At 49.5% G+C, this 87002-nt stretch carries 81 protein-coding genes, 1 tRNA gene and 6 pseudogenes (1 of these 88 only partly in view); 38 read left to right on the top strand and 50 right to left on the bottom strand.

The annotated features are described in order from the left end of the window. A partial coding sequence (locus tag KP22_RS22790; RefSeq protein ID WP_244880036.1) for a hypothetical protein occupies positions 1-115 on the bottom strand: 115 nt, incomplete at its 3' end. Here KP22_RS22790 and KP22_RS14395 point away from each other — a divergent pair. Next, complete coding sequence (locus KP22_RS14395; protein WP_244880035.1) at positions 96-557, top strand: hypothetical protein; 462 nt, start codon at positions 96-98, stop codon at positions 555-557. The two genes, KP22_RS22790 and KP22_RS14395, sit on opposite strands and share 20 nt — an antisense overlap. Beyond that, on the top strand, positions 517-903 hold the full coding sequence (locus KP22_RS21835) for a DUF2645 family protein (RefSeq protein WP_342342028.1): 387 nt from the start codon (positions 517-519) through the stop codon (positions 901-903). The genes KP22_RS14395 and KP22_RS21835 overlap by 41 nt, the downstream gene beginning before the upstream one ends. A gap of 54 nt (positions 904-957) precedes the next feature. On the opposite strand, the gene KP22_RS14390 is transcribed toward KP22_RS21835, so the two are convergent. Further along, positions 958-1995, bottom strand: a complete 1038-nt coding sequence (locus tag KP22_RS14390; RefSeq protein WP_039324908.1) for an NADP-dependent oxidoreductase — start codon at positions 1993-1995, stop codon at positions 958-960. Positions 1996-2089: 94 nt separating this feature from the next. Next, complete coding sequence (locus tag KP22_RS14385) at positions 2090-2596, bottom strand: TIGR00645 family protein (protein WP_039304471.1); 507 nt, start codon at positions 2594-2596, stop codon at positions 2090-2092. 326 nt (positions 2597-2922) lie between these two features. Here KP22_RS14385 and rhaT point away from each other — a divergent pair, with 326 nt between their 5' ends. Further along, positions 2923-3957: an L-rhamnose/proton symporter RhaT gene (rhaT, locus tag KP22_RS14380; RefSeq protein ID WP_039324906.1), complete on the top strand. Its 1035-nt coding sequence runs from the start codon at positions 2923-2925 to the stop codon at positions 3955-3957. Positions 3958-4134: 177 nt separating this feature from the next. Here the strand turns inward: rhaT and KP22_RS14375 are convergent, their stop codons facing one another. Further along, on the bottom strand, positions 4135-4749 hold the full coding sequence (locus KP22_RS14375) for a YagU family protein (RefSeq protein WP_039304465.1): 615 nt from the start codon (positions 4747-4749) through the stop codon (positions 4135-4137). A gap of 620 nt (positions 4750-5369) precedes the next feature. Here KP22_RS14375 and KP22_RS14370 point away from each other — a divergent pair. The 6 genes from KP22_RS14370 (at position 5370) to KP22_RS14345 (ending at position 11062) form a co-directional block, all read left to right on the top strand. Next, on the top strand, positions 5370-6983 hold the full coding sequence (locus tag KP22_RS14370; RefSeq protein ID WP_039304464.1) for an ABC transporter substrate-binding protein: 1614 nt from the start codon (positions 5370-5372) through the stop codon (positions 6981-6983). Beyond that, positions 6961-7920, top strand: coding sequence for an ABC transporter permease (locus tag KP22_RS14365; RefSeq protein WP_039304461.1), 960 nt, complete (start codon positions 6961-6963; stop codon positions 7918-7920). The genes KP22_RS14370 and KP22_RS14365 overlap by 23 nt, the downstream gene beginning before the upstream one ends. Beyond that, positions 7913-8779 carry an ABC transporter permease gene (locus KP22_RS14360; RefSeq protein WP_039324904.1) on the top strand — a complete coding sequence of 289 codons (867 nt, stop codon included), beginning with the start codon at positions 7913-7915 and terminating at the stop codon, positions 8777-8779. Before KP22_RS14365 ends, KP22_RS14360 begins: the two co-directional genes overlap by 8 nt. Next, positions 8776-10485, top strand: coding sequence for a dipeptide ABC transporter ATP-binding protein (locus tag KP22_RS14355; protein WP_039324902.1), 1710 nt, complete (start codon positions 8776-8778; stop codon positions 10483-10485). Before KP22_RS14360 ends, KP22_RS14355 begins: the two co-directional genes overlap by 4 nt. Positions 10486-10559: 74 nt before the next feature. After that, positions 10560-10811, top strand: a complete 252-nt coding sequence (gene yefM / locus KP22_RS14350) for a YoeB-YefM toxin-antitoxin system antitoxin YefM (RefSeq protein ID WP_039324900.1) — start codon at positions 10560-10562, stop codon at positions 10809-10811. After that, entirely contained in the window at positions 10808-11062 is a 255-nt protein-coding gene (locus KP22_RS14345; protein ID WP_039282578.1) for a Txe/YoeB family addiction module toxin, read from the top strand. Before yefM ends, KP22_RS14345 begins: the two co-directional genes overlap by 4 nt. 41 nt (positions 11063-11103) lie before the next feature. On the opposite strand, the gene KP22_RS14340 is transcribed toward KP22_RS14345, so the two are convergent. Both KP22_RS14340 and rhaS read right to left on the bottom strand, forming a co-directional pair. Continuing rightward, positions 11104-11958, bottom strand: coding sequence for a helix-turn-helix domain-containing protein (locus tag KP22_RS14340; protein WP_039304449.1), 855 nt, complete (start codon positions 11956-11958; stop codon positions 11104-11106). A 24-nt stretch (positions 11959-11982) separates the two neighbouring features. Then, entirely contained in the window at positions 11983-12822 is an 840-nt protein-coding gene (gene rhaS / locus KP22_RS14335) for an HTH-type transcriptional activator RhaS (protein WP_039304446.1), read from the bottom strand. Between the two features lie 316 nt (positions 12823-13138). Between rhaS and rhaB the strand changes: the two genes are divergently transcribed. From rhaB to rhaM, 4 genes are all read left to right on the top strand, one after another. Beyond that, entirely contained in the window at positions 13139-14629 is a 1491-nt protein-coding gene (gene rhaB / locus KP22_RS14330) for a rhamnulokinase (RefSeq protein WP_039324898.1), read from the top strand. Continuing rightward, complete coding sequence (locus KP22_RS14325; protein WP_039304440.1) at positions 14626-15888, top strand: L-rhamnose isomerase; 1263 nt, start codon at positions 14626-14628, stop codon at positions 15886-15888. The genes rhaB and KP22_RS14325 overlap by 4 nt, the downstream gene beginning before the upstream one ends. Positions 15889-15892: 4 nt before the next feature. Further along, on the top strand, positions 15893-16717 hold the full coding sequence (gene rhaD / locus KP22_RS14320) for a rhamnulose-1-phosphate aldolase (protein ID WP_039324896.1): 825 nt from the start codon (positions 15893-15895) through the stop codon (positions 16715-16717). 127 nt (positions 16718-16844) lie between these two features. Continuing rightward, a complete protein-coding gene (gene rhaM / locus KP22_RS14315; protein WP_039304436.1) occupies positions 16845-17159 on the top strand; it encodes an L-rhamnose mutarotase in 315 nt (104 codons plus the stop codon). A gap of 223 nt (positions 17160-17382) precedes the next feature. Here the strand turns inward: rhaM and KP22_RS14310 are convergent, their stop codons facing one another. The 5 genes from KP22_RS14310 to nikA all read right to left on the bottom strand — a co-directional run bounded on the left by KP22_RS14310 (position 17383) and on the right by nikA (position 22613). Beyond that, positions 17383-18159, bottom strand: coding sequence for an ABC transporter ATP-binding protein (locus tag KP22_RS14310; protein WP_039304433.1), 777 nt, complete (start codon positions 18157-18159; stop codon positions 17383-17385). Next, positions 18143-19003: an ABC transporter ATP-binding protein gene (locus KP22_RS14305; RefSeq protein ID WP_052012534.1), complete on the bottom strand. Its 861-nt coding sequence runs from the start codon at positions 19001-19003 to the stop codon at positions 18143-18145. Before KP22_RS14305 ends, KP22_RS14310 begins: the two co-directional genes overlap by 17 nt. Then, positions 19000-19830: a nickel/cobalt ABC transporter permease gene (gene opp1C / locus KP22_RS14300; protein ID WP_039304430.1), complete on the bottom strand. Its 831-nt coding sequence runs from the start codon at positions 19828-19830 to the stop codon at positions 19000-19002. Before opp1C ends, KP22_RS14305 begins: the two co-directional genes overlap by 4 nt. A 1-nt stretch (position 19831) precedes the next feature. Then, complete coding sequence (gene opp1B / locus KP22_RS14295) at positions 19832-20764, bottom strand: nickel/cobalt ABC transporter permease (protein ID WP_039304427.1); 933 nt, start codon at positions 20762-20764, stop codon at positions 19832-19834. A 91-nt stretch (positions 20765-20855) separates the two neighbouring features. After that, on the bottom strand, positions 20856-22613 hold the full coding sequence (gene nikA / locus KP22_RS14290; protein ID WP_244880034.1) for a nickel ABC transporter substrate-binding protein: 1758 nt from the start codon (positions 22611-22613) through the stop codon (positions 20856-20858). Positions 22614-23094: 481 nt separating this feature from the next. On the opposite strand from nikA, the gene mgtA reads away from it, so the two are divergent. The 4 genes from mgtA (at position 23095) to KP22_RS14270 (ending at position 30867) form a co-directional block, all read left to right on the top strand. Further along, positions 23095-25806, top strand: coding sequence for a magnesium-translocating P-type ATPase (gene mgtA, locus KP22_RS14285; protein ID WP_039324892.1), 2712 nt, complete (start codon positions 23095-23097; stop codon positions 25804-25806). 459 nt (positions 25807-26265) lie between these two features. Further along, the gene (locus KP22_RS14280; protein WP_039304419.1) at positions 26266-28215 is read left to right on the top strand and encodes a methyl-accepting chemotaxis protein; all 1950 of its coding nucleotides are present in this window, start codon (positions 26266-26268) and stop codon (positions 28213-28215) included. 517 nt (positions 28216-28732) lie between these two features. After that, complete coding sequence (locus KP22_RS14275; RefSeq protein WP_072012587.1) at positions 28733-29401, top strand: carbonic anhydrase; 669 nt, start codon at positions 28733-28735, stop codon at positions 29399-29401. After that, entirely contained in the window at positions 29398-30867 is a 1470-nt protein-coding gene (locus KP22_RS14270) for a SulP family inorganic anion transporter (RefSeq protein WP_039304413.1), read from the top strand. The genes KP22_RS14275 and KP22_RS14270 overlap by 4 nt, the downstream gene beginning before the upstream one ends. 49 nt (positions 30868-30916) lie before the next feature. Here KP22_RS14270 and KP22_RS14265 read toward each other — a convergent pair whose 3' ends face one another. Continuing rightward, positions 30917-32014 carry a DUF1615 domain-containing protein gene (locus KP22_RS14265; RefSeq protein WP_039304410.1) on the bottom strand — a complete coding sequence of 366 codons (1098 nt, stop codon included), beginning with the start codon at positions 32012-32014 and terminating at the stop codon, positions 30917-30919. A gap of 152 nt (positions 32015-32166) precedes the next feature. Here KP22_RS14265 and KP22_RS14260 point away from each other — a divergent pair. Then, positions 32167-32397: pseudogene (locus KP22_RS14260) on the top strand (HNH endonuclease); the annotation flags it as partial. A gap of 61 nt (positions 32398-32458) precedes the next feature. Here the strand turns inward: KP22_RS14260 and KP22_RS14255 are convergent. The 10 genes and pseudogenes from KP22_RS14255 to KP22_RS14215 form a co-directional block, all read right to left on the bottom strand. Further along, on the bottom strand, positions 32459-33805 hold the full coding sequence (locus tag KP22_RS14255; RefSeq protein WP_039324890.1) for a HEAT repeat domain-containing protein: 1347 nt from the start codon (positions 33803-33805) through the stop codon (positions 32459-32461). Between the two features lie 15 nt (positions 33806-33820). After that, positions 33821-33937, bottom strand: a pseudogene (locus tag KP22_RS22450) (RtcB family protein); the annotation flags it as partial. A 190-nt stretch (positions 33938-34127) separates the two neighbouring features. Continuing rightward, on the bottom strand, positions 34128-35612 hold the full coding sequence (locus KP22_RS14250) for a cysteine desulfurase (protein WP_039324887.1): 1485 nt from the start codon (positions 35610-35612) through the stop codon (positions 34128-34130). Beyond that, positions 35599-36543, bottom strand: coding sequence for a family 2A encapsulin nanocompartment shell protein (locus tag KP22_RS14245; protein WP_039304397.1), 945 nt, complete (start codon positions 36541-36543; stop codon positions 35599-35601). Before KP22_RS14245 ends, KP22_RS14250 begins: the two co-directional genes overlap by 14 nt. A 54-nt stretch (positions 36544-36597) precedes the next feature. Then, the gene (gene moeB, locus KP22_RS14240) at positions 36598-37773 is read right to left on the bottom strand and encodes a molybdopterin-synthase adenylyltransferase MoeB (protein WP_039324885.1); all 1176 of its coding nucleotides are present in this window, start codon (positions 37771-37773) and stop codon (positions 36598-36600) included. Then, positions 37770-38060 (bottom strand): MoaD/ThiS family protein, encoded by a 291-nt coding sequence (locus KP22_RS14235; RefSeq protein WP_039324934.1) that lies wholly within the window; start codon positions 38058-38060, stop codon positions 37770-37772. The genes moeB and KP22_RS14235 overlap by 4 nt, the downstream gene beginning before the upstream one ends. Before the next feature lie 65 nt (positions 38061-38125). Then, the gene (locus tag KP22_RS14230; protein ID WP_081923394.1) at positions 38126-38554 is read right to left on the bottom strand and encodes a M67 family metallopeptidase; all 429 of its coding nucleotides are present in this window, start codon (positions 38552-38554) and stop codon (positions 38126-38128) included. Beyond that, positions 38554-39453, bottom strand: a complete 900-nt coding sequence (locus KP22_RS14225) for a PLP-dependent cysteine synthase family protein (RefSeq protein WP_052012533.1) — start codon at positions 39451-39453, stop codon at positions 38554-38556. Before KP22_RS14225 ends, KP22_RS14230 begins: the two co-directional genes overlap by 1 nt. A 175-nt stretch (positions 39454-39628) precedes the next feature. Continuing rightward, positions 39629-40594, bottom strand: a complete 966-nt coding sequence (gene epsC / locus KP22_RS14220; RefSeq protein WP_081923393.1) for a serine O-acetyltransferase EpsC — start codon at positions 40592-40594, stop codon at positions 39629-39631. Between the two features lie 188 nt (positions 40595-40782). Then, positions 40783-40980 carry a hypothetical protein gene (locus tag KP22_RS14215; RefSeq protein WP_039324880.1) on the bottom strand — a complete coding sequence of 66 codons (198 nt, stop codon included), beginning with the start codon at positions 40978-40980 and terminating at the stop codon, positions 40783-40785. Between the two features lie 270 nt (positions 40981-41250). On the opposite strand from KP22_RS14215, the gene KP22_RS14210 reads away from it, so the two are divergent. Further along, complete coding sequence (locus KP22_RS14210; protein ID WP_039324878.1) at positions 41251-41586, top strand: hypothetical protein; 336 nt, start codon at positions 41251-41253, stop codon at positions 41584-41586. A 189-nt stretch (positions 41587-41775) separates the two neighbouring features. Here the strand turns inward: KP22_RS14210 and KP22_RS14205 are convergent, their stop codons facing one another. Genes KP22_RS14205 through KP22_RS14195 form a run of 3 tightly spaced genes read right to left on the bottom strand, consistent with a single transcriptional unit; the run spans position 41776 to position 45787 of the window. Then, the gene (locus KP22_RS14205) at positions 41776-42606 is read right to left on the bottom strand and encodes a hypothetical protein (RefSeq protein ID WP_039304383.1); all 831 of its coding nucleotides are present in this window, start codon (positions 42604-42606) and stop codon (positions 41776-41778) included. Next, entirely contained in the window at positions 42603-44249 is a 1647-nt protein-coding gene (locus KP22_RS14200; protein ID WP_039304379.1) for a hypothetical protein, read from the bottom strand. Before KP22_RS14200 ends, KP22_RS14205 begins: the two co-directional genes overlap by 4 nt. Positions 44250-44266: 17 nt before the next feature. Further along, complete coding sequence (locus tag KP22_RS14195; RefSeq protein WP_039324876.1) at positions 44267-45787, bottom strand: OmpA family protein; 1521 nt, start codon at positions 45785-45787, stop codon at positions 44267-44269. A 732-nt stretch (positions 45788-46519) separates the two neighbouring features. Here KP22_RS14195 and KP22_RS14190 point away from each other — a divergent pair. Both KP22_RS14190 and aspA read left to right on the top strand, forming a co-directional pair. Then, positions 46520-47515, top strand: a complete 996-nt coding sequence (locus KP22_RS14190; protein ID WP_039304373.1) for a LysR family transcriptional regulator — start codon at positions 46520-46522, stop codon at positions 47513-47515. 263 nt (positions 47516-47778) lie between these two features. Then, positions 47779-49218 carry an aspartate ammonia-lyase gene (aspA, locus tag KP22_RS14185; protein WP_039304370.1) on the top strand — a complete coding sequence of 480 codons (1440 nt, stop codon included), beginning with the start codon at positions 47779-47781 and terminating at the stop codon, positions 49216-49218. A 189-nt stretch (positions 49219-49407) separates the two neighbouring features. On the opposite strand, the gene KP22_RS14180 is transcribed toward aspA, so the two are convergent. Together KP22_RS14180 and KP22_RS14175 are read right to left on the bottom strand one after the other, a co-directional pair. After that, positions 49408-50529 carry a ribosomal protein uL16 3-hydroxylase gene (locus KP22_RS14180; RefSeq protein ID WP_039324874.1) on the bottom strand — a complete coding sequence of 374 codons (1122 nt, stop codon included), beginning with the start codon at positions 50527-50529 and terminating at the stop codon, positions 49408-49410. Positions 50530-50619: 90 nt separating this feature from the next. Then, the gene (locus KP22_RS14175; RefSeq protein ID WP_039324872.1) at positions 50620-51048 is read right to left on the bottom strand and encodes a GNAT family N-acetyltransferase; all 429 of its coding nucleotides are present in this window, start codon (positions 51046-51048) and stop codon (positions 50620-50622) included. Between the two features lie 291 nt (positions 51049-51339). On the opposite strand from KP22_RS14175, the pseudogene KP22_RS14170 reads away from it, so the two are divergent. From KP22_RS14170 to KP22_RS14165, 3 genes and pseudogenes are all read left to right on the top strand, one after another. Next, positions 51340-51678 (top strand): annotated as a pseudogene (locus KP22_RS14170) (AAA family ATPase); the annotation flags it as partial. A gap of 11 nt (positions 51679-51689) precedes the next feature. After that, positions 51690-51842: pseudogene (locus KP22_RS21825) on the top strand (type II toxin-antitoxin system RelE/ParE family toxin); the annotation flags it as partial. After that, positions 51832-52116 (top strand): helix-turn-helix domain-containing protein, encoded by a 285-nt coding sequence (locus tag KP22_RS14165; protein WP_039304361.1) that lies wholly within the window; start codon positions 51832-51834, stop codon positions 52114-52116. The pseudogene KP22_RS21825 and the gene KP22_RS14165, both read left to right, overlap by 11 nt. 246 nt (positions 52117-52362) lie before the next feature. Here the strand turns inward: KP22_RS14165 and KP22_RS22215 are convergent, their stop codons facing one another. The 13 genes and pseudogenes from KP22_RS22215 to KP22_RS14105 form a co-directional block, all read right to left on the bottom strand. Further along, a complete protein-coding gene (locus tag KP22_RS22215; protein ID WP_081926251.1) occupies positions 52363-52524 on the bottom strand; it encodes a CopG family transcriptional regulator in 162 nt (53 codons plus the stop codon). Between the two features lie 18 nt (positions 52525-52542). Then, positions 52543-53434 (bottom strand): annotated as a pseudogene (locus tag KP22_RS14160) (tyrosine-type recombinase/integrase). A gap of 350 nt (positions 53435-53784) precedes the next feature. Next, entirely contained in the window at positions 53785-54582 is a 798-nt protein-coding gene (locus KP22_RS14155; protein ID WP_039324870.1) for a helix-turn-helix transcriptional regulator, read from the bottom strand. A gap of 143 nt (positions 54583-54725) precedes the next feature. Beyond that, positions 54726-55559, bottom strand: coding sequence for a DUF4942 domain-containing protein (locus tag KP22_RS14150; protein ID WP_039324868.1), 834 nt, complete (start codon positions 55557-55559; stop codon positions 54726-54728). A 147-nt stretch (positions 55560-55706) separates the two neighbouring features. After that, positions 55707-56441: a retron system putative HNH endonuclease gene (locus KP22_RS14145; RefSeq protein ID WP_072012584.1), complete on the bottom strand. Its 735-nt coding sequence runs from the start codon at positions 56439-56441 to the stop codon at positions 55707-55709. A 148-nt stretch (positions 56442-56589) separates the two neighbouring features. After that, positions 56590-57832: pseudogene (locus tag KP22_RS14140) on the bottom strand (AAA family ATPase). 93 nt (positions 57833-57925) lie between these two features. Beyond that, positions 57926-58276, bottom strand: coding sequence for a TA system toxin CbtA family protein (locus KP22_RS14135; RefSeq protein WP_039324866.1), 351 nt, complete (start codon positions 58274-58276; stop codon positions 57926-57928). 24 nt (positions 58277-58300) lie between these two features. Then, positions 58301-58651 (bottom strand): type IV toxin-antitoxin system YeeU family antitoxin, encoded by a 351-nt coding sequence (locus KP22_RS14130; RefSeq protein ID WP_039324864.1) that lies wholly within the window; start codon positions 58649-58651, stop codon positions 58301-58303. A gap of 24 nt (positions 58652-58675) precedes the next feature. After that, a complete protein-coding gene (locus tag KP22_RS14125) occupies positions 58676-58897 on the bottom strand; it encodes a DUF987 domain-containing protein (protein WP_039324862.1) in 222 nt (73 codons plus the stop codon). Between the two features lie 13 nt (positions 58898-58910). After that, on the bottom strand, positions 58911-59396 hold the full coding sequence (gene radC, locus KP22_RS14120) for a RadC family protein (RefSeq protein ID WP_052012535.1): 486 nt from the start codon (positions 59394-59396) through the stop codon (positions 58911-58913). Between the two features lie 55 nt (positions 59397-59451). Then, positions 59452-59901, bottom strand: a complete 450-nt coding sequence (locus KP22_RS14115) for an antirestriction protein (protein ID WP_052012531.1) — start codon at positions 59899-59901, stop codon at positions 59452-59454. Between the two features lie 32 nt (positions 59902-59933). Next, positions 59934-60755 carry a DUF932 domain-containing protein gene (locus KP22_RS14110; protein WP_039324860.1) on the bottom strand — a complete coding sequence of 274 codons (822 nt, stop codon included), beginning with the start codon at positions 60753-60755 and terminating at the stop codon, positions 59934-59936. Between the two features lie 297 nt (positions 60756-61052). Continuing rightward, positions 61053-62039 carry a hypothetical protein gene (locus tag KP22_RS14105; protein WP_039324858.1) on the bottom strand — a complete coding sequence of 329 codons (987 nt, stop codon included), beginning with the start codon at positions 62037-62039 and terminating at the stop codon, positions 61053-61055. Between the two features lie 640 nt (positions 62040-62679). Here KP22_RS14105 and KP22_RS14100 point away from each other — a divergent pair. The 3 genes from KP22_RS14100 to KP22_RS14090 all read left to right on the top strand — a co-directional run bounded on the left by KP22_RS14100 (position 62680) and on the right by KP22_RS14090 (position 64385). Further along, positions 62680-63321, top strand: a complete 642-nt coding sequence (locus KP22_RS14100) for an inovirus Gp2 family protein (RefSeq protein WP_039324856.1) — start codon at positions 62680-62682, stop codon at positions 63319-63321. A gap of 106 nt (positions 63322-63427) precedes the next feature. Then, positions 63428-63643 (top strand): helix-turn-helix transcriptional regulator, encoded by a 216-nt coding sequence (locus KP22_RS14095; protein ID WP_020303517.1) that lies wholly within the window; start codon positions 63428-63430, stop codon positions 63641-63643. A 241-nt stretch (positions 63644-63884) separates the two neighbouring features. After that, positions 63885-64385 (top strand): putative zinc ribbon protein, encoded by a 501-nt coding sequence (locus KP22_RS14090; RefSeq protein ID WP_052012530.1) that lies wholly within the window; start codon positions 63885-63887, stop codon positions 64383-64385. Positions 64386-64527: 142 nt separating this feature from the next. Here KP22_RS14090 and KP22_RS14085 read toward each other — a convergent pair whose 3' ends face one another. Both KP22_RS14085 and KP22_RS14080 read right to left on the bottom strand, forming a co-directional pair. Next, entirely contained in the window at positions 64528-64821 is a 294-nt protein-coding gene (locus KP22_RS14085) for a hypothetical protein (RefSeq protein ID WP_039324854.1), read from the bottom strand. 4 nt (positions 64822-64825) lie between these two features. After that, positions 64826-65257 (bottom strand): helix-turn-helix domain-containing protein, encoded by a 432-nt coding sequence (locus KP22_RS14080; RefSeq protein ID WP_039324853.1) that lies wholly within the window; start codon positions 65255-65257, stop codon positions 64826-64828. 286 nt (positions 65258-65543) lie between these two features. Between KP22_RS14080 and KP22_RS14075 the strand changes: the two genes are divergently transcribed. The 8 genes from KP22_RS14075 to KP22_RS14035 all read left to right on the top strand — a co-directional run bounded on the left by KP22_RS14075 (position 65544) and on the right by KP22_RS14035 (position 76740). Next, positions 65544-66131, top strand: coding sequence for a restriction endonuclease subunit S domain-containing protein (locus KP22_RS14075; protein WP_039324851.1), 588 nt, complete (start codon positions 65544-65546; stop codon positions 66129-66131). Positions 66132-66172: 41 nt separating this feature from the next. Next, positions 66173-67783: a type I restriction-modification system subunit M gene (locus tag KP22_RS14070; RefSeq protein ID WP_039324848.1), complete on the top strand. Its 1611-nt coding sequence runs from the start codon at positions 66173-66175 to the stop codon at positions 67781-67783. Then, the gene (locus tag KP22_RS21305) at positions 67780-68988 is read left to right on the top strand and encodes a restriction endonuclease subunit S (RefSeq protein WP_052012529.1); all 1209 of its coding nucleotides are present in this window, start codon (positions 67780-67782) and stop codon (positions 68986-68988) included. Before KP22_RS14070 ends, KP22_RS21305 begins: the two co-directional genes overlap by 4 nt. Positions 68989-69047: 59 nt before the next feature. Next, positions 69048-71963 (top strand): type I restriction endonuclease subunit R, encoded by a 2916-nt coding sequence (locus tag KP22_RS14055; protein WP_039324846.1) that lies wholly within the window; start codon positions 69048-69050, stop codon positions 71961-71963. Positions 71964-72098: 135 nt separating this feature from the next. Then, positions 72099-72662, top strand: a complete 564-nt coding sequence (locus tag KP22_RS14050) for a hypothetical protein (protein ID WP_000586145.1) — start codon at positions 72099-72101, stop codon at positions 72660-72662. After that, the gene (locus tag KP22_RS14045) at positions 72659-73492 is read left to right on the top strand and encodes an ATP F0F1 synthase synthase (protein ID WP_227525644.1); all 834 of its coding nucleotides are present in this window, start codon (positions 72659-72661) and stop codon (positions 73490-73492) included. The genes KP22_RS14050 and KP22_RS14045 overlap by 4 nt, the downstream gene beginning before the upstream one ends. A gap of 167 nt (positions 73493-73659) precedes the next feature. Then, the gene (locus KP22_RS14040; RefSeq protein ID WP_039324842.1) at positions 73660-75300 is read left to right on the top strand and encodes an McrB family protein; all 1641 of its coding nucleotides are present in this window, start codon (positions 73660-73662) and stop codon (positions 75298-75300) included. Between the two features lie 3 nt (positions 75301-75303). After that, positions 75304-76740 (top strand): 5-methylcytosine restriction system specificity protein McrC, encoded by a 1437-nt coding sequence (locus KP22_RS14035; protein WP_039324841.1) that lies wholly within the window; start codon positions 75304-75306, stop codon positions 76738-76740. A 191-nt stretch (positions 76741-76931) separates the two neighbouring features. On the opposite strand, the gene KP22_RS14030 is transcribed toward KP22_RS14035, so the two are convergent. From KP22_RS14030 to lptF, 8 genes are all read right to left on the bottom strand, one after another. Then, positions 76932-77408 (bottom strand): DUF4234 domain-containing protein, encoded by a 477-nt coding sequence (locus tag KP22_RS14030; protein ID WP_032731831.1) that lies wholly within the window; start codon positions 77406-77408, stop codon positions 76932-76934. A gap of 27 nt (positions 77409-77435) precedes the next feature. After that, a complete protein-coding gene (locus tag KP22_RS21815) occupies positions 77436-77810 on the bottom strand; it encodes a hypothetical protein (protein WP_071531913.1) in 375 nt (124 codons plus the stop codon). Positions 77811-77836: 26 nt separating this feature from the next. Next, positions 77837-78253 (bottom strand): hypothetical protein, encoded by a 417-nt coding sequence (locus KP22_RS14025; protein WP_039324837.1) that lies wholly within the window; start codon positions 78251-78253, stop codon positions 77837-77839. Positions 78254-78722: 469 nt separating this feature from the next. Beyond that, positions 78723-79013, bottom strand: coding sequence for a DUF1269 domain-containing protein (locus tag KP22_RS14020; protein ID WP_008815332.1), 291 nt, complete (start codon positions 79011-79013; stop codon positions 78723-78725). 124 nt (positions 79014-79137) lie between these two features. Next, positions 79138-80409 (bottom strand): tyrosine-type recombinase/integrase, encoded by a 1272-nt coding sequence (locus tag KP22_RS14015; protein ID WP_039324834.1) that lies wholly within the window; start codon positions 80407-80409, stop codon positions 79138-79140. A gap of 200 nt (positions 80410-80609) precedes the next feature. Then, a tRNA-Leu gene (locus tag KP22_RS14010) sits at positions 80610-80694 on the bottom strand. A gap of 216 nt (positions 80695-80910) precedes the next feature. Continuing rightward, positions 80911-81987: an LPS export ABC transporter permease LptG gene (gene lptG / locus KP22_RS14005; RefSeq protein WP_039304297.1), complete on the bottom strand. Its 1077-nt coding sequence runs from the start codon at positions 81985-81987 to the stop codon at positions 80911-80913. Further along, positions 81987-83102, bottom strand: coding sequence for an LPS export ABC transporter permease LptF (gene lptF / locus KP22_RS14000; RefSeq protein ID WP_039324831.1), 1116 nt, complete (start codon positions 83100-83102; stop codon positions 81987-81989). Before lptF ends, lptG begins: the two co-directional genes overlap by 1 nt. Positions 83103-83384: 282 nt before the next feature. Between lptF and pepA the strand changes: the two genes are divergently transcribed. The 3 genes from pepA to KP22_RS13985 all read left to right on the top strand — a co-directional run. Then, positions 83385-84896, top strand: coding sequence for a leucyl aminopeptidase (gene pepA, locus KP22_RS13995; RefSeq protein ID WP_005973662.1), 1512 nt, complete (start codon positions 83385-83387; stop codon positions 84894-84896). Between the two features lie 117 nt (positions 84897-85013). Further along, on the top strand, positions 85014-85463 hold the full coding sequence (locus KP22_RS13990) for a DNA polymerase III subunit chi (protein WP_039324830.1): 450 nt from the start codon (positions 85014-85016) through the stop codon (positions 85461-85463). Positions 85464-85475: 12 nt separating this feature from the next. Next, positions 85476-87002, top strand: partial view of a valine--tRNA ligase gene (locus KP22_RS13985; protein ID WP_039324828.1) — the 5' portion only. It continues 1329 nt past the right edge of the window; only the first 1527 of its 2856 coding nucleotides appear in the window; its start codon is at positions 85476-85478; its stop codon lies beyond the right edge, outside the window.

Genomic DNA, 87002 nt, shown 5'->3' with positions numbered 1-87002 from the left:
CTTTATTGTAGGTCTTCCAGTTGGTGATTTTGTACTTCTGCTTTGCCACGGCACTGCCTGTATTATCAGGATGATGCGTGATCTGATCCTGCCGTTTGGCAAAAGTTCGATTTATTCAACAAAGCCTGTTGAAATTTAAATACAGTGACTTCATAAAAGCAATATTTTTACTATTTATCTCAATTGGCATATTTGTTATTTTCGCAGGATTCTTCTACGAAGAAAGTTACCACTACAAAAAAGATGATCATTTTACACATTATACTTTACCCCTAGATGAAGTAAAAAACACACCTGTTATTTCTGACAACTACGAATTTTACTATTACTCACCAGATGGCACGTGGCGATTAACCAATGGCGTAGTTTTTTATAACCCAATGCCTGGGCGTAAAACTGAATTGGTAAAATATATAGAGACGCTTGGATTTAAAAAATCCAAAAGCATCCCATGGAGTTACGGAAATATAAGTGAAGTATGGATAAAAGGACATGATGAGGTTAATTTAATACAAGATGATAAAAATAGAACGATTGATATCTCGTTTATTAAATAGTAAGATTAATTTTTCATCAGGATTCAAAAAGGAATTTGAAAGTATGTTAAAAAAAAATCACATCGATAACATCTATTTTTATTCTTATTCTGCCTTGTGTCTTTTTTTAATCCATGCTTTTTCTACAATCGAATATGAATGGCTATTTGGTGACAACTCACTTAAAAATTTCTGTGAAAACCCGAGAAGTTATGCTGATAGTTTTTCAAATTTCATTATCATCCCTTTGTCTATCCCTTTTCTTTTGGTTAAAAGAACACCACCAAGAATAATTACTTACCTTGTTATTCTCATGTATTACTCAGGCAGTTTCTATACACGTGTGACTATCTGCCCGTACTGGTAACACACTCTGTCTGCCGAGTGCAAAACTCGCCGCCGCAGCGGCGAGTCTGGTGTATCAGGCATCGGGTCCGACTCTGACCACTAACTTGCCGAAGTTGCGGCCATGCAGCAGGCCGATAAAGGCTTCGGGGGCGTTTTCCAATCCGTCGACGATCTCTTCGCGGTATTTGATCTTACCTTCTTCCACCCACGGCGACACATCCTTCCAGAACTCACCAAAACGATGACCATAATCATCAAAGATAATGAATCCCTGCATCCGAATACGTTTCTTCAGGATCGTCCCCATCAGCAGCGGTAAACGATCCGGTCCATCCGGCAGCCCTGTGGCATTGTAGCCAGAGACTAATCCGCACACCGGAATACGCGCCGAGGTATTCAGCAGCGGCAGCACGGCGTCAAAGACTTTCCCGCCGACGTTTTCAAAGTAGATATCGATTCCCTTCGGGCAGGCTTGTTTCAGCTGTTCGGCAAAATCATCCGCCCGGTGGTCGAGGCAAGCATCAAATCCCAGTACTTCAACCGCATAGCGACATTTTTCCGCGCCCCCCGCCACACCAACAACCCGACAGCCTTTCAATTTCCCGAGCTGCCCAACCGTCGCGCCGACCGGGCCGGTCGCGGCGGCCACCACCAGCGTTTCACCTGCTTTAGGCTGGCCGATATCCGTTAGCCCCATATACGCAGTGAAGCCCGGCATACCCAGCACGCCCAACGCATAAGAAGGATTTGTCGGCGACTGGCCCAGATTGGTTAACCCTTTGCCGTCGGAAATTGCATAATCCTGCCAGCCACTGAAGGACAGCACCCAATCACCGATCTGATAATCCGGGTGTTTTGACGCCACCACGCGGCTGATTGCCCCGCCTACCATCACGTCATTCAGTTCGACAGGTTTAGCATAAGAAGGGGCGTCGCTCATGCGGCCACGCATATAAGGGTCAAGGGAGAGAAACACCGTACGCAGCAGGATATGTCCTGAATCGATCTGTGGGACAGGCTGCTGTTCCAGACGGAAAGTCTCTGGTGTTGGCGCGCCGTGCGGGCGCTGAGCCAGAACCACACGGCGGTTAATGCGATCGGTTTGCGGCATAATATCCTCCGTTAAACAAAGCATATTGATAAAATCACTTCGTTAACAATAGGATCTGTTCTTTCATCTGGCTACGCAAACCGTGCGGCGTTCGTTATGCCGTTTTGCTTTTTTCGTAACGCGACATGCGATCCAGATACCCCATGACCAGTGCAGACAGCACAAACGTCAAATGGATAATCACGTACCACATCAGCTTGTTATCTGGGATATTACGGGCGTCCATGAACACGCGCAGCAGGTGGATCGACGAGATAGCGACAATCGAGGCAGCCACTTTATTTTTTAGCGAGCCGGAGTCCATCTTACCGAGCCAGTTCAACTTTTCTCTGCCATCGGTGATGTCTAATGCCGACACAAAGTTCTCGTACCCGGACAGCATTACCATCACCAGCAATCCGCCGACCAGCGTCATGTCGATCAGTGACAGCAGCACCAGCACCAAATCTGCTTCAGCAATATCCAGGATATTAGGCAGGACGTGGAACACCTCCTGGAAAAACTTGATCGCCAGCGCCAGCAATCCCAGCGATAGCCCAAGATAAACGGGGGCAAGCAGCCAGCGCGATGAGTACATCAGATTCTCAATAAAACGTTCCATAACTCACTATATGCAGGAGGAAAAGAGGGAAATAATAGCGAAAAGTCCTGCTGTGGTGTTAATCAATTCTTGAGCAGAATGCACCATTTACAGAATGCTCTGCCTTATCGCGCGTTCAGGGATAAACTCCGCGTTTTGTGATCCTGCCTGTATCAACCTTCAAACCGATGCCGCCCCTCTCCGCCTCGTGGCACGCATCTGAAGGTGCACATTTTTTCACCTTTCTACACTGTTTAGCGCCAGCAGGTCTGGCAACACGCATACACCGCACTCTACATTCAGAGCCGGAAACAGGCTTACTACAAAGTAAAAACAAGGGGTTACGCATGAGCAATCCTATTCTTCTTGGTATTTTCTGGCACTTCATCGGCGCGGCTAGTGCAGCCTGCTTCTATGCACCATTTAAGCAGGTCAAGAACTGGTCGTGGGAAACCATGTGGTCACTGGGCGGATTTTTCTCGTGGATTATCCTGCCCTGGAGCATCAGTTGGTGGCTACTACCTGATTTTTGGCGTTATTACGGTTCATTCGATATGGCGACCCTACTCCCCGTCTTTCTCTTCGGCGCGATGTGGGGGATCGGCAATATCAACTACGGCCTGACGATGCGCTACCTTGGCATGTCGATGGGCATCGGTATCGCCATCGGCGTGACGCTGATTATCGGTACGCTGATGACGCCCGTCCTGCAAGGCAAGTTCTCCATTCTGTTTGGCTCGGCAGGCGGACGCATGACGTTACTGGGCGTGCTGGTCGCAGTCATTGGCGTCGCGATTGTCAGCTATGCCGGTTTACTGAAAGAGCGTGCGCTCGGTATTCGCGCCGAGGAATTCAACCTGAAAAAAGGGCTGATTCTGGCCGTGATGTGCGGCATCTTCTCCGCAGGTATGTCTTTTGCGATGGATGCAGCTAAACCCATGCACTCCGCAGCACAAGAGCTGGGGCTCAATGCACTGTATGTCGCACTTCCCAGCTACGTGGTGATTATGGGCGGCGGTGTCATTGTCAATCTGGGTTTCTGCTTCATCCGTCTGGCGACCTGCAAGGGAATTTCATTAAAAGCCGATCTGGCACAGGCCAAACCGTTGCTGATTGCCAACGCGCTCTTCGCCATTCTGGGCGGCGTCATGTGGTATTTGCAGTTCTTCTTTTATGCATGGGGACATGCCAATATTCCGGCCGATTACACCTACATCAGTTGGATGCTGCACATGAGCTTCTACGTCCTGTGCGGCGGCATCGTCGGGTTACTATTTAAAGAGTGGAAAGCCGTGGGTCAAAAACCGGTACGTATGCTAGTTCTCGGCTGCGTGGTCATTATTCTGGCGGCAAATATTGTCGGTCTGGGCATGGCCACATAAGCGTTTCATCAGATTCGCCAGGAAAACCGAGCGGTTAGATGTGTTGTAACCAGAAAGTCAAAACGCCCTGAGAGAGTCTCAGGGCGTTTTGGAATAAACTTAAATTTTTACTGCGAACTTATTTTTAGAAAATAATAAGCATCGCAATAGGTTATATCTCTAAAATAAAATCACGATTTATCGTGAAGCATTCAAAGGAATCTCTGGATCGGGCTCGTGAGTCATACGGTTACGTAAATCACGACGAATAATCTCAATAGACCAGAACCAAATCAGGTGACCCACAATTTCTGATACATGTTCATACATCGGGAGAACAAACAGAGAAGGAGTCAAACCCATCAATGGGAATGAAATCATATGGACAAACAGTTGAGCCAGCGCACCAGCCAACAGCCCTTGCCATAATTTTATTTTAGGAAATACTTCTGCAACGACACAATAACCTAAAGCAAAAATAATAGAGAAAATAATATGAGTCACACCAACCCAATTGAACACGTGGCCGGCAAAAGTATAAACAGCCGCATTAGGATCAACGACCCCAAGCCAATCGCGTAAGAATATGTAGGGAGGGTTAAGAAAATTACGGGAGCAATCAATTTGCTCGGCAGCTCTAATCAATGATTCAGGTGCACAAGCACTAGTAAACATATCGGTAGGGCTACGTGGAGGAAGCGGATTTTCTGCGCCCCACTTTACAAAGGATGAAACAATACCTGCAATCAAACCAATAAAAGCAGCTAATCCATAGCGTCTCCGGGATGGAGGAGTTTGTTCAAAAAAGTTCATTTTTTTACCAATCTAACTATTAAAGGTTATAGTCTTACATAGGTATCATGTACTTATAAAGAGGTTAATTGATATATAGAACAATCTCTCTAGTACATTTTGTTATTAGGAATGCCGTTTTTTAATTTTATAAAATGATGAGAGTCAATCATGAGTTGCTTTTTTGTGAAATTTTTATTCAAAAATTGAAAAACCAAATTCGATAAAGTATACAAAATGTATATTTACTCCGAGAGAACTGAATGATAATTCGCCAACAAATAGTTAATATAAAATAGTTAGGTTATTTTTTTGTGAAACAATTACATTTTAGTAACTCATGCTCCTCGCGCCTGAATACTGCAACTATTCCCCATGACGTCCCATCCTGATGACATAACTGCCATACTACACCTACATAATCAGAAATGTTTGGTCACGCTTACTGACTCGGATTCCGCTGTAGTCATCGGCAATCCCTTGCTGGGACACGTTTTCCAGAAACGACTTACCACCTTTCGCATATATATTTTTATGGAATTGAAAATCCATTTTTATTCTTTTACATGCATAAGGCCGCCCCCTAGAGTAGCGAACAGACCGCCGTGTATGGCCTCATGTCATCGTAAAGGACACAGGGAATGGAAAAAAATCACCAGCAAGTTACGACCCTCGCAGCAGGATTACTCTCGCTGCTTTTCGCACTCAATCCCGGTGCTTACGCCGCACAAAGCGGTGAAAAACCAGTGTCTGGCGGTATTCTGAATGTAGGGCTGGGTAGCGATACGCCGATTATTGACCCGCACATTACAGCCTATGGCGTAACAGCGCTGATTTCCCGTAACGTGGTCGATTCACTGGTAGGACAGGCAGAAGATAACCGCTTTACGCCCTGGCTGGCGGAAAGCTGGAAAATTAACGATGACAACACCGAATACACCTTCCATCTGCGTAAAGATGTCACGTTTAGCGACGGCACCAAGCTAGATGCGGAAGCGGTGAAATACAACATTGAGCGTATTCTCGATCCGAAAACCACCTCAAGCTATGCCAAATCACTGCTAGGTCCTATCGACAAGATCTCAACGCCGGATGCCTACACGGTGGTTATCCACTACAGCTCGGCGTTTGCGCCACTGTTACAGGGGCTGAGCCTGCCATATCTGGGCATTCAGTCGCCGACTTACCTGAAGAACACGCCAAACACCAGCAATACTGTGGTAGGTTCCGGGCCATTTATTCTTGATTCCTTTGTCAAAGGCAGCGGCAGCAAGTTGACAAAACGCCCTGATTACAACTGGGGTCCGGGTTATGCCAAACATACTGGCCCAGCCTATCTGGATGGTCTGGTGTTCAAATATCTGCCGGAAGCCTCTGTCCGTCTTGGCGCGCTGAGCAGCGGTCAGATTCAGGCGATTGACGCCGTACCACCGGCCAATTTCCCCACAGTGAAGCGCAATCCGAAACTGGAAGTCATTACCTATGAAAACCCAGGCGTTAACCGCGTACTCTATCTCAACACCACCAAAGGCCCCTTCCAGGATGTCGCGGTGCGTAAGGCATTCCAGAGCGCCGTGGATACCAACGCAGCGGTGAAAGTCGCCTTCTTCGGTACGCTGAAAGCCGCCAATAACGTCCTCGGCCCGGCCACGCTGTACTACGATCCGAGCGTCGCATCCCGCTGGGGCTTTGATGTGAAAAAGGCCAACGAACTGCTGGATAACGCCGGCTGGAAACAGAAAGACAGCGCAGGCTATCGCACCAAAGATGGCAAACGCCTGAGCGTTAGCTTCGTCTATGCCACCACCAATGTGGAAGCAGCCGACGTCGCATTGTTCCAGGCCGTGCAATTCCAGGTGAAACAAGCAGGCTTTGACGTCCAGTTAACGCCGGTCGATGCGGGTGAATTCACTACGCGCACCAACGCTAACGAATACGACATCGCGTCCAACTTCTTCGTGCGTGCAGAGCCGGATATTCTGCGTACCGTCTTCGATTCGGCCTATGCGCCACCGAACGGCAACAACTTTACCCGCATCAGCGTGTTGAATGACAAACTGAGAAAAGCTATCGGCGCGGGCGAAACAGAGCGTAAACAGCTCTATACCGAGATACAAAACGAAGTTATCGATCAGGCATATGTAGTTCCTCTGTATGTTCCAGCCTATCAACTCGGCCTGTCCAAACAGGTACAGGGCATAAGCTGGGCGACCAACGCAAAACCGAACTTCTATGATGTCTGGATTAAACGTTAACCTGTACGCGCTAGGCAAACGTCTACTCACCATTTTGGCTGTGCTCTGGGGCGCAGCCACATTGACGTTTATTGCCGTCAAACTTATCCCCGGTGATCCGGTCGCTATTCTCAGCGGCGGCGATAACGTGGTGGATGAAGCCTATCGTGCCGTACTCATCAAACAATTTGGGCTCGATCAGCCGCTGTGGGTGCAATATTTGCGCTACTGCGGGCAGGCGCTACAGGGCGATTTTGGCGTCAGTTATCTCTACCGTCTGCCTGTCGGCAACGTCATTAGCGACGCGATGCATGAGACCCTACCGCTGGCGATCGGTGGTCTGATACTGGCTTTGTTCCTCGCCATCACCAGCGCGCTGCTCACCGCAGGCCGCTATGGGCCGCTGCGTACCGCCGTATCGTGGCTGGAACTGACACTGCTTAGCACGCCGGTCTACTGGATTGGTATCGTGCTGTTGAGCCTGTTCAGTTTTCGCCTGCAATGGTTCCCTGTCACCGGCAACGATGGTTTTATGTCGCTGGTGTTGCCCGTTATCACCCTCGGCTTGCCGATTGCCGCCATTCTTAGCCAGGTACTGCGCGACGGTCTTGAAGATGCGCTCTCCCAGCCATTCTCGTTAACCGTGCGCACACGCGGCGTCAGCGAAATCCGATTACGCTTCCGTCACGGTTTGCGTCACGCGGCGCTGGCAGCGTCAACGCTAACTGGCACGTTGCTGGCAAGTGTACTCGGTGGCTCCGTACTCACTGAAACCGTGTTTGGCCGCGCCGGTATCGGGCAGGTCACGCTGAGCGCGATTGAAAACCGCGACATGCCGCTGGTGCTGGGCGTCGTGATGCTGTCCGCCTTCCTATTCGTCGTCATCAATCTGCTGGTGGATGCGCTGTACCTTCTCATCGATCCCCGCTTACGCAAGAAGGCGAGTGCCCATGAGTAGTGAACCGATGCCCTTCACACAGACGCCATCAAGAAAAACCTATCGTAGCCCGTGGCTGAGCACGGCGACGCTGCTGCCTGCCGCTATTGTTTTCCTGCTGGCGCTGGCAGTCTTTTTTCCGTCGCTGTTTACCAGCCGCACCGCAGATGAAATGGATATGGGCGCGGTATTTCAGTCGCCAAATGCCACTTATTGGTTCGGCACGGATCAACTCGGACGCGACATTTTTTCCCGCATCGTTCACGGCACGTCGCTGTCGCTGGGTATTGGGGTCGGCGCGATGCTGATCGCCTGCTTCGGCGGTGTGCTGTTTGGTACGCTGTCGGTGCTCGCACCGCTGCGCATTCGTCAGCTTCTGGTACGCCTGTTGGACATCATGCTGGCGTTTCCCGATCTGCTGTTGGCGTTGCTGGTGATCGCCGTGTTAGGACGCGGTCCGGAAAACACCATGCTGGCCGTCGGTCTGGCGGGGATTGCTGGCTATGCGCGTTTGATCCGCTCTCAGGTGCTGCAAGTCAGGCTTTCCGGCTATGTTGAACATGCGATTGCGCTGGGCGAGCACCCGCTGTACATCGTCTTCCGCCATATCATCCCCAATACGCTGCGCCCACTGCTGATTGTCGCCACCATTGGCGTCGGCCACGCGGTGCTATCCGCCTCAGCGCTGAGCTTTCTGGGGTTAGGCGTCGTTCCACCGACCGCCGAATGGGGCGCGCTACTCGCCGACGGGCGTAACTTCCTTGATATCGCACCGTGGGTCAGCCTGCTGCCTGCCAGCGTTGTGGCACTGTCGGTGATATCCATTACGCTGCTGGGGCGTCGTTTACAGGCTATTTTGGCCAAAGGAGATGCACGATGAGCCTGAACCCACGTCCTCACCCCTCTCATTCTTCTTCAGAGGCACCGGCGAAAACGCCACTGCTGCGCGTAGATGGCCTGAGCGTCACCTTTCCTAGTCCTTTCGGTCCCATTCGTTCGGTTAAAAACCTCTCTTTTCAGGTGAATGCTGGTGAAATTCTGGCGCTGGTCGGCGAGTCAGGTTCAGGGAAATCCGTCACCGCACGCACGCTGGTGGGGTTATCCGGCGAAGGCGTCGATGTTCAAGCAAACGCGATTGAGCTCACACGCCATGACGGCAGCCTGTGTGATTTACGCTACCTGACCGATCGCGACTGGCGAGCAATTCGCGGCCGTGAAATCGGTTTTGTTTTGCAGGATGCGCTGGTCTCTCTCGATCCGCTGCGCAAGATCGGGCAGGAAGTCGCCGAACCGATTTTGACTCACCGCCTGTTACCCCGCGAGCAGATTCCCGCCCGCGTCGCCGAACTCCTGACAAAAGCAGGCATTCCCGATCCTGAAAACCGGGCAGCCCAGTATCCGCACGAGCTGTCTGGCGGCCTGCGCCAACGTGCGCTTATTGCTTCCGCGTTGGCAGCCGGTCCACAGTTGCTGATTGCCGATGAACCGACCACCGCGCTGGATGCCACAGTGCAGAAACAAGTGCTAAAAGTCTTCACCGCATTGGCACAGGCTGGGCATGGCGTTCTGCTGATCACTCACGATCTTGCGGTTGTCGCAGACGTCGCGGATCGCGTTATCGTGATGCAACAAGGTTCATTGGTAGAAGGCGGCGAGGCACGACAACTCCTGTCAGCGCCGACACATCCCTACACCCGCAAGCTGCTGGCAGCGATCCCAACGGCTTCTACGCGTGGAAAATGGCTGGCCGGTGTCGATCCATTACAGAACGGCATTGCGCCCTCAGCCGCGTCTCTGCCAGCAAATCATGCCCGCACAGACGACACTATTGCACTCACGGCAGATCAAATTTCGGTGTCGTTCAAGCGACCAGACGGTAGCCGGATGCAGGCGGTCAATCAGGTTTCTCTCCAGATCAAACGGGGCGAAACGCTCGGTATCGTCGGGGAATCAGGTTCGGGCAAAACCACGCTGGGGAAAGTCATTCTCGCACTACAAAAACCGGACAGCGGCGAAGTCCGACTATCGGGTAACGCCTGGAGTGTGCTGACGGAGCGCGAACGCCGACCGCTACGAGCCCGCATTCAGACGATCACGCAGGATCCGCTTAGTTCGTTCGATCCGCAATTTACCGTCGCCCAGATTCTGCGCCAGCCGCTACGCTTGCGTCGCGATCTTAGCGACGATGAAAAACAGCGACGTATTCTGACGCTGCTGGAATATGTCGGGCTGACACCGGATCTGCTAACCCGACGTCCAACCGCGTTATCTGGTGGGCAACGTCAGCGCGTTTCTATCGCACAGGCACTGGCTTCAGATCCTGACATTCTGATCTGCGACGAGCCAGTATCGGCACTGGATGTCACCACACAGGCGCAGGTATTGGATTTACTGGTCGCGTTGCAGCGTCAACTGGGGCTGACGATGCTGTTCATTTCGCACGATTTGGGTGTCGTGCAGCATATGAGCCACCGTATCGCGGTGATGAAAGATGGGGATATCGTAGAAACCGGGCCAGTCGAACAGATCTTCAACCAGCCGCAGCACCCTTACACGCGGCTGCTGCTCTCGACGGTGGCGGAATAGTTTTGTCGAAGAAGGATTGAGTGGTTAAAAACGCAACACCATTGTACAATGACAAGTACAAACAGGAGGTACAGATGCGTACAATTAGCTACAGCGAAGCCCGTCAAAATCTATCAGCGACAATGATGAAAACCGTCGAAGATCGTGCTCCCATTCTGATCACTCGACAGAATGGTGAGGCCTGCGTGCTTATGTCTCTGGAAGAGTATAATTCTCTAGAGGAAACCGCGTATTTACTGCGTTCACCAGCAAATGCAAAAAGGCTGATGAATTCAATTGAGAGCCTTAAGGCTGGCAATGGCGAAGAAAGAGATATCATTGAGTGAAGCTAATCTGGTCAGAAGAAGCATGGGAAGACTACCTGTACTGGCAGGACATCGATAAGCGAATGGTCAAAAAGATCAATGAATTAATAAAAGAGACGCGCAGAACACCTTTTGAAGGAAAAGGAAAACCAGAGCCACTTAAACATAATCTTGCTGGTTTCTGGTCGCGCCGTATCACCGAAGAACATCGTCTGGTGTATGCCATCACAGATGATGCCATGATGATCGCCGCATGCCGCTACCACTATTAACTATCCATTGATTCATCACTATCGATACTTAAAAATCGCAGTCACTCCGTATTCAGGAAGCGCTGGCGGTAGGCGCTGGGCGAGACGCCGAACGCCTGATGGAATACGACAGAAAAGTAATTACTGTCTTCAAAGCCGCACAAAGCAGCAACGTCGCCGATGGTTTGCAGATCGTAGCGCAACAGCTCCATCGCTTTGCACAGCCGCAATTGGCGCAGGTAATGCGGCACGCTCATTCCGGTTTGTTCTTTAAAGCGCGAGCGTAAACTGCGGGCGCTGAAGTGGTGCTGTTCGCAAAAGGCTTCAAAGCGAAACGGCGCAGCAATGCTGGCACGTAGCGCATTCATCAACATATCCAACTGGTGGGCGTCCGCCAACTGTGGGCTATCCGGCGAATGGCGATAACGCGCTGCCAGCAGCGCAATCTGCAACAGCAGCGCCTCACTCAGTTGCAGCGACAGTGCATCCGATTTCATACACTCCTGCGTCAACGCGTCTACCTTCTCGCGGATGGTATCCATGCCTTCCGAGCCTAAACACCAGTGGCGCTGGCTTTGTGGAAGTTCTCCACCCGGCAGTAACGTTTGCCAGTCGGCGGATAACGTCAGGCGGTTGCGAATATAGAGAATGTTGTCCAGCTCAAGCTCATGGACGGATTCATAGCTGTGACGATCGTGTGCGGAGACATAAAACATATCGCCGCGAGTGATGCGGTAAGGCACATCATTCCAGAGGTGCAGGCCATTGCCACGCCAGACAATCACCAGTTCGTCGAAATCATGATGATGTAGCGGAAACACAGGCTGCGGATGGCGTTCGGCGACCATCACAGCATTCTTGTCAGTCAGGAAATAGTCTTCAGTCTGTAATTTCAAACCCCGAATTGCTGTTGCCATTCCCTCACCCGCAGTTGCTGTTACCTACCCTTCACGAGAAAACGCCTGATGTCGTAGTGACTTAGGTGCCTGCGAGAATGCCTTGCGGAATTGCGTCGAGAAATGATTGCTATCGCTAAATCCACAGGCGTGCGCAATAGTGGTGATGGAGTCATCACTTTGCTGCAACCGCCGACGAGCCTCCAGTAATCTTAACCGATTCAGATACCGTTGTGGTGTCATACCCGTATGTTGTTTTAGCTGGCGGTGCAGCGTACGCAGTGGCAGCGAGAACTGGTCAGCCAAACCGCCCCAGTTAACCTCTTCGCTGTAGTTGTTTTGCAGCCACCCCAGTAATGCCTGTACTCCCTGATGTTCAGAGCCGTTGCCCTGCGTCTGGAAGCAGTGTTGACGCAGTTGCACCAGAATGTGCAAAAACAGGCTCTCGCTGGCGGCAATCGCTTCCGGTGCATCGCTCTGTGCCAGCTCCGCCAGACTGTTCATCGACTGTTTCAGTTGTTGCATTCCCGCGGCGTTCACCTGCCACTGCCCTTGCCACTCGCCGTTCGCGCCATACGGTAAAAACGCGGCAATATCGGAAAGAAAGCGGAAGCCACGCGGCGAGCGGTACAGCATATTGGTCAGACACAGCCCTTCTACGTCTTCAAACAGATGCCGATCGTTATCGCGAACAAAGAACACCGACCCAGTGCACAGCGCATAGGGTTGATCGTTAAACACATGGACGCCTGCGCCCTGCTCCACCAGCACGATTTCCCAGAAATCATGATAGTGCTCAGGAAAGGCCGTCTGTGGGGTACGCGGTTCTACCGCGACCGTCACGGCACGCGAAGTAAAAAAATCATCACCACGAAGTAACGTCATTTCAGTTCTCCATTCAGCCTTTGGAAAAGAGTAGTCAGAAGCAACAAAACTGACCTTAAAATACCGTCACGCCCTCGCCGTATGACTGCTCTTTTTTTAAGATCGCACCGCCCAATTGATTGAAGTGTGGCAAGGATCACACCGCCTTTTCCCTGTTTTTCACGTGGTTATTTTCTGAATAATTTTCCAGATTGTGAGCCCTTTCACGGTCAGCTTTGTCATTTTGCCAACCACCTGTTTTAGGTGGCACTCATCGGAAGGTGGCTTCTGTTAACGCTCTTTACACTGCAACACATCCAACAAAAGGAGTGCGGCTATGGCGGTGAAGAATATCGTGGCGGTGGATTTAGGGGCATCCAGTGGTCGGGTCATGCTCGCAACCTTGCACACCGCAACGCAGCATCTGACGCTGAAAGAAATTCACCGTTTCAGCAATACACTGGTTTTTCAGGACAACCATCACCAGTGGGATCTCGTCGCGCTGGAACGCGACATCCTCACCGGATTGCAGCAAATTGATGCCATGGGTATCGCTCCCGATAGCATTGGGGTTGACAGCTGGGGCGTGGACTATGTGTTACTCGATAAACGCGGGCAATGCGTCGGCCTGCCGTATTCCTATCGCGATCACCGTACAGACGGCGTAATGGCCGCCGTTACCGCCGAACTGGGTCGTGAGGCTATCTATCAGCGTACTGGAATCCAGTTCCTGCCGTTTAATACACTGTATCAGCTCAAAGCGCTGTGCGACGCCCCTCCTGACGATCTGGATCAGGTGGAACATCTGCTGATGATCCCCGACTATTTTCACTATCGCCTTACGGGGAGTCTGGTCTGTGAATATACCAACGCCAGCACGACCCAACTGCTTAATCTGGAACAGCAAACCTGGGATGGCGAACTGCTGGACTATCTGGGCGTACCGCGCCGCTGGTTGAGCGATCCGGTGCAGCCGGGGCACGCCGTCGGAAACTGGACAGCACCGAGTGGACGCCAAATTCCCGTCACCGCCGTCGCGACGCACGATACCGCCAGCGCGATAGTCGGTACACCGTTGCAGAGCCGCGACAGCGCCTACCTCAGCTCCGGCACCTGGTCTCTAATGGGCATCGAGAGCGACACGCCGTTTAATAGCCCGCAGGCGCTGGCCGCCAATATCACCAACGAAGGCGGCGTGGATGGCACCTACCGAGTGCTGAAAAACATCATGGGGCTATGGCTGCTACAGCGGGTTTGTCAGGAGCGTGACATCAAAGATTTAAGCGCGCTGATTCAGTCCACTACCGCGCTGCCCGCCTTTGTCAGCCTGATTAACCCTAACGACGATCGTTTTATCAATCCGCCGTCCATGCATCAGGCAATCCGCGACTATTGTCGTGAACACGGCCAGCCGGTCCCCCAAAGTGATGCCGAGCTGGCACGCTGCATTTTCGACAGCCTCGCACTGCTCTACCGCCAGGTGGTGTTGGAATTGGGTGAACTGCGCCAAGCACCGATCCGCCAATTACATATTGTGGGCGGCGGCAGTCAGAACGCGTTTCTCAACCAGCTGTGTGCCGACGTGTGCCAGATTCCGGTTCTCGCCGGGCCAGTCGAAGCCTCGACGCTTGGCAATATCGGTTGCCAACTGATGGCGCTAGGCGCCATCACCGACCTTGCCGCATTCCGGCACATGCTGACTCATAACTTCCCTCTGCATCGCTATACCCCGCGTGCGGAGAGTGATTTTGCCGGGCACTGGCGTCGTTTTCAGGCGCTCAGCCAGCCAGAAACCGCCCCACAGGGCAAAAAGGAGACAACACAATGAGCACACCGATTGAAGCTGCCTGGCAGTTGGCAAAAACGCGTTATGCCAGCCTGAATGTTGATGTAGAGGCGGCGCTGGAACAGCTCGATCAGATTCCGGTGTCAATGCACTGCTGGCAGGGTGACGATGTGGCCGGATTCGAGAATACCGGCGGGCCACTGACCGGCGGTATTCAGGCCACGGGCAACTACCCTGGCAAAGCGAGTACGCCAGATGAACTGCGTGCCGATCTGGAACAAGCATTCGCGCTGATCCCCGGCCCCAAACGGCTGAACCTGCACGCCATCTATCTGGAATCCGCACAGCCCGTCGCCCGCAACGAGATTGCTCCTGAGCATTTCAGCAACTGGGTTGCCTGGGCCAAGCGCCACCAGCTCGGGCTGGATTTTAACCCGACCTGCTTTTCTCATCCGCTGAGCGAGGACGGTTTTACCCTGTCGCACCCGGACGAAAAAGTACGCCGTTTCTGGATTGAACACTGTCAGGCCAGCCGCCGGATTTCGGCCTACTTCGGTCGTGAACTCGGCACGCCATCGGTAATGAACATCTGGGTACCAGACGGCATGAAAGATTTGACCATCGATCGCCTGGCGTTCCGCCAGCGGCTGCTCAGCGCGCTGGATGAGGTCATCGCCGAACCGCTCGATCAGGCACACCATATCGACGCCGTGGAAAGCAAGCTGTTCGGGATAGGCGCGGAAAGTTTTACCGTCGGCTCCGGTGAATTTTGTCTCGGCTACGCCGCCAGCCGCGGCACCGCGCTCTGTCTGGATGCTGGACACTTCCACCCGACCGAAGTCATTTCCGACAAAATCTCCAGCGCGATTCTGTACGTCCCACGCCTGCTACTGCACGTCAGCCGCCCAGTACGCTGGGACAGCGACCATGTCGTACTGCTGGATGACGAAACGCAGGCTATCGCCCACGAAATCATCCGTCATCAGTTACTGAATCGCGTGCACATCGGGCTGGATTTCTTCGATGCCTCGATCAACCGAATTGCTGCCTGGGTCATCGGCACCCGTAATATGAAGAAAGCCCTGCTGCGCGCGCTGTTGGAACCCACAGAAACACTGCGCAAGCTGGAACAAAACGGCGATTACACCGCGCGTCTGGCCTTGCTGGAAGAGCAAAAATCGCTGCCGTGGCAGGCAGTGTGGGAACACTACTGCCAGCGTCATGACGTGCTCCCAGGCAGCGAATGGCTGCAACAGGTGCGTCAGTATGAAGAAACCATCCTCACTCAACGTCAAGGGTAAGACTATGCAAGCAATTCTCTCTTCCTGGTTTGTACAGGGAATGATTAAAGCCACCAGCGACATGTGGCTCAAAGGCTGGGACGAACGTAACGGCGGCAACGTCAGCCTGCGCTTGACGGCTGAGGATGTGACGCCTTATGAAAGCGATTTCTCTCCTCAGCCGCGTCATGAGGCACTATCACAGCCGATGCCGGAACTGGCAGATTGCTGGTTTATCGTCACCGGCTCCGGCAAATTCTTCCGCAATGTTCAACTGGATCCGGCTGATTCACTGGTGGTGTTACAGGTCGATAGTGATGGTAAAGGCTATCGTATTTTCTGGGGGCTCACCAACGGTGGTCTGCCAACGTCTGAACTGGCCTCGCATTTCCAGTCGCACATTGTGCGTATGGGCGTAACCCACGGGCACGACCGCGTCATCATGCACTGCCACGCAACCAATCTGATTGCCCTGAGCTACGTGCTGGAGCTGAATACCGCTACGTTCACCCGTGAACTGTGGGAAGGCAGCACGGAGTGTCTGGTCGTCTTCCCAGACGGTGTGGGGATTGTGCCGTGGATGGTGCCGGGCACCGATTCGATTGGCGATGCCACCTCCGAACAAATGAAGCGTCATTCGCTGGTATTGTGGCCCTTCCACGGCATCTTCGGCACCGGTCCGACGCTGGATGACGCCTTTGGCCTGATCGATACCGCGGAAAAATCCGCCGAAGTCATGGTGAAAGTCAGATCGATGGGGGGTAAAAAGCAGACGATCTCGACCGAAGAACTGATCGCTCTGGGTAAACGTTTCGGCGTCACGCCACTGGAAGCCGCGCTGCGCGTGTAGCACGGGTCTTTATACGTAGAATGGTTTTTTAGCATAGAACGTATTTCGGCCTAAAATTGCTTTCAGTCTCACACCGTCACGGCATCACCGCCGTGGCGTTCTTGCCAACGACTACGGGGACTCATCCATGTTGCGTAAGGCCTTTGTGATGTCAGTTTTTCCTGACTGCCACGACGAATATCAGCGCCGCCATAACCCTATCTGGCCAGAACTGGCTGAGGTGCTGAAAAACCACGGCGCGCACCACTACAGTATTTTTCTGGATAAACAGCGCAATCTGCTGTTCGGCTATGTCGAGGTCGAATCAGAAGCACGCTGGGAAGCGATTGCGCAAACGGATGTCTGCCAACGCTGGTGGAAACACATGAGCGACGTCATGCCCTCTCATCCCGATAACAGCCCGATCGGTGATGCACTCGACCCTGTGTTCTATCTGGACTGAGGAAGGCGTTGCACGACGAATAAACGTGCAGCGGTAATGACATTATCGCTGCCTTATGACAGCACGAGTCTTCTCGCCTCAAGCAACGATATGAACCACCTATTGATGAGTATCGTGCATACCATCGTGAGCGGCAGCGAATCCATCACGCTGGCGTCCTGTGAGATCGCTCAGGGCAACGGCAACCTGTCGCAGCGTACCACAGAGCGAGGCGGTTGCAGTCTCAGAACGTCATCACTGATTGCAATAACTTCTGGGCATAGGGATGTTGTACCTGTCCCAACAACTTCATGTCATCAACACGTTCAATGATGCGTCCAGACTGTAGGAATATCACCCTCTGGCACAAATACGCGATGGCGGCCAAATCATGACTAATGAACAAATAGGTTAATCCTAGCCGTTCACGCAATTCAACCAACAGATCCAGCACCTGCAACTGCACAGAAACATCCAGCGCGCTAACGGCTTCATCCAACACAATAAACGCTGGCTGACAAGCAATGGCACGAGCGATACAGACGCGCTGCATCTGCCCACCACTCAACTGGTGAGGGAAGCGCTCACTCAGATCGCTCGCCAGGCCGACCTGTTCCAGCAATGCCGCAACCTGTAGCCTAATGTCTTCACGACGCGTCACGCCGCGCACTCGCAGCGGTTCCGCGACAATCTCCCGTATCGTCATGGCGGGATTGGCAGACGAGGTATAGTCCTGAAACACCGCACTGACGCGGGGTTGCGCATGACGTCGACACGACCAGAAACGGCGTGGAGTGCCAATCGGCAGGCCCGCCAACGTCACACATCCGCTGTTCGGCGTTTCCAATCCCAGCAGTAGGCGACCAAGCGTACTTTTTCCGCTGCCGCTTTCACCAATAATGCCCAGACACTCCCCCAGCCGCACATGGAAAGAGATATCATGCAGCACGGGACGCCACTTACCGTCGTTTTCCGCAAGGTAACCGTGGCTAAGCTGCGCTACATCAACCAACACGGCCATACGTCACCTCCTGCGTCGCTTTTCCCTCTTCGTTTGCGGACGGCAGCACCAGCGCCTGATAGCGTCGCTGCAACGCCTGACGAGAGGCGACCAGATAGCGCGTATGTTCGTGCTGCGGACGGTGCAACACCTGACGCAACTCGCCCTGTTCCACCACCCTACCCTGATACATCACCAGCACCTGGTCGGCGATGTGGTTGATCACGCCAAAATCATGCGAAATAAAAATCATGGTGGTGCCCAGGCGCTCCCGAATGGCGCTGAACGACTCCATGATGTCGTGCTGCGTTACCGAATCCAGCGCGGTGGTCGGCTCATCAGCAATCAGCAACTGCGGTTCCAGCGCCAGCGCAATCGCAATCATGATACGCTGTAACATACCGCCGCTAATCTGGCTGGGATAGCGGTCAAACAGCGATGTCACATCCCGCAGGCGAACGTATTGCATCATTTCCAGCGCCCGTTCACGTGCCTCACGCGGGGATAACGCCAAATGGACGCCAAAGGTTTCCACCATCTGTTTTCCAACCGATTGCAGGGGATCAAACGCATTCATCGGGTGTTGCAGGATCATGCCAATCGTTTTACCACGGAGTGGCCGCATGGCCTCTTGTGGCAGTGCCAGCAAATCCGTACCATTCAGCCACGCCTGCCCCGAACAGGTAAACTGTTTATCCAGCAGACCCATCAGCATGCGGCAGGTCAGGCTCTTCCCGCTACCGCTTTCTCCCACCACACCGAGACAGGCATGGCGCGGCAGTGAAAAATTAATATCCGTCAGCAGCGCTTTTCCGCTCAGGTTCAACTCAACCCGCGCATTTTCGACACGTAATAATTCCGTCATTGCTGAGACTCCCGTGGGTCAATCGCATCACGCAGACAATCACCCAGCAAATTAAATGCGGCCACCACCACTAAAATTGCCAATCCTGGGGCTAACATTTGCTCTGGATGACTCATCATCACTTTCTTCGCCTCGCTGAGCATCGTCCCCCACTCTGCCGTTGGTGCCTGCACACCTAAGCCGAGAAAGGATAAAGCGGAAATATTCAAAATGACCCAACCGGTATCCAGCGTGGCCAATACCACAATTTCGGATAGCGTATTGGGCAGCAAATGACGGCGAAGAATAAACCACAGAGGCGTACCGCTGGCGCGCGAAAACAGGATGTAATTTTTCTGACTATGTTTAATCACAATGCCCCGAATCATGCGGGTATACCACGCCCACTTCACCAGAATATTGGCAAGAATGACGTTCATGATGCCAACCCCCAGAATCCCGACAATCGCCAGGATCATTATTTGGCTGGGAAAAGACAGCATGATATCGCAGGCGCGCATCATGATTTCATCAAAGCGCCCGCGAAAATAACCGGACAGAAAGCCAAACAGACACCCCACGACAATGGTGATGCTCATGGTGAGCAGCGCCAAAAACAGCGTGGTTCGCACGCCGAACATCAGCCGCGACAGCACGCAGCGCCCAAGGTGATCGGCACCAAGCGGAAAGCGTGCGCCGAAATCCGCATATTTACGGACGATATTGATCTTGTTCGGATCGTTGGGCGCCAGCCACGGCGCGAAAATCCCGATCGCGACCACCACAAGGATAATCAGCAAGCAAAGTAATGCGACTTTATCGTGCAGCAATTTTTGCGAAAACGTCATCCTATTCTCCTTGTCGCAAATCCGGATCCATCCAACGCTGAATAATGTCCACCAGCAAATTACAGAACACAAACAGCACCGCCATCATCAGGATATAAGCCTGAATCACCGGATAGTCGCGGCTGAAAATGGCGGAAATGCACAGCCGACCCACGCCGGGCCAGGCAAAAATATTTTCGATAATGACGGTGCCAGCAAGTAACTGTGGAATACTCATGCCCAGCGCAGTGATACTGCTATGCAGCGAATTTTTTAGTACATGACGTAAAATAATTCGCCTCTCCGTCAGCCCTCTGGCACGCGCATAATAGACATAATACTGCTGCATGTTTTCCAACATGTTATTACGAATCAATCGGATATAGATGGCAATATACACCATCGACAGCGTTACCGCTGGCAGGATAATGTGCGCGAATGTCCCGCTGCCGCTGGTCGGTAGCCAGTCCCAGGCCAGCGCAAACCACCAGATTAGCAGCAGGCCGAGCCAATAGCTGGGCATGGCGGTGCCGAGAAAGATCAGCGTGCGCACCACACGATCGAACAGGCTGTCTTTATACACCGCACTCAATACGCCCAGTGGAATGCTGACGCACACAATGATGACCAAAGCCACTACGGCTAACGCCAATGTCGCGGGCAAGCATCGCGCGATTTCATCCCGCACCAGACGGTTATTGACATAGGAGTAACCAAAATCCAGCCGCACCGCATCGGCCAGCCAGTAGAGGTAACGTAGCAGAAATGGTCGATCCAGCCCCAGTTGTTGGCGCATCGCCGAGATTGATTCCGGCGTAGGGATCATCTCGTTCACCCGCAGCGCCACTTCTGCCGGATCCGCAGGCACCAAATTCAGTAATAGAAAAGAGAGAAATGAGATACCAAATAAGATCGGTACAGTCAGTAGCAGACGTCGGCAGAGATATTTTTTCACATCAACCCTGTTATTTTACTCATGCATCCACAGTGCAGAAAACGTAAAACCCCCACTTTCCCTGATGGCAAAGTGGGGAGACAGCAGCCCGCTATTCGCGAGACATACGATCAAATGGGATCTCAAACTGTGAAGGATTGAAGCCCACATTTTTCAGGCTCTTCACATACACCGCGCGGTTACGCTCGTAGGTCAATGGAATATAGACCGCCTCATTATGCAGCGTTGTCAGTACATAGCGATAATATTCCTGCCGCGCTTTTTCATCGGTAGTCACCAGCGCGTGAGCGATGCTATCGTCGATCTGCTTTTTCTCCGCCAGCCCTTGCTGAGCGGCATAGTCACCATAGACCGGCAATTTCATGCCCGACAGGAAGGATTGCGGATCGTAAGGCGTTCCCCAGGAGATATTAAATACAATGTCGAATTTACCGGCTTTCTGCCGATCGCGATACGCCTGCTCCTCTTCGCCATGCAGCTTGAGATCAATGCCCAACGTAGCAAATTCACCTTGCAAATACTCGGCAATCACTTTCTGCGAGGCGGTATTGCTGTCGTAATAAATACCGATGGAGAGCGGTTTGCCGTCTTTCTGACGCCATTCCTGACCGGCTTTTTTCACCCAACCTGCGGCGTCCAGCAGCGCCGCCGTCTTATCCAGATCATAGGTATAAGGCTTCAGGTCAATATTGCTGTAAGGAACGTTTTTCGCCAGCAGCGTATCCGCCGGCACTTCGCTGCCGTTGAAAATGCCCTCAGCGATATCAACTTTATTGACCGCATGCTGCAACGCCTGCCGCACGCGCACATCCTTCAGATTTTCCGATGTGGTGTTAACCAGCAGCATACGGGTTGAAACCGGCTCAGAGAGCTGCGTTGCGAATGTCTTATTCTTATTCAATTGCGCAAACGAATCAGCGTCGATCATATTTTTACCGTAAATCAGTTCGATCTCGCCTTTTTGTAATGCCAGCAGACGCGTCTGATTATCCGGGATGACTTTCATCACCACGCGTTCCAACTGAGGTTTTTCGCCCCAGTAATACGGGTTTAGCGTAAAGACCGCATATTCGTCGGTTTTGTGTTCGCTCATCACATACGGTCCGGTGCCGATGTAGGCTTTCACGCCGGTTTTGGTGCCCCCATCCTTCATCGCCGCCGGGGAGATAAAGCGCATCGGACGCGTGACCGCCAGTTCGATCAGGAACGGGTAGTAGGGTTCTTTGAGGGTAAAGCGCAATTGATACTCACTCAGCACCTCTACTTTATCAATAATGCGCACCATCTCCAGCCAGCCATGACGCTCCCGGTTTGCCAGTACGGCATCAATATTCTGTTTCGCGGCCTGCGCGTTAAATGCCCCCCCATCGCTGAACATCACCCCCTGGCGCAGCGTAAAGGTATATACCTTGCCGTCAGCCGACGTGTCCCATTTTTCCGCCAGCCAGGGCTGGATGCCATCTGGCGTCACCTTCACCAGCGACTCATACAGCATGTTCTGCGCCCAGATCTCGCCCGAATAGATATGCGGGTTCAGATCGCGCGTATCACGGAAGTTGGCGAAAGTGAGGGAGGCTGGTGCTTGCGCCGCCGCCGGATGGATAAAGAAAGGGGAAAGACAAAGCAAAAATGTCGCGGCAAGACGTCTGCCAACCCGCGTTCCATGCTGTGTATGTACCTTATTAATCAGGTTTTTTAATTCATACATCGTCATATTCCATTTATCTAATATATTGTCATACTGCAAGTTGTCTGGGCGTTGGCAGCGCGACTCGGCACCGTTACGCGAACCTTGCCCACCGGGAGCGCAGCAAGCGACGTCCAAAGCTACCTCTGGCTGATTTGTCATCCCAGCCACGTCCTTGAGTAAGCGTCAGAGGATTAATGCGCGCCATAAATGAGATCGCGCTGAAAAATAATACTCATTATCATTAAACAAACCATGACGTAGCTCAGGACGACGGCATTCTTCTCATATCTGACACGAATTTTTGATATAGCAAACGTTGACGTCCGGTTTAGGCAAGCAGGGTTATGGTTGCATCACGAAACTATGTACTCTGTTTCTCCCCACCCGGTTTCGTCAGTTGACGACGCTTTTTATTTTACATCTCGCCACTCGGCGATAAGGAGACCACATGGACGAACACCCTCGATGGCCCGGTAAACCGCATCCGTTAGAATAAGGACCGTCTTCTTCCTCGACTTCTCTGTTCTCTCCGCCTGCGTCGTTTACCTCCCTTAATACCTTTATTTTTTCCGCTTTACGTCCCTTTATCTGGGATGTGCGCCCGTGCGCGGCGGACAGGCAACATTAAGAGAGCAGCACCATGACCGATATGATCACGCAAACGGGGCATCGCCGCGCCCGCAAGACACCCACGGCCACCTTTGCAATTGCCCGTGAGGCACAAAACAGCCTCGATCAAACACTGGCTAACCTGAATACGCATCTGCACGGCCTAAGCCATGATGACGTCATTGAGCGTCAGCAAACCTATGGCGAAAACCGCGTCGCCCATGAAAAAGCGCCGCACGCGCTGGTGCAGTTGGCCGCCGCGTTTAATAACCCGTTTATTTACGTACTGGTGGCGCTGGCCGCGATCAGCTTTTTCACCGATTACTGGCTGCCGCAGCGCAATAACGAAGAGACCTCGCTCACCGGCGTGATCATTATTCTGGTGATGGTTAGCCTGAGCGGCCTGCTGCGCTTCTGGCAGGAATTTCGCACCAATAAAGCCGCAGAAGCACTGAAATCCATGGTGCGAACAACGGCTACTGTATTGCGCCGCCCTCATGCCACCGCCACCACCGTCATGCAGGAAATTCCGCTTCAGCAACTGGTGCCCGGCGATATCCTGATCCTCTCCGCGGGCGACATGGTGCCTGCGGATGTTCGGCTGGTGGAATCCCGCGACCTGTTCGTCAGTCAAGCGGTACTGACCGGTGAATCGCTACCAATCGAAAAATACGATGTATTCAGCGATATTAGCGCCAAAGGTTGCCAGTCATCTGACTGCGGCAGCGAGAGCGATCTGCTGACGCTATCCAACATCTGCCTGATGGGCACCAGCATTTCCAGCGGTACGGCAACGGCAATCGTCGTGGCAACCGGTAGCTACACCTACTTTGGTTCACTGGCGAAATCCATCGTCGGCACGCGTTCCCAGACCGCCTTCGATCGCGGTGTTAACAGCGTAAGCTGGTTATTGATCCGCTTTATGATCGTGATGGTGCCTGTCGTGCTGCTGATTAACGGCTTCACCAAAGGTGACTGGATGGAGGCCAGCCTGTTCGCACTGGCGGTCGCAGTCGGCCTGACGCCGGAAATGCTGCCGATGATTGTCTCCTCCAATCTGGCGAAGGGCGCGATTGCTATGGCACGGCGTAAAGTGGTGGTCAAACGGCTGAACGCGATTCAGAACTTTGGTGCGATGGACGTACTGTGCACCGACAAAACCGGCACGCTAACGCAGGATCGCATCATCCTTGAGCATCACCTGAATACGCAAGGTCAGGTTGATGAGAGTGTGCTGCAACTCGCCTGGCTCAACAGCGCGCACCAGAGCGGCATGAAAAACCTGATGGATCAGGCCATCATGCAGTTTGGTCGCCATAATCCTGCCATCGCCGCGCTGGGTCGCTATCGCAAAATCGATGAGTTGCCGTTTGATTTTATTCGCCGTCGTCTCTCCATCATCGTTGCCGACGAGCACAACCAACAGCGTCTGATTTGCAAAGGTGCGGTAGAAGAGATGCTGGCCGTCGCCACACATGTCAGTGAGAACGGACAGCGGCATGAACTGGACGACGAACGTCGCGACGCACTGAAAAAACTGGCAGAAAGCTACAACCAGCAAGGATTTCGCGTGCTGATGATTGGCACCCGTGAACTGAGTCCGGTGGGCAGCACGCTGCCGCTCAGCGCCGAGGATGAATGCGATCTGACCCTCTGCGGTCTGCTAACGTTCCTCGATCCACCAAAAGAGAGTGCCTCTGCTGCCATTTGCGCACTGCATGAAAACGGTGTGACGGTAAAAGTCCTGACTGGCGACAACGCGATTATTACCAGCAAGATCTGTCGCGATGTCGGATTGGAGCCGGGTGTGGTGCTGGAGGGGAACGAGATCGACGCACTCAGCGATGAACAGCTCGGCGTAATGGTAGAAAAGCGCACCATTTTTGCCCGACTGACGCCGCTACAAAAATCCCGCGTCCTGAAAGCACTGCAAGGCAATGATCATACAGTCGGCTTTCTGGGCGACGGCATCAACGATGCCCCTGCCCTGCGTGATGCTGATATCGGGATTTCTGTCGATACTGGAACGGATATCGCCAAAGAGTCAGCCGATATCATTCTGCTGGAAAAGAACCTGATGGTGCTGGAAGAAGGCGTCATCAAAGGCCGCGAGACGTTCGGTAATATCATCAAATACCTGAACATGACCGCCAGTTCCAACTTCGGTAACGTGTTTTCAGTGCTGGTCGCCAGCGCCTTTATTCCGTTCCTGCCGATGCTGGCGATCCATTTGCTGATTCAGAACCTGATGTACGACATCTCTCAGTTGTCGCTGCCGTGGGACAAAATGGATAAGGCGTTCCTACGCAAGCCGCGCAAATGGGATGCTAAAAATATTGGCCGCTTCATGCTGTGTATCGGGCCGACGTCATCGATTTTTGACATCACCACCTACGCGCTGATGTGGTTCGTGTTTGCCGCCAACAGCGTGGAGCATCAGGCGCTGTTCCAGTCAGGTTGGTTCGTTGAAGGGTTGCTGTCCCAAACGCTGGTCGTGCACATGCTGCGTACCCAGAAGATTCCGTTTATTCAGAGTACGGCGGCACTGCCGGTGATGCTGATGACCGGACTGGTGATGGCGCTGGGCATCTACCTGCCGTTCTCTCCACTGGGGCCACTGGTCGGCTTGCAACCGCTGCCGTGGGAATATTTCCCTTGGCTGGCCGCCACGCTAATTGGCTACTGCACCGTCGCACAGTTGGTTAAGCGCGCCTACATCCGCCGCTTCGGCCAATGGTTCTAATCCCTTCAACAAGGCGGGTGTTTTTCACTCGCCAAATCAGGAGCACATATGAAACCTTCTCGCCACGCATTCCAGGTCGTTATCTTTTTTCTTACCCTGATTTCACTGATTAACGCCACGATGCTGCTCACCATTATCTAGACAGTAGAAACACCGATACCGTGGCAAAAAATCCCCCTCGCGGCAACATAAGTTAACGATCTTATTTAGGGCATAAATCCTTCATTAAAATACCTACATTGAGTTATTAAAAAGAAAGATAACGGGGTAGTACCATACCGCAATAGTGAAATCTTCTTATGAAAGAAGCCCAACCAGAGTAGACGCACTGTTTTTATGGATGTTGCATCATCAATGCTAAATCATTGCTTCCCTGTGCCGAAACTACAATAAACCCTGTCTACTTTTGCAAACTGCACATGTCAGAAAAGGACGGATTGCAGGCTATGGAGCACATCAATGAAATCCCTTCATCACATCTCGATCCGCAGTAAGTTCATTCTGGCCCTCCTCCCACCCATCCTTGCCCTGCTGTGGTTCAGTTTTTCCGGCGTGATGGAGCGACGTAACACAGAGCATGAGATGATCCGCATGGAGAAACTGATTACGCTAGCACGTGACGCGGGCGAGTTAGCCCACCAGCTCCAGCGTGAACGCGGAATGAGCGCCGGTTATTTTGGCAGTCAGGGGAAAAAGTTTGGTGCCGAACTCACTACGCAGCGGCAAGCCAGCGATCGGGCACAGCAACAGTTTCAACAAACGGCTGCGAATCTCAGTGACAGTGAACTCGGTAACGATGTGAGTGGAGAGATCGGTAAAATTGCGCAGAAAATGCAACAGCTTGGCGAGTATCGTCGCAATATCGATAGCATGTCGATCTCTGTCACGCAGGCACTCGGCTACTATTCCGATTCCGTCAGCTATCTGCTGAATATTGTCGGAGATATGACCCACTTGGTTAGCGACGGCGGTATTGCCCAGCGTCTGGCTGCCTATTACAACCTGCTGAACGTCAAAGAACAGGCAGGGCTTGAACGCGCCGTGCTTTCTAATACCTTCTCTGCCAATAGCTTTGCTACCGGGATGTTCGAGCGTCTGAACCAGATGGTGGGTAAGGGTGAGGCGTATATCACCGCCTATAACATGTTCTCCAATGCCGAGCTGCGTAACGCTTTTGAACAGGCTCTTAACAACCCTGCTGCCCAGAGTGCGCTCCAGATGCGTAATAAGGCAATCACTTCTCCCGGCGGCAATTTTGATATCGATGCCAGCCAGTGGTTTAACCAGCAAACGGTAAAAATTGATGAACTGAAGAACGTTGAACAGCTCGCCACCAACGATCTGACGACACAGGTTAACGCCTTAGCCGCCGATGCCCGTCAATCCTGGATTAGCTATTTAGCTGGTGCATTGATTTCTCTCCTGATGGCACTTGGTTTGGCTTCGATGATTATGCGCAGTATCAACGAACAGCTTCAGCAAACCCTGACGACCATTCGCGAGATGGGCGGCGATCTTACCCGTCGCCTGCGCGTACCGGGAACTGACGAGCTTTCACAGTTGAATCAGGCCTATAACGCCTCACTGGAAAACATCGCCGACATGGTGGTAAATATTAAGCGCAGTTCACAGACCATCGGGCGTGCCAGCAGCGAGATCGCCAACGGCAATCAGGATCTGGCGCAGCGTACCGAAGAGCAATCCGCTTCACTGGTGCAAACCGCCAGCAGCATGGAAGAGATTACCGTCACGGTAAAACAAACCGCGGACTTTGCCGGACAGGCACGCCAGTTAACGACAGAGGTAGACGATCAGGCTCACCGCGTCGGCACCATTACCGAATCAGCCAGCGGTGCGATGGAAAAAATTCAGGATACCAGCCGGCGAGTGAATGCCGTGGTTGCCGCCATTGACGCCATTGCCTTTCAGACCAACCTACTGGCGCTGAACGCCGCAGTTGAAGCTGCACGAGCCGGGCAGCATGGTCGCGGGTTCTCTGTTGTCGCGGCGGAAGTTCGTCAGCTGTCACAGCGTAGTGCAGATGAAGCAGGCAAAATCCGTGCGCTTATCGCAGACAGCATTGCCAGCGTCAGTGAAGGTACGAAGCTGGTGAACCAATCGAACCAGGGGATTAACGACATCGTCACCGGCACGCGCAAAGTGCGCGATCTGGTGAATGAGATTGCGATCGCCGCCGATGAACAGTCGCTGGGCATCGCACAAATCAACGAAGCGCTCAGCCAGTTAGAGATGGTCACCCAGCAGAATGCGACACTGGTTTCACAGGCATCCGTCGCCAGCCAATTACTGGATGAACAGGCGATTGAAATGGAATCGTTGGTCAGCCGCTTCAAGGTTGACGACAGCGCACCACAGCAGCCTTTACTGCAAGCGTTGCAATCTAAATAAGGCATCTCTTCTCTTTCAACCGGGTGTAAAACCACCCGGTTCTCTACTCACTATTCAAGTCTGCTTTTGATACCTCTTTTCTCTTATTTATTTCCATGCTTTATATGTGGCTATTGACAAGAAAATATATTTTACATTTCCAAAAATAATTACAATTGGTACTCCAGTCACTTTAATTAACTAATTAAATCGAATACTGGAAATGTATTACTTTATATAAAAAATGCATCAAATAAAGAATATAAATTGCAATATCCATGCAACATTAAATACATAATCACAATAGACTCTAAGTAAAATAACTTTTTCTTATCGCAAGGGGATTATAAAAATAACTCATTGTTTTAAATGGTATTTAAATCAATTAACCTTATATAGCTCACAAATAAAAACATAAGAATATTCTCAATAATCGTCATGATTTAGAAAACACCAGAACTAAATTCAATTATGCCTAACTTAATTAAGTGAAGGCTACGAATTAATGGTTCCCTCTTCGTTCTCAATTGAGTGGGAAATATCCCTGTGTTCTCTAAAGAGAGAGTTTACTTTGACGACATTAAAACCCCTATTAGCCAAAAATCGTAGTTGGGCCACGCTGCGTCGCCAGCGCCATCCCCACTATTTCAGAAAACACACGCAGGGCCAGACACCCCATTCACTTTGGATCGGCTGTTCAGACAGTCGGGTTCCTGCCGAAGTGCTGACTGGCTCTGCTCCCGGCGAGCTTTTTGTTCACCGTAACATCGCGAACATGGTGGTCACTGACGACGATAACTTTATGAGTGTGCTGCAATATGCCCTTGAATATCTGCATGTTTCCCGCATCGTGCTCTGCGGACACTACGGTTGTGGTGGCGTTCAGGCTGCGGTGAATCTGCCCGAGATGGGGCTCGCCCATGAAGACTCTGCGCTATCCCGCCGTATCACGGCACTGCGTCAGGCGCTTTCGCCGCACATTGCGGCTTCACAAAATAGTGATGCTGATGAAAGCACACGCCAGAACCAACTGGTTGAGGCCAACGTGCTGGCGCAGTTCGCCCACCTAATCGCCTGTGAACCGGTGCAAAAAGCCTGGTGCGATGGCGTCGAGTTGGATGTTTTCGGCTGTGTCTACGACCTGCATAGCGGTCATCTGAAAGAACTTATCCACCGTCACGCACAGGAACAGGAGGCATCACCATGAACCTGAGCACACTCAGACATGATATCCCAGCGGGGCTCGTCGTCTTCCTTGTTGCCCTACCGCTGAGCCTCGGCATCGCGCAGGCCAGCGGTCTTCCCCCTTTTGTCGGTCTGTTGACCGGCGTCGTCGGCGGACTCGTCGTCACCCTATTCAGCCCGTCTCGCTATGCCGTCAGCGGCCCCGCCGCCGGTCTGGTCACTATCGTCTCCGGCTCTATCGCCAGCCTGGGATCGTTTTCAGCATTGCTATTGGCGATCATGCTCGCCGGGGTGCTGCAATGTATTCTCGGCCTACTGCGCGCCGGGCGCTTTATTACGCTCATTCCCGGTACCGTGATTAAAGGCATGCTGTCCGCTATCGGCATTCTGCTGATTATTCAGCAAATCCCGCTCGCTTTCGGGTCAGACGGTGAAGACAGCCTGAAATCACTCTTCGGTGCATCCGAACCCGGATTCTCTGCCAGCGCGCTGACCGTCTGTCTGGTCGGGCTAGCGATTCTCTGGCTCTGGACCACCAAACCCGTGCAAAAAATCAGTGCCCTTAGCTGGCTCCCCGGCCCGCTGGTCGCCGTGCTATTTGGCGGATTATTTACCGTCTACGGCGAGCGCCTATCCTCCGAGATGGTTGATAATCTGCCGCGCATTGTCCTGCCTGAATTTGGCAGTCTGGAACAGCTCATGGGGGAGATGACCCGCCCTGACTGGCAGGCGTGGAAGAACCCAGCGGTTTATGTAGTTGCGGTAACGCTGGCATTGGTGGCCAGTCTGGAAACGTTGCTGAGTCAGGAAGCGCTAAAGAAAATTCGCCCGCAGCACCCTGCACCTTCGCCGGATAAAGAGATGCGTGCACAGGGGATTGGGAACATGATCAGCGGTTTTCTGGGCGGCTTGCCGATTACTGCCGTGATTGTGCGCAGTTCCGTCAACGTCAATGCAGGTGCGCGTACCAAATTTTCCATCCTGCTACACGGCGTGTTGCTGCTCCTGTGCGGCCTGTTCATGACTGACTTACTTAACGTCATTCCGCTTGCCAGTCTGGCCGCGGTTTTGCTGTATACCGGCTATAAACTGGCGTCTCCGCAACAGTTCCTACTGCTGTGGCGTCAGGGTTTACAACAGTTCGTCCCTTTCGCCGCGACCGTTATCGGGATCATCGTGTTTGGGATGCTGGCAGGCATCGGGATTGGCATCATAACCCAGTTAGCTTTCAGCATTTATAAAAGCCACCGCAACGCGATGCAGCTCACACGCTACGGCGATCACTTTGTGCTCAGCTTTCAGCAAAACCTGACGTTTGTGCACAACCCGCGTCTGCAAGGCTTGCTCAACAAGATCCCCGCCAACAGCGTCGTGATTGTAGAACACGACAACGCAGACTACATCGACCCCGATGTCCGCACGATGCTGGAAGATTTCCGCGAAAATGCACAAGAACGCGGCATCAAACTCAGCCAGTGGCCAGTTTGATGCACTCACCGCAGTGAATGACGGCAACGCCCTCGGTGGAGGGCGCTGCCTATTTAGCTCTGACTAAACACCGCTGCCGGCGTTCATCGACCCGTTGGGCAAACCATGCGGTAGTGAGCTTACGGGTAATTTTCGGACTTTCCAGCGCGATCCCCGGCAGGATAGTGCGCGGCGCTTTCGTGCCCGACTTATCCGCCAGCGCAAAGACACGTTCATACAGGTTGGTGTCTTCAAAATCGAGGCTATCGCCCTTCTCCAGCGCACGACGAATGGCGCTGTCGCTCATGTCCAACCGTTTCCCTAATGCACGCACCGCTAACTCTGTGGCGCTGGCTTTATCCGAACTGTAGTTGATTAAATCACCGTCCAGCGCCAGCTTAACCCCCGTCAGACGACTGACGGCACGCTGGAACGCCGCATTTCGGCTGGCATATCGTCCTGCGTTGAAATCGGCGAACCGATAAATAGACTGCGGGTAATTCGCCGGATAACCCAGCAGATGCTTGATGCCAAAATACATCCCACCGCGACGGCTGAAAACTTCGCGGCGAAGGGAGCCGTCCACGCTATACGGATAGCCCTTTGCGTTAGCTTCGGCGAAAGCAATGCTCACCTGCATTGGCCCGCCAGTATGTACCGGGTTTAACCGCCCAAATAGTCGCTGGCCCATCGGCACCATGTCGATGAAATCATCAAAGATCGCGCTGAGTTCTTTTTCCGTGCGTACCTTATCAAGCCGCTCGCTGTAGCTTTTGCCGTTAGGAGATTTGATGAGTAGCGCGGTACGCACCAGAAAGGCTGGGACATGAACCTTCTCCGCGCGGTGGTCAATCTCCTGCCAGGCAATTTTCGACAAATTCGGCACCTGTGGATCGGCGTTAAACGTCGATTCCTGCTCGGTCACCGCGAGTACCGAACATAAATTTTCATTGCTGGGATCGAGTCCCTGCGTAGTAAATGCCGTGGCAATATCGGTTGCCCACCCCTGACGATCTTTCACGTTATCAGGCAACAGTTTGAGCAACTGCGCGCGAACATCCGCAGGCCGTGATTCCGGCGTCGTCGCCGTTTTGCTGGCACACCCCGCCAGTACCAGCAGAGCCAGCGCACATAAGGGACGGAACAAGGGAGTATAAGAATGAGGCATAGTCTCTCGGCATCATGATTGAAAAGCTGTCAGAACGTTAACGCAGCCTGCACCAATTATCCAGACGGGGCAAACACATGCATTTTACGAAATGACCTGGCATAGTTAGCGATATCACTAATCGAATGCGCTAACGAACGGACGAAACACGTATGGCGGCTACCAACCATTGGACGCGAGATCAATTACTGATCGCCTTCACTTTATACAGTCAATTGCCGTTTGGCAGGCTGCATTCGCGTAACCCCGATATCATTCGCTACGCCAAGTTGATTAACCGCACGCCTTCTGCATTGGCAATGAAGCTGGTTAATCTCGCCAGCCTCGATCCGTTTATTATCGACTCCGGCCGCACCGGTTTGCGCGGCGCGTCCAATGCCGATCTGTCACAGATGGCATACCATCGTGAGCATATTTTTTTGGGACAGGGATAAAGGCAACGAATCAGCCACCAAACAAAAACAGAGCGATGTACGGGCTTTTACGCGAGATAACGTGCGGATTTTTATCTAATAACGCCCGCAAACGCGCCTGCTGCCGGGTATTCGGCAGGATGCCCGAACGGTTGAACCGCTGCGTCCAATACTTCACGCCAGCCTGCGTTAGTGCAGCATTTTCTGCTTGCACGTTATCCAACAGGAAAATCAGCCAGTCCCATTTATTCAACTTTTGGGCTAAAAAGTAGTACACCTCAATGTGTTCTCTGGAAGACGCCTCTTCCAGACAGCGCTGAAGTTCAGGCAGCGACAAATAGATTTCCTGCTGATAAAACAGCTTCCGCGCAACTTTCGCAATAGCAATCGAGGGGTGGCGTAAGGCAGCCAACAGTCGTTCGTGAGCATCGTCACCAGTACGTTGAATAAGAATACGCAAGGCGCTGTGATAAAGGCTGGGATAGCGTTCATCCAGATTGCGTTCCGCCAGCACCACAATGCCGTCGTAACGATGTTCATCCAGCCCCCACAGCGTGATTTTACGCTCTGTCACGGTTGCCGCCCGATCCAATGCCGTAAGATAATGAGCAACCGGATCGTTGTTTGTCTCACGCAACAGCGCTGAGGCTCGTTGGCGCACCAGCGCATTTTTATCAAACAGTAGCGCGATCAACAGGGACTCAGGAACAGGGAACGCGTTGTGGATAACATACTGCAACACCACCTGCTTGATGGGTGCGAAAGTATCTTTCAACAGAATCGCCATCACCTCATGATCGACATCCCGATCTGCGCTTAGTAGATACCGCACCGCGTGCGCTCTGACTAACGGATCGCGGTGCAGCATCGCCTGCTCAAAAATCTGCTTCAGCGGAAACAGGTTACGCTCAGCCAGAATATCCAGTGACAGTCTGGCGACGGTTTTGTCTTCCGAGGACAGCCCAGCGAGTAGCAAGGGCGCATGTGGCTCCTCGGCCAGAAAGCTGACGATCTCATCCACCAGCGGCTGATGATTTTCCCTCTGGCATTGCAGCAGCCAGAAAATCTCAGGCAAATTGGCGACAAAATGCGCGGCATTATCCGGCGTTAACAGCAGCCGCACGCTCTGTTTGGCCGCACGGCGTACTGGTTCAGCCCAATCGTTCACCCGTTCAATCAGTGCTGGTAATGCTGAGACCTCATCCATGAAACCCAGACACAGCACCGCACGCTGCCGAATATGCCCGTTATAATGGCGCGTAAGCGTTATCAAGCGTGACGCCGAACCCAGTGGCTCGGCCTGTGCGGGCTGATCATCGGTGTCTGATGAAGCGACGAGTTTTTCCAACTGTTGCAGTAGTAAATCATACGATGCCATATTCCCTGCCCTCTTCTATCCTTTTGTACACACCACCTGACGCAACGTATGCACGATTTCCACCAGCGATGACTGTGCCGCCATTACCCTATCGATATCTTTGTACGCTAGCGGAATTTCAGAGCTGGGGTCTATCGCTTACAGCGCCATTATCTGTAAATGATTGTTTTAGCTAAAGGCAGAGATGTCTAAGAAAATACAGAACGGTTCCAGAGCGGTACTTATGTAACGAAGGAAGTGGTGGACATTACGACAATGAGTGGTGCATATCAACGAAAAAATATACCGCTCATGCCAAAAGTCAGAGCGGTACCGGAAAGTGTCAGCGTACGACCAACTGTGCAATTTTTTCTGCCAGAAAATCAATTTCTTGTGGGGTGTTATAGAAGGCAAGAGAAGGCCTGACCGTACTTTCGTAACCAAAGTGGCGCAGGATAGGCTGAGCACAATGGTGCCCAGAGCGTACTGCAATCCCCGCCTGACTGAGGTGACGCCCTATCGCTTCGTTTTCATGACCTTGCAGCACAAAAGACAACACGCTCGTCTTTTTTGCTGCGGTGCCGATCAGCTTCAGCCCTGGAATCCGCGATAACTTTTCAATCCCGTACTCCAATAGCGCATGCTCATATTGGGCGATATTTTCGATCCCCAATGCGGTGACATAATCGATGGCGGCACCAAGCCCGACGGCATCGGCAATATTCCCCGTTCCCGCCTCAAACTTATTCGGCGCAGGCTGATAACGCGTCACTTCAAAGGTCACATCGGCGATCATATTGCCGCCGCCCTGATACGGGCGCGCTTCTTCAAGTACGTCCTTTTTGCCGTACACCACGCCGATGCCAGTAGGCCCGAAGATTTTGTGACCGGAAAAGACAAAGAAATCAGCATCCAACGTCGTCACATTTACAGGGATATGCGAAATTGACTGGGCACCATCAATGGCAATACGCACGCCAAAGCGGTGGGCGATCGCCACCAACTCCTGTATTGGTGTAACGGTTCCCAACGCATTGGAAACGTGAGTGGCTGAGACAAAACGTGTTTTGTCATTGAACAGACGAACATACTCTTCAATGATCAATTGCCCGTCTTCATCCACCGGTGCCACACGGATCACCGCACCGGTCTCCTGAGCGACTAGCTGCCACGGCACAATGTTTGCGTGGTGCTCCAGCAACGTCAGGATAATCTCATCCCCTGGGCGCAACAGCGGTTTGACATAGCTTTGGGCAATCAGGTTTAGCCCTTCTGTCGTCCCGCGTACGAACACAATATTGTCCGAACTGCCCGCCCCGATAAAACGTGCGACCTTATCCCTTGCAGCCTCGTAAGCATCAGTTGAACGCGCAGCCAGCGCGTGTGCCGCACGATGAATATTTGAGTTTTCATGCAGGTAAAAATGGCTGATGCGCTCAATAACCTGTCTGGGTCGTTGGGTCGTCGCCGCATTGTCCAGCCAAACGAGCGGCTTACCGTCAACCTGTTCAGACAGGATCGGGAAATCGGCGCGGATCTGTTCCACTGGAACATGGCCTACACGCGCCAGCGGCGCAGGCACAGATGCAGAAGACGTACCCAGCCGTTGTGCCGTTGTATTTGGCAGCACGGCGATATCTTGACCGTAGGGGATCACTTTCGGCGCATAGGTTGGATCCGGCGTGCCCTGTGGATGACTTCTGCTCCCCAGTAACGCAAGCAAATCGCGTTCATCCGGCAAACCATAATCTCGAGCCGACAGCGGACGCTCACCACTACCTGGCCACGGGCCGGGAATCCCCAACAGTGAAAGATTATTCGTAGTCATAATATTCACCTACTTCAACATCTTCCAATACGGCGATAGCATCATCGGCCAGAATGGCAGCGGAGCAATAGAGTGAAAGCAGGTAAGAAGCAACGCCATTGTCATCAATGCCGCGAAAACGTACGGATAGACCGCGAGATTGTTCATTTGGCAACCCTGACTGATACAAGCCGAGCACACCGCGCTTAGCTTCACCAGAACGAATCAGCAGAATGTTGGTTTTACCGCCCTTGCCTTTTGGAGTCTTCAAACCGTCAACAAACAGTTTGTCCGAGGGGATCACAGGGATGCCGCGCCACAGAATAAACGTCCCGCCGTGTAAGTTAGCCGTAACCGGCGGCACACCGCGACGCGTGGCTTCACGGGTAAACGCAGCAATAGCGCGAGGGTGGGCCAGGAAAAACGACGGTTCTTTCCATACCTTAGAAATCAGTTCATCCAGATCGTCCGGCGTTGGTCGCCCGTTACGTGTTTGGATCCGCTGAGAATCAGCGATGTTCTTGAGCAGGCCGTAATCGTCGTTATTAATGAGTTGGCTTTCCTGACGCTCACGCAGGCTTTCAATCGCTAGCGCGATTTGCTCAGAAGCCTGATCGAACGGTGAGCTATAGATATCCGCGATTTTGGTATCGACATTAATAATCGTCGCAAGAGAATCCAACTGATATTCACGCGGCTGCGTTTGGTATTCGATATACCCTTTAGGGATTTCGACCTGGGTCGGATCCTGGCTGCACAGCGCATCCAGCGGCGTATCACCCTCCACGACTTTGTTAACTCGATAGATCCCAGCTTCTAGTCCTTTGTAATCCAGAAAATAGCTAACCCAGCGCGGCGTAATCGCACCAAACTGCGGCGCTGTTTTGGTCACGTTAGCGAGTTGATACGCGGCGTCGCGTCCCAGAGCGTTCAGAACGTTTTTATCTGTCATGGTGTTTTCCCTTAAGTTTTACTTTCAATAAACGACTTTTACATGGTTCGAGGTTCAATACTGTGGCAGGCGGGTATCCACATCCTGCGCCCACGCATTAATGCCATCTTTTAGATTCAAGACTCGCCCGGTATAGCCCGCCCGCTGCAAGGCACGCATGGCAAACTGGCTGCGCTGCCCGATCTTGCAGAGGAACACGGCATCCACCGCAGGATCAAATTCATCAATACGACGCACGATCTGCCCGAGCGGGATCACCTTGGCGTCAGGGAACTTCACGATCGCCCGCTCGTGTGGTTCACGAATATCGATCAGCTGTAACGGTTTTTTCGCATCCAGCCACGCTTTCAACTCGTGAGCCGTGACGCTCTCGATAGGCACCTCTTCTTCGTTCGGTTTTAAGCCGCAGAACTCCTCATAGTCGATCAGCGCATGAATCGTCGGATGCTCACCGCAGACCGGACAATGGGCATCTTTTTCCAGCTTCAGCTCGCGTTGTTTCATCTCCCAGACGTCGAATAGCAGCAGACGCCCGACGAGACTCTCACTGCCACCGACGATCAATTTAATGGCCTCTGCTGCCTGAATGGTGCCAATAATCCCCGGCAGCACGCCCACTACACCGCCCTCGGCACAGGACGGCACCAGCCCTGGCGGCGGCGGTGTCGGATAGAGGCAGCGGTAGCACGGGCCAGCCTTGGCATAGAACACGCTCGCCTGACCTTCAAACTGAAAAATAGAGCCGTACACATTTGGCTTGCCGAGCAGTACGCAAGCATCGTTGATGAGATAACGGGTCGGGTAGTTATCGGTACCATCAACGACGATGTCGTAATCGCGGATGATATCCAGCGCATTTTTACTGTTGAGCTGGGTGTTGTAGGTCACGACCTCAATATCCGGATTAATGGCCCGAATTTTATCTTTGGCGGAGGCGACCTTGGGGCGGTCGATATCCTTGGTACTGTGGATGATCTGCCGTTGCAGGTTGGAGACTTCGACAAAATCGAAATCTACGATGCCAATCGTCCCTACACCTGCCGCCGCTAAGTACAGGGCAACTGGCGCACCCAATCCCCCCGTGCCAATCAGCAATACGCGCGCACTTTTCAGGCGTTGTTGCCCTTCCAGCCCGACTTCCGCCAGCAGCAGATGGCGGCTGTACCGCGCGATCTCCGCGTGTGACAGCGCCGTTAGCCGGTCGTCGGGAATAATGCTTGGAATACTCATGCCAGTTCTCCGGCACCACCCGCAATAGCAGGCACCAGAAGCACCTCGTCGCCACTTTTAACTGGCGTATCTAAACCGCCGGTGGTTTTTATATTGGTTTCACCTACGTATAAATTGATAAAAGCGCGCAGCGAGCCGTTCTCTTCATAGAGATGCTGATGAATATCGGGATAGCTCGCCGCTAATGCCGCCACCAGTTGCCCAACCGTTTCCCCTTCCAGGCTCACTTTCCCCTGACCGTCGGTAAAAGCACGTAATGCGGTCGGAATCAATAATGTCACTGCCATCGTTATGCTCTCTCTGCCATGTTCAACATCAGGGCACATCGTCCCCATCGCTTTGTTACTGCTGGTCACTGCTCGATATTGATCGCTTCCTGTTCAAAACGCTGCCGATCCTGTGTCAGCCGCCAACTGGTGAAATCGGTCGATTGCCCTTTGGCAACCGCAACAATGATGTAGGCATAAAACGGCAGGGCATGCTCTCGGTCATACTCGGACGGGATGGCAGGATGATCCGGGTGTGAATGGTAGAAACCCACCACGTCAATGTCCTGCGCTCGCGCCGTACGTTCTGCCAATAGGTAGTCATCTGCCGTGATGACAAAGCGGTGATATTGCTCCTGCGCCTCGCGCGCGTTGATGATGGGCAACAGCGCCGTCACCTGTGCATCACCGTTTTTATCGAAACGCCCCAGCAATGCACCGCAGCACTCATTGGGGTACGTTTTTTCGCCTTCTGCCCGGATCAGGCGCTCCGTTTCCGTTGTTAATCGAATCATCAGTTTTCATTCCAAAAAGGATCGGCCAGATAGCGCGAACCGGTATCACAAAGTAGCGTCACCACCACTGAACCGCTCGGCAGCGTCTGCGCCAGCTTCAAGGCCGCTGCCACATTGGCACCCGAAGAGATGCCGGCAAAAATACCTTCGCAATTCGCCAGATGACGAGTTGCGGCGTAGGCTTCCTCCGTCGTTACCGTCACCACGCCGTCCTGCAAGGTTTCATCCAAAATGCCGGGCTTGATGCTACTGGCCATATGCTTGGTGCCCTCGATACCGTGCAGCGGAGACGCCGGCTGCACCGCCAGCGTTTGAATATGCGGATTTTCCTGCTTTAACCGCCGCGCACTCCCGACAAAGCTACCGGAGGTGCCCATGCTGGTAATGAAATGCGTGATACGCTTTTGCGTTTGCTGCCAAATTTCCCAACCGGTCGTGGCAAAATGCATATGGGGGTTAACAGGGTTGTTGTACTGATCGGGATAAAAATAGCGCTCGGGGTCTTGCTCCACCTGCCTTCTTACCGCCAGATAGGCACCATCAGAACCTTCTAACGGATCGGTTTCTACAATCGTCGCACCGTAATGACGGATGATCTGTTTACGCTCATTGCTGGTGTTCTGCGGCATATAGAGCACCACGTCATACCCAAGCGCAGCGCCGATCATCGCGTAGGCAATGCCCGTATTGCCGCTGGTAGCATCAATGATCGTCTTTCCACGCACCAACGCCCTCTGAGCAATACCATCAAGCACCATTGCCTTTGCCGCCCGATCTTTTACCGAACCGCTAGGATTCATAAATTCAGCTTTTGCCAGTAAAGAAACACCCGGCGTTTTTTCAGAAAAATGCGGCAATGCTAATAATGGCGTATTTCCGACAAGATCAAGAATACTCATACTTATTTCCGTAAGCAGGGCGTTTTATTCTTTATTTCAATTAAAGAAAACATCATGACGCTTATATTTAAAAAACAGAAATGACCATAATAAAAAAACAGCATTAACTTTTATTTATCAAAAAAACATCGATAGTTTTCACTAAGAAAAAAAATTAGAAAGTAAATTATAAAAATTAAATTCCATCACCATCTTTATATTGATTTTGCAATAAATTGGCTTGTCGCACATTACTGTCTGGCGGCGTGTCGCGGGTTAACCACACATTACCACCAATACTCGATCGCGCACCGATAGTAATACGCCCCAACAAGGTTGCACCCGCATAGATCACTACGTCATTTTCGATAATCGGATGGCGGGGATAACGTTTTTTCAAATTACCATTGGTATCGGTAATAAAGTTCTTCGCACCAAGCGTGACAGCCTGGTAAATACGCACTCGCTTGCCAATAATCGCCGTTTCTCCAATGACCACACCCGTTCCGTGATCGATGAAAAATCCTTCGTCAATCTGCGCACCAGGGTGAATATCGATACCAGTCTGGCTATGTGCTTTTTCTGTGATTATCCGCGCCAGCAGCGGAAAATCGAGTTGATAAAGCACATGGGCTAAACGGTAATGGATGACGGCGTGAATGCCTGGGTAGCACAGCAGCACTTCATCAATGCTTCGCGCAGAAGGATCACCCTGATAGGCAGCCAGAATATCACTGTCGAGTAATTTGCGTATTTCAGGCAACTGCGCAGCGAACTGTTTGATTCGCTTGATGACACCTTGAGCGCCATCTGCCGTATTATCTGAATGGGATAACTCACCTGTGTTATAACGCTGCTCCAGTAACGCCTCTTCAGCGAGACGATCCAGCACGTTACCCAGTAGATACCCGACATAATAGTCTTCACTCTCTTTTTTGAGATCGGTGGCACCTAAACGCATGGGGTACAAAATTTTTGATAACGTATCGACAATGCTACTGACATTCTCTTTCGAGGGGAAAAGGCGTTTATGACGATAATCACCCTGTAGGTATTTATCACGCCATTGCTGACGAACGTCTTTTAATCCATCAACAATGCTGTCTAAATGCCAGTTGATATCTTCCTGTGAAGTGTAAAAAATTTCACTCAATTGCGGCATAGTGCTCCACCTCTTAAAAACAGCATTACTATAGATATAACTAAAAGTCAGAAAATTATGGGTTAACCTCATTAATTAGAATATGATAGTGTGCTTTGCCGATCGGCAAGGCAAGCGACTTAATGATCTATAAATAGTCAACTTTTGGATAAATGAAGCCACACGGAACAATGCCGCTAAGCAGTTCATTATGGTGGATAGGTTTTTTTGCCACAGGGCAAACTGGTGTTTCCCACAAACACGATATAAATACCGTGCGTAAAGTGCGTCAGCCTTATCGGTTGTTCAAGAACACTTGTCATCTCATCAACAACGTCTTTCACAGGGCCAATCAAATTTCTGCGAGCTTCATTCCAAAATCCGCTGTAATTCCACTGTAAATCCATCCACCATCTTTCACGTTTTTCATCGTTGGAATAGAGTCTCTGTGCTGCGGCAACATCCGCAGCCGGGCTTGGAACCCCGAGCATCTCAGGACTGAAAAACGCTTTGTTTTTTCAGGGGCTGCGTGCACACTCTTTACGGTGACGCAGGCAGGGCAACCGCAAGGTTGACCGGTCTTCTTGAGAGCCGGGGTTCCAATCCTGTCTGTGTCACCCCCCAAGTTTGGAACCTTGTGTGGTGGCGGACTTAATTATCTCAAGGAAAAAATGACCATGACGGACACTCACGCCACACCCGCTGACAGCACCATTACTATTTTCCGCGACCTAATCGCCAGCCTGCCTTTCGCACAGTTAGATGACGTTCAGCTCTGCGACCTCGGCGCGATTGCCGCCGAATCGGTTGAAGGCCTGTGCCACGGCCTGCATTACCTCGGTGACACGCTGCAAAACGACGTGGAACTGCCACAGGAAAGCCTCAGCCAGCTCGGCGCGTGCCTCAACGCTACCGCGCACCTGATTCCGGCACTGCTGGAAATGTGTGAACAGGCGGAACGCCACGTGCGCGCAGTAACGACAGTGAGTGATGCACCTCTTACCACACAGTAAAGACACGCTGTTAGGTTACATAGGGCGATAGCATTTTCCCTCTAACTTCCTCTCAATAAGGAAAGGGAGCAAACTCGGCATTTTTCATCAACTGAATGAAAAAAGAGCCAAATAGGTGATGCAGACCCGCTGAAAACAAAAAAGGCGCTAATGTCATTCATACATCAGCGCCTTTCAGTAGGACAAAAATTACTTCAGATCGACCGTCAATTCTGGGGCACCGAAACTCACCACGGTAGCTTTAGACGCTGCGAAATATTGTCGCCAGAAGACTTCAAGCTGCTGCATGACCTTGCCGGATCGATAGTTGTTTTTCGAATCCGTATCGATAAGTCCCGCTCCTGCGATATACACATTCGCACCGGCGAAATTCGCCACCAGATCTTGCTTCCCAGCACGAGCCATCTCTTTTTCCGGCTCTAACAAACGAATACTGTTGTTGCTGTAAAAGCTGCCAAATTCGCTATTTTCAAGCATATCGGACACCAACAGAATCGTTTTACTGGCAGCAGAGGTCTCTTTCAGATCGTCACCAATGCGCTTGAGGCTATCCATGATCTCGCTTTTGGCGATGTTATCCCCACGCTCGGCGAAACTTTCTGCCATTTTCTTCCCGATGTTTTGCGCAAAAAACTGCCTTTGCTGCACAAGACACCCATCCAATGATTTCAGGCTGTCCATCCCTAAGCTGTTGCGTACCTTCTGATCGGTAAACGGCATTTCCAGCTTGCCGTCAAACACGCGCTTCATGTAGTTATCCTGCAACAGCGCCGAGAACTGATACATAACAACATGATCGCCAGGCTGCACGTAACGTACTACCTGATTCCAGACCGATTTTTTCAGGTCAACAGGCACCTTGACCGTCTGGTCGACAATCACCACCAGTTCCCGACCGCTGTCAGCCGGGCGATGTTGGTCTAGCTTGGCAAAACTATAGCAACTAGGGATATCGTTACGTTCTGCGGCCTGCGACACACAGGTCACCCCCAGTAGCAGCAGCGAGAGTAGCGTCCTCATACGTTCTCCTTCGGACGCGCCTTATTCAGCAACGCCTGCACGCGCTGACGTTTCTTCAAGGACTCCAACGACAGTCCTTGATCCTCAGCAATCAGCTGTAGTTCTTCCTCGCTGAACAACGTCAAATCACCCAGTTCATGGATACGTTGTTTCTCGTCATCACTCTCCGGCGTATTTACTGCCGTAGTGACTGGCTGAGCAGCCTGAACAGGTTCAACGACCGTTGATGTCGATGCGAGTGCCGCAGGCTGGCTAGCCACCTCAACAGGCGCAGACTCAGCCTGCTGAACCGCAACAGGTTGAGCAACAGGCGCTGGCTGTGCCGGTTCGCTTTTCGCTTGTAAATGCGCAGTCAGCTCTGCGTTTGAGCGCGCTTTATCACGCAGCTTGCCACTAATGTAATCATCAAACGTCGGTAGCGTGGTAAGCGGTTCACTCTGGCTATTGGTGCGCTTCATCATCAAACGATTTTGCAACGCGGTTAGCTTTTCTTGCCCATCGCGCTCCACACGTTCACGCCGCATTGCATGCCACGATGCAAACTCCTCAGAACCACTGAAATTACCAATGTATTTGGCCGCAGCTTTGGATTCAATCCCGGCAAATGAACGATAAATACCGATCAAAATACCAATCAGCTGTACGCCAACAAAAATGACGGACAGGATGATGAACGTCAGTTTTGAAGCAAATACACGGTTATCTGTGATTTCTTGTGACGCCTGCGTATCCGCTTTGGCATTGTCCGCTACCGCACCCGATGGCAGGTCAAATGGAGAAGCATCACTCGTTTGAACGACCTGTGAGAATGGCGAACCGTTCACGGCCTGCGTATCCATCGCATTGATGGTCGCCGCACGTACCAGATAGGCACCAACAGAGAAGAAGATAATCAGAGACAGGGCAACCGCCGTTGCCCAATACTGCGGCTTAACGTGAACATTGTGCGTTACGCGGTTCAACATCTGGATATAGTTTGGATCGTTGTCATCCAAACGGGTATTTTCCAGCGAGATTTCGTGATTCTTGCTCAATCCTTTCGCAGATCCGCTATGGCGCGCCTCTGAATACCAGTAACGGATCTTTTTCAGCAGCGTGTTTTTATGCAGTTCAGCCCCCATCAGGTGGGTGGCAGGCACCAGTACCACACCGATCAGAACGGAGATGACAATCGCCGAGAATTCGGCCTGATTGGCAGAAATGTTACTTGCGATAAACGGCGAGAGCACCAAGGCAAAAATAAAGGCCTCAAGCAGGACTAACACCACACTGCAACCCCACAGGATGACGCCCGTCGGCTTACGCCCGCGCTCATCTACCTTATTAAGGTAGTTAACACAGCGCAGGTAGAAATCGGCATCCAGATTTGAGGTTTTATAATACTGCCAGTATTTGGCGCAAATCGCCTCTTCTGCCGGATACCAGGCCAGTTTCCCCGTGCCCTGGCGACGCGGTTCATTCGCACGGGACAAACGGGATACATGACCGATAAGTGGCATACTGCTCATCAGGTTGAGGAAAAAGTAGCTGACCTGATCCCACCAGCGGATAAAAACCAGTACCAGCGTCATCAGCACCAATAACGGCCAGAAAATGTAACGATAAAGCGAAATCGCCTCAGCGATGCTTTGAAATAATTCCATGAATCAATACCTTTTAATTAACTACGCGTCGGGGTGTAGCTCGCGATGTATTCTTTGCTGTGATTGCTGTAGAACAGCTGCCCTTGCTGTGCCTTACTGGCCTTTTTCGGCACCAGTAAATCTACGCAGGAAAGTGCCTGTTGTGTTTCATCTTGTAGATAAACCCGATACAGAATGCTTTCCTCGCCTTCCCACGCATTCGCCACCGCATTTAATGGCGCGTCAGCTTTGCGGTTGCCTTTGGACTGGTAATCACGCGTAACATATACCTTCGGATTTTCCACCACCGCGGCGTTATCACTCAGCACCTTAACGGGTGAAAGTGTGACCAGATGATTATTCACCAGCCCAGCCCAAGCCCGACCGTTCATACCCGGCAGATATTCTCGGGTTTCATGGGTTTCAACCGCTTTCCCGCTAGCCAGATTTTTGGCTTGTCCACTAACGCGCACATTATCTGCTACACAGCTTTTGAGCATGCTGCTGGCATTCGCTTCTGGAATCAGGCTAAACCCGCTGCTGCGCGGTTTGAGGCTCGCCGCCAAAACCGGTATGGAGGAATTGACTGGCTGCCCGCCAAAATCCACAAAATTCTGACTATTGGCTGGCTCGGCGGATTTTTTCGTCGTTGGCGCGGCTGACGGCTTCGCTTCTGTTGTTGGCGTTGCCGCCGCAGTCTGCGTTTCTGCTTTACGAGCGGGATCGGCTTTACGATTTGAAGATGATGTAGAAGGTTTCGCCTTGCGGCTTGATGCAGAGGGAGAACGCACTGTCGACGTAGCCTGCTCAGCCGTGCCATAACGCAGATAAGCAAGGTTACTGCCTTCCTGTTCAAGCCGCTGTTTTAACAGGGCTTCGTTTGCCAGCCCTACAATTTCGACCCGACGGTTGGCAGTCCGACCCGTTACCGTGGCGTTATCGGCCACCGGACGAGCGGAGCCCGCACCCTGGAAGTAAAGTTTCTGTGCACTCAGTCCAGCCTGTTCAAGCACCCGACCAACATTCTGCGCACGTTGTTCTGAAAGACGCTGATTCCAATCTGCACTCCCCGTAGCATCAGTATGTCCTACAATCAGAATGACGCCGCTTTGATCACCCTCTTTCATCGCTATAGCAATCTTTTTGACCTGCCGTAAACCATCCGCAGAAAGGTGCGCACTATTGGTATCGAACATGCCGCTGTCTTGAACCTGAGCCACCAGCCCTACGGTTTCAGTACCGCTTTTTTCCTGAGATTGCAGGGCGCGGGTTGTAATTGCGATATTTTCTTCCTGGGCAATTTTTGCCAGCGCCTCTTCACGATTCTGCCAAACGTTGCCCAATGCACAGCCTGCGGCACCGCCTAACAGCCCTCCCGCCACGGCTTTCTTGGCATCACCCGTCACCAGATAGGTAAGTCCACCGCCCAATGCCGCCCCGCCAATACAGCCAATCGCCGTGCCATAGCTGCGGCCCGCATCATGCAAGGACGCACAGCTTGTTGTCAGTGTCACAATAGCAGCAAGCAGGCTAATTCTTCTGACTTGATAATGCTTCACTCCATATCCCTCATCCTTAACCACCCCAAACGCGAAGAACGCCGACAAGCAGAGTTCTTTTATCCCTTAATTAACACATTCTTATGTCATTTTTTTTGAAAACATCCGCCAACCGCAGTAACCCCCCCCACGGCGTGGTTTTCTCAATAATCAGAATGGTTAATTAATTCGGCATAGTTTTTTCCGCACTAAACTACCACTCAATGTGAATAAAGTGGGAGCAGCACGAAATCAGTTTTTATATTTATCTCTTTGAATTAACGTGAGAATTAAGAAATTACACGTCAGTGGATATCAATCCGTAAGAGAGTATTTCGTATCGTAACAAAGGTGTCAACAAGCTGTTAAAGGGAAACTTTCTAACTTAGTCCTTTGAAATACAGGCGCATTTTCCACCCTATTGTGCAAAACACCCTTCATTCCTCTCATCACATTTCATAGATTCACCGTTTCTCAATAATGACTGTCCATCCGCCGAAAAATATAACCCAACGTCTGTTGTGATCCTTCGCCCTTCTCTACGCTATTCCACGCGTTACAACCTATGAATGGCATATCTTCAGATCCGCTAAAGCTAGAAATAAGAAAAAATTAATCAGTGACGCGACCTGTATTTTTTCTGAAGTTAGCCGACTATTCTGACATCAGTTAGCGAGGTCGTAGTCGGCGAGATGAGATAGACTAACGCTTCATATTTCGACGACATTCACCTTGCAGTGTAGGCAAACTCACATGGTTAAACGCACAGTGTCCGCCAATAAATCGATCGATATGTACGCCGTCTATGTTTTTGTGACGATGGCGGAAGCAGGGAGCATGACGGCAGCCGCCGCGCGGTTAGGCCTGACGCCTTCTGCCATTTCGCAGACGATCCGGTTATTGGAAGAGGATTTCGGTGTCAAATTGGTTAACCGGGCTCGTCGCCCCTTTGTCCTGACGCCCTACGGCATTGCACTGAAAAACCGAGGAGAAATCCTGACGGAGGAGATTGCGAACCTCAAGGCACAGGTGCTGGAGGCGGGAAAAGGCATCAAACCCGACTTACGTATCGGCCTGGTGGATTCGTTTGCTATCACCTGCGGTTCGGTGTTTACCAAGAGTTTGATGAAAAGTTCGTCGCAGTTGCTGATTCGTACCGGGCTCAGCCCACAGCAGGGTGAAGCGCTAATGCGCCGCGAGCTGGATATGATCGTCACCAGCGACCCGTTGATCGACAGCGATAGCGTGGTGCGTCATCAGCTGTTTTCCGAAGGCTATTTCATTATCACGCCGCCGGATTACCGTAAACGCATCAAAACGGTCGAGGACATCCGTGAGCTTTCAGCCGCACTGCCGCTGGTGCGTTTTAACCGGAACTCGCAGATTGGAATGCAGATTGAGCGCTACCTGCGCCGCATCGATATCCGCGTGCCGAACATGCTCGAATTTGATAATGCGGATACCTTAACGTCGATGGTGGCAGCAGGCATCGGTTGGGCAGTGACCACCCCGCTCAGTTTCCTGCAATCCGTTGCCCACTCCCGCGAGGTGCTGACGCATATGCCGGAACAGCTAAATATCAAGCGTTCGCTTTATATTGTCGGGCACCGAGATGAATACAGTGCGTTCTTTGAAGAAGCGTGCGATGTCACGCATGACATTATTAAAACCGTATTTGTGCCGAAATTAAAAACGCTAAACCGCGGAATAGAAAAGCTGGTTGAGATTAGCCCAGATAATTCGGAATAACAGTTAGGTATAACTATTCACGATTGGGAGACAAAACCAAAATGGAGGAATATATCCGCCAATAGTCATTTAACGATGCTTATTCAACGTTCGTCTCCCCGAGAACTTTTTTTAGTCATGATTTTATCAAAATCGTGGTGGGTTCGTGCTACCTGAAAACACCGAAACAGCATAGCAAAACCCTAAAAAATCATAGTCTTAATATTTAAAACGATGCTGCGTACGATGCTGCGTACATCGAACAAGAAAAAGGAAGAAGATCCATGTCAACGAATATCCGCATTGAAGAAGACCTGTTAGGGACCCGCGAAGTCCCTGCTGACGCGTATTATGGTATCCATACGCTGCGTGCGATTGAGAATTTTTATATTAGCAATAGTACTATCAGCGATATCCCAGAATTTGTCCGCGCCATGGTGATGGTAAAAAAAGCCGCCGCGCTGGCGAATAAAGAGCTGCAAACTATCCCGCGTAAAATTGCCGATACTATCCTGCAAGCCTGTGATGAAGTGCTGAACAACGGTAAATGTCTGGATCAGTTCCCTATCGATGTCTATCAGGGCGGCGCGGGTACGTCAGTCAACATGAACACCAACGAAGTGTTGGCGAATATCGGTCTGGAGCTGATGGGTCACCAGAAAGGTGAATACCAATACCTGAACCCGAACGACCACCTGAACAAATGCCAGTCCACTAACGATGCTTACCCGACTGGCTTCCGTATCGCGGTGTATACCTCCATCCTGAAACTGGTCGAAGCGATTACGCAGTTGAGCGATGGCTTTGAGCGCAAAGCAAAAGAGTTCGAAAACATCCTGAAAATGGGCCGTACCCAGTTGCAGGACGCCGTTCCGATGACCCTCGGTCAGGAATTCCACGCATTCAACGTGCTGCTGAAAGAAGAAAATCGCAACCTGCTACGCACCGCCGAGCTGTTACTGGAAGTGAATCTGGGCGCAACGGCCATCGGTACACGTCTGAACACGCCGGATGAGTATCAGAAACTGGCCGTTCAACATCTGGCGAAAGTCAGTGGCCTGCCGTGCGTACCGGCTGAAGACCTGATCGAAGCGACTTCCGACTGTGGTGCTTACGTGATGATGCACAGCGCTCTGAAACGCGTTGCGGTTAAGCTGTCGAAGATCTGTAACGACCTGCGCCTTCTGTCGTCAGGCCCGCGTACTGGCCTGAACGAAATCAACCTGCCAGAATTGCAGGCCGGCTCGTCCATCATGCCAGCCAAAGTTAACCCAGTCGTACCAGAAGTAGTGAATCAGGTGTGCTTCAAGGTCATCGGCAACGATACCTGCGTCACCATGGCGGCAGAAGCGGGTCAATTGCAGTTGAACGTGATGGAGCCGGTTATCGGACAGGCGATGTTCGAGTCCATCCAGATTCTGTCCAGCGCTTGCTATAACCTGCTGGAAAAATGCGTCGACGGCATCACTGCTAATAAAGACGTGTGTGAAGCTTACGTCTTCAACTCTATCGGTATCGTAACCTACCTGAACCCGTTCATCGGCCATCACAACGGCGATATCGTTGGGAAAATCTGTGCCGAAACCGGCAAGAGCGTACGTGAAGTGGTGCTGGAGCGCGGTCTGCTGACCGAAGAACAACTGGACGACATTTTCTCCATTCAGAACCTGATGCATCCCGCTTACAAAGCTAAACGCTACACCGACGAAAACGAAGCCGTTTAATTTTCGTTTTCTAGCACTGGTTTGATGATGCTCACACTGACTCGGAGGAAACTCCGAGTCTTTTTTGGCTAATTATATACACCCTAAATAATTCGAGTTTCAGGCAGGCGGTAAGAGAAGGACTCCCGATGAGCTTACTCAGATAAGTGATTCGGGTGATGCTCTCGAAGGCCGCAACTGAGAAAAGTGTTATTCGTCGAAAAACCAGTAACCCTGATTAACCAGCCCGGTTAACTCAGCCACGAATGCTGGACTCTTCAGCGCCTCGCCCAGCTCTTGTTTACCAAGCACGGTGTAACGACATAACGCATCAGCCGCTTTCGGATCGACCATATCCAGTCGTTCGCTGTTGATGAAGTAGCTACCGCCTACTTCCAGAACACGCAGCCCGCTCAGGCGTGTCAACACACCACCGTCCATCAACGCACCGACAATCTCGTCCTGCTCATAAGGCGGCTCTGCCGGAGCGATATCCAACTCGTGGCGCGGCGTCGTCACAAAGCGACCGAACCACTGTTTCAGCGCTTCCGGCTGATTAATCACGTCAATCATCATCTCGCGCAGACGGTCAAACTCATAGTCTTCAACTCGTCCCGGATGCTCCCGACAGGCCAAATCAGGATCGCTATAATGCTCACCACCGAGATCGTTCTCCAGCACGTAGTCAGCAAAGCTGCTGATTAAGTCTCTACCGTTCGGGCCACGGAACCCCACGGAATAGTTGAGCGCAGTCTCGTGAGTAAAACCATCGTGTGGGAAACCGGGCGGAATATAAAGAATGTCGCCCGATTCAAGATCTTCATCAATGATCGGCGGGAAGGGATCGACATGCAGCAGCGCAGGATGCGGGCAGAACTGACGCATCGGCAATTTATCACCCACCCGCCAACGGCGGCTGCCCATCCCCTGAATGATAAAGACATCGTACTGATCGATATGCGGACCAACGCCACCGCCCGGTACGGAAAAGGAGATCATCAGGTCATCTAAACGCCAGTCCGGTAACGCGCGGAACGGACGCACGAGTTCAGCAGACGGCGCATGCCAGTGGTTCACCGCCTGAGCCAGCAGCGACCAGCCAGTTTCACCCAGGTTATCAAAATGCTCAAACGGCCCGTTGCTGGCCTGCCACTGACCATTTTTATGGCTGACCAGACGGCTATCTACCTCCGCCTCCATCGCCAAACCAGCCAGCTCATCTGGCGTAATCGGATCGACAAAATGAGGGAAAGCGTTCTTCAATACAACAGGTTGTTTTTGCCAGTATTTTTCTAAGAATTCAGGCCAATTAAGATTAAGTTGATAAGCCATACGTTCACACCAGTGAGAAGAGAAACGGGCATGATTATAAAGAGGGTAACGCCTGGTCTACCTTGTCATTGGTCAATAGGCAGATAACTATCATGCAGTCTGTATATTTTTCTTTATTAGATAATGTCTTAACATGCCTTCCTCAGGAAAATCAGGTAAGGACATTTGCAACTGATAACCTTGCTTTTCATAGAAGGGAAGCGCCTGAAAACTAAACGTATCCACAAGCACATGGCTGCACCCAAGGCGCATAGCCTCCTGTTCTGCTTCTCTCACCAAGGCGCTGCCGAGCTTTAGGCCTCTGGATTCTTCACCCACCCACAAATAATCAATACACAGCCACAATCCTTTACGCATTGCAATCAGCCCGCCAGTCATGACTCCGGCGCTATTTCGATGAAAAATACCCAATTGCCCAAAAGAAGCAGGACTAATAAATTGACGATTGTAGCTTCTCAGGCCAGCAAAAAGTTCTTCCCGATCGCCATTCGTAATATCGTGCGCCACGATTAATTCCATTAGTCCCCCTCTGCTCCCGTTTATTAAAAATGCATAGTCTGTATGAATAACGCGTAGCTGAAATATGGTTTCAGGGATTCCCGAACTTCTGCGCACCCCATACAAGTCGCTGTGTCAGCATAAGCACAATACACCTTGCGGTATATGACTCTTTTTCATGACGATTTTTACTATCTGTGTGTGGTTAAAGGAAGGTGAGAGTTTAGAGCTCATTTGGGAGTGTTTCCAGGAGAGGGGATTGGGGAACTAAAACGGGTGTACTTACACGTACAGCAGGTGATACGTGCCGCACTTTACGTGGACGATGATGGCGACCCGATCACCTCACTGGTGCTGAATGATGAAGGCCGTGAAGTCAGGGAAGATGAGGCTGCCAGCGATCCCGATTTAGCCGGTATCCCACGGCTGACGGAAAACCATTTTGCCCTATGGCAGGCCATTCGCTCACGCACGGCCAACGGTGAAGGCTGCACCCGTTCATTGGTGCGGGATGATATGTGGGCAATGGGATTTGATGTGAATAAGAAATTCACCCGCTGGTTGGACAAGCTGGAAAAGGATGGCCTGATCGCCTTTGAGGGGGAACGGATTACACCGCTATCGCAACGGAATAAGGTGGGGATAGTTTGATACGCTATGAAGGCAGCAAAGACATAAGCAGAACGTTTTTTGCTTACGCAAAAGGACGTAAGATCTATATTTTAAGGACATTCGTAAAGAAAACCCCTAAGACCCCGAAAGCTGAAATAGCGCTGGCAAAGTCAAGATGGGAGGAATTGAAAGATGGCAGTTAAAGGTATCAACTTCTCTGAAGTTAAAGAGAAAGCACTTTCTAATCATGAAGTTAAAAAAGCGTATGAGGACGAAACTCAAGAAGAAACGCTTCGAGCTGTTCTGATCGAAATGAAGTCCAAGTCAGGTCTGACAAGTACAGAGATCGCCGCTCGCATGGGTGTAAGCCAACCTGCGGTGAGCCGCCTTGAGAGAAATGTTTCCAGTGCGAGTATCTCAACCTTACAACGGTATGCCGCTGCTTGCGGTATGCAGCTTAAGCTGTCACTGGGTTAAGATTCGCGCGGTATTTATAAGCCGGATTTTGCACTGGCTTGTCGGCTAGTGTCGGTGCTACAGGTTCCGGCTTGCTACTTCTATACGGTGGAAGACGATCTGGCAGAAATGATACGTGAGTATTATGAGCAGCAGGAAAAATCATCCACATAAGACAAATGAGCGCCAGCCCCTCCCAAAAAAGGGGCGGGAGCGGAGCTTAATGCATAGGCTTTCGATACAGGACACGCCCCGTATCTCTATCGATTATGCTTTTTTCAGTCTGGCGATAAACATCTGCATATCAAAGTGATTAACAACATGCCCTGTATCAACATCGGCAAGTCCTTGTAAGACCCTCTGATGACGCTGTTCTGCCTCTTCAATCAGAGACGTAAGCGCTTCCGCTGATTTTTTCGTTTTTTTCATCGCTAAGACCCTAATGAATCAAACATTTTTAAACTCATACGGCACCACATACTCATCCCGATTGGCATCCAGATAATCCGCCCACCATTGCAACATTAGTCTGCGCTCATCCAGATGCTCCGCTTTGTGGATGTAGGCAGCACGAACGCCATTGCGTCCCTGATGACTCATTTGCCGTTCTACCGCATCCCGTGACCACTGGCCGGATTCCACCAGTGCGCTACAGGCCATGGTGCGGAAGCCGTGTCCGCACACTTCGGTAGTGGTGTCATAGCCCATGGTTCGTAATGCGTTGTTGACGGTGTTTTCACTCATCGGTTTAGTTGGCCGACGATCGCCGGGGAAAATCAGTTCATGAGCACCGCTGATGGCCTTAATCTCTTCCAGCAGCGCTAAAGCCTGTCGGGATAACGGCACCAGATGCTCAGAGCGCATCTTTGCGCCGCGCTGCGAATGCTTCACACCGGGAATGGCTTCACGTTCAGCCGGTATCGTCCACATGGCGCGTTTAAAATCGATTTCCGGCCAGCGGGCAAAACGTAGTTCGCTAGAACGGATAAAAACGCACAGCGTGAGTTTTAAGGCCAGTCTGGTTAACGCCCGCCCTTTGTGGCGCTCCATCATTGCCAGAAAATCCGGCAGTTTATTCAGTTTCAGGGCTGGCCGATGGGTGGATGCCCTCCGACAGCAGCAATCGCACCTCATCACTTTTCTCTCTGGCTTTTGCCAGCGAGACTAGCGGATAGGCACCGAACGCAATCCGGCTTTCCTTACCTTCAAAGCGATATTTGGGATACCAGCGCTTAGGGCCGTTAGGACTCACCAAAAGATACAGGCCGTGCGCGTCCGCGAGTTTATAGGCTTTCTCGTGGGGCTTGGCGGTACGGGCAACAACGTCGGCCAGCGCCATAATTTGGGGGTCAACTCATAATCGAAGTGAATTGACCCTTATCTTGACCCCCAAATCATCTGGATGTCAATGGACGAGGAAAGACCGCTGTGGATAAAATAGACAAAAAATCATAGAGGAGAGTGAAATTAAAATCGTTATTTTACAGATAGATATGGACGTTACTGGACGATTATGGACATAAAAAAAGCCACCCAAAGGTGACTTGATTTTCATACTATGGTGCGAAGGCCGCACCGTGATTCATGACATAACCAATTGAAATAAATGTATTTATAAAAACAAGATACCACGATATATACTCACATGTATACTCAACGCGATTCCCTGTGAATACAGCTAGCTAAAAACTATTCTTCATCTTCTTCCACAGGCTCCAGCGCGTCAAGTACGACTCGCACCATGGCAATAGAACCAATGCGGATAAAAGCATCTTCCCCATCTTCGTCGGTTAGCATATAACGATCTGTCGTTTCAGGCTCGCAGTCCAGTTTTTCAAAGAACGCATTCAACTGACCGATATCATCCGCCTCTTCGTTTTGCGGCGCATCAGGCTCAACGCTCAGCGGAATCACAGGGCCACCGTTCACCAAGGTGATATGGACATTAAAATAATCGTCTTCATAGTCGTCTTCTTCTTCGCTCATGATGGGAGCAAAGCCATCAGACAGGAACTGATGAAATACCACTTCGCGCATATTTAACGCATAACGATACTCGGAAGAATCAAGAACGAAGAAGCGCTCTGTGTTTGGAGAGTTTTTTTCCTGAAAATAATAATAAAACCTCCGCTTATCCGCAGCTGAAATGGGCAACAACAAATAGTCCTGCTGTCCCTGAAGCCAAAGCTTTACGGTCCAGAGACCGCTATCCATTTCAATACCGCCTGTGGCTATCGTCTCAAGATCTTCATCAGTTTTACGGCGCTTCTTGTGAAAGTCGTTAATCAACTGATCACTTTCCGGGAATACGATATTTAAAGGCTTATCCAGGGCATTGCATATTGCCTGTGCAAAGCCTAGCTTTGCTGCGACCTTTCCGGTTTCGATACGCTGGATTTGCTGTTGGCTGGTGCCGACCATATACGCCAGCTCGCGCTGAGTGATCGACAGTTGGGTACGAAGCTGTTTGATATTGTTCTGTATCATGGTATCGCTCTTCTGATGAGATTGATGACAAGCATTAACACACAAAAAAGAGTAAAAACACATTTATGTGTTTTCAGATGAATGTTCGGTATAAGTGTGGAAGATTTGAAAGACCATTACCCAAAAGCGAAGATCTTTTACACTCACTTAGCAGCCAGCATTCCCGGATAGTGCTTCGCGATGATATCGTTCATCTTCTCTACCAAATCCATACGCTTAAACGTGATATGACCACTGCCCTTTTGGAAAAGGCGTATAGTGAAGAGATGATCTCCGAATACCTGCTGTCGTGGATTATCGCGAATGAAGTTCATCAGTCGAATAGTTACATCGTGCCGGTTATCAGGAATGGTTTTGCCATCTAGCAGAAACAACATGCGCTCCAGGTCGGCTAACTGGTCACGCCGCCAGCCCCAACTCAGGCTATAACCCCATTTGTCGTACTTCACCAGATTGTTGACGATTATCTTCTTACCGAAATAACAGGGATTATTGGTTTTGTAGTCCCAGCTTAACCCTTTAAATACATTGATGATGCCACGCTCAAAGACCTCTTGCTTGTTGTGGTGGAGTTGTTCAAAGGTACTCAGAATGTTGGCTTCGCTAATAGCCGGGAGATCGCCCTCCTCCAGGTTCTTCGCCCACTGACTGCGGGCTTCGGCATCCATCAGGGTCAACATCCCGGACTTCAGCATGAGATCGCGCCAGATACTACGGTCGATATTGCGGGTAATCACCGGCATCGCTTTATCTACTGATTGCATCAGCCAGCAGTCGAAAGAATGACCCTGCCGCATCGCCCAATGATTAGCGACGTCGCCACCAATCCCGGAAGTGAGTCGGGAAATGTCATCAAGCTGACGAATCAGCGCCTCAATCTGTTTCAACGCAGCATCACGACCGGTGACGATACATTCAATGCTGGTCGAGCAAATTAGCTCATTATGATCGGTTAAAACCTCAGCTTCTGTTGGCATGATATTTTGTCCGTAAAAGCAAACGCGCTTACCGAGAGTGGCAGGCGCATTACGCAGTGAAATAAAGTTGAATAAATCTTGAGGGTGTAAATCAGGAAGGCGACTCGCAATAAATCATGCTGTCGCCCTGAATCTGGAATGGTGGTGCTAAATTAAGGCAGGGGCGTGGCTCTGTAATACTTGTTCAGCTTCTTGCTGGAAAAACTGGCGTGTAATACTGAAGAATTCATGCAGTTTATGATCTGCTGAGGGAACCAGATCAAGCTGAAGTAATTGGTGCAGATCCCAGTCTTTTTCAATGTGTTCATCAAAAAGCTGTTCCAGCTCTTCCCAATGATTACGACGTTCCGTTTGAAGGAATCCGCTGTTCAGGTTTAGTAGATCAATGGTGTATTGCGCGTTCTCCATTTCTTGTGCATTTAGCCCATCAGCAGGAACTATCCGACCATCAGAAAGGTAAGCAAAATAACGGTAACAATCGTGAATATGGCAATGGATAAATTTTGCCGTATCTACAGCATCTTGTTTCCCCATAGCGTGACCGCCAAAGGCATTTTTACTTTTCAGTTGAAATAAACCACCATTTGGCCCTGAATTTAATGCACTTGCAGCCAGATTTAGATAATCAAAAGTTCGTTCTGGTCGTTGGCTTTTATTCTCAACATGCTCAATGTGATAGCCTAACCTACGCTCGTCAGCACGTATTTCAGTGTAGCAGCAAAGATGATACTGCTCATCGAGAAGACGGGCCATTAAGTCCGCTTTATTATCCCGGCCAAAACGCCGCCAGCGACTGGTTGATTGATCAGAATTATGTGGCGGATTTTCATTTGCAGTAAGTAAGGCATCTGTTCCCCGTCGGTTTTTGGTCACATGCCTCATTGTGCTTTTCCTTTCAGCAGTTTTTGCCGAGCAATACTGCGCTGTAAACGCTGGAGCTGTGGGTGATGTTCACCCAAAGCGGCTTGCAAGGTAGCCATGAGTTGCTGTGTTTCCAGATCATCGTATTTCCCCTGATCGATCAACACCGTCAGTTTTTGTAGATCAGCCTTTTCCTTAACAGGAGGTTGTGGATCGACACCCATAACGCTGTGCAGAACGTCATTACTCGGTTCGCCGTAAGTTGATCCCTGTGGTATTGATGCCAGTCCGTTACCTTTATCATCCTGTTCAAGCAGGCGAACAGACTCCCGTTTGACCGTGCTGATAACCTGTGGGCTATGGGTAGTGACAATAAACTGGATCTTCGGAAATGCGCTGCGTAAAGACTGGATAATTTGCTGCTGCCAGGCTGGGTGCAGGAACATATCGACTTCATCGATCAGGACAATTCCCTGCGTCTGTAGGGCGGCTTTATCGCGTAAGTGTGGGTTGAGTTTGACACAACGAAACGCTATATCTGCCACCATTGCCACAGCATTACGTAGCCCGTCGCTGAGTTGGTTAAGTGGGAGAATGCCATGTTGCGGATGGCGCATTATCAATTGCTGGTTATAAGTAGAGCTATATTCCAGATCGTACCAGCCAGTTGCGCTCTGCGTCAGGCAATTAATAGCTTGCTTAATTGTCTGTACAGCATCGAGTATTATGTCACCACGAAAAGCTTCCACTATATTTGTTACAGGGGTTTCCAGTGATTTAATCTGGAATTCCCGCAGGCTGCGCCACAGCCAGCTATACCACTGCTCAAATTGTTTATAATTTGAGGTAGCAGAAAGACAGTCGTCGTATCCCGACAAACGTGAAAATGCACTGTTATCCAGACGCTGCTCATCAGATTGCGGTTTGTAGCGATCCTGATACCACAAACGCGCCGTTCCCAGATAAAGCGCCAGTGGAAGAACGATGGGTCGTGCATTATTTTCATCCCGTACCTGTGCCTTGAGTTGTTCCCCCCATTGGGTGAGATCCGCAGCCCCCCGGTCCTCACTTGATGCTCGTTCTCCCTGGAGACCGCTCATCCATTTTGCCTTCTTTCCACTTTCCCATTCGCCTTCAGCGGTAATAGTTGTTAATGGCGACCTCTCCATATTCAGCGCTTCCTGGCGAAAAACCAGACGCAAATCCTCTGTGCGTATACCAAGCGATCGGCTGTTATACAGACTGGTGTCAAAACTGCGAATAAAAGGGATCAACGACAGTCGTACCGCATCCAGCACTGTCGTCTTGCCCGCACCGTTCGGTGCAACTAGAATCGTAATGTGTTCATCAAAGGTAATATCGAGCTGTCTGAAGCAACGAAAGTTAAGCAGTGAAAGTTTGTCGATTCTCATTACACCAGCCTCGCCTGTTTTTATGTTTTAGTATAATAACATTTATAGCCCGCTTTAAACGGGCACTGGTTACATCTTTTATCATGTTTTGAATCAACCATCTGGCTGATTACATTTGCGTTTTTTGCACTGAGTTAGCAAACCGGTTGCCTGCCTTGCCCGTAAAATATCTACAGCCCGAAGACAAGGTGACTGCTCCTGACAGTTAAACCCTCTGCGATCGATACGAACCAGTTCGTACTTTTCCACCAGAAAGTTAACGGCATCAGCCAGCGTGGTACCGGCGTTGATATGCTCCTGAATAACGGTTTCATCACTGAACGGCGTGTCGTTCAGCGTCAGGCCATAGTGTTGCTTAAGCAGACGCGTAAGTAGCGTTTGCCAGACAAGCACAGGCGGCGGGCATGGCTTCGCCACCCACTGATTTGCAGGAAGAGTTTTCATAAGGTTTCTCGTTAGGAAATTGAGTTAACGTTGAGTGGGATAGATAGCGATGTAAACGTAGCCGTGCGAACCGAGCGTATCGGCCTCGCAGGTCAGCCCTCTGGCATACAACGTGACACAATGCAGGTGCCGTGGATTCAGTTCACCGCTGGTGAGCATTAACTCCAGCTGTTTCATCAATACCGGGAAAGCCTGGTCAAGATGGCGCAAATCCGCATCGCAGAACTGACCTTCAAAATTCGCACGGTCAGCCAGATAATGCAGGCGATTCCCCTCCTGGACCAGACGGGCCCCAAAACACGGAGAGACACTGCGCCTGAGCCCCCACCAGGGTTCGCTGATATCATGCGTTGTTATCGTGGTTTTCTTCGACAAAATGTAGTCCTCCTTAATCGTGAATTAATTCAGGCTTACGCTGCGTAATACGACATACGGGCCATTGCGGTCCTGACGGCGCTCAGCGAATACGGCCAGTACACCGCTGATATCTTCCACCTCGCGACCGGCATAGTGGCAGATGCTGCCGGACCATTTATATTTGCCGGTAAAGAAGCGAAACAACCGGGACTGTGGATGCTGGCGGTATATCGCCATTGCCTGACGTTTACTGATAATTTTCATTAATACTCCTCCCTTACAACCAGCCCCGTTCGGCAAACGAGACGATATCCATTCCGCCGATGACGAGGTGGTCCAGGAGACGGATATCCACCATGTCCAGTGCATGCTTTAGCTGCTCAGTCATCTTCCGGTCAGCATGACTGGGTTCGGCAAGCCCTGACGGGTGATTATGCGCAAGTACGGCAGCCGCAGCATTGTGTTTCAGGCCTGCCTTAACGATTTCACGCGGATGCACGGTGACAGTGCTGATGGTGCCCAGAAACAGCGTGTCGTAAGCAATAAGCCGGTGCTGGTTGTCGAGCCACAGTACGGCGAATTCCTCACGTTGCTCCTGCGTCAGTTGCAGACGAAGCCAGTCGCGTACCGAACTGCTGGTGGTGAAGGCCGCACCGGGTTCACGTAGCTGGCGTTCCAGAATGTTCAGTGCCCGCCGGATGGTACGCTGCGCATACGGCGTCATGGCGGGGCGCGGGTGAGGATGTACTGAGGCGGGGAACATATCGGGTTGTAATGGTGCGGGTAATGTTGTCGTGTCCTGCATAGCCTGAAAGCTCCTAATCAATGAGACGCATAATGGCCTGGCATTCCGGGTGATTCAGCGCATAGTCCCTCAGACGGTAATAGTGTTCCGTTATGGCATCGCACTCCGTACGGCAGGCGTGATGGTTGTAAGCCATCAGACAGGCTGCAATCCCGGCAGCTTCAGCACTCAATTCAGCCCCGTTACCATTCAGAATATTGAACAGCGACCAGGGACCCTCACTCTCTTCCGGAGCCATGAAAGCACCTCCGTTGCTGAGAGTGTAAAAAGCCCAGACGCCACCGCAGTAATCCGCACACAGCCGGTCCATACACGCAAAGATGCAGGGCTCAAGGGTTATCCATTGCGGGATGGAGCCAAAGTGCTGAGGCCAGAAACGAAGGCGTTCTTCATCCGGTACAACCGTGGTCGTGAGGATGAAAGGCTCTGTCACCTCAGGGGTCAGTGAAATGTGTTTATCCATTGATATATCTCCTGTAATCAAAATTACTGGCATCAGCGCTCAGACAGGGCCAGCATGTTTTCGGTCATCACCCACAGGGCCCGGTTGAGCTTTACGTCCCCGTCAATGCCGTTCACGGCACGGGTCCGGCTGCGTTTACCCTGTGCGGTTCGTCCTGACAGCCCTCCCTTCATCAGGTTCTCCTGCACACGCTGGTAGACGGTCCAGAGGTCATCATTGCGGTCTTCATAGCGGCGGGGGGTGAGCACCTGGGCGGGAGTCACTGGCTGGTAATCTTCACCAAAGCGATACGCCAGCGCGGCCTGCGCCAGTGCCTGCTGTGCGGGTGGCGGTAATATCAGGGACTGCATCGCATCGCGCTTCTCCTCCACCCGGTCAAAAATCCCCAGCACCTCGTAAGCCCCTTCAATGACTTTTTCCACCACATCCCCTTTATGCGGAACTCTCACCTCCCCGAACGACTGCCCACAGACGAGCCCGTTGGTACAGACACCACGAAACAGGCCCGGCAGCATCTGATAGCTGGATGAGCCGTCATGGCTGTTGAGGAGGATAATTTCGGGGACCTGGTGGCCGGTTAACTGTCCGGCACGGCGCAGACGCAGCATGTGCTTTGTGTGCTCCCGTCGGCTCTGGTCCCGAACGCGTGTCTGGCAGGCAAAGAAAGGCTCAAAACCTTCACGCTGTAAACTGTCGAGCAGAGTAATGGTAGGGATGTATGTGTAACGCTCACTGCGGGATTCATGCTTTTCTGCGCTGAACACACTGGGAACATGGCTCATCAGCTCTTCACGTGTTAAAGGACGGTCGCGGCGTATCTGGTTCACCCGACCAAAACGACTGGCTAATTTCATGGTCAATTCCCTTTCTCAAAGATACAAAAGAAAAAGCCATGCCCCTTACGGAACATGGCCTTTATTTCTGATTGATATAAAAAACAGGTATTGCTCTCAGAGACTGCGAAACCGATGTCGCAGCGAGTTAATTCGTGGGAACCCGCTTTTCTCAGTCAAACAAGATGCAATGAGAGATAATATTACCACTCACCTGCTCATCGTCATCCTGCCCGAAGATAAGCTTGCACCAGCCGGTCTCTGTTATACATACAGATTATGTATTCCTGAATTTTTATGCATGTTGCCTGCACCCCCTTATTTGATTTTACTTTTTAACTCAGGATTGAGATTCTGGATTTTAATATTTGCGGGCTCATGATAAATGCTGATTTTCAGTTCAGAATTAACATCGCTGTATGGCGCATAGCGGTGTAGAGAATATAATTCCTCAGCGCTGTCCTTCTCAGTATACATATGTGTCCCCTCAGGGTGTACAAAAGGAGAACGTGGCGATTCATCAGAGAAAGTCACATCATTCTTTTCATACTGCACACCAATAAAAAAACCGCCTTTATCAGATGACGAAGACTGATGAATAAAAAGAAGATGTGAATATTTATTCCTACACCACCCTTTTGTCGCTACACTTTTGAAAGTGTGGTATCTGACAGAACTAAAATCAAGATGGTTCATTGCATTACAATATTTTTCTTTCAGAGAAGCATGTTTATTAAAACTAAAAGGAATGCAACATATATCACTGGCTTTGTATTTAACACTGACCTCACTGGAATTGCTCTCCCGCCTTTCAACTTTATACTCAACATTTATTTTGTTAAAAAAGATCAACCACAAATCGGCAAATGTAATCCTTGCGCTGTCGAACACCCCCTCCCATTCATGGGGCTTCATTCCGTTTATTTTATCTTCTATTAATTTTCTTAGTTCTTTTTCAAAATTCAGGACATTCAACTTTTCATTATTTATATGATTAACAGTAATAGAGCACTTACCGGATAAATCCCCAAAGACTTTATAAAGACGTACGTTATGTTTTATATAAGGAGTACGCAAAGCAACACTGAACTCACCATCGTCTTTCTGCTGCTGTTCCATGACAGTCTTACTGGCATCACAGAAAGCACCAATCACCGGATCACCGTTGCTCTCGAAAAGCCTGAATGAAACCAGTTTCTCGATGACTTTCGAGTGACTCATATGGTTTTTTTCCGCGATTTCAACAATCAAATCCCTCAGTTTTTTCGATGAGAAATTGACGATCATTCGGTTTTTACCGGCCATTAGTACCCTCCAGATTTTCTGTGCCGCCCTAACAAAGTGACGCACTTTTTACATTTCTATAATTATATATTTTAGTTAAAAAGTGAATCCCCACAAAGTGAATCACCTTCTTTAAAAACAAACAGTTAATAAAATAACGCAAAAAAACAGTTTCTCCAGCATTCGTTGATGGGAGGGGTTCTATCGGTGATGGCTCACAGGTTATCGTAAAAAAATACTGGATTACTCCATGGTGTTTCTTCCCACCAGTCCAGGTCTTCTTCATTAATCGACGGTTTGAGCGGCAGGTCTTAAGCCCAGAGATTTCCTGCTGCTAACTCCGGAGTGATTTTCAGGTGTTTGTATGCTCTTTCTGATGGTTTTCTTCTTCTATTGCAAATCCCCTGCTCCAGCCCTTCCAGGCTCCGTATTGTTAATAATGACCATACAGTAGTAATAACCTGACAATAGTAATGACCAGACAGTATTCACAGACAAACAGTAGTAATGCACCAGTAGTCACCTCCAGGGGGAGAGCAGACATACAACGGTGAGCAGAAGCACTTGAGCTATGACCCTGAGCAGGAGGGATAAGCATCATTCCGTAAATCAATACCAGAGATCCGATGAACTGAATTCAATCAGCTAAGGACTCAACGCAATGAGCAAGAAGACATCAGGTAAAAATGTCTCTAATCAGTACTACGCCCGGCGTATAACAGAAACCATTGATAAAGCCCTGGAATACTATCCCCGGTTGTTGGCGGTCAGGTTTGACCTTCGCTTTCCTGACGAAGAAGAACGTCTGGACTGCCCTACACGCTACTACGACTATCCTGACGTTATATCCCGCTTCATTGACTCAGTGAAATCCCAGATAGCCGAAGACATTAAGCGCAAGAGAAAAGCCGGTAAAAGATCGTTAACCTGCAAGATGAGATATTTCTGGGTAAGGGAGATTAATCAGGAGGAGACAAAGCACCACTATCACGTGGTTCTGTTGCTTAATAAAGACGCTTATCCGTGGCCGGGTAAAAGACATACCGAAACGTCATTCGACCGCTACAGTGTGTTTCAGAAGGTCATTAATGCCTGGATACGAGCTATTAAACGTACAGACTCTGATAAAGACTTTCATGGACTGATTCACCTTCCTGTTTCTGGTTTTTATCAGTTAAACCGCAATAACCCTGACTTCAAAGCCGATTATGAAGAACTAACCGAAAGAGCCATGTATCTGGCAAAAGAACGTAGCAAAGATAAATCAGACGGTTATCGTAACTTTGGTTGCTCTCAGAACTAATCCGTAAATCATTACTGGCAGGTGGATGTTGAGAAGGAGAATGCGTCAAAAGCTAAATATCATCAGCGCTTCTCCATATCTCATTATCTCTATGGAGACAGCCATCATGACCACTCAAAATAACAACACCAGCCTGCTCAACGACAAAATGGTCGATATGGCATTCATCACCCGCTTTACGGGTTTAACCGACAAATGGTTCTACAAGCTGATTAAAGATGGTGAATTTCCGAAGCCTATCAAACTGGGCCGCAGTTCCCGCTGGATGCAAAGCGAAGTCGAAGCCTGGGTTCAGCAGCGTATCAGTCAGTCACGGAAGTGATTAAATCCCAGTAATAACAATCCATTAATCTTATCGCACCAATTGGGCAGTCTGTAAAGCCCTGTAAGACCCTCACACCATAAACCCAGTAAATTCATCGTGTTAACCATAATCCCTTCTCAAAACGCCTTACAGTGCGTTTAAACAACATCGACGGGAAAGATGGCATATCGAATAACACGAATAGCTATTTCAAATACCTCATAAAACACAATCATCCAGCATCTGAGAGTGAATAATTATGCATAAGTCCACGTTACAGAATCTGAAGTTATACCTGGCTCTCGACAGTGACGGTCATTACGTGATTTCGAAAGAGATGAAAAACGCTTCCGATGCTCAGTGGTTCTGTCCCTCCTGCTCTTGCCCTGTGAAACTCCACAACGATACCTCGGGAGATGATGCCTGGTTTGTACACAACCCCGACGAGGCAACTAAACCGCTATTGGCGAATTGTGGTTATCTCAACACTGAAATCAAAAGGCGTGTCTTCATCATGCGGTTACGCACGATGATTGACGAACTGGAGACGTTGACAGCAACGCGGTGCTGGTTCTGCGTATGGTGCAAGGCGCATTATGAAGGGGAGAAACACTGTAAAGCCTGCAACACGGGGATATACAGCATCAGCCATGGCGACTGGTGCTGGAATTATAACCAGAAGGAAAATACGTCAGAAATCAGCGACCATACAGTCACCAACATAAGTCATCATCACCAGACAGCCTGTATCCCATTCTGACAGCGTAACCGTATCCCCCCTTACGTTTGCCTGCCCTGAGCGTAAAAATCGCTGACAGCGTATTTCACTGACGACAGGAATTAACTTACTTCATTGTTTTAATTGATTATCTATCAAAAAAGAGGGGAAGGAGTATCCGTTATCAAAACTGTGTGGAACTGAATGTCCAGCAAGCTTCATCCTGTACCATTGGGTCGAAGCGCTGCATAAGGTCGAAACACTGGCAAAAAGGGCACCAGGTAACGTGGTTGAATGGCTCGCCGGGATAATGCTGCCGAAAGGCTTCACGAAAAGACTCATTCAGCAGCCCCGTATTGACGATGCTGGCCCGGCAGAATAATTGTTCCAGAACAGCCTCGGCAGTCTGGCCCTGCTGCCTGGCAAGCTCCCGGAGCACATTGTTGACCATGACGGTGTGTTCTTTCTTGTGGCTCATACCGTTATCCCTTCCTTTTGCCAGTCATAACCTCAGAGTTGAACACAGCGTTCAGGCCGCCTTGCTGAAAAGCCTTAATAACACTGTATTTATCGTCCGTATCCAGAGCGTCAAAAATCAGGGTCCACCACTTTTTGATTTCTTCTTCTGAAAAGCGTTTCTGCTTAGCGTTGTCAGTAAAGGGGTCTCCCTCACCGGTAATGAGCCAGGTCAGAGAACGCCCCGTGCAGGCAGCAATCATAGCCACACTGTCGATACCCGGCACGGTATCGGTTTTAAGGTATTTCCTCATGGAGGCTTCGGAAACCCCACAATCCCTGGCAAACGAGGCGACAGACTGTTTCCCGATAACAGTTTTGAGGCGCTCACCAAAGTGCTCAGGTCCTTTTGGCAGAGGAGGTTCTCCCCAGGTCATCTTATTCTGATAGCTCTCCATACGAATTTACAACCTCATTGCATTCTAACCATTTCAGATGGATTATTATCATTAAAGCGTAATAAAGTAATCAAAAACCGCATTAATCAATCGAAACTAGCAAATATCCTGAATTTAGTACGTGAAATTTTCAATAAACTCACTCAATAAGTAACATGCAACTCTCCAGCATGACTCCTCCGACCTGGCCTGAAAACAAGATTAATACGTAATAAATTTAAATTCAGTTGACTTTACCGTGTGCTTCGATAAACTCATCATACGCATTGTAATTTAAGTTTATTCAATGAAAAATGAGCCAGTACCCTATTCCACCGTTGCTTCATTTACGCCCGGTGCCCATGTCAGTCGCATCAGACAGAATGATGAGGCTAAAGCATGTCGTTTTTACGCGACCGAGCAGTTTATGAGTGACTGCTGGCAACCGGGTAATACCATGAGCGGTGATAAAGAACAGGTTGTACGCCCCACTCAGGCTGTTCTGTCAGTCCGGACGGGAGATGTGGTCATTAGCCTGATCCATGGTAAGGCCGCTATCGTCAGCCCTGAGCATGCCGGGCGTCTGCTCAGTAATAACTATGTCAGGGTCGAAGTTGACAGCCGGAAGGTTGTTCCCGCGTGGTTTGTCTGGCACTTCAATGAAAGCAGGGAAAGCCGCCGCCAGCAGGCACTGGCAACGCAGGGGTCAACGTTTGTATTGCGTTTGTCTCTTACTGAAGTACGTCAGTTTACTGCAACGCTGCCTCCTCTTAATAAGCAGAAGGCAATCGGTGGGCTCTATCTGGCAACCATTGAAAAACGCCATTACCAGGAGCGCCTGGCCGCTCTTAACGAACAACAGATCCTGAGCCAGCTCAGTGATATGATTCAGTAATTATCCCTTAACCGGGACTTACAAGAACAACAGGAAGAAGTATGTCGCCCCAGATTGAAGCCCAGAATTTAAGTGAACTGCAAAGCCGCCTTTGGAATATTGCAGATACGCTACGTGGCAAGATGAATGCCGATGAATTTCGTGACTATTGCCTTGGTTTCATCTTTTACAAGTATCTTTCCGAGAAGTTTGTCACCTATGCCAACAAAATCCTGAAGGAAGACGGGATTAAGTATAACGAACTGACCGCTGAACACCCCGCTTATCAGGATATCATTGATGCGGTAAAAGACGACAGCATTCAGACGCTGGGTTACTTTCTGCCCCCAACTGACCTGTTTCACACCATGGCTCAGCGCGTAGCGAAGGATCAGAAAGGTGCCGGAGAAGGTTTTATCCTCGAAGACCTGGCTACCACTCTGCGCAATATTGAGCAGAGCACCCTGGGCACTGACTCCGCTGATGACTTTAGCAACCTGTTTGAAGACCTGGATTTAGGCTCCAGCAAACTGGGTAATACTGCCAAAGCTAAAAATGAGTTGATTGGGAAGGTTATCACCGAACTCGACAAACTGAGTTTTAACCTCAGTGAAGCCAGTTCTGACATTTTAGGCGATGCCTACGAGTATCTGATTGGTCAGTTCGCATCCGGTGCAGGCAAGAAAGCGGGTGAGTTCTATACACCGCAGCCGGTTTCTACGTTGCTGGCAAAAATTGTTACCACACATAAGCTCAAACTTAAAAACGTCTATGACCCGACCTGTGGCTCTGGCTCTCTGTTGCTGCGTGTAAAACGTGAAGCCTCTTCCGTAGGTAAAATCTACGGTCAGGAAATGAACCGAACCACCTACAACCTTGCACGTATGAACATGATTCTGCATGGCGTTCACTATGCTGACTTTGAAATCATGCAGGAAGATACGCTTGAACATCCGCAGCATACGCATCTGAAATTTGATGCGATTGTCGCAAACCCACCGTTCTCGGCCAAATGGAGCGCCAGCCCGCTGTTTATGAACGATGACCGTTTTGCGCAATACGGTAAGCTCGCGCCGTCCAGTAAAGCGGATATGGCGTTTGTGCAGCATATGTTCTATCACCTTGAAGATGACGGTACTATGGCGGTGGTTTTGCCTCATGGGGTCTTATTCCGTGGTGCGGCAGAAGGACACATTCGCAAGTTCATGATTGAACAGTTAAACTGTATTGACGCCGTTATCGGGCTACCCGCGAATATCTTCTATGGCACCAGTATCCCAACCTGTGTGCTGGTGCTGCGTAAGTGCCGTAAACACAACGACGGTATTTTGTTTATTGACGCAAGCAACGACTTTGAGAAGGTGAAAACTCAGAATCGCCTGCTGCCGGAACATATCGACAAGATTGCAGATACTTACAACGACTGGAAAGCTCAAGAGAAATATAGCCATATTGCTACTCTTGAAGAAATCCGGGATAACGATTACAACCTTAATATCCCTCGCTATGTTGATACCTTCGAAGCGGAAGAAGAAATTGATCTCAACGCCGTGGCGCTAGAAATTCGGGAGCTTGAAGTAAAGGTCGAAGAGATAGATAAAGCCATTGCTGGATTCTGTAAAGAATTGGGGATTGATGTACCGTTTAGGTCAGTGGAGGGGAATAATTTATGAATATGCCTACACTAAGGTTTCCCCTGCAAGATAATAAATGGCGTGAGGAGCCAGTTATATCTTTAGCTGATTATGTTGACTATAGGGGAAAAACGCCAAAAAAAACCGAAAGTGGGGTATTTCTTGTTACAGCAAAAAACATTAAGCAGGGATACATTGATTACGAGAGCTCCCAAGAGTTTATTGATCCTGGCGAATATGATGAAGTAATGAGAAGAGGTAAGCCCAAAATTGATGATGTTTTAATCACAACTGAGGCTCCTTTGGGCAACATTGCCTCTGTCGATCGTGAAGATATTGCTCTTGCTCAGCGAGTAATAAAATATCGGGGAAAAGATAAAATATTGAATAGCTGTTTCCTGAAACAGCTCTTTTTAGCGCCTAGGTTTCAGGATGAAATTGCCAGTAAAGCTACCGGTGGAACTGTCCAAGGAATAAAAGGAAGTGTACTACATCAGATAAAGATATATATTCCTGATTTAGATGAACAAACCATGATCGCCGATTTTCTGTCCTCTGTTGACGAAAAAATCACGCTACTGAACAAACAGTACGACCTGCTGTGCCAGTACAAAAAAGGTATGATGCAGAAAGTTTTTAGTCAGGAACTGCGGTTTAAGGATGATAATGGTGGGAATTTTCCTGAGTGGGAAACGTGCAAACTTAAAAAATTTCTGATCCCTACACTTCGTGAAGTCAAAAAACCGATCGAGAACTTTTTATCTATTGGTATACGTAGTCATTTCAAAGGTACTTTTCATAAAGACAATCAAGACCCAAATAAAGTATCTGTAGACAAGTTATTTTTAGTACATGAAGGTGACTTCATTCTCAATATCACATTTGCGTGGGAGGGTGCTCTTGCAATTGCAAAAAAAGAAGATGATTTAGGTTATGTATCTCATAGATTCCCTACATATACATTTAATAAAGAATTTATTATCTCTGAATTTTTCAGGTATATATATACATTACCAAAATTTCTCACTTATTTAGATCTTTGCTCACCTGGAGGTGCAGGGAGAAACCGAGTTTTGAAAAAAAGTGAGTTTCTTGAAATTGAAATAGATAGACCTTGTTTGGCGGAACAAACCAAAATCGCCAACCTCCTCTCTGCCCTTGACGATAAAATCGCCATAAAAAAAGCAGAACTGGACCGGTTAAAAACCTGGAAGCAGGGCCTGCTCCAGCAGATGTTCGTATAGAAATTATCCGGCCCGGCCTAACTCCGGGTCAGCACAATAACTAAAGGCACAACATACCGATGGCAACGCAAAGCGAATACGAGTTAGAAACGCAGCTGGTTAACCAACTGGTGGGGATGCACTACGAACTGGTGAATGTTACCGACGAAGCCAGTATGAAAGCCAACCTGCGCAAGCAGATTGAAATTCATAATCGGCTGGAGGCCGCCCCACTTACCAACAGCGAATTTAATCGTGTTTTTCTGCATCTGACCAAAGGTAATGAAGTGTTCGATCGCGCCAGAACTCTGCGCGATCGCTACCAGTTGCTGCGTGATGATGGTACTGAGAAATGGCTCAGCTTTATCAACAAAGATGAGTGGTGCCAGAATGAGTTTCAGGTCACTCGTCAGGTTAAGCAGTTTAATGCCGAGCAAAACACTCGAAAAACGCGCTTTGACGTTACGCTGTTGATTAATGGCCTGCCGCTGGTACAGATTGAGCTTAAGCGACGTGGGCTGGGCCTGAAAGAAGCCTTTAACCAGATTGATCGTTACCATCGGGATGCATTCTGGGTAGGCAGTGGCCTGTTCCAGTATGTTCAGTTATTTATCATCAGTAACGGCGTTGATACCAAATATTACGCCAATAATCGCGCGAACCATTTCGAGCAGACCTTCTTCTGGACAGACGAGAAAAATGAACCCATTAAGTCGCTGGAGAAGTTTACCGAAGCCTTCCTGAAAGTTTGTCACATTGCAAAAATGATCACTCACTACACGGTGCTGAACGAAACCCGTAAGTGCCTGATGGTCATGCGACCCTATCAGTACTATGCCTGTGAGGCGATGATCCGCCATGTTAAGGATAGCCTTCATCTACAGGGCAGGCCCCGCAATGGCTATATCTGGCATACTACAGGTAGTGGGAAAACGTTGACCAGCTTTAAAGCCAGTCAGGTGATCATGTCCATGCCTGAAGTTGATCGGGTTATTTTCGTGGTCGATCGTCGCGATCTGGATTATCAGACAGCTAAAGAGTTTAACAGTTTCGCTAAAGACAGCGTAGATACGACTAACAATACCAGTACACTAATTAAGCAGCTAAAGGCTAACAACAGTAAACTGATACTGACCACCATTCAGAAACTGAACAATGCCATTACCTATGAAGGATATAAGGCACAGCTGGAACACCTGCGAAAAGAGCGGATTGTCTTTATCTTCGACGAATGCCACCGCAGCCAGTTCGGTGACACTCACAAGGCTATCGTAAGTTTCTTTGAAAATGCGCAACTGTTTGGTTTCACCGGTACACCTATCTTTGCCGACAACGTCAACATCACCAACGGCGTCAAACAGACCACTGAAATGCTGTTTGATAAATGCCTCCACAAGTATGTCATTGTCGATGCCATCCGTGATGAGAACGTATTGCGATTTGCCGTGGAGTATGTTGGAACCTATCGCCGTAAGGAAACCAGCAATGAGATCGATATCGATGTGGAAGATATCGACACCAAAGAGGTCATGGAAAGCGATATCCGGCTGGGCAAGATAACCGACTACATCCTGGCTCACCACAATGCAAAAACCCGAAGCCGAGAGTTTACTGCAATGTTCTGCGTGGGCTCGGTGGATATGCTGATTAAGTACTACAAACTCTTTAAAGATAAACAATCAGAGCTTCAGCAGGCCGATCCGGGTTACAAACCGTTGCGTATCGCAACAATCTTTACTTATGCAGCAAACGAAGCAGACAAAAGCGATAAGGAAGCGGTTAACGGCTTACTGGATGAAGAAGACATCAGCCTGCCTCAGGGCGGGAAAATCGATATCTCCAGTCGGGATCATCTGGACAGTTTCATCAAGGATTACAATACGCTGTATGGCACCAGCTATTCAGCTAATGATTCGCAAAGCTTTTACAATTATTACAAGAACATTGCACAGCGAACTAAAGAAAAAGGGGTTGATATCCTGCTGGTGGTCAATATGTTCCTGACGGGATTTGACAGCCCGGCCCTCAATACGCTTTATGTGGATAAAAACCTGCGTTACCACGGGCTGATACAGGCATTCTCCCGAACCAACCGTATTCTTAATGAGAAGAAAAGCCACGGTAACATCGTCTGCTTCCGCAACCTCAAGAAAGCCACTGATGATGCCATAGCGTTATTCTCGAACAAAGACGCATCATCAGTCGTGCTGGTTAAACCTTTTGAGGAGTACCTGAGCGACTATCAGGCTGCTGTAGATACCCTGTTGACCCTGACACCTACAGTGGAAAGCGTGGACAGCCTCCCGGATGAAAAAGCTCAGCTTGCTTTTGTGACGGCTTTCCGCGACATGATGCGACTGAAGAATATCCTGGAGAGCTTTGCTGATTTTGATGAAGTGAGTAAGCCGTTATCGGATCAGACCCTTGCCGATTACACCAGTAAATATCTCGATATTTACGACAAGGTGAAAAAACGCACTGGCAAAGATAAAGTCTCGATTCTGGATGAGGTCGATTTTGAAGTGTCATTGATTCATCGGGATGAAATTAATGTCGGCTATATCCTGAGGCTACTGGCTGGCATCCAGGCGATGCCACCTGAAGCGCAGCAGGAGCAGAAAAAGAAGGTCATGGATATTGTTGACAGTGACGTCACGCTGCGCAGCAAACGCGAACTGATCGATAACTTCATCGAAGAAAACCTGCTGCATGTTTCACATGATGAAGATATCACCCAGGCCTTTGAAACCTACGTTGAACGTGAAAAACGTAAAGCGGTTGCAACGCTATGTGCTGAAGAAAATCTTGATGAAAGCAAAGTTGCCGCATTGCTGGATAACTACCTGTTTACAGATGTGACCCCACGCGAGGACGAGGTAGCCAGGGCTCTAACGTGGACACCAAGGATCCTTGAAAGGAAGACGGTACTTAAACGTGTCTATGATAAGGTTTGTGGTGTGATTGATACTTTTATCAACGGAATGCGTGGGTTCTGAGGGTAGCGAAGCCCCAATTGGGGCTTCGCTATTGATATATTTACCCGGTTGAGCGAAATATTGTAGGTGGAAAGTAAATTATTAATTGATATACTATAAAATAATTGCAAGCAGTATTTGATACAGGAAAACATTATGATAATAAATTTCCTTTTTAGAGTTCTTTTAACATTTAACGCAACATCGTTGTTGGCTATAATTTTCTTTGTACAAAAGAAGTACACCCTTTATTACTTTTTCCAAAGGTTTGAACACAGTCATTGGTTGAGTTTATTACCACAAATGACATCATACGTATTTTACATGCTAATCCCCATATTACTAACTTGGATTAGTTTGCTTTTAAGCTCCAGACTGGGCAAGGATGAGTTTAAAGAAGGTGAAGTAGTTTCTGTGGAGCATGCGAACAACTCATTTCTTCCAAGCTATCTTGGTTATTTCTTTGTGGCTTTAAGTATAACTAGTTGGTCTGCCTTATTTTTTGTTTATGCCGTTTTATTTATTTTTACCTTTATGTCTCAAGCATTATACTTTAACCCTTTATTTCTACTGTTTAGATATGAGTTTTATAACATTAAAAACAAGAGCGGCGCATCCATTTTTTTAATTAGTCGTCATAAATACAAAACCCCCAAAGAAATCAAGATCCCCGTTGCATTTAGAATAAACAACTATACCTTTATCGAAAGGAAAAAATGATGAATAACATTTTTGCGAAAGTAAAAGGACCTCGTAAGAAACCTTTTTTTAAATTGGTATCAGACTACACTTTGTTTGACGCTTTAGACTTATCTACTCTTAGCCTCATTCCATATAACCCTGACCATAATCTTGATGAAGATTCATGGTTTAAAATTGAAAATTTTAGTCAGCAATCATTCTGCTTATCATGCATTAAGGATGAATTTGATTCTAAGGACTTCGACGATCTAACAAAACAATACTTCACGAAGATTTCATATATATTCTCTCATCAGAATGAAGACTTTTATTTTCAGAAAATAACCCCATCCCTGTTTATCAAGAGAAAAACAATTGCTTTTGGTGAATCAGCAGAAATAGAAGAAAATGAAGGACGATTGATTGTTAACCATATACCTGATGCAGTATACTTAAAGGAAAGAAATATATTGTTATTCAGAAATCTCGCCACAATTTCAAGTATTTTTAAAGGTATCGACATTCTGTACAAAGAAGCCACGGAAGAAGAAGTTAAGTCGTTTTTAAGTGAATCCTTCATTGTACTTTCAACTGACTATGATGTAGAAAAGGTATCAAAGCCAAACCGAAAGAGAATTGCATTAGCTATGGATACTCTTGCAGCGATGCCAGTGGAAGACAGAGGTGAGATGCTGAATTACATTAATGATTATTGTGCTGAAAAACTTAAATATGACACCACTGAGAGTAAATTCGAAGTATCATCAGAAGAAGAGTTGAAATATTTGCTGTACGGTATCGAACAAAGATTTTACACTACTAAATTTGGTAATGAAAAGAGATTAGCAAACTCAATACAAAGATTATAAAAGTGGTGTAATGGATACCATAATCAACAGAATCCGTGGATTCTGAAGCTGAAGAAAATCTGTATAATCTTCGCTGTTATCATTACATCTTAGGTTCTGGCGATCCAGGGAAATAGGTAACAGGGCCCAGTTGTCACTAAAACAAACTAGTAAATGCAAGTGATACAATGAAAAGCAGACTAAAAATTTTATACAAGCACTTGATTGAAAACCATAAGCATGAACTTAAAGGCTGGCATGATGCTTATCGTGAGTTTTATGAGCAGGTCGGACAAATTCGCGAACGCATAAAATCAGGAAAGGAATTATCTTCGAGTGATGAGATTTTCCTGAAGCAACTCCTTTTCGAAAGAAGTAATGGAATTGCTTCTCGTGGTCAGTCGGTTCTAAGCAACGAAAATTTTGACGGTTTTATTAAAAACAAGGACTTCATTGCTATATTACAACAATTCATCTTGAATCCCAACAGAGAGGAGCTGAAAAAGTTTGAATGCACATGGTCAGAACATGGGAAGTCTAATAATCCTGTTCTTATCAATCGCGTAGCGGCAGCCTGCACGCTTGAAGTTTCCACAACTGTTGATTCCGCTAAGTTCAATCAGGTATTTAGCTGGCTTACACACGAAGGGATAATTCCTGCATACCCAGCAGAAAATAATCAGGACTGGTTTTCAAAAAATGTATTCCTGATGAAAATTATAAAAAATGAGTTCAACGATGAACTTCGCAATAATGAAACTGATGAGTTTTATCTCAGCCAATTTGTCTGGGTTCTGTACGAGAATCTCTCTAATCCATTCAGTCTGAAAAAGCAGATCGTTAAGTACGGGCCTCCTGGAACGGGAAAGACATACCAGGCTCGTCAACAAACATCGCTTCTTTTTGATATCTGGAAAGAAGAGTTTGCGCCAAATAGCAGCCTCACACATTCAAGTCAGATTGAGTTGATTCAATTTCACCCTTCTTTTAGTTATGAAGACTTCATGGAAGGTTTGCGCCCAGTTCTGGATAACAATGGTAAAGCACAGCTGACGTTGATTAATGGTGTTTTTAAGGAATTTTGCCGGAATGCAGGAAAGTGGGAAATAGATATTGAACGCCTCGACCTTAACAGAGATTGGGAATCAATCACGATCGGTGAACTCCGTCCATATCAAAATAAATTATCAGGTGATCATTGGGAATACATCTTCGAAATATCTGACTTTTCGAAGCTGATAGCAGATGCAGTGCCTCCGTTCTTTTTTATAATAGATGAAGTTAACCGAGCCGAGTTATCACGTGTTTTTGGTGAGCTTATGTATTGCCTGGAGTATCGAGGAATTAAAGGAAGCGTCAAAACCCAATATGCTAATCTAAATAACCAACAAACAGGCATGCTTCATACCGCACAAGGTTACCAATTTTTTATTCCAACAAATATCTACCTGATAGGTACGATGAATACGATTGATCGTAGTATTGAGAGTTTTGACTTTGCACTCAGACGTAGATTTCGTTGGGAAGAAGTTACGCCAGATACGAGACTTTTAAGATACCATCTTAGCCAGTTCTGTAAAGCTTGGACTCCTCTGGCAGATAACCTCGAACGACTGAATACCCAGATTACGAAGGAGCCTTTACTGGGGGCTGATTACCAAATTGGACATGCCTATTTAATGAATCTGAAGTATGCCAGGAGCCTTACAGTTACAGAAGTGAGATCTCGTATCTGGGATGACTGTATCCGACCTTTACTTCAAGAATACCTTCGTGGCAGCAACGAATCAGAACTCATCGATTCTTTTGCAAAAGCATTTGGAATTTAAACCATGTGGCTATTCGATATTATAAAGGATGGTACACTGGTCGATAACAGGTCTTATTTTGTAAATAACGGAATATTTACTAATAAATCTCTGGGGGAATCAATTAGTCTTAAAACTAAAACAAAAGGCCAGTGGACTAACACTAAAAATGATGAGTCTACCATTTGGCATTTTTTAAATTCAGTTTCGCGTGATGTAGAAAATGAACTTAGTAACAATCTTGCAAATGCACTCATCCTCTTCAACGATCGAGAGTATGAACATAATACCGATGATGGTTTTATTACTATAAATGGTACTGATTCTAGAAACTTTACGTTAAACACAGGTAATCTTATTGGATTTGTAAAACGTGGCGAATATTCCCTGAAAGTTGGTTCTCGTTTTGGCGATGCCTTCCTTCGGTACATCATAGCCGATGCTGACGGTTTTCTGGAGATGGAAAATATTGGTGGCGAAAATAACACTGAAGGATATGAGTGGCTCCTGGCATATCTTTGGAACATCAAGTTGAAGAAGGCTTACCGACTGGGTATCCCTAAAACCTACATTACGAAAAAAGAACGAAATTCACGGATACGTGGGACAATCGATACAATTGACTACTTCAGAAATAATACCTCAGGAAAATATTTATGTACCTACCGCGAACACAGTTACGACAGTCCTGCAACTTCATTGTTCATCAAAGCCTATGAGACGATTGAACATCAATCATTCTGTAAGCATACGAGGAATATCTATAATGCTTTCATCACTGCTAATCAGGGGGTGAGAAGGTCTCGTCAGGAGATCTTGAGAACTCCATATTTTACTAGCCCATTTTATAACGACTATAACACACTGATAGATTTATCTAAGAAAATCATCAATCAGGAAGGTTCTGATTTTGGACACCAACAAGAATCAAGTGTTTTCTTTTTTGATATATCGATGCTTTTCGAATATTTCATCCGGAAACTCCTAAAACGAAGTGGGATAAGGATGCTAAGTAAATTCGAGCTAAATTATAAAATTCCGACCGGAGCTTTCGGAAGCTATGTGCGCAAAATTGAACCCGACCTAGTTTTTGAGAACGATGGTGGCATATACGTTTTTGATGTGAAGTATAAAACCTTTGATCCGCAGTTTGGGGCTAAACGTGAAGATATTTTTCAACTACATACTTACATAGGGCAGTATGGGAATGGAGGCCTTATAAAAGGATGCGGCTTTATTTATCCAATATCTGAAAACAGGTGGAATGCACTTAATATTGATAAAAAGCATGGGATGATTTCTGATGAGATTCATCAGCAGGGAAAAGATATTCCTTTTTATTTGATTTTCTTGAAAATCCCTAATAACTCTGACCCTGAATTTAACAAGAGAATGAGCGAAGAATGTCATATGTTCATTGAGAACATAAACACGAAGGTACTAAAAAATGAGAATAGATAAAAATTCAGAATTAGCTGTAAACAAAACTAAAGGAAAAGCTATAGTCCTTAGAGTAAGTAATTACTTGTAATTACCTAAGATAATATTATTTTTTTAGCTACGCTTGAGAATATTCCTAATCAATTCAAAAAAATAACTAGAGATTGGATACTCGCCATTACTGGCGAGTACTTTTATTTACAATCATTCAATCAGGAAATTTGTTTACTATAAATAATGTTGTGTTTCTGCAACTCTGATTCCATATCGTTGATGCAATAAACAATATAGTATATGCTAAAAATAAATGTATAGAACGGATTCATCTTTAATTCGAATTTAAATTCATTTAAAGCATATGCCTGTAGAGCTGTTTTAGCTTTAAAAGCCCAGACAATAACCATCACAGTTGAAGCAACAGAAAGCAGTGTGGCAATATGATCCAACACCGTTTCACTTTCACTTACAGAATAACTTATATCAGTCAATAGCCATCCAAATCCAGTAACAATGGCCAGCCAAAGGGGATAATCCCTGGCAACAAACTCATTCTTCATGTGCTCTGTTAACTTTGGCTGGTTCAGATATAACCACATCATGGGGTAAATGCCACCAGTTACAACAGACAGCAATATAAACTTCGTTACCTTTGTATCGATTTTAGCTTTTAACGTATTAATGTTTTCCATATGTCCATCTCCATATTTAGTAAGTTATCACCAGGAAAAGGTGAATGAGCCTTTATTTGTAATGACGACTAATTCAAGTGGTCTGCACTGAGAAAATGATTTATTAGTCGGACTGGTAAATGTATAAGACTGACCGAATCCAAGTCTTTTATTTACGTTTTCGCCTCTGTCCGCTGTAGAGATAACGCAGTTGCCACGGTTAAGCACGAGAGACTTTATTGTGACTTCATTATCAACACTGGTAATGGTATAGCGCCATACAGGAAAAGAGACCGTGCCCGCTCTGAGTTGTTCTCCATTTGCATCAACTTTTATAGGGGAATCTGATGCAACCACCTGAAAACTTGAGAATAAAAGACCTGAAATTAAAAAAAAGTTACGAATTGAAAATAGTCCTTTCACGATAATACCCCTTACCTTTAACGGTATTAATTATTAATATATTGCTCGATATTATTTTCAAAGTTAGCGCCATTTAACTTGATCTCGGTAATAAACTTACTCCCTTTCCATACCTGTATAAATGGACCACCACGTAAATATTCACCTATCTCATATCGATACTCACCATTGGGAATAGTGACACTTTGATCACCATTTCCAGACATACTGAACTCAACCTTTTCACGTGGAACATTAATTAAAATTTCAGGATTATCATCCTTCCCATACACATAACGAATATTACCGTACACGTAACACACACCCAAGTGCTTGCCACCCTTGGCGGTATAAGCATCAAAGATGGTTTGTTCACCGTCGCAGGAATTATCAGGATTGGCATAAACAGATATTGAGAACATACCTGCGGCTAACAGCATGGCACCGCCGAGTAATTTTTTCATATAACTCCTTTAATGATAAAAACGCCTGATATTCAAAAATATGAACAGGAGTCTTTGACTCCTAATTTTATTAATCTGCTGATAACAGTTGTTTTGGTGGTTTTCACCACAACTGAAAACAACTCTTGATCTATATCCCATCGGCTTCCTCTCCTTGCCAGCTACCAGCGACTAATCACTGAATAGCTTTTCCTGACCCACCACCGGTAATAACCTGATTAAAGGTAGGTTGATGTGATCTTTTCAGGAAGGTAATGAGGTGTAAAATTGTTAATACCGATCGAAATAGATAAACTGATCTGCTTTACCTATCGATAAAAACGATCAATAATAAAAAAATGATAGCTTATAACTATTAAAATACTCAATACCGATCGGTCGCGCAGATCAATAAGAAAAAGTAATTGAGAAAATTAATGGGGATTTACTGAGTTGTTGGGTGAATAGATAGAAGGAAAACCAAACCTAATTAGTCAAAAGTGTGTTCACAGTCACGACATTCATACTGATCGAACAGGACGCCATCAAGCGATGCTCCTGTTACCGCTCCAGCCGTCGCACCGGCGACAAATCTTCCCAGTATTGCACCAATGACAGCCCCTGTAGCTGTTCCCACCACCGGAACAACAGAACCTATTGCCGCCCCCGTACCTGCACCACTAAGTGCTCCTGCCACGCCTCCAGCGATACCTCCTGCCTTCCTACCAATATTTCGCTCACTTACACGGTCAGAACCACATTGCGGACATATCGTAGTCATTTGTTATTCTCCTAATTTACGGTTGTTAAAAGCAAAAAGGCACCCGAACGTTAATGAACGGATGCCTTTTTATGAAATAACTCATGTTCAATCTAAGGGGTAATAGAGCCAACAGTAGCACGTGTCATCTTGTCAGCATGGGGTTATTAATTTTAGCAAAATCAAACGGGCTGATACTTTTCTCCCGATTCGAATCCAGAAAGTCCGCCCACCATTGCAGCATCAACTTGCGTTCATCCAGATGTTCCGCTTTATGGATATATGCTGCGCGTACCGAGTTACGTTCCATATGGCTCATCTGGCGCTCCACCGCATCCTTCGACCATAGCCCTGACTCAATTAACGAACTACAGGCCATTGTGCGGAAGCCGTGGCCGCAAACCTCAACTTTAGTGTCATAGCCCATCACCCGTAGCGCACTGTTTACCGTGTTCTCACTCATGGGCTTACGAGGATCGTGGTCTCCAATAAAAATGAGTTCATGTTCACCGCAGAACTGTTTTATCTGCTTCAGAATCGCCAGCGCCTGCTTTGAAAGCGGCACCAGATGAGGTGTACGCATCTTTGATCCTCGCTGGGAATGTTTCACGCCGGGAATAGGCTCTCGCTCAGGCGGGATAGTCCACATTGACGTTTCAAAATCGATCTCTGACCAGCGAGCAAAACGCAGCTCACTGGAGCGAATAAAGATAAGCAGAGTGAGCTCAGTTGCCCAGCGGGTTAGCGGCCTGCCGGTATAGCCGTCTATTTTCTCAAGTAACTCAGGGATACGCTTTAATTCCAGCGCCGGGCGATGTTGTCGATTGCCAGAGGCGACGGCTCCAGCCATCTCCTGCGCTGGGTTGTAATCAATCAGCCCGCTTTGCACTGCATAACGCATGATGGCCGTGGTACGCTGCTGGAGACGAGAAGCCACCTCAAGACGTCCAGACAGTTCCACCGCTTTAATGGGTGCCAGTAAGTCACGAGTGCCCAATTCAGCAATACTGCGAGTACCAATTGCCGGGAAGATATTGTCCTCCAGGCTCTTTTTTACGCGGTTAGCGTGATCTTCCGACCATTTTTGGTTAGTCGCAAGCCACTCTCTGGCAACCTTCTCGAAAGTAATAATCTCTTTCGCCTGCTCTTCTTTCACAGCACGTTTATGCTCACGAGGATCGATACCAGCAGCTACCAACCTTCTGGCCTCTTCCCTTTTCTTCCTGGCATCCGCCAGTGAAATTTCAGGATAGACACCGAATGCCATCAAATGCTGTTTACCGCCAAAACGGAAACGAAATCGCCAATACTTTGAGCCGTTAGGTTTTACAAGTAAGGACATGCCGTCGCCGTCAACAAGTGAATACTCTTTCTCCTCAGGTTTCGCAGAACGAACTTTAGTATCCGTTAGGGCCATAATGGTCCTCCTTCCATTGGTATAGCGTGAGTATACAAGCAATATCGAATCGACAAATATACTCATTAGTATACTCACAAGCTTGTTGATGTGGGTTGAGTTAGGTTGACTTCAGTTGAGGGAAAAAGCGGGTAAAGCCTTGTGTGGCGCGGATTTCGGACATAAAAAAAGACGTCGATTGACGTCTATTTATGTAATTTTGGTGCCGAAGGCCGGACTCGAACCGGCACGTATTTCTACGGTTGATTTTGAATCAACTGCGTCTACCGATTTCGCCACTTCGGCACAGAAGTAGTATGCGGAAAACGGGTGCATTATACCGTTTGATGGCCCATGCGCAACGTTAATCCACTCAGTGCTCGGTTAAGTGCTGAAAAAATCATCTTTAGCAACGCGTTATGGTCACTTTGCCTTCAATACTGTGCAGTGTGAACGTTGTCGCGAGCAATAAAAAAGCGCCGAGGATTAATCCATCCGGCGCTTTTTCAGACTTGTTGGGTTCTATCGGCGTTTCAGCAGCAGCGCTACGCTGATGAATAAAAACACCGAGCTAGGCAAGATAGCGCCCAGGATAGGTGGAATGCCGTAGACCAGGCTGAGCGGGCGGAAAATCTCATTCAGCAGATAGAAGAGGAAGCCGAAGCTGATACCTATCACGATACGCGAACCCGCCGACACGCTGCGCAGTGGGCCGAAGATGAAGGAGACCGCCATGAGCATCATTACCGCCACCGAGACCGGCGCAAAGATTTTGCTCCACATGTTCAACTGGTAGCGGTTCGATTCCTGTCCGCTCTGTTTCAGGTACTTAGAGTAATTATGTAGCCCACGGATTGACAGTGCATCAGGTTCCAATGCCACGACGCCTAGCTTATCCGGCGTCAGATTGGTTTTCCATTCGCCGCTGAGCGTCTGGCTACCGCCAATCTGTTTGCCGTCGCTCAAATCGGATTCATCAACCTGCGAGAGTCTCCAGACATTCCGGTCCTCCTCAAACTCGGCGGAGGCCGCATAGCGCACGGATAACAGCTTGTTCTGACCGTCGAAGTGGTAGATGTTTACGCCAGACAGCTCTTTATCGCCAGACACTCGTTCGATATAGATGAAGTCATTGCCATCTTTTGCCCACAGCCCGCCCTGCGTAGAGATCATCGACCCACCGGAAATCATCTGAGAACGATAGTTACGCGCCATCTGTTCCCCTTGCGGTGAGACCCATTCGCCAATCGCCATCGTTAGCAACACCAGCGGGATCGCAGTTTTCATCACGGCAGTCGCAATCTGTAAGCGAGTAAAGCCAGAAGCTTGCATCACTACCAGTTCACTGCGGGTCGCAAGCTGGCCCAGCCCAAGCAACGCACCGAGCAACGCCGCCATCGGAAAGAAAATCTCAATATCTTTGGGTACGCTGAGCAGCGTGTAAATTCCTGCGCCCAACGCAGAATACTCACCCTGTCCGACTTTACGCAGTTGGTCGACGAACTTGATGATGCCAGAGAGCGACACCAGCATGAACAACGTCGTCATGATGGTGGTAAAAATCGTTTTGCCGATATAGCGGTCTAATACACCAAACATCAGGCCGCTCCTTGTGTTTTAAGAGTACGAGGCTTGAAGCGGGCGCGCATTTTGCGCATCGGCACGGTATCCCATAGGTTAAGCATGACAGCGATACCGAAATACATCAGGTTAGTCAGCCAGATCCACACCATCGGATCAATTTTGCCTTTACTGGCGTTAGAACGCAGCGAGCTTTGCAACAGGAAGAAAATCAGGTACAGCAGCATGGCAGGCAGCATACTCAGCACCCTTCCCTGACGTGGGTTAACCACACTCAGCGGCACCACCATCAGCGCCATGATGAGCACCGAAACAATCAACGTTAGCCGCCAGTGGAACTCCGCTCGTGCATCGTGCGCATCCGAATGCCAAAGGGTCCCCATATCCATTTGCTGCACATCGCTATTATTTAGCGTTACAGTCTGGTGACCAATCACGGCCTGATAGTTGGTGAAATCCGTAATACGGAAGTCTCGCAGCAATGCTGTGCCTTCGTAACGGGAGCCATTGTCCAAGGTCACGACCTGCGCACCGTCTTCGTTTTGCGTGATATGGCCACGATCGGCTACAACGACGGAAGGCCGTGCGTTACCGCTGGGGCGCAGCTGTGCCAGAAAGACGTGTTGAAACTCCGCCCCTTTGACATTGCCGACAAACAGTACCGCGTTGCCGCCCTGTGCTGACTGGAACTGCCCCTCTACCAGGGCCGCCATACTGGGGTTCGCCTTCGCTTCCGCCAGCACTTCCTCCTGATGCCGCGACGACCACGGGCTAAGCCACATGACGTTAATGGTAGCGACGATGGCAGTGAACACAGCCAGGACCAGCGCGGCTTTCAGCAACACACGCTTGCCCAGCCCGCAAGCATGCATGACGGTGATCTCGCTTTCCGCATAGAGGCGACCAAACGTCATCAATACGCCAAGAAACAGACTTAATGGCAGGATGAGCTGCACCATCTCTGGTACACCCAATCCCAACAGGGAGATAACCAAATTTGTCGGGATTTCACCATCAACAGCGGCACCCAGTATCCGTACTAATTTCTGGCAAAAGAAAATCAGTAGCAGAATGAAAAGGATCGCCAGTTGGCTTTTAAAGGTTTCCCGTACCAGATATCGAATGATGATCACGCTTAATTACGCCTGTGAAAACTTGTCTTTTTGCAGGAAAATCGATAGTTTCTTCGCTAACGCGCCATTTATACTCATTTTTGGCAGCCCCCATAGCTAAAACGGTATTACAACACACTGCGTTTGAACTGTTGTATCAGAACCTGCTTATAGTCACCAAAACAGGTTCGTTACGTCGTTAAGATTAACACAGGTTATGTTAACGCCGCGGCGGGAAAGTATTACGGAGTGTCACATTCTATCCGTTGCCCCCGCCTTTGTCTTTAAGATTCAGGAGAGTACATGGAGTTCAGCGTAAAAAGCGGTAGTCCGGAAAAACAACGCAGTGCCTGCATTGTCGTCGGCGTGTTTGAACCGCGTCGTCTGTCCCCTATTGCCGAACAACTCGATAAAATCAGCGACGGCTACATCAGCGCGTTGCTCCGCCGTGGTGAATTAGAAGGCAAGGTGGGGCAATCACTGCTTTTGCACCATGTACCTAATATTCTTTCCGAACGCATCCTTCTGATTGGTTGCGGCAAAGAGCGCGAACTTGATGAACGCCAGTACAAACAGGTGATTCAGAAGACGATCAACGCTCTGAACGAAACGGGTTCGATGGAAGCAGTATGCTTCCTGACTGAACTCCACGTAAAAGGTCGTAACACGTACTGGAAAGTGCGTCAGGCTGTCGAAACAGCAAAAGAGACGTTGTATACCTTCGATCAGTTGAAGAGCAACAAGGTCGAGCTGCGCCGTCCACTGCGCAAAATGGTCTTCAACGTGCCGACGCGCCGTGAGCTGACCAGCGGCGAACGTGCCATTCAGCACGGTCTGGCGATTGCTGCGGGTATCAAAGCCGCGAAAGATCTCGGCAACATGCCGCCGAATATCTGTAATGCCGCCTATCTGGCGTCACAAGCACGTCAACTGGCAGACACCTACAGCCAGAACATTATCACGCGAGTGATTGGCGAACAGCAGATGAAAGAGCTGGGCATGAATGCCTATCTGGCAGTGGGTCAGGGCTCGCAGAATGAATCGCTGATGTCCGTGATCGAATATAAAGGCGATCCGAACCCGGAAACTCGCCCAATCGTGCTGGTGGGTAAAGGTCTGACGTTCGATTCCGGTGGCATATCCATCAAGCCTGCCGACAGCATGGACGAAATGAAATACGACATGTGCGGCGCAGCTACAGTCTACGGTGTGATGCGTATGGCGGCCGAACTGGCGCTGCCGTTGAATATCGTCGGCGTGCTGGCAGGCTGTGAAAACATGGTCGACGGACGCGCATACCGTCCGGGCGATGTGCTGACCACGATGTCCGGCCAAACGGTAGAAGTGCTGAACACCGATGCGGAAGGCCGTTTGGTCTTGTGTGATACGCTGACCTACGTTGAGCGCTATGAACCGGATGTGGTGATTGATGTCGCGACGCTGACCGGTGCGTGCGTAATTGCGCTGGGGCACCACATCACTGGGCTGATGGCGAACCACAATCCACTGGCACATGAGCTGTTGAGCGCGTCCGAGCAGTCTGGCGACCGTGCATGGCGTCTGCCGCTGACCGACGAATTCCAGGAACAGTTGGAGTCCAATTTTGCCGATATGGCAAATATTGGTGGTCGTCCTGGCGGAGCAATTACCGCAGGCTGCTTCCTGTCGCGCTTTACACGCAAGTACAGTTGGGCACATCTGGATATTGCAGGCACCGCCTGGCGTTCCGGCAAAGCCAAAGGCGCTACGGGCCGGCCAGTCGCACTGTTATCACAGTTCCTGCTTAACCGCGCCGGACAGAACGACGTAGAATAAGGCTTTCGCGTTAACAGCGATGAGCGCGTCGGCGATGCCTTATCACGTCATTGTCTTATGGGCCGGACCTTCCGGCCCTTATCACTTTCCGGCCGTTATCAATCAATAGTGTAAACAATGAAAAACGCAACGTTCTATCTTCTCGAACACGACAGCAAAAGCGGTGAGCTCAGTGCCCACGAGGCACTGGCATGCGATCTGGCGGCAGAACGTTGGCGAGCAGGAAAGCGCGTACTCATTGCCTGTGAAGACGAGCAGCAGGCCATCAGGCTTGACGAGGCGCTGTGGCAGCGCGATCCCAACGCATTCGTGCCGCATAATCTGGCAGGCGAAGGGCCGCGTCACGGCGCACCAGTCGAGCTGGCATGGCCACAGCGGCGTGGTAATGCGCCACGGGACCTGCTGATCAGCTTATTGCCGCAGTTCGCAGATTTTGCCACCGCTTTCCATGAAGTGATAGACTTTGTCCCTTACGAAGAATCCTTGAAACAGTTGGCGCGCGACCGCTATAAAACCTATCGCAGCGTCGGCTTCCGATTGACCACGGCTACGCCGCCAACTCACTGAATTTTGAGCATAATGGAAACGAAATATAACCCGCAAGATATCGAGCAGCCGCTCTACGAACACTGGGAAAAGCAAGGCTACTTCAAGCCGCACGGCGACACGAGTAAAGAAAGCTTCAGTATTATGATCCCGCCGCCCAACGTCACTGGCAGCTTGCATATGGGTCATGCTTTCCAGCAAACCATTATGGATACGTTGATCCGCTATCAGCGCATGCAGGGCAAAAACACCCTGTGGCAGGCAGGTACTGACCACGCCGGTATCGCCACACAAATGGTTGTTGAGCGCAAGATCGCCGCAGAAGAAGGCAAAACTCGCCATGATTATGGCCGCGATGCGTTCATCGACAAAATCTGGCAGTGGAAAGGCGAATCCGGCGGCAACATTACCAATCAGATGCGCCGTCTGGGCAACTCCGTTGACTGGGAACGCGAGCGCTTCACCATGGATGAAGGCCTGTCCAACGCGGTGAAAGAAGTTTTCGTCCGTCTATATAAAGAAGACCTGATTTACCGCGGCAAGCGTCTGGTGAACTGGGATCCGAAGCTGCGCACCGCGATTTCCGATCTGGAAGTAGAAAACCGCGACGTGAAAGGATCGATGTGGCACCTGCGTTATCCGCTGGCCGATGGCGTGAAAACCGCCGAAGGGAAAGACTATCTGGTCGTTGCCACGACCCGACCGGAAACTATGCTGGGTGACACCGGTATCGCCGTTAACCCGGAGGATCCGCGTTATAAAGATCTGATCGGCAAAGATGTCGTCCTGCCGCTGATTGGCCGCCGTATCCCGATCGTTGGCGACGAACATGCCGACATGGAAAAAGGCACCGGCTGCGTGAAAATCACTCCAGCGCACGACTTCAACGACTACGAAGTCGGTAAACGCCACCAGTTACCGATGGTGAACATCCTGACGTTCGACGGTGATATTCGCCAGAGTGCTGAAATTTTTGATACCAATGGCGAAGCCAGCACCGCTTACAGCAGCGACATTCCAGAAGCCTTCCAGGGTCTGGAACGTTTTGCCGCGCGTAAAGCGCTGGTAGCCGCATTCGATGAGCTCGGCCTGCTGGAAGAGATCAAAGCGCACGACTTGACCGTTCCTTACGGCGACCGTGGCGGCGTTGTCATTGAACCGATGCTGACCGACCAGTGGTACGTGCGTGCGGCCGTGCTGGCTAAACCCGCGGTGGAAGCTGTGGAAGATGGCCGCATTCAATTCGTACCAAAACAGTACGAAAACATGTACTTCAGTTGGATGCGTGACATTCAGGACTGGTGTATTTCCCGTCAGCTGTGGTGGGGTCACCGCATTCCAGCCTGGTACGATGCCGACGGCAACGTGTATGTTGGTCGTACCGAAGCGGAAGTACGCAGTGAAAACAGCCTCGCTGACGATGTCGTTCTGAACCAGGATGAAGACGTGCTGGACACCTGGTTCTCATCCGGACTGTGGACATTCTCTACGCTGGGCTGGCCGGAGCAAACGCCAGACCTGAAAGCCTTCCATCCAAGCAGCGTGATGGTCAGCGGCTTC

It is taken from the genome of Pectobacterium betavasculorum (assembly GCF_000749845.1).
In the GTDB taxonomy this organism is placed as follows: Bacteria; Pseudomonadota; Gammaproteobacteria; order Enterobacterales; family Enterobacteriaceae; genus Pectobacterium; species Pectobacterium betavasculorum.
This window is presented reverse-complemented; position numbering and strand designations above follow the sequence as displayed.

Excerpts from the sequence above, each read along its gene's own strand:
- KP22_RS21835 (WP_342342028.1), top strand. The coding sequence starts at position 517 with ATGATAAAAATAGAACGATTGATATCTCGTTTATTAAATAGTAAGATT.
- KP22_RS14390 (WP_039324908.1), bottom strand. The coding sequence starts at position 1,995 with ATGCCGCAAACCGATCGCATTAACCGCCGTGTGGTTCTGGCTCAGCGC.
- KP22_RS14385 (WP_039304471.1), bottom strand. The coding sequence starts at position 2,596 with ATGGAACGTTTTATTGAGAATCTGATGTACTCATCGCGCTGGCTGCTT.
- rhaT (WP_039324906.1), top strand. The coding sequence starts at position 2,923 with ATGAGCAATCCTATTCTTCTTGGTATTTTCTGGCACTTCATCGGCGCG.
- KP22_RS14375 (WP_039304465.1), bottom strand. The coding sequence starts at position 4,749 with ATGAACTTTTTTGAACAAACTCCTCCATCCCGGAGACGCTATGGATTA.
- KP22_RS14370 (WP_039304464.1), top strand. The coding sequence starts at position 5,370 with ATGGAAAAAAATCACCAGCAAGTTACGACCCTCGCAGCAGGATTACTC.
- KP22_RS14365 (WP_039304461.1), top strand. The coding sequence starts at position 6,961 with ATGATGTCTGGATTAAACGTTAACCTGTACGCGCTAGGCAAACGTCTA.
- KP22_RS14360 (WP_039324904.1), top strand. The coding sequence starts at position 7,913 with ATGAGTAGTGAACCGATGCCCTTCACACAGACGCCATCAAGAAAAACC.
- KP22_RS14355 (WP_039324902.1), top strand. The coding sequence starts at position 8,776 with ATGAGCCTGAACCCACGTCCTCACCCCTCTCATTCTTCTTCAGAGGCA.
- yefM (WP_039324900.1), top strand. The coding sequence starts at position 10,560 with ATGCGTACAATTAGCTACAGCGAAGCCCGTCAAAATCTATCAGCGACA.
- KP22_RS14340 (WP_039304449.1), bottom strand. The coding sequence starts at position 11,958 with ATGGCAACAGCAATTCGGGGTTTGAAATTACAGACTGAAGACTATTTC.
- rhaS (WP_039304446.1), bottom strand. The coding sequence starts at position 12,822 with ATGACGTTACTTCGTGGTGATGATTTTTTTACTTCGCGTGCCGTGACG.
- rhaB (WP_039324898.1), top strand. The coding sequence starts at position 13,139 with ATGGCGGTGAAGAATATCGTGGCGGTGGATTTAGGGGCATCCAGTGGT.
- KP22_RS14325 (WP_039304440.1), top strand. The coding sequence starts at position 14,626 with ATGAGCACACCGATTGAAGCTGCCTGGCAGTTGGCAAAAACGCGTTAT.
- rhaD (WP_039324896.1), top strand. The coding sequence starts at position 15,893 with ATGCAAGCAATTCTCTCTTCCTGGTTTGTACAGGGAATGATTAAAGCC.
- rhaM (WP_039304436.1), top strand. The coding sequence starts at position 16,845 with ATGTTGCGTAAGGCCTTTGTGATGTCAGTTTTTCCTGACTGCCACGAC.
- KP22_RS14310 (WP_039304433.1), bottom strand. The coding sequence starts at position 18,159 with ATGGCCGTGTTGGTTGATGTAGCGCAGCTTAGCCACGGTTACCTTGCG.
- KP22_RS14305 (WP_052012534.1), bottom strand. The coding sequence starts at position 19,003 with ATGACGGAATTATTACGTGTCGAAAATGCGCGGGTTGAGTTGAACCTG.
- opp1C (WP_039304430.1), bottom strand. The coding sequence starts at position 19,830 with ATGACGTTTTCGCAAAAATTGCTGCACGATAAAGTCGCATTACTTTGC.
- nikA (WP_244880034.1), bottom strand. The coding sequence starts at position 22,613 with ATGACAAATCAGCCAGAGGTAGCTTTGGACGTCGCTTGCTGCGCTCCC.
- mgtA (WP_039324892.1), top strand. The coding sequence starts at position 23,095 with ATGACCGATATGATCACGCAAACGGGGCATCGCCGCGCCCGCAAGACA.
- KP22_RS14280 (WP_039304419.1), top strand. The coding sequence starts at position 26,266 with ATGAAATCCCTTCATCACATCTCGATCCGCAGTAAGTTCATTCTGGCC.
- KP22_RS14270 (WP_039304413.1), top strand. The coding sequence starts at position 29,398 with ATGAACCTGAGCACACTCAGACATGATATCCCAGCGGGGCTCGTCGTC.
- KP22_RS14265 (WP_039304410.1), bottom strand. The coding sequence starts at position 32,014 with ATGCCTCATTCTTATACTCCCTTGTTCCGTCCCTTATGTGCGCTGGCT.
- KP22_RS14255 (WP_039324890.1), bottom strand. The coding sequence starts at position 33,805 with ATGGCATCGTATGATTTACTACTGCAACAGTTGGAAAAACTCGTCGCT.
- KP22_RS14250 (WP_039324887.1), bottom strand. The coding sequence starts at position 35,612 with ATGACTACGAATAATCTTTCACTGTTGGGGATTCCCGGCCCGTGGCCA.
- KP22_RS14245 (WP_039304397.1), bottom strand. The coding sequence starts at position 36,543 with ATGACAGATAAAAACGTTCTGAACGCTCTGGGACGCGACGCCGCGTAT.
- moeB (WP_039324885.1), bottom strand. The coding sequence starts at position 37,773 with ATGAGTATTCCAAGCATTATTCCCGACGACCGGCTAACGGCGCTGTCA.
- KP22_RS14235 (WP_039324934.1), bottom strand. The coding sequence starts at position 38,060 with ATGGCAGTGACATTATTGATTCCGACCGCATTACGTGCTTTTACCGAC.
- KP22_RS14230 (WP_081923394.1), bottom strand. The coding sequence starts at position 38,554 with ATGATTCGATTAACAACGGAAACGGAGCGCCTGATCCGGGCAGAAGGC.
- KP22_RS14225 (WP_052012533.1), bottom strand. The coding sequence starts at position 39,453 with ATGAGTATTCTTGATCTTGTCGGAAATACGCCATTATTAGCATTGCCG.
- epsC (WP_081923393.1), bottom strand. The coding sequence starts at position 40,594 with ATGCCGCAATTGAGTGAAATTTTTTACACTTCACAGGAAGATATCAAC.
- KP22_RS14215 (WP_039324880.1), bottom strand. The coding sequence starts at position 40,980 with ATGGATTTACAGTGGAATTACAGCGGATTTTGGAATGAAGCTCGCAGA.
- KP22_RS14210 (WP_039324878.1), top strand. The coding sequence starts at position 41,251 with ATGACGGACACTCACGCCACACCCGCTGACAGCACCATTACTATTTTC.
- KP22_RS14205 (WP_039304383.1), bottom strand. The coding sequence starts at position 42,606 with ATGAGGACGCTACTCTCGCTGCTGCTACTGGGGGTGACCTGTGTGTCG.
- KP22_RS14200 (WP_039304379.1), bottom strand. The coding sequence starts at position 44,249 with ATGGAATTATTTCAAAGCATCGCTGAGGCGATTTCGCTTTATCGTTAC.
- KP22_RS14190 (WP_039304373.1), top strand. The coding sequence starts at position 46,520 with ATGGTTAAACGCACAGTGTCCGCCAATAAATCGATCGATATGTACGCC.
- aspA (WP_039304370.1), top strand. The coding sequence starts at position 47,779 with ATGTCAACGAATATCCGCATTGAAGAAGACCTGTTAGGGACCCGCGAA.
- KP22_RS14180 (WP_039324874.1), bottom strand. The coding sequence starts at position 50,529 with ATGGCTTATCAACTTAATCTTAATTGGCCTGAATTCTTAGAAAAATAC.
- KP22_RS14175 (WP_039324872.1), bottom strand. The coding sequence starts at position 51,048 with ATGGAATTAATCGTGGCGCACGATATTACGAATGGCGATCGGGAAGAA.
- KP22_RS14165 (WP_039304361.1), top strand. The coding sequence starts at position 51,832 with ATGGCAGTTAAAGGTATCAACTTCTCTGAAGTTAAAGAGAAAGCACTT.
- KP22_RS22215 (WP_081926251.1), bottom strand. The coding sequence starts at position 52,524 with ATGAAAAAAACGAAAAAATCAGCGGAAGCGCTTACGTCTCTGATTGAA.
- KP22_RS14155 (WP_039324870.1), bottom strand. The coding sequence starts at position 54,582 with ATGATACAGAACAATATCAAACAGCTTCGTACCCAACTGTCGATCACT.
- KP22_RS14150 (WP_039324868.1), bottom strand. The coding sequence starts at position 55,559 with ATGCCAACAGAAGCTGAGGTTTTAACCGATCATAATGAGCTAATTTGC.
- KP22_RS14145 (WP_072012584.1), bottom strand. The coding sequence starts at position 56,441 with ATGAGGCATGTGACCAAAAACCGACGGGGAACAGATGCCTTACTTACT.
- KP22_RS14135 (WP_039324866.1), bottom strand. The coding sequence starts at position 58,276 with ATGAAAACTCTTCCTGCAAATCAGTGGGTGGCGAAGCCATGCCCGCCG.
- KP22_RS14125 (WP_039324862.1), bottom strand. The coding sequence starts at position 58,897 with ATGAAAATTATCAGTAAACGTCAGGCAATGGCGATATACCGCCAGCAT.
- radC (WP_052012535.1), bottom strand. The coding sequence starts at position 59,396 with ATGTTCCCCGCCTCAGTACATCCTCACCCGCGCCCCGCCATGACGCCG.
- KP22_RS14115 (WP_052012531.1), bottom strand. The coding sequence starts at position 59,901 with ATGGATAAACACATTTCACTGACCCCTGAGGTGACAGAGCCTTTCATC.
- KP22_RS14110 (WP_039324860.1), bottom strand. The coding sequence starts at position 60,755 with ATGAAATTAGCCAGTCGTTTTGGTCGGGTGAACCAGATACGCCGCGAC.
- KP22_RS14105 (WP_039324858.1), bottom strand. The coding sequence starts at position 62,039 with ATGGCCGGTAAAAACCGAATGATCGTCAATTTCTCATCGAAAAAACTG.
- KP22_RS14100 (WP_039324856.1), top strand. The coding sequence starts at position 62,680 with ATGAGCAAGAAGACATCAGGTAAAAATGTCTCTAATCAGTACTACGCC.
- KP22_RS14095 (WP_020303517.1), top strand. The coding sequence starts at position 63,428 with ATGACCACTCAAAATAACAACACCAGCCTGCTCAACGACAAAATGGTC.
- KP22_RS14090 (WP_052012530.1), top strand. The coding sequence starts at position 63,885 with ATGCATAAGTCCACGTTACAGAATCTGAAGTTATACCTGGCTCTCGAC.
- KP22_RS14085 (WP_039324854.1), bottom strand. The coding sequence starts at position 64,821 with ATGAGCCACAAGAAAGAACACACCGTCATGGTCAACAATGTGCTCCGG.
- KP22_RS14080 (WP_039324853.1), bottom strand. The coding sequence starts at position 65,257 with ATGGAGAGCTATCAGAATAAGATGACCTGGGGAGAACCTCCTCTGCCA.
- KP22_RS14075 (WP_039324851.1), top strand. The coding sequence starts at position 65,544 with ATGAAAAATGAGCCAGTACCCTATTCCACCGTTGCTTCATTTACGCCC.
- KP22_RS14070 (WP_039324848.1), top strand. The coding sequence starts at position 66,173 with ATGTCGCCCCAGATTGAAGCCCAGAATTTAAGTGAACTGCAAAGCCGC.
- KP22_RS21305 (WP_052012529.1), top strand. The coding sequence starts at position 67,780 with ATGAATATGCCTACACTAAGGTTTCCCCTGCAAGATAATAAATGGCGT.
- KP22_RS14055 (WP_039324846.1), top strand. The coding sequence starts at position 69,048 with ATGGCAACGCAAAGCGAATACGAGTTAGAAACGCAGCTGGTTAACCAA.
- KP22_RS14050 (WP_000586145.1), top strand. The coding sequence starts at position 72,099 with ATGATAATAAATTTCCTTTTTAGAGTTCTTTTAACATTTAACGCAACA.
- KP22_RS14045 (WP_227525644.1), top strand. The coding sequence starts at position 72,659 with ATGATGAATAACATTTTTGCGAAAGTAAAAGGACCTCGTAAGAAACCT.
- KP22_RS14040 (WP_039324842.1), top strand. The coding sequence starts at position 73,660 with ATGAAAAGCAGACTAAAAATTTTATACAAGCACTTGATTGAAAACCAT.
- KP22_RS14035 (WP_039324841.1), top strand. The coding sequence starts at position 75,304 with ATGTGGCTATTCGATATTATAAAGGATGGTACACTGGTCGATAACAGG.
- KP22_RS14030 (WP_032731831.1), bottom strand. The coding sequence starts at position 77,408 with ATGGAAAACATTAATACGTTAAAAGCTAAAATCGATACAAAGGTAACG.
- KP22_RS14025 (WP_039324837.1), bottom strand. The coding sequence starts at position 78,253 with ATGAAAAAATTACTCGGCGGTGCCATGCTGTTAGCCGCAGGTATGTTC.
- KP22_RS14020 (WP_008815332.1), bottom strand. The coding sequence starts at position 79,013 with ATGACTACGATATGTCCGCAATGTGGTTCTGACCGTGTAAGTGAGCGA.
- KP22_RS14015 (WP_039324834.1), bottom strand. The coding sequence starts at position 80,409 with ATGGCCCTAACGGATACTAAAGTTCGTTCTGCGAAACCTGAGGAGAAA.
- lptG (WP_039304297.1), bottom strand. The coding sequence starts at position 81,987 with ATGTTTGGTGTATTAGACCGCTATATCGGCAAAACGATTTTTACCACC.
- pepA (WP_005973662.1), top strand. The coding sequence starts at position 83,385 with ATGGAGTTCAGCGTAAAAAGCGGTAGTCCGGAAAAACAACGCAGTGCC.
- KP22_RS13990 (WP_039324830.1), top strand. The coding sequence starts at position 85,014 with ATGAAAAACGCAACGTTCTATCTTCTCGAACACGACAGCAAAAGCGGT.